Annotated in this window: 106 protein-coding genes, 1 tRNA gene and 1 riboswitch (1 of these 108 running past the window's edge); of the genes, 42 read left to right on the forward strand and 65 right to left on the reverse strand. The window is 68.8% G+C overall.

The genetic code is table 11. The features are described from left to right. Nucleotides 1-444: 444 nt before the first annotated feature. Nucleotides 445-1,140, reverse strand: a complete 696-nt coding sequence (locus HQ314_RS20590) for a pyridoxamine 5'-phosphate oxidase family protein (RefSeq protein WP_261781942.1) — start codon at nt 1,138-1,140, stop codon at nt 445-447. A 95-nt stretch (nt 1,141-1,235) separates the two neighbouring features. Between HQ314_RS20590 and HQ314_RS20595 the strand changes: the two genes are divergently transcribed. Next, a complete protein-coding gene (locus HQ314_RS20595; protein WP_222651153.1) occupies nt 1,236-2,645 on the forward strand; it encodes a PLP-dependent aminotransferase family protein in 1,410 nt (469 codons plus the stop codon). A gap of 18 nt (nt 2,646-2,663) precedes the next feature. Here the strand turns inward: HQ314_RS20595 and murA are convergent, their stop codons facing one another. Next, nucleotides 2,664-3,917 (reverse strand): UDP-N-acetylglucosamine 1-carboxyvinyltransferase, encoded by a 1,254-nt coding sequence (gene murA / locus HQ314_RS20600; RefSeq protein ID WP_222651155.1) that lies wholly within the window; start codon nt 3,915-3,917, stop codon nt 2,664-2,666. Nucleotides 3,918-3,982: 65 nt separating this feature from the next. Between murA and HQ314_RS20605 the strand changes: the two genes are divergently transcribed. Continuing rightward, nucleotides 3,983-4,555 (forward strand): cob(I)yrinic acid a,c-diamide adenosyltransferase, encoded by a 573-nt coding sequence (locus HQ314_RS20605; protein ID WP_222651157.1) that lies wholly within the window; start codon nt 3,983-3,985, stop codon nt 4,553-4,555. A 33-nt stretch (nt 4,556-4,588) separates the two neighbouring features. Here the strand turns inward: HQ314_RS20605 and HQ314_RS20610 are convergent, their stop codons facing one another. The 20 genes from HQ314_RS20610 to argS all read right to left on the reverse strand — a co-directional run bounded on the left by HQ314_RS20610 (nt 4,589) and on the right by argS (nt 25,431). Further along, complete coding sequence (locus tag HQ314_RS20610; RefSeq protein ID WP_261781943.1) at nt 4,589-5,023, reverse strand: DUF2550 domain-containing protein; 435 nt, start codon at nt 5,021-5,023, stop codon at nt 4,589-4,591. Between the two features lie 47 nt (nt 5,024-5,070). Continuing rightward, nucleotides 5,071-5,439, reverse strand: coding sequence for a F0F1 ATP synthase subunit epsilon (locus HQ314_RS20615; RefSeq protein ID WP_027507214.1), 369 nt, complete (start codon nt 5,437-5,439; stop codon nt 5,071-5,073). Between the two features lie 6 nt (nt 5,440-5,445). After that, complete coding sequence (gene atpD, locus HQ314_RS20620; protein ID WP_027507215.1) at nt 5,446-6,897, reverse strand: F0F1 ATP synthase subunit beta; 1,452 nt, start codon at nt 6,895-6,897, stop codon at nt 5,446-5,448. A 2-nt stretch (nt 6,898-6,899) separates the two neighbouring features. Further along, nucleotides 6,900-7,874, reverse strand: a complete 975-nt coding sequence (locus tag HQ314_RS20625) for a F0F1 ATP synthase subunit gamma (RefSeq protein ID WP_027507216.1) — start codon at nt 7,872-7,874, stop codon at nt 6,900-6,902. Nucleotides 7,875-7,916: 42 nt separating this feature from the next. Next, nucleotides 7,917-9,560, reverse strand: coding sequence for a F0F1 ATP synthase subunit alpha (atpA, locus tag HQ314_RS20630; RefSeq protein ID WP_027507217.1), 1,644 nt, complete (start codon nt 9,558-9,560; stop codon nt 7,917-7,919). 128 nt (nt 9,561-9,688) lie between these two features. Further along, complete coding sequence (locus tag HQ314_RS20635) at nt 9,689-10,519, reverse strand: F0F1 ATP synthase subunit delta (protein ID WP_200933823.1); 831 nt, start codon at nt 10,517-10,519, stop codon at nt 9,689-9,691. Continuing rightward, on the reverse strand, nt 10,516-11,079 hold the full coding sequence (locus tag HQ314_RS20640) for a F0F1 ATP synthase subunit B (protein WP_027507219.1): 564 nt from the start codon (nt 11,077-11,079) through the stop codon (nt 10,516-10,518). Before HQ314_RS20640 ends, HQ314_RS20635 begins: the two co-directional genes overlap by 4 nt. Nucleotides 11,080-11,084: 5 nt before the next feature. Further along, nucleotides 11,085-11,327 carry an ATP synthase F0 subunit C gene (locus HQ314_RS20645; RefSeq protein ID WP_027507220.1) on the reverse strand — a complete coding sequence of 81 codons (243 nt, stop codon included), beginning with the start codon at nt 11,325-11,327 and terminating at the stop codon, nt 11,085-11,087. Between the two features lie 82 nt (nt 11,328-11,409). Continuing rightward, on the reverse strand, nt 11,410-12,135 hold the full coding sequence (atpB, locus tag HQ314_RS20650; protein WP_037187440.1) for a F0F1 ATP synthase subunit A: 726 nt from the start codon (nt 12,133-12,135) through the stop codon (nt 11,410-11,412). Between the two features lie 477 nt (nt 12,136-12,612). Then, the gene (locus HQ314_RS20655; RefSeq protein ID WP_197027871.1) at nt 12,613-13,074 is read right to left on the reverse strand and encodes a hypothetical protein; all 462 of its coding nucleotides are present in this window, start codon (nt 13,072-13,074) and stop codon (nt 12,613-12,615) included. A gap of 1 nt (nt 13,075) precedes the next feature. Next, nucleotides 13,076-14,164, reverse strand: a complete 1,089-nt coding sequence (locus tag HQ314_RS20660) for a glycosyltransferase family 4 protein (protein ID WP_081821490.1) — start codon at nt 14,162-14,164, stop codon at nt 13,076-13,078. A 125-nt stretch (nt 14,165-14,289) separates the two neighbouring features. After that, complete coding sequence (locus tag HQ314_RS20665; protein ID WP_027507224.1) at nt 14,290-14,952, reverse strand: L-threonylcarbamoyladenylate synthase; 663 nt, start codon at nt 14,950-14,952, stop codon at nt 14,290-14,292. Nucleotides 14,953-15,013: 61 nt separating this feature from the next. Continuing rightward, complete coding sequence (gene prmC, locus HQ314_RS20670; protein ID WP_056448594.1) at nt 15,014-15,895, reverse strand: peptide chain release factor N(5)-glutamine methyltransferase; 882 nt, start codon at nt 15,893-15,895, stop codon at nt 15,014-15,016. Between the two features lie 45 nt (nt 15,896-15,940). After that, nucleotides 15,941-17,020, reverse strand: a complete 1,080-nt coding sequence (gene prfA, locus HQ314_RS20675; RefSeq protein ID WP_056448490.1) for a peptide chain release factor 1 — start codon at nt 17,018-17,020, stop codon at nt 15,941-15,943. A gap of 101 nt (nt 17,021-17,121) precedes the next feature. After that, complete coding sequence (rpmE, locus tag HQ314_RS20680; RefSeq protein WP_027507227.1) at nt 17,122-17,355, reverse strand: 50S ribosomal protein L31; 234 nt, start codon at nt 17,353-17,355, stop codon at nt 17,122-17,124. A gap of 150 nt (nt 17,356-17,505) precedes the next feature. Continuing rightward, complete coding sequence (rho, locus tag HQ314_RS20685; RefSeq protein ID WP_308119518.1) at nt 17,506-19,698, reverse strand: transcription termination factor Rho; 2,193 nt, start codon at nt 19,696-19,698, stop codon at nt 17,506-17,508. Between the two features lie 292 nt (nt 19,699-19,990). After that, nucleotides 19,991-20,923, reverse strand: a complete 933-nt coding sequence (thrB, locus tag HQ314_RS20690) for a homoserine kinase (protein ID WP_222651161.1) — start codon at nt 20,921-20,923, stop codon at nt 19,991-19,993. Nucleotides 20,924-21,014: 91 nt separating this feature from the next. Continuing rightward, complete coding sequence (locus HQ314_RS20695; RefSeq protein ID WP_155957165.1) at nt 21,015-22,367, reverse strand: homoserine dehydrogenase; 1,353 nt, start codon at nt 22,365-22,367, stop codon at nt 21,015-21,017. Continuing rightward, entirely contained in the window at nt 22,364-23,782 is a 1,419-nt protein-coding gene (gene lysA / locus HQ314_RS20700) for a diaminopimelate decarboxylase (protein ID WP_222639181.1), read from the reverse strand. The genes HQ314_RS20695 and lysA overlap by 4 nt, the downstream gene beginning before the upstream one ends. Beyond that, the gene (gene argS, locus HQ314_RS20705; RefSeq protein ID WP_027507232.1) at nt 23,779-25,431 is read right to left on the reverse strand and encodes an arginine--tRNA ligase; all 1,653 of its coding nucleotides are present in this window, start codon (nt 25,429-25,431) and stop codon (nt 23,779-23,781) included. Before argS ends, lysA begins: the two co-directional genes overlap by 4 nt. A 157-nt stretch (nt 25,432-25,588) precedes the next feature. On the opposite strand from argS, the gene HQ314_RS20710 reads away from it, so the two are divergent. The 3 genes from HQ314_RS20710 to HQ314_RS20720 all read left to right on the forward strand — a co-directional run bounded on the left by HQ314_RS20710 (nt 25,589) and on the right by HQ314_RS20720 (nt 27,307). After that, entirely contained in the window at nt 25,589-26,470 is an 882-nt protein-coding gene (locus tag HQ314_RS20710; RefSeq protein WP_027507233.1) for a DUF3105 domain-containing protein, read from the forward strand. A gap of 2 nt (nt 26,471-26,472) precedes the next feature. Continuing rightward, nucleotides 26,473-27,174 (forward strand): DUF305 domain-containing protein, encoded by a 702-nt coding sequence (locus HQ314_RS20715; protein ID WP_222651233.1) that lies wholly within the window; start codon nt 26,473-26,475, stop codon nt 27,172-27,174. A 60-nt stretch (nt 27,175-27,234) separates the two neighbouring features. Further along, a tRNA-Arg gene (locus HQ314_RS20720) sits at nt 27,235-27,307 on the forward strand. A 27-nt stretch (nt 27,308-27,334) separates the two neighbouring features. On the opposite strand, the gene HQ314_RS20725 is transcribed toward HQ314_RS20720, so the two are convergent. Continuing rightward, on the reverse strand, nt 27,335-27,982 hold the full coding sequence (locus tag HQ314_RS20725; RefSeq protein WP_222651162.1) for an alpha/beta family hydrolase: 648 nt from the start codon (nt 27,980-27,982) through the stop codon (nt 27,335-27,337). Between the two features lie 69 nt (nt 27,983-28,051). Further along, the gene (locus HQ314_RS20730) at nt 28,052-28,867 is read right to left on the reverse strand and encodes a hypothetical protein (protein WP_027507236.1); all 816 of its coding nucleotides are present in this window, start codon (nt 28,865-28,867) and stop codon (nt 28,052-28,054) included. Nucleotides 28,868-29,088: 221 nt separating this feature from the next. On the opposite strand from HQ314_RS20730, the gene HQ314_RS20735 reads away from it, so the two are divergent. After that, entirely contained in the window at nt 29,089-29,619 is a 531-nt protein-coding gene (locus HQ314_RS20735; protein ID WP_027507237.1) for a MarR family winged helix-turn-helix transcriptional regulator, read from the forward strand. A 70-nt stretch (nt 29,620-29,689) separates the two neighbouring features. Here HQ314_RS20735 and HQ314_RS20740 read toward each other — a convergent pair whose 3' ends face one another. The 7 genes from HQ314_RS20740 to HQ314_RS20770 form a co-directional block, all read right to left on the reverse strand. Continuing rightward, nucleotides 29,690-30,472, reverse strand: a complete 783-nt coding sequence (locus HQ314_RS20740; RefSeq protein WP_027507238.1) for an enoyl-CoA hydratase — start codon at nt 30,470-30,472, stop codon at nt 29,690-29,692. Between the two features lie 20 nt (nt 30,473-30,492). Then, a complete protein-coding gene (mmsB, locus tag HQ314_RS20745; protein WP_056448476.1) occupies nt 30,493-31,386 on the reverse strand; it encodes a 3-hydroxyisobutyrate dehydrogenase in 894 nt (297 codons plus the stop codon). Beyond that, a complete protein-coding gene (locus HQ314_RS20750; protein ID WP_222651164.1) occupies nt 31,383-32,492 on the reverse strand; it encodes an enoyl-CoA hydratase/isomerase family protein in 1,110 nt (369 codons plus the stop codon). Before HQ314_RS20750 ends, mmsB begins: the two co-directional genes overlap by 4 nt. Then, the gene (locus HQ314_RS20755) at nt 32,489-33,628 is read right to left on the reverse strand and encodes an acyl-CoA dehydrogenase family protein (protein ID WP_222651235.1); all 1,140 of its coding nucleotides are present in this window, start codon (nt 33,626-33,628) and stop codon (nt 32,489-32,491) included. The genes HQ314_RS20750 and HQ314_RS20755 overlap by 4 nt, the downstream gene beginning before the upstream one ends. Nucleotides 33,629-33,639: 11 nt before the next feature. Beyond that, entirely contained in the window at nt 33,640-35,148 is a 1,509-nt protein-coding gene (locus HQ314_RS20760; protein WP_222651166.1) for a CoA-acylating methylmalonate-semialdehyde dehydrogenase, read from the reverse strand. 64 nt (nt 35,149-35,212) lie between these two features. Next, on the reverse strand, nt 35,213-35,974 hold the full coding sequence (locus tag HQ314_RS20765) for an SWIM zinc finger family protein (protein WP_037187418.1): 762 nt from the start codon (nt 35,972-35,974) through the stop codon (nt 35,213-35,215). Next, nucleotides 35,974-38,829: a DEAD/DEAH box helicase gene (locus tag HQ314_RS20770; RefSeq protein WP_222651168.1), complete on the reverse strand. Its 2,856-nt coding sequence runs from the start codon at nt 38,827-38,829 to the stop codon at nt 35,974-35,976. Before HQ314_RS20770 ends, HQ314_RS20765 begins: the two co-directional genes overlap by 1 nt. Before the next feature lie 133 nt (nt 38,830-38,962). Here HQ314_RS20770 and HQ314_RS20775 point away from each other — a divergent pair, with 133 nt between their 5' ends. Both HQ314_RS20775 and HQ314_RS20780 read left to right on the forward strand, forming a co-directional pair. After that, a complete protein-coding gene (locus HQ314_RS20775; protein WP_056448586.1) occupies nt 38,963-39,628 on the forward strand; it encodes an HNH endonuclease family protein in 666 nt (221 codons plus the stop codon). 46 nt (nt 39,629-39,674) lie between these two features. Next, the gene (locus HQ314_RS20780; RefSeq protein WP_027507246.1) at nt 39,675-40,493 is read left to right on the forward strand and encodes a shikimate 5-dehydrogenase; all 819 of its coding nucleotides are present in this window, start codon (nt 39,675-39,677) and stop codon (nt 40,491-40,493) included. A gap of 18 nt (nt 40,494-40,511) precedes the next feature. Here HQ314_RS20780 and HQ314_RS20785 read toward each other — a convergent pair whose 3' ends face one another. The 4 genes from HQ314_RS20785 to HQ314_RS20800 all read right to left on the reverse strand — a co-directional run bounded on the left by HQ314_RS20785 (nt 40,512) and on the right by HQ314_RS20800 (nt 44,526). Continuing rightward, nucleotides 40,512-41,315 (reverse strand): SDR family oxidoreductase, encoded by an 804-nt coding sequence (locus tag HQ314_RS20785; protein ID WP_027507247.1) that lies wholly within the window; start codon nt 41,313-41,315, stop codon nt 40,512-40,514. Between the two features lie 31 nt (nt 41,316-41,346). Beyond that, nucleotides 41,347-42,126 carry a glucosamine-6-phosphate deaminase gene (gene nagB, locus HQ314_RS20790; RefSeq protein WP_222651170.1) on the reverse strand — a complete coding sequence of 260 codons (780 nt, stop codon included), beginning with the start codon at nt 42,124-42,126 and terminating at the stop codon, nt 41,347-41,349. Beyond that, on the reverse strand, nt 42,107-43,210 hold the full coding sequence (locus HQ314_RS20795) for an N-acetylglucosamine-6-phosphate deacetylase (protein WP_374197860.1): 1,104 nt from the start codon (nt 43,208-43,210) through the stop codon (nt 42,107-42,109). The genes nagB and HQ314_RS20795 overlap by 20 nt, the downstream gene beginning before the upstream one ends. Nucleotides 43,211-43,284: 74 nt before the next feature. Continuing rightward, entirely contained in the window at nt 43,285-44,526 is a 1,242-nt protein-coding gene (locus HQ314_RS20800; RefSeq protein WP_374197861.1) for a PTS transporter subunit EIIC, read from the reverse strand. A gap of 272 nt (nt 44,527-44,798) precedes the next feature. Between HQ314_RS20800 and HQ314_RS20805 the strand changes: the two genes are divergently transcribed. Further along, on the forward strand, nt 44,799-45,029 hold the full coding sequence (locus tag HQ314_RS20805; protein WP_027507251.1) for a glucose PTS transporter subunit EIIB: 231 nt from the start codon (nt 44,799-44,801) through the stop codon (nt 45,027-45,029). Further along, nucleotides 45,026-45,484 (forward strand): PTS glucose transporter subunit IIA, encoded by a 459-nt coding sequence (locus HQ314_RS20810; RefSeq protein WP_222651172.1) that lies wholly within the window; start codon nt 45,026-45,028, stop codon nt 45,482-45,484. The genes HQ314_RS20805 and HQ314_RS20810 overlap by 4 nt, the downstream gene beginning before the upstream one ends. 10 nt (nt 45,485-45,494) lie before the next feature. Here HQ314_RS20810 and HQ314_RS20815 read toward each other — a convergent pair whose 3' ends face one another. Both HQ314_RS20815 and HQ314_RS20820 read right to left on the reverse strand, forming a co-directional pair. Continuing rightward, nucleotides 45,495-46,340 (reverse strand): SDR family NAD(P)-dependent oxidoreductase, encoded by an 846-nt coding sequence (locus tag HQ314_RS20815; protein ID WP_222651174.1) that lies wholly within the window; start codon nt 46,338-46,340, stop codon nt 45,495-45,497. A gap of 84 nt (nt 46,341-46,424) precedes the next feature. Further along, nucleotides 46,425-47,168 (reverse strand): GntR family transcriptional regulator, encoded by a 744-nt coding sequence (locus HQ314_RS20820; protein ID WP_056448583.1) that lies wholly within the window; start codon nt 47,166-47,168, stop codon nt 46,425-46,427. 158 nt (nt 47,169-47,326) lie between these two features. Here HQ314_RS20820 and HQ314_RS20825 point away from each other — a divergent pair, with 158 nt between their 5' ends. Then, a complete protein-coding gene (locus HQ314_RS20825) occupies nt 47,327-47,767 on the forward strand; it encodes a thioesterase family protein (RefSeq protein WP_222651176.1) in 441 nt (146 codons plus the stop codon). Continuing rightward, entirely contained in the window at nt 47,764-48,939 is a 1,176-nt protein-coding gene (locus HQ314_RS20830) for a benzoate/H(+) symporter BenE family transporter (RefSeq protein ID WP_222651178.1), read from the forward strand. Before HQ314_RS20825 ends, HQ314_RS20830 begins: the two co-directional genes overlap by 4 nt. A gap of 70 nt (nt 48,940-49,009) precedes the next feature. Here the strand turns inward: HQ314_RS20830 and HQ314_RS20835 are convergent, their stop codons facing one another. The 4 genes from HQ314_RS20835 to HQ314_RS20850 all read right to left on the reverse strand — a co-directional run bounded on the left by HQ314_RS20835 (nt 49,010) and on the right by HQ314_RS20850 (nt 53,661). Further along, nucleotides 49,010-50,011, reverse strand: coding sequence for a phosphotransferase family protein (locus tag HQ314_RS20835; protein ID WP_222651240.1), 1,002 nt, complete (start codon nt 50,009-50,011; stop codon nt 49,010-49,012). 47 nt (nt 50,012-50,058) lie between these two features. Beyond that, entirely contained in the window at nt 50,059-51,276 is a 1,218-nt protein-coding gene (locus HQ314_RS20840; protein ID WP_222651179.1) for an acyl-CoA dehydrogenase family protein, read from the reverse strand. 1 nt (nt 51,277) lies between these two features. After that, nucleotides 51,278-52,105 carry an SDR family oxidoreductase gene (locus HQ314_RS20845; protein WP_027507259.1) on the reverse strand — a complete coding sequence of 276 codons (828 nt, stop codon included), beginning with the start codon at nt 52,103-52,105 and terminating at the stop codon, nt 51,278-51,280. Nucleotides 52,106-52,176: 71 nt separating this feature from the next. Continuing rightward, entirely contained in the window at nt 52,177-53,661 is a 1,485-nt protein-coding gene (locus tag HQ314_RS20850) for a cryptochrome/photolyase family protein (RefSeq protein ID WP_222651181.1), read from the reverse strand. A gap of 259 nt (nt 53,662-53,920) precedes the next feature. Here HQ314_RS20850 and pdhA point away from each other — a divergent pair, with 259 nt between their 5' ends. The 3 genes from pdhA (at nt 53,921) to HQ314_RS20865 (ending at nt 56,748) form a co-directional block, all read left to right on the forward strand. Further along, nucleotides 53,921-55,000, forward strand: coding sequence for a pyruvate dehydrogenase (acetyl-transferring) E1 component subunit alpha (gene pdhA / locus HQ314_RS20855; RefSeq protein ID WP_222651183.1), 1,080 nt, complete (start codon nt 53,921-53,923; stop codon nt 54,998-55,000). Continuing rightward, nucleotides 54,997-56,025, forward strand: coding sequence for an alpha-ketoacid dehydrogenase subunit beta (locus tag HQ314_RS20860; RefSeq protein WP_082544673.1), 1,029 nt, complete (start codon nt 54,997-54,999; stop codon nt 56,023-56,025). Before pdhA ends, HQ314_RS20860 begins: the two co-directional genes overlap by 4 nt. Before the next feature lie 69 nt (nt 56,026-56,094). Continuing rightward, complete coding sequence (locus HQ314_RS20865) at nt 56,095-56,748, forward strand: hypothetical protein (protein WP_056448448.1); 654 nt, start codon at nt 56,095-56,097, stop codon at nt 56,746-56,748. A 28-nt stretch (nt 56,749-56,776) separates the two neighbouring features. Here the strand turns inward: HQ314_RS20865 and HQ314_RS20870 are convergent, their stop codons facing one another. From HQ314_RS20870 to HQ314_RS20880, 3 genes are read right to left on the reverse strand one after another with little or no spacing between them, the layout of a single operon-like run. Continuing rightward, on the reverse strand, nt 56,777-58,219 hold the full coding sequence (locus HQ314_RS20870; protein ID WP_222651185.1) for an NAD(P)(+) transhydrogenase (Re/Si-specific) subunit beta: 1,443 nt from the start codon (nt 58,217-58,219) through the stop codon (nt 56,777-56,779). Next, the gene (locus HQ314_RS20875; RefSeq protein WP_222651187.1) at nt 58,219-58,560 is read right to left on the reverse strand and encodes an NAD(P) transhydrogenase subunit alpha; all 342 of its coding nucleotides are present in this window, start codon (nt 58,558-58,560) and stop codon (nt 58,219-58,221) included. The genes HQ314_RS20870 and HQ314_RS20875 overlap by 1 nt, the downstream gene beginning before the upstream one ends. Then, nucleotides 58,560-59,684: an NAD(P) transhydrogenase subunit alpha gene (locus HQ314_RS20880; protein ID WP_261781950.1), complete on the reverse strand. Its 1,125-nt coding sequence runs from the start codon at nt 59,682-59,684 to the stop codon at nt 58,560-58,562. The genes HQ314_RS20875 and HQ314_RS20880 overlap by 1 nt, the downstream gene beginning before the upstream one ends. 246 nt (nt 59,685-59,930) lie before the next feature. Between HQ314_RS20880 and HQ314_RS20885 the strand changes: the two genes are divergently transcribed. After that, the gene (locus HQ314_RS20885; RefSeq protein ID WP_222651190.1) at nt 59,931-60,725 is read left to right on the forward strand and encodes an NAD-dependent deacylase; all 795 of its coding nucleotides are present in this window, start codon (nt 59,931-59,933) and stop codon (nt 60,723-60,725) included. Beyond that, complete coding sequence (locus HQ314_RS20890; protein ID WP_027504969.1) at nt 60,722-61,141, forward strand: HIT family protein; 420 nt, start codon at nt 60,722-60,724, stop codon at nt 61,139-61,141. The genes HQ314_RS20885 and HQ314_RS20890 overlap by 4 nt, the downstream gene beginning before the upstream one ends. 16 nt (nt 61,142-61,157) lie before the next feature. Here HQ314_RS20890 and dhaL read toward each other — a convergent pair whose 3' ends face one another. Then, nucleotides 61,158-62,813: a dihydroxyacetone kinase subunit DhaL gene (dhaL, locus tag HQ314_RS20895; protein WP_222651192.1), complete on the reverse strand. Its 1,656-nt coding sequence runs from the start codon at nt 62,811-62,813 to the stop codon at nt 61,158-61,160. Between the two features lie 60 nt (nt 62,814-62,873). Here dhaL and HQ314_RS20900 point away from each other — a divergent pair, with 60 nt between their 5' ends. Then, the gene (locus HQ314_RS20900; RefSeq protein WP_222632748.1) at nt 62,874-63,509 is read left to right on the forward strand and encodes a Type 1 glutamine amidotransferase-like domain-containing protein; all 636 of its coding nucleotides are present in this window, start codon (nt 62,874-62,876) and stop codon (nt 63,507-63,509) included. A 3-nt stretch (nt 63,510-63,512) separates the two neighbouring features. Here the strand turns inward: HQ314_RS20900 and HQ314_RS20905 are convergent, their stop codons facing one another. Then, nucleotides 63,513-63,893, reverse strand: coding sequence for a hypothetical protein (locus tag HQ314_RS20905; protein ID WP_231476246.1), 381 nt, complete (start codon nt 63,891-63,893; stop codon nt 63,513-63,515). A 271-nt stretch (nt 63,894-64,164) separates the two neighbouring features. On the opposite strand from HQ314_RS20905, the gene HQ314_RS20910 reads away from it, so the two are divergent. Next, a complete protein-coding gene (locus HQ314_RS20910; protein WP_204868670.1) occupies nt 64,165-65,538 on the forward strand; it encodes an FAD-binding oxidoreductase in 1,374 nt (457 codons plus the stop codon). On the opposite strand, the gene HQ314_RS20915 is transcribed toward HQ314_RS20910, so the two are convergent. The 5 genes from HQ314_RS20915 to HQ314_RS20935 all read right to left on the reverse strand — a co-directional run bounded on the left by HQ314_RS20915 (nt 65,535) and on the right by HQ314_RS20935 (nt 71,204). Further along, nucleotides 65,535-66,845 (reverse strand): aspartate aminotransferase family protein, encoded by a 1,311-nt coding sequence (locus tag HQ314_RS20915; protein ID WP_222651194.1) that lies wholly within the window; start codon nt 66,843-66,845, stop codon nt 65,535-65,537. The genes HQ314_RS20910 and HQ314_RS20915 overlap by 4 nt on opposite strands. A gap of 12 nt (nt 66,846-66,857) precedes the next feature. After that, nucleotides 66,858-67,901, reverse strand: a complete 1,044-nt coding sequence (locus HQ314_RS20920) for a TIGR03842 family LLM class F420-dependent oxidoreductase (protein ID WP_056448430.1) — start codon at nt 67,899-67,901, stop codon at nt 66,858-66,860. 3 nt (nt 67,902-67,904) lie between these two features. Further along, nucleotides 67,905-69,323, reverse strand: coding sequence for a dihydropyrimidinase (gene hydA, locus HQ314_RS20925; RefSeq protein ID WP_222651195.1), 1,419 nt, complete (start codon nt 69,321-69,323; stop codon nt 67,905-67,907). Beyond that, on the reverse strand, nt 69,320-70,156 hold the full coding sequence (locus tag HQ314_RS20930) for a nitrilase-related carbon-nitrogen hydrolase (protein ID WP_056448423.1): 837 nt from the start codon (nt 70,154-70,156) through the stop codon (nt 69,320-69,322). Before HQ314_RS20930 ends, hydA begins: the two co-directional genes overlap by 4 nt. 73 nt (nt 70,157-70,229) lie before the next feature. Then, on the reverse strand, nt 70,230-71,204 hold the full coding sequence (locus HQ314_RS20935; RefSeq protein WP_222651197.1) for an LppP/LprE family lipoprotein: 975 nt from the start codon (nt 71,202-71,204) through the stop codon (nt 70,230-70,232). Nucleotides 71,205-71,371: 167 nt separating this feature from the next. Here HQ314_RS20935 and HQ314_RS20940 point away from each other — a divergent pair, with 167 nt between their 5' ends. Continuing rightward, nucleotides 71,372-71,671 carry a DUF1540 domain-containing protein gene (locus tag HQ314_RS20940; protein WP_027504961.1) on the forward strand — a complete coding sequence of 100 codons (300 nt, stop codon included), beginning with the start codon at nt 71,372-71,374 and terminating at the stop codon, nt 71,669-71,671. Between the two features lie 6 nt (nt 71,672-71,677). On the opposite strand, the gene HQ314_RS20945 is transcribed toward HQ314_RS20940, so the two are convergent. Further along, the gene (locus HQ314_RS20945; RefSeq protein WP_056448415.1) at nt 71,678-73,222 is read right to left on the reverse strand and encodes a carboxylesterase/lipase family protein; all 1,545 of its coding nucleotides are present in this window, start codon (nt 73,220-73,222) and stop codon (nt 71,678-71,680) included. A 46-nt stretch (nt 73,223-73,268) separates the two neighbouring features. Next, nucleotides 73,269-73,658, reverse strand: a complete 390-nt coding sequence (locus HQ314_RS20950) for an SRPBCC family protein (RefSeq protein ID WP_222632754.1) — start codon at nt 73,656-73,658, stop codon at nt 73,269-73,271. Nucleotides 73,659-73,806: 148 nt separating this feature from the next. Between HQ314_RS20950 and HQ314_RS20955 the strand changes: the two genes are divergently transcribed. The 10 genes from HQ314_RS20955 (at nt 73,807) to HQ314_RS21000 (ending at nt 83,989) form a co-directional block, all read left to right on the forward strand. Continuing rightward, nucleotides 73,807-75,204 (forward strand): sugar porter family MFS transporter, encoded by a 1,398-nt coding sequence (locus tag HQ314_RS20955; protein ID WP_027504958.1) that lies wholly within the window; start codon nt 73,807-73,809, stop codon nt 75,202-75,204. A gap of 29 nt (nt 75,205-75,233) precedes the next feature. Next, nucleotides 75,234-75,329: riboswitch (TPP riboswitch) on the forward strand. Then, on the forward strand, nt 75,323-76,075 hold the full coding sequence (locus HQ314_RS20960; RefSeq protein WP_027504957.1) for a TenA family protein: 753 nt from the start codon (nt 75,323-75,325) through the stop codon (nt 76,073-76,075). Its footprint overlaps the riboswitch before it by 7 nt. After that, the gene (locus tag HQ314_RS20965; RefSeq protein ID WP_222651199.1) at nt 76,072-77,106 is read left to right on the forward strand and encodes an ABC transporter substrate-binding protein; all 1,035 of its coding nucleotides are present in this window, start codon (nt 76,072-76,074) and stop codon (nt 77,104-77,106) included. The genes HQ314_RS20960 and HQ314_RS20965 overlap by 4 nt, the downstream gene beginning before the upstream one ends. Then, nucleotides 77,084-77,878 (forward strand): ABC transporter permease, encoded by a 795-nt coding sequence (locus tag HQ314_RS20970; protein ID WP_222651200.1) that lies wholly within the window; start codon nt 77,084-77,086, stop codon nt 77,876-77,878. The genes HQ314_RS20965 and HQ314_RS20970 overlap by 23 nt, the downstream gene beginning before the upstream one ends. After that, complete coding sequence (locus tag HQ314_RS20975; protein WP_222651202.1) at nt 77,875-78,621, forward strand: ABC transporter ATP-binding protein; 747 nt, start codon at nt 77,875-77,877, stop codon at nt 78,619-78,621. The genes HQ314_RS20970 and HQ314_RS20975 overlap by 4 nt, the downstream gene beginning before the upstream one ends. 9 nt (nt 78,622-78,630) lie before the next feature. Continuing rightward, nucleotides 78,631-78,924 carry a GNAT family N-acetyltransferase gene (locus HQ314_RS20980; protein WP_027504953.1) on the forward strand — a complete coding sequence of 98 codons (294 nt, stop codon included), beginning with the start codon at nt 78,631-78,633 and terminating at the stop codon, nt 78,922-78,924. Between the two features lie 47 nt (nt 78,925-78,971). After that, nucleotides 78,972-80,345, forward strand: coding sequence for a YbjN domain-containing protein (locus HQ314_RS20985; RefSeq protein ID WP_222651204.1), 1,374 nt, complete (start codon nt 78,972-78,974; stop codon nt 80,343-80,345). Between the two features lie 31 nt (nt 80,346-80,376). Continuing rightward, nucleotides 80,377-81,522 carry an alkaline phosphatase family protein gene (locus HQ314_RS20990; RefSeq protein ID WP_222651206.1) on the forward strand — a complete coding sequence of 382 codons (1,146 nt, stop codon included), beginning with the start codon at nt 80,377-80,379 and terminating at the stop codon, nt 81,520-81,522. Nucleotides 81,523-81,587: 65 nt separating this feature from the next. Further along, nucleotides 81,588-82,769, forward strand: coding sequence for an LLM class flavin-dependent oxidoreductase (locus HQ314_RS20995; RefSeq protein WP_308119524.1), 1,182 nt, complete (start codon nt 81,588-81,590; stop codon nt 82,767-82,769). Then, complete coding sequence (locus tag HQ314_RS21000) at nt 82,766-83,989, forward strand: SfnB family sulfur acquisition oxidoreductase (protein ID WP_056448395.1); 1,224 nt, start codon at nt 82,766-82,768, stop codon at nt 83,987-83,989. The genes HQ314_RS20995 and HQ314_RS21000 overlap by 4 nt, the downstream gene beginning before the upstream one ends. Here HQ314_RS21000 and HQ314_RS21005 read toward each other — a convergent pair. The 4 genes from HQ314_RS21005 to HQ314_RS21015 form a co-directional block, all read right to left on the reverse strand. Continuing rightward, on the reverse strand, nt 83,986-84,750 hold the full coding sequence (locus tag HQ314_RS21005; RefSeq protein ID WP_308119525.1) for a DUF2071 domain-containing protein: 765 nt from the start codon (nt 84,748-84,750) through the stop codon (nt 83,986-83,988). The genes HQ314_RS21000 and HQ314_RS21005 overlap by 4 nt on opposite strands. Next, nucleotides 84,743-84,868, reverse strand: coding sequence for a hypothetical protein (locus HQ314_RS21590; protein ID WP_261770158.1), 126 nt, complete (start codon nt 84,866-84,868; stop codon nt 84,743-84,745). Before HQ314_RS21590 ends, HQ314_RS21005 begins: the two co-directional genes overlap by 8 nt. After that, nucleotides 84,865-86,253: an OFA family MFS transporter gene (locus tag HQ314_RS21010; RefSeq protein ID WP_051613185.1), complete on the reverse strand. Its 1,389-nt coding sequence runs from the start codon at nt 86,251-86,253 to the stop codon at nt 84,865-84,867. Before HQ314_RS21010 ends, HQ314_RS21590 begins: the two co-directional genes overlap by 4 nt. Before the next feature lie 106 nt (nt 86,254-86,359). After that, nucleotides 86,360-87,460 carry a hypothetical protein gene (locus HQ314_RS21015; protein WP_222651208.1) on the reverse strand — a complete coding sequence of 367 codons (1,101 nt, stop codon included), beginning with the start codon at nt 87,458-87,460 and terminating at the stop codon, nt 86,360-86,362. 109 nt (nt 87,461-87,569) lie between these two features. Here HQ314_RS21015 and malQ point away from each other — a divergent pair, with 109 nt between their 5' ends. Next, nucleotides 87,570-89,669, forward strand: a complete 2,100-nt coding sequence (gene malQ / locus HQ314_RS21020) for a 4-alpha-glucanotransferase (RefSeq protein WP_222651209.1) — start codon at nt 87,570-87,572, stop codon at nt 89,667-89,669. A gap of 42 nt (nt 89,670-89,711) precedes the next feature. Here malQ and HQ314_RS21025 read toward each other — a convergent pair whose 3' ends face one another. Next, a complete protein-coding gene (locus HQ314_RS21025; RefSeq protein WP_285184642.1) occupies nt 89,712-90,893 on the reverse strand; it encodes an NAD(P)/FAD-dependent oxidoreductase in 1,182 nt (393 codons plus the stop codon). Between the two features lie 189 nt (nt 90,894-91,082). Here HQ314_RS21025 and HQ314_RS21030 point away from each other — a divergent pair, with 189 nt between their 5' ends. The 3 genes from HQ314_RS21030 to HQ314_RS21040 all read left to right on the forward strand — a co-directional run bounded on the left by HQ314_RS21030 (nt 91,083) and on the right by HQ314_RS21040 (nt 94,421). Further along, complete coding sequence (locus HQ314_RS21030; protein WP_027504945.1) at nt 91,083-92,090, forward strand: daunorubicin resistance protein DrrA family ABC transporter ATP-binding protein; 1,008 nt, start codon at nt 91,083-91,085, stop codon at nt 92,088-92,090. After that, complete coding sequence (locus tag HQ314_RS21035; protein WP_027504944.1) at nt 92,087-92,890, forward strand: ABC transporter permease; 804 nt, start codon at nt 92,087-92,089, stop codon at nt 92,888-92,890. Before HQ314_RS21030 ends, HQ314_RS21035 begins: the two co-directional genes overlap by 4 nt. 73 nt (nt 92,891-92,963) lie before the next feature. Beyond that, entirely contained in the window at nt 92,964-94,421 is a 1,458-nt protein-coding gene (locus tag HQ314_RS21040; RefSeq protein ID WP_222632764.1) for a DUF2079 domain-containing protein, read from the forward strand. Nucleotides 94,422-94,425: 4 nt separating this feature from the next. Here the strand turns inward: HQ314_RS21040 and HQ314_RS21045 are convergent, their stop codons facing one another. The 5 genes from HQ314_RS21045 to recC all read right to left on the reverse strand — a co-directional run bounded on the left by HQ314_RS21045 (nt 94,426) and on the right by recC (nt 105,633). After that, nucleotides 94,426-95,388: a hypothetical protein gene (locus tag HQ314_RS21045; protein ID WP_222651244.1), complete on the reverse strand. Its 963-nt coding sequence runs from the start codon at nt 95,386-95,388 to the stop codon at nt 94,426-94,428. Between the two features lie 46 nt (nt 95,389-95,434). Continuing rightward, nucleotides 95,435-96,880 carry a hypothetical protein gene (locus tag HQ314_RS21050; protein ID WP_222651213.1) on the reverse strand — a complete coding sequence of 482 codons (1,446 nt, stop codon included), beginning with the start codon at nt 96,878-96,880 and terminating at the stop codon, nt 95,435-95,437. Between the two features lie 203 nt (nt 96,881-97,083). Next, a complete protein-coding gene (gene recD / locus HQ314_RS21055; RefSeq protein WP_037185192.1) occupies nt 97,084-98,952 on the reverse strand; it encodes an exodeoxyribonuclease V subunit alpha in 1,869 nt (622 codons plus the stop codon). Nucleotides 98,953-98,957: 5 nt separating this feature from the next. After that, entirely contained in the window at nt 98,958-102,272 is a 3,315-nt protein-coding gene (locus HQ314_RS21060) for a UvrD-helicase domain-containing protein (RefSeq protein WP_222651215.1), read from the reverse strand. Between the two features lie 25 nt (nt 102,273-102,297). Continuing rightward, nucleotides 102,298-105,633: an exodeoxyribonuclease V subunit gamma gene (recC, locus tag HQ314_RS21065; protein ID WP_222651217.1), complete on the reverse strand. Its 3,336-nt coding sequence runs from the start codon at nt 105,631-105,633 to the stop codon at nt 102,298-102,300. Between the two features lie 157 nt (nt 105,634-105,790). On the opposite strand from recC, the gene HQ314_RS21070 reads away from it, so the two are divergent. From HQ314_RS21070 to HQ314_RS21080, 3 genes are read left to right on the forward strand one after another with little or no spacing between them, the layout of a single operon-like run. Continuing rightward, on the forward strand, nt 105,791-107,188 hold the full coding sequence (locus HQ314_RS21070; RefSeq protein WP_222651219.1) for an aspartate ammonia-lyase: 1,398 nt from the start codon (nt 105,791-105,793) through the stop codon (nt 107,186-107,188). A 7-nt stretch (nt 107,189-107,195) separates the two neighbouring features. Continuing rightward, the gene (locus tag HQ314_RS21075; RefSeq protein ID WP_222632769.1) at nt 107,196-108,659 is read left to right on the forward strand and encodes an amino acid permease; all 1,464 of its coding nucleotides are present in this window, start codon (nt 107,196-107,198) and stop codon (nt 108,657-108,659) included. After that, a complete protein-coding gene (locus tag HQ314_RS21080) occupies nt 108,656-109,606 on the forward strand; it encodes an asparaginase (RefSeq protein WP_222651220.1) in 951 nt (316 codons plus the stop codon). The genes HQ314_RS21075 and HQ314_RS21080 overlap by 4 nt, the downstream gene beginning before the upstream one ends. Here the strand turns inward: HQ314_RS21080 and HQ314_RS21085 are convergent. Next, on the reverse strand, nt 109,590-110,144 hold the full coding sequence (locus HQ314_RS21085) for a helix-turn-helix domain-containing protein (RefSeq protein ID WP_042575565.1): 555 nt from the start codon (nt 110,142-110,144) through the stop codon (nt 109,590-109,592). The genes HQ314_RS21080 and HQ314_RS21085 overlap by 17 nt on opposite strands. 83 nt (nt 110,145-110,227) lie before the next feature. On the opposite strand from HQ314_RS21085, the gene HQ314_RS21090 reads away from it, so the two are divergent. From HQ314_RS21090 to HQ314_RS21100, 3 genes are all read left to right on the forward strand, one after another. Next, complete coding sequence (locus tag HQ314_RS21090) at nt 110,228-110,941, forward strand: AzlC family ABC transporter permease (RefSeq protein WP_222645971.1); 714 nt, start codon at nt 110,228-110,230, stop codon at nt 110,939-110,941. Beyond that, entirely contained in the window at nt 110,938-111,249 is a 312-nt protein-coding gene (locus HQ314_RS21095; protein WP_222651222.1) for an AzlD domain-containing protein, read from the forward strand. Before HQ314_RS21090 ends, HQ314_RS21095 begins: the two co-directional genes overlap by 4 nt. Nucleotides 111,250-111,436: 187 nt before the next feature. Further along, complete coding sequence (locus tag HQ314_RS21100; protein WP_222651224.1) at nt 111,437-112,798, forward strand: dicarboxylate/amino acid:cation symporter; 1,362 nt, start codon at nt 111,437-111,439, stop codon at nt 112,796-112,798. On the opposite strand, the gene HQ314_RS21105 is transcribed toward HQ314_RS21100, so the two are convergent. Beyond that, nucleotides 112,795-113,244 carry a hypothetical protein gene (locus tag HQ314_RS21105; RefSeq protein WP_222651226.1) on the reverse strand — a complete coding sequence of 150 codons (450 nt, stop codon included), beginning with the start codon at nt 113,242-113,244 and terminating at the stop codon, nt 112,795-112,797. The two genes, HQ314_RS21100 and HQ314_RS21105, sit on opposite strands and share 4 nt — an antisense overlap. A gap of 36 nt (nt 113,245-113,280) precedes the next feature. Between HQ314_RS21105 and HQ314_RS21110 the strand changes: the two genes are divergently transcribed. After that, nucleotides 113,281-114,318 carry a GTP pyrophosphokinase family protein gene (locus HQ314_RS21110; RefSeq protein ID WP_056448346.1) on the forward strand — a complete coding sequence of 346 codons (1,038 nt, stop codon included), beginning with the start codon at nt 113,281-113,283 and terminating at the stop codon, nt 114,316-114,318. 32 nt (nt 114,319-114,350) lie between these two features. Then, nucleotides 114,351-115,343, forward strand: partial view of an excinuclease ABC subunit UvrA gene (locus tag HQ314_RS21115; RefSeq protein ID WP_222651228.1) — the beginning only. 1,281 nt of this gene lie beyond the right edge of the window; only the first 993 of its 2,274 coding nucleotides appear in the window; its start codon is at nt 114,351-114,353; its stop codon lies beyond the right edge, outside the window.

The following is a 115,343-nucleotide window of genomic DNA, read 5'->3' on the forward strand; positions in this document are numbered from 1 at the left end:
AACCAGCAAACCAAAACAAAATATTGGCACTGACATTCATCGACACACTGTTGAGTTCTCAAAGAACACGCACACACCACCACCACCCACACGAAGCAGGAGGATCCGGGGCAACCGTTCCAGCCTAACCACACCGCAACACCCGAGTCAAACACCAGGCACCACGCGGATCAGGAAGTTGGACTGTACGCTCAGCCTACACGACGTGCAGACGAACCTTTTCTGTCCGATCGGCCATGCGACTCCGTCCCACCTCGTTCGCCCAGCCCCATAAGGCCTTCGGTCGGTGTCCGTGTCGCTCTGACTCGAAGAAAGTTACGCCTGCGGACCGCTCCATGCAAATCGGCAGGTGTTCCGCGGTCCACGCGGCGTCGGCCCAGGTCAACGCGTATGTCGGGGCCCGCGCCCGCTCACCCTGGAGCGACAGCCCGACTATGACGCCGCTCACATCGGTGGGGATGCCGCGCCGATCTCGTCCAGATCGGGCGCCGGGACGGGTTCGCCGACCTGCGTCGTCAACGGGAGGACGCCGGCCCACACTCCCCCGGCGGCGATGTCCCCCTCGTCGTCGTTCGGTCCGCCCGACCGTGCCTTCACCGACGCCTCGTACAGCGGCAGTGCCACCACGCGAGTCGCGGCCAGCTCCTTGCGAGTGTTGGCCCTGACCACATCGGTCCGGCCGGGGACCAGCTTGTTCACGATGAGATCGAGTGCGACGGCGCGCTCGCCCTCGTCGTCCACGACACGGGGTGTCCCCCGCACCACGGCACTCCGGTAGTTCATCGAGTGATGGAACGCGGAGCGCGCCAGCACCAGCCCGTCCAGCACCGTGATGCTCACGCAGACGTCACCGGGAGCGCCCAGGGTCGTCGCGGCCACCGAGCCGTGGAGGTACAACGTCCCTTCGACATCGGGACCGTCCAGGTCGTAGGCGAACGCAGTCGGGACGACGAGGGGACTTCCCTGCACCACCACTCCGAGGTGACAGAGCTGTGCGGCGTCGAGCACGTCCGTCAGAGCAGCGCGATCCGCCTGGGCGCGAGCTCGGTTGCGTCGCAACGTCGTTCGGGGTGTCGGAGACAGAGCTGTCGCCGTCGGCGAGGTGTCGGGCCGCCGGCCATGCGCATCGTGCATCGTCATGCGAATCAGTGTGCGGATCACAGTGGTCCGCCGTCACGGTCCACTTCGATACTGTTCGGCTGGACCACTTCCACCAGCGGGAAGGCATCGACGTCATGGCCTCACACGCGTTACCACTCTCCGTGGACCGATCCTCGACGCGTCCACTCCCGTTGCAGATCGCCGACGCACTACGCACCGCCATCGTCGACGGACTTCTGGTCGCCGGCGATCGTCTCCCGTCGACCCGATCGCTGGCCGCAGAGCTGTCGGTCTCCCGCGGCGTCGCCGATCAGGCCTTCGACCAGCTCGCCGCAGAGGGGTGGATCGAGGGCCGCGCCGGATCCGGCACGTTCGTCTCCCCCGACCTGCGGTCCGTCACACCGACTACCGCCGCCGTGTCCGACGCGCGTCCACGCGCAGAGGCGGACAGCGCTCCCCCCACGCTCGCGCTTCGACCGGGCATCCCCTGGACACCGCCCTCGGCGACCGCGGCATGGCGGCGGGCGTGGCGCATCGCCGGCACGGAGCCCGCTCCCCACGGTTACCCCGATCCGGCGGGGCCCGTCCGTCTTCGCCGCAGCGTGTGTTCGCTGCTCGGCCGTGCGCGCGGAATGAGCGTCGATCCCGATCGCGTGGTCGTGACGACGGGTGCCACCCATGGGCTGACTCTGGCACTCGCGGCGATGCGCGCGGACCGTCCGGAACCGAGACCTGTTCTGGCGATGGAGGATCCGGGATATCGGACTGCGGCGTCGGCGGCGATCGCGATGGGCTGGGACCTGTACGACGTCCCCGTGGATGCCGGCGGCATGAGGGTCGACACGCTCGCGTCCACGCCCGAGACCACACGCGCCGTGTACGTGACACCGTCTCACCAGTACCCCACCGGCGGAACCCTCGACGTGGGACGTCGTGCCGCTCTCATCGCCCATGCGCAGAGCACCGACACCGTCGTCGTGGAGGACGACTACGACTCCGAGTACCGCTACGACGTCGCGCCGCTCCCCGCCTTGGCGCACCTTGATCCGGATCGCGTCGTCTACCTCGGCACCATCGCCAAGACCCTGGGCGCAGGCGTGCGACTCGGGTGGATGGTGCTGCCGTCGTACCTCGTCCGGCCGGTGCTCGACCACCGCCTGGCCACGGGCGACTTCCCGTCGACACCCCTGTGCTCGGCGATGACGTCACTGCTCGACGACGGCGAGTGGGATCGCACGGTGCGAGCGGCGCGGCGGCGCTACCGCGATCGCGATGCGGCAGTACGGGATTCGCTGTCGCCGTTCGGTGAACTCCGTGGCCTGGGCGCGGGTATGCACACGACACTCGTCCTGTCGCCGAGACGAGCGGAGGCGGTCGCCCGCGGCGCAGCACACCGCGGAATCGAGGTACCGACCGTGGCGCTGTCCACTCGATCGCACACCGACGTGGGCGGGTTGGTCATCGGCTACGGCCGACTGACCGACACGGAGCTCCGAACGGCACTCACCGTTCTGGTCGACGAACTCCGACGCCACCGCGACTGACGTGCAGCGGCGCGAACGTCACTGCACGCGTTCGATGTCTCCACCGAGATCCTGCAGCTGCTCGACGAACCGCGGGTAACCGCGGTCGATGTGATAGACGTCGTGCACCTCGGTGGTGCCGTCGGCCACGAGGCCGGCGAGCACGAGACCGGCGCCCGCGCGGATGTCCGAGGACCAGACCGGTGCACTCGACAGCCGCGACACCCCGCGGACCACCGCGTGGTGGCCGTCCGTTCGCGCGTCGGCACCGAGCCGGATCATCTCCTCGACGAAGCGGAACCGGGCCTCGAAGACGTTCTCGGTGATCATCGACGTGCCGTTGGCCACCGAGGCGAGGCCGATCGCCATGGGCTGCAGGTCCGTCGGGAACCCGGGGAACGGGAGCGTGGCGAAGTTGACGGCCACCGGTCGTTCCTCCTGCACGACGCGGAATCCGTCCGGGCGGAGGGTGACGGCGCTGCCGGCCGCCTTCAGCTTGTTGAGCACGAGGGTGAGGTGTTTGGGATTGACCCCCGACACCGTGACGTCGCCACAGGTCATCGCCGCGGCGATGCCCCACGTCGCGGCCACGATGCGATCACCGATGACGCGGTGTTCCGTGGGCTTCAGGCTGGGGACACCGATGATGGTCAGTGTCGGAGTTCCGGCACCCTCGACGCGAGCACCCATCTTGTTCAGCATCGCGCACAGATCGGCGATGTCCGGCTCGCGGGCAGCGTTGTCGATCACGGTCTCGCCGTCGGCCAGCACCGCCGCCATCAGGATGTTCTCGGTCGCGCCCACGGACGGGAAGGCCAGCCGGATCGTCGCGCCGTGCAGCTTCTCCGCTGTCGCGACCACACACCCGTGCTCGATCTCGCTGTGCGCGCCGAGCAGGCGGAGACCCGACTGGTGCATGTCGAGCGGACGCGAGCCGATGGCGTCGCCGCCGGGCAGTGCCACCACGGCCTTGCGACACCGCGCGACCAGCGGTCCCAGGACGCACACCGACGCACGGAACTGGCGTACCGCCGCGAAGTCGGCGTGATACTTCGGCTCGGCCGGTGTGGTGATGCGCACGGCATCCCCCTCGAGTTCGACGTCGCACCCCAGCCCACGGAGAACGTCGGCCATGAGGGGGACATCGAGAATGTCGGGGCAGTTGGTGAGGGTGGTCGTGCCCTCGGCGAGCAGCGCCGCGGCCATCAACTTCAGCACGCTGTTCTTCGCCCCACCGACCGACACGTCGCCGGAGAGACGACTACCGCCGGTGACCAGGAAACGTTCACTCACGACGTCAACAGTAGAGGCATCGGTCGTCGATCAGAGCATCGGCCGACTGCCAGTAAGGTTGATCCATGGCGGTTCACCTGACCTCGATCTACACCCGTACCGGCGACGACGGGACGACGGGTCTCAGCGACTTCTCCCGCGTCTCGAAGAACGACCCGAGGGTCGTGGCCTACGCGGAGTGCGACGAACTGAACGCTGCTCTCGGACTGGTGTTGGCGGTCGGATCACCGCCCGAGGGCGTGGCGACGGTGTTGCGCCGGATCCAGAACGATCTGTTCGATGCCGGAGCCGACCTGTCGACTCCTATCCAGGAGAACCCGAAGTACCCACCGCTGCGCGTCACGCCGGAGTACGTCACGCGGCTCGAGACGTGGTGCGACGAGTTCAACGACACTCTCGCGCCGCTGACCTCCTTCGTCCTTCCGGGCGGGACGGCTGCTTCCGCGTTTCTGCACCAGGCGCGCACCGTCGCGCGACGGGCGGAGCGGGCAGCGTGGGCCGCTGTCGAGGCACATCCCGAGACGACGGGGCCGCTGCCGGCGACCTATCTCAACCGACTGTCGGATCTGCTGTTCATCCTCGGGCGGGTCACCAACCCGGACGGCGACGTCCTGTGGAAGCCGGGCGGCGAGCGTTAGCGCGACTGACCACGGGCCCGAGCGAGCGAGGTGTCAGGCCGGGCCGCTGCCCGGCATGTTGCGCTGCGACCGGTCGGACGGCCTCGACTCGAGCCACGACGTGAATGCAGTGAACGGGCCACGCTCCATGGCGATCTCGTAGCGGCGGTCCCCCGCGTCGAGTTCGACGATCGCGGTCTCGTCACTCATGATGTCGAACTCGGAGCTCTGCGGACTGCGCCGCTCGCCCTGGATCAGAGTCTGGCGGATCATGCGGCGGTCCGGACCCGGACGCAGACTCGACAGCTTGTAGAACACGAGCACGTTCTCGCCGTAGCGGACGATGCCGTGACGCCACCCACTTCCCGCCGCGGCGGGAAGACTGCGCAGGATCACGGCAGTGCCCCCGCGGCGGAGAAGCACCAACCGATACAGAAAAGCCGCGGCGAGCCCTCCGAACAGCACGACCAGAACGACAAGCACTGTCATCCAGGACGTCATCTCTTCGGAACCCGCCGCGGCTTCTTCTCGTGTACCTAGGCCCGCTCGACCGCGCGGACACGCCCGCGTGCGATCGCGAGCGCCTCCTCGTCGTCGGAACCCTCGGACAGCACGGACCGCGCAGCCTCGACGTCGATGTCCTCCGCGAACTCGGCGGACTCGGCGAGGATGGTGACGGTCCGGCCGGTGACCGACAGGAAACCACCGTGCACGGCGGCGACGCGCCGTTCACCGTCGCCCGTCGTGATGGCCACGGTGCCGCCCTCGATCAACTGACCGAGCACCGGCTCGTGTCCGGCCATGATGCCGATCTCGCCCTCGGTGGTCTGAGCGCTGACCAGCGTGGCCGTTCCCGACCACAGGCGTTCCTCGACTGCGACCAGTTCGACGTCCATCTCAGCCATCTCGGACTACTTTCCGGAGATCTTCTTGGCTGCGGCCTCGACGTCGTCGAGTCCACCGCAGCTGTTGAAGGCCTGCTCGGGAAGGTGGTCGTACTCGCCCTTGGTGACCTTGTCGAACGCCTCGATGGTGTCGGCCAGCGACACGACCGAACCCTCTTCACCGGTGAACTTCTCGGCGACGATGAAGTTCTGGCCGAGGAACTTCTCCAGACGACGGGCACGGGAGACCGTGACCTTGTCCTCCTCGGACAGCTCGTCCATACCGAGGATGGCGATGATGTCCTGCAGCTCCTTGTACTTCTGCAGGATGCGCTTGACCTCGTTGGCGACGCGGAAGTGCTCGTCTCCGACGATCGACGCCTCCAGGATGCGCGAGGTGGACGTCAGCGGATCGACAGCGGGGTAGATGCCCTTCTGCGAGATCGGACGCGACAGCTCGGTGGTGGCATCGAGGTGGGCGAAGGTCGTCGCCGGTGCGGGGTCGGTGTAGTCGTCGGCGGGCACGTAGATCGCCTGCAGAGACGTGATGGAACGACCACGCGTCGAGGTGATGCGCTCCTGGAGCTCACCCATCTCGTCGGCGAGGGTGGGCTGGTAGCCCACGGCGGACGGCATGCGGCCGAGGAGAGTGGAGACCTCGGAGCCTGCCTGCGTGAACCGGAAGATGTTGTCGATGAAGAGCAACACGTCCTGGTTCTGCACGTCGCGGAAGTACTCGGCCATGGTGAGAGCCGAGAGGGCGACGCGCATACGCGTGCCCGGCGGCTCGTCCATCTGACCGAACACCAGGGCGGTGTCCTGCAGAACGCCCATCTCCTCCATCTCGAGGTGGAGGTCGGTGCCCTCACGCGTGCGCTCACCGACGCCGGCGAACACCGACGTGCCGGAGAACTCACGTGCGATACGGGTGATCATCTCCTGGATGAGCACGGTCTTGCCGACGCCTGCGCCGCCGAACAGACCGATCTTTCCGCCCTTGACGTACGGGGTCAGGAGGTCGATGACCTTGATGCCGGTCTCGAGGATCTCGGTCTTGCCCTCGAGCTGATCGAAGGCCGGGGGCTTGCGGTGGATGCCCCACTGCTCGCCGTCACGGCCGAGTCCGGGGCTGTCCAGGCAGTCGCCGAGGGCGTTGAACACGTGGCCCTTGACGACGTCACCGACGGGAACCGAGATCGGCTTGCCGGAGTCGACGACGGGGGTGCCGCGGACGAGGCCGTCGGTGGGCTGCATCGACACGGTGCGCACGAGGTTGTCGCCGAGGTGCTGTGCGACCTCGAGCGTCAGCGTCTTGGCGACGGCCTTCAGCTCGATCTCTGCGTTCAGCGCGTTGAACAGCGCGGGGATGGATCCACGGGGGAACTCGATGTCGACGACGGGACCGATGACGCGCACGACGCGCCCGTTCTCGGACGACTTGGCGCCGGAACCCGTGCTATCGGTTACTGCTGCGGTCATGTTCAGTCTCTTCCTGAGCTCGCGGCAAGCGCGTCGACGCCGCCGACGATCTCGCTGATTTCCTGGGTGATCTGAGCCTGGCGTGCCTGGTTGGCCTGGCGTGACAGGGCATTGACCAGATCGTTGGCATTGTCCGTGGCGGCCTTCATCGCGGTGCGACGAGCGGCCGACTCGGATGCCGCCGCGTCGAGCAGTGCGGCGTAGATGCGGGTGCTCACGTACTTCGGGAGCAGCGCGGACAACAGCGTGTCCGCCTCCGGCTCGAAGTCGTACTGCGCGGTGACCTCCTTCGACGACGGCGAGTCGCTGAGCATGTCTGCACCCAGCTCGATCTCCTCGTCGTCGTAGTCGATCTCCAGAGGAGCCATGCGGCGCACCGTCGGCTTGAGCGACAGCATCGACACGAAGGTGGTGTAGACGATGTGGAGTTCGTCCACACCCTCGACCGTGCCCTCGCCGTTCGGTGCCTCGATCTCCTCGCCGGACCCCGCCATGAACAGCTGGACGAGGTGCTTGGCGGCCTTCGCGGCATCGGTGTACGCCGGCTGCTGCGAGAAGCCCGTCCACGCGCCCTTGACGTCGCGATCACGGAACGTGTAGTACGTCAGGCCCTTTCGGCCCAGAACGTAGATGACCGGCTCCTTGCCCTCGGACTTGAGGAGCTGCTGGAGCTCCTCGGCCTCACGAAGGATGTTGGAGTTGTAGCCACCACACTGACCCGAGTCGCTGGTCACGACGAGCACGGCGGCCCGCTTGGGCTCCGCACGCTCGGTGAGCAGCGGATGGTCCAGCGAACCCGAGGCACTGGCCAACGCCGAGAGCACCTTGGTGATCTCGGTGGCGTACGGCTTCGACGCCTCGACGCGGGCCTGCGCCTTGGTGATGCGCGAGGTCGCGATCAGTTCCTGCGCCTTGGTGATCTTCTTGATCGAGTTGGTCGACCTGATCCGGGAGCGCAGCTCACGAATGCTGGGCATCTGTCACCTCACTCCCTGTTCGACGTGCCGCGGGTCCGCTCATCACTTGCTGACAGTCTTGCGAGTGACGGTGACCTTCTCCTGGTCGACGTCGCCCTTGTCGAGCGCGTCGGCCTCTGCCTCGTTGACGATCCGCTCGCCCGAGGACGTCAGGAAGCCCTGCTTGAACTCGTCGGTCGCCTTCGTGATCGCGTCGGCGGCCTCGTCCTTGAGAACCTTGCCGCCGGCGATCGCCTCGTAGGCGCTCGACGCGTTGCGGTGCAGATCCTCGAGGAGCTCGCGGTTGAAGCGACGAACGTCCTCGACCGGGACCGTGTCGTAGTAGCCGGCGTCGACGAGGTAGATCGAGACGATCTGGTCCTCGACGGACACCGGGGTGTACTGGTCCTGCTTGAGCAGCTCGACCCAGCGGGCACCGCGCTCGAGCTGCGCCTTGGACGCGGCGTCGAGGTCGGACGCGAAGGCGGAGAACGCCTCCAGCTCGCGGAACTGAGCCATCTCCAGACGGAGCGAACCGGCAACCTTCTTCAGACCCTTGGTCTGCGCCGCGCCACCGACTCGGGACACCGAGGTACCGACGTTGATGGCGGGACGGACACCCTTGTTGAAGAGGTCCGACTCGAGGAAGACCTGGCCGTCGGTGATGGAGATGACGTTGGTCGGGATGAAGGCCGAGATGTCGTTGGCCTTGGTCTCGATCAGCGGCAGACCCGTCATCGAACCGCCACCGAGCTCGTCGGACAGCTTCGCGCACCGCTCGAGCAGACGGGAGTGCAGGTAGAAGACGTCACCGGGGTACGCCTCGCGGCCCGGCGGGCGACGCAGCAGCAGCGAGATGGTGCGGTATGCCTCGGCCTGCTTGGTCAGGTCGTCGAACACGATGAGGACGTGCTTGCCCTGGTACATCCAGTGCTGGCCGAGGGCCGAACCGGTGTACGGGGCGAGCCACTTGAAGCCGGCCGAGTCGGACGCGGGAGCGGCGACGATGGTCGTGTACTCCATGGCGCCGTGCTCGTCCAGAGCGGACTTGACGCCCGCGATGGTCGAACCCTTCTGGCCGATGGCGACGTAGATGCAGCGCACCTGCTTGTCGGCGTCGCCGGTCTCCCAGTTGGCCTTCTGGTTGATGATGGCGTCGACGCAGACGGCGGTCTTGCCCGTCTTGCGGTCGCCGATGATCAGCTGACGCTGGCCGCGGCCGATGGCCGTCAGGGCGTCGATGGCGGTGATGCCGGTCGCGAGGGGCTCCTCGACGGGCTGGCGCTCGAGCACCGATGCCGCCTGGAGCTCCAGGACACGCTGTTCGTTCGACTCGATGTCACCGAGACCGTCGATGGGCTTGCCCAGCGGGTCGATGACGCGTCCGAGGAAGTTGTCGCCGACGGGGACCGAGAGGACCTCGCCGGTGCGCTTGACTTCCTGGCCTTCCTCGATGTGCTCGTAGTCACCGAGGATGACGGCACCGATCTCACGGTCGTCGAGGTTCAGTGCCACGCCGAGGATGCCGCCGGGGAACTCCAGCAGCTCGTTCGACATCGCGGACGGGAGGCCCGTCACGTGAGCGATTCCATCGCTCGTGTCGGACACCAGACCGACCTCTTCACGAGAGGACTCCGGTGCGTAGTTCGCTGTGTAGCTCTCGATCGCGCTACGGATCTCGTCGGAGGAGATCGTCAACTCCGCCATGTTTTCCTGCTCTCACTGTCTGGTGTTTCGTGGCCGGACCGGCTGTGCGGTCGACGTCCGAAACGCGGGGTGGGGCTTGTTACCGAACTGGGCTTGCTACAGAACTCGGGTGCTGCGATGCGTACCGCTCACCGGAGCGACTTCCTCAGGGAGGCGAGACGACCCGCACCACTGCCGTCGATGACCTCGTCGCCGACACGGACGACCAGTCCGCTCAGCAGTTCCCGGTCCACCTCCACGTGGACGGTCACGGACTTGCCGTAGATACCTTCCAGCCTGGACGTGAGCCGAGAGATCTGATCGTCGCTCAGCTCGGTGCTGCTGCGGACGTGAGCGACCTCCTTGTCACGACGAGTGGCCGCGAGTGCGGACAGTTCGCCGAACACGGATGCCGGTGCAGCACCCTTCAGTCGACCGACGGCCTGGATCGCCAGGGCCTCGGTGATCGCGGTGACCTTGCCGTAGAGCAACGTCGACAGGAGCGATCCCGACGCCTCGGCGGGCTTGCTTCGATCGGACAGCGCCTGCTCGAGGGCAGGATCGCCGGCGATGATGCGGCCGAGACGGAACAGCTCGTCCTCCACGGTGCCCAACTGATCCTGGTCCTGCGCCGCGCGCAGAAGTGCCTCACGGCCCAGGAGTACGAGCGAGTCGGTGAGGTCACGGGCCGACGACCAGTTCTGAGCGACGGCGGCCTGCAGTGCGGCGGTGGCCGCTGCACCGATCTTGCCGTCGAACAGGCGGCCCGCGAGCGCGCGTCGCGCGTCCGGAGCAGCCGACGCGTCCGCGAGTGCGGCGCGCAGTGGACGCTGTCCGTCGAGCACCGACACGACCCCGAAGAGGTCGGATCCGGCGCCGGCGGCAGCCGACGTCGCATCCGACGCCGCATCGAGCTCGGCCGTCAGGACGGTGCGGGCCTCGGCGAGGGCTTCACGACTCGCTGCGTACATGGTGCTCACTTCCCGCTAGCGGAATCTGCGCCGACAGAATCGAGTTCGTCGAGGAAACGATCGATCGTGCCGGCACGCTTGACGTCGTCGGACAGCTGCTCGCCGATGACCTTCTCGGCCAGCTCGACAGCCGTACGGCCGAGATCGGCACGCAGTTCGGTGACGATCTGCTGACGCTGAGCCGCGAGCTGCTGGTGACCGGAGGCCACGATGCGGTCGCTCTCCGCCTGTGCACTGGTCTTCATCTCCGCGAGGATCTGCTGACCCTGGGTGCGTGCGTCTTCACGGATCTTGGCGGCTTCCTGGCGTGCGTCGGCCAACTGGGCGCGGTACTGCTCGAGCGCCTCCTTGGCTTCGGCCTGTGCCTCTTCGGCGCGCTTGATCCCGCCTTCGATCTTCTCGGACCGCTCGGAGAGCACCGTCTGGAATCGCGGGAGCACGAACTTCCAGAAGAAGAACCCGATGACGGCGATGCAGACCGCAGACCAGACGATGTCGTAGGTCGCGGGGAGGAGAGGATTGATGTCCTCTTCCCCCTCCGCTGCTGCGAGGACTGCGAATGTCGACATGGCGATCAGAAAATGAAGCCGGCGACGAGGCCGATCAGCGCGAGGGCCTCGGTGAATGCGATACCGAGGAACATGTTGGTGCGGATCTGGCCGGCGAGCTCGGGCTGACGCGCGATGCCCTCGATGGCCTTACCGACCACGATGCCCACGCCGATGCCGGGGCCGATGGCCGCGAGGCCGTAGCCGATGGCTCCGTAGCCTGCGCCGGTGACTTCCTGTGCTTCCTGCGCGAGGTAGGTGAGGCTCATTGTGATGTGTTCCCTTTCTGTTGCCCACGACCGGTCGGCAGCGGGTCAGGTCTGTCTGGTGGCTGGAGAGTCGGTGGGTGGGTCAGTGCGAGTCGGCGTGCAGGGCGAGGTCGATGTAGACCGCCGTCAGCAGCGCGAACACGTAGGCCTGCAGGAAGATGACCAGCAGCTCGAACAGCGTGAAGCCGAATCCCGCGACGAGCGAGAACAGGCCGAACACCTTCATGCCGGTCGCCGCCTCGAAGAAGAAGAACTGCGTCGCGCTGAAGAACAGCACCAGCATGATGTGGCCGGCGAGCATGTTGGCCATGAGTCGCACGGTCAGCGTGAAGGGCCGCAGGATGAACGTCGAGATGAACTCGATGGGGATCAGCAGCAGGTGCAGCGCGATCGGCACGTTCGGAACGACGATGCTGCTCTTCACGTACTTGAAGAACCCGTACTTCTTGATACCGACGTAGTTGAAGACGACGTACGCGAGGGCTGCCAACACGATCGGCATGCCCACTCGGGCATTCGACGAGATGTTGATGAAGGGGATGACACCCGAGAAGTTGAGGAACAGCACCGCGAAGAAGATGGTCGCGATGACGGGCAGGAAGCGCTTGCCCTGCTCCTTGCCGAGAACCTCGTCTGCGATCTGATCCTTGACGAAGCCCAGTGCGAGCTCACCGACGTTCTGGATACCGCGGGGCACGATCTTCGGGCTGCGCATCGCGAGGCTGAAGAACGCGAGAAGAACGACCGTCATGATGATGCGGACCAGCATCAGCCGGTCGAGCTCGAACGGGGTGCCCTCGAACAGGATGGCCGGTGGGAAAAAGTCGGACAGTGACGGCGGATGGAACTCCGCGGCCAAGTTGGTGACGCTCAGCGGTCTCTCCCGTGTTCGGCCGCAGGCGAAGGACACCCGCGGTTCGATCGGACATATGGCATTCGGGCACGATCGAGCTAGGACGATCTACAAGTCGACTCGGGTCGGCTCGAGTAGTCGTCAGCCGCGTCGGACCGTGCTCACGGTCCCGCGTCTGTCGGGTGTCGGCGACTTCGTCGACTCGGTGACGCGACGCCTCGAAACGGACGCTTCGTCGCGGTACACACTCTCACATGGCGTGGACTACGAGAAACAGCTTCGGTGACGTCGATCACCTGCAAAGACGGTTCCGGGCGGCGCGATGTGTCCGTTACGCCCGGTAAGCCCTCGCTCGAAAGGAACTTTATCAACACAACACGCTGAGTTGTGTCGGGGGTCGCTCCGCGGACGACACTACTACAAAATGTCGTACTACTGAACGTCCGAGTCGGGGTCGCCCGCGGGGGAATCGACGTACGGAACACGCTGCCGGAAGATGCCGTACATCTCGGCACCCAGGACGATGACCAGGGATGCGAGCACCACGATGCCCAGTGTCGGGCGGTTGTAGAAGTCCATCCCCCGCAGCAGTCCCAGCACGATCACCGCGATCAGCATCTTCACGATCCACCCGCCCAGCAGGACGGCCCCGACCGCGGTCGGCGGCAACTTGGCCGAGAACAGGACGGATGCGGCGGTGGCGAGGATGAACAGACCACCGACCGCGGACCCGAGCAGCGCGCCCCACAGACCCTCGAGGCCGGCGACGAGCACCGCGATGATCGCAGCGACCACGGCGAGGCCGAGCAGGGCGATGACGCCGTACCGGACGGCGGCGCGGAGCGGTGCGGTGGAGGACGGGATCGGTGCGGGCGAGAAGGTCACGACACGCAGGTTACCGGCGGCCCGGATCCCGGAACGACGGCACCGCGGTGACCACCAGGGCGAAGACGAGTCCGCCGGCGAGCAGCAGCACCACGAGGCGGCGATCGAACAGGGACGCGCCGACCGCCCCGAACGCGAGCACACCGACCCACAAGTAGATGAGCAGCACCACGCGGCGATGCGAGTGACCGATCTGGAGCAGACGGTGATGCAGGTGCATCTTGTCCGGGCTGAAGGGGCTGCGGCCTGCACGCGTGCGACGCACGATCGCGAGCAGCAGGTCGAGGATCGGGATGAACATGATCGCGCCCACCAGCAGCAACGGGGTCAGCAGACCCAGGAGGTCCCGCGTGCCGTAGGCACTGAGCCCGATACGTCCGGACGCACTGGTCGCGACGGTGGCGAGCATGAGGCCGATGACCATGGAACCCGAGTCGCCCATGAAGATGCGCGCCGGCTGGAAGTTGTGCGGCAGGAACCCCAGGCACGCACCGGCGAGGGCCGCGGCGATCATCGCGGGCGGGTAGGCGCTGACGTCACCGCCCTGCTCGTGCAGCAGTCCGACGGAGAACAGACAGATGGCCACCGCGGCGATCAGGCCGACGCCCGCGGCGAGGCCGTCGAGACCGTCGATGAAGTTCATCGCGTTGATCATGACCACGGCGATGAGCACGGTGACGAGACCCGCCTGCAGCTGGTCCAGGATCAGCGTCGACCCCTCGCCCCACGGCAGATACAGCAGGTACCAGCTGACGCCCATCAGCACCAGGACACCGGCCGCGGTGACCTGACCGGCGAACTTGGTCAGCGCGTCCAGGCCCCACCGGTCGTCGACCACACCCACGGCCATGATGATGAACCCGGAGACCAGGGCCGCCTGAACGTCCGTGGTGAACTCGAACCCTCGGGTGAGGGCCGGCAGCTTCTGCGCGAAGAGCAGCGCGACGAGCAGCCCCAGGTAGATACCGATACCCCCGAGCCGGGGCGTCGGGGTGACGTGGACGTCGCGCTCACGCGGTACGGCCACCGCGCCGAAACGCAGAGCGCCGAGCCGGACGGCTCCGGTGACCAGGAACGTCACCACCGCTGCCGTGAGCATGACGAGAAGAAGCTCGCGGATGGGGACACCGGCGCCCCCGTCCGACTGGGCCAGGAGCGCACTCGCGTGCGTGGGCACGGCCGTCACCACGGTGACTCCCGCGGCGGAGCCGAGTGCGGCATTCGTCAGGCGCTTCCGGCGACGAGCGACTCGGCGGTCACGCCGAGGACCTCGGCGATCTCGCTCGTCGAGACCGCGCCGACGCGGAGAATGCGCGGGGTGTCCCCCGTCAGGTCGACGATCGTCGACGCGAGCGCGTGCTCGGCCGGACCGCCGTCGAGATACACGGCCGCGGACCCGCCGAGCTGTACGCGGGCGTCCTCCGCCGTGACGGCGGGCGGGCGGCCGGAGATGTTCGCACTCGAGACGGCCAGGGGGCCCACCTCGCGCAGCAGTTCGAGAGCCACCGGATGCAGCGGCATGCGGAGCATGACGGTGCCGCGGGCGTCGCCGAGGTCCCACGCGAGCGACGGCGCCTGGTGCACGACGAGACTCAGGGCTCCGGGCCAGAACGCGCGGATGAGATCGCGCGCCGCCTGCCGCACTCCCAGCACGAGGCCGTCGATCGTGTGCCAGGACCCGACGAGCACCGGCACCGGCATGTCGCGGCCGCGCCCCTTCGCGCGGAGCAGATCCGTGACGGCGCTGCTGTCGAAGGCGTCCGCGGCCAGCCCGTACACGGTGTCGGTGGGCATCACGACCAGTCGGCCGGACGACAGCGCACGCTTGGCGGCATCGAGACCTGCCGCGCGAGAGGCGGAATCGGAGCAGTCGTAGACGGTGGACACCCGGCCCATCTTGCCACTGCGTGCACGGCACGCCTGCGCAGCGGTGGCGCGATCTCGCGTCCTAGGTGATCCGGCGCTGCCGACGAGCGACGACGAAGCGTGGGCGGTCCGCGAGATCCCGATGCTGGGACACGTCTCCGAACACCGCTCGCCCCTCCAGGAGGGCGACCACCCGGTCTCCGTGCGAGTCGTCGTGCTCGATGCCCACTCCCCCGTCGATCCGCAACCACCGCGCGATGTTCGCGATCATCGGTTCGATGACGGACAGCCCGTCCGGGCCACCGAACAGCGCGACGTGCGGATCGTGGTCGATCACCTCGGGATCGAGCCGCGCACTCGTCGGCACGTAGGGCGGGTTCGCCACGACCAGGTCGACGGTGCCGTCGAGCTCCGTGAGCACCGTCCTCTCGGTCACGTCACCGTGATGCAGATGCACGGGAGTGTCGCCGTCCGACGCCCGCAGGTCGGCGTTGCGCCGCGCCCACGCCAACGCGTGCGGATCCTTCTCCACCGCGTGCACCACGGCGTCCGGGCGAGCGTGGGCGATCGCGAGGGCGAGTGCGCCGCTTCCGGTGCACAGGTCGAGGACGACGGGCGGATGCCGCCCGGCGGACTCGAGGAACGCGAGTGCCCAGGCGAGCAACAGTTCCGTCTCCGGGCGGGGGACGAACACCCCGGGGCCCACCTCGACGTCGATCTCCCCCAGTGACGACGTTCCGATGATGTGCTGCAACGGAATTCGCTTCGCACGCTGCGCGACGGTCGCACGGTAGGCCTCGGCGACCTCGGGCTCCACCAACGGGGTCAGGCCGAGCCGCCCGCGGGGAACCGACAGCAGATGCGCGGCGAGCAACTCGGCGTCGACCCGCGGGCTGGGGACGCCGGCCTCGGTCAGGACGCGGGTTGCCTCGACGATGGCCAGACGTAGCGGGACGCGACTCACCGACACAGCTTCGCACTGCCGGTCGGCCCGGCGATCACGCGGAGGTCATTCCGCCTGGAGCCGCGCCTGTCGGTCGGCCGCGGCGAGCGCGTCGAGGAGCGCGTCCATGTCACCGTCGAGAACGGCGTCCAGGTTGTGCGACTTGAAGCCGATGCGGTGGTCGGTGATGCGGTTCTCAGGGAAGTTGTACGTGCGGATGCGCTCGGACCGATCGACGGTGCGCACCTGGCTCGCACGCCCGGCAGCCGCCTCCTTGTCGGCCGCTTCCTCGGCCGCCGCCTGCAGCCGCGAGGCGAGCACCTGCATCGCCCTCGCCTTGTTCTGCAGCTGGGAGCGTTCGTTCTGACAGGTGACGACGATGCCCGTGGGCAGATGCGTGATGCGCACCGCGGAGTCCGTGGTGTTGACGCCCTGGCCACCCTTGCCGGACGAGCGGTAGACGTCGATGCGCAGATCGGTCTCGTCGATCTGGACGGCTTCGACCTCGTCCTGCTCCGGGTAGATCAGGACGCCGGCCGCCGACGTGTGCACTCGTCCCTGCGATTCGGTGACGGGAACACGCTGCACCCGATGCACGCCGCCCTCGAACTTGAACCGCGACCACACACCGTCGGCTGTGTCGGTGCGCGCCTTGATGGACAGCGTCGCGTCCTTGTACCCACCCAGATCGGAGACGTTCGCATCGAGGATCTCGACCCGCCAGCCGTGGCGCTCGGCGTACCGGACGTACATCCGAGCGAGATCGGACGCGAACAGGGCGGACTCCTCGCCGCCCTCACCCGACTTGACCTCCAGCACGACGTCGTCGGCGTCGTGAGGATCACGGGGCGCGAGCAGGTCGGTGAGGGTGGTGTCGAGCTCGGCCACGGTCGCCTCGAGCGCCGGGATCTCCGCGGCGAAGCCGGCGTCGTCGGCAGCGAGCTCGCGGGCCGCCTCGAGATCGTCGCGGGCGGCACTGAGCTTGGAGTACACACTCATGATCGGGGCCAGCTGCGCGAACCGCTTCCCGGCGCGGCGAGCCGCCGCCGGATCGTCGTGCAGCGAGGGATCGGACAGGTCGCGCTCGAGTCCGGCGTGCTCGGCGAGGATGTCGTCGATCGCGGACGGTGTCGCGGAGGCGGCCACGGTGTTCTCCCTGTCGAACCGAAGAATGTCAACGAACAATGGTGCAGAAACGACCGACGCCCGCCCCGAGACGAATCTCGGAACGGGCGTCGGCGGAAGAGCTAGCTGTCGGCGTCGGCCTTCTTGCCTGCGCGCTTGCCGTAGCGAGCCTCGAAGCGAGCCACGCGGCCGCCGGTGTCGAGGATCTTCTGCTTGCCCGTGTAGAACGGGTGGCACTGCGAGCAGACCTCGACGTTGATGCGCTCCGCCGAGTTGGTGCTGCGGGTCTCGAAAGTATGTCCGCAACCACACACGACTGTCGTCGCTGTGTAATCGGGGTGGATTCCTGCCTTCATGGTGTCCCTTTCATGGTCGCCGGGTCGCCTCGACTGTCGAGAGCGTGAACCGGAACCGGACTCGGCCGATCAGTATGCCAGAGCAGCTGTCCGCGCTGGTAATCGTCTCAACATCGGTGCCGAGACGTTTGTTCCGTCGATCCTCGGGGGTCAGTCCTCCGGCGAACCGGGCGCCGTCTTGGAGACCGACATGAGGAACTCGATGTTGTTCTTGCTCTTCTTCAGTCGGTCGATCAGCAGATCGATCGCCTGGTGCGAGTCGAGCCCGGAGAGCACCCGACGCAGCTTGTGCAGCACGGCCGCCTCGTCGGGACTGAGCAGGAGCTCGTCCTTGCGGGTGCCCGACGGATTGACGTCCACCGCCGGGAACACGCGCCGCTCGGCGATCTTGCGATCGAGCTTGAGCTCGGCGTTGCCCGTGCCCTTGAACTCCTCGAAGATCACCGTGTCACCTGTCGAGCCGGTCTCCACCATCGCCGTGGCGATGATGGTGAGCGATCCACCGTTCTCGATGTTGCGCGCGGCACCGAGGAAGCGCTTGGGCGGGTAGAGCGCCGTGGAGTCGACACCACCGGACAGGATGCGACCCGAGGCCGGCGAGCTGTTGTTGTACGCACGGCCCAGACGCGTGATCGAGTCGAGCAGCACCACCACGTCGCGGCCGTCCTCGACCAGACGCTTGGCGCGCTCGATCGCCAGCTCGGCGACCGAGGTGTGGTCGCCCGGCGGGCGATCGAAGGTGGAGGCGATGACCTCACCCTTCACGCTGCGCTGCATGTCGGTCACTTCTTCGGGACGCTCGTCCACGAGCACGACCATCAGGTAGCACTCGGGGTTGTTCGTCGCGATAGCGTTCGCGATCGCCTGCAACACGCTGGTCTTACCCGCCTTGGGCGGGCTCACGATGAGCGCACGCTGCCCCTTGCCGATCGGCATGACCAGATCGATCACGCGCGTCGTCAGGATGTTCTGCGTGGTCTCGAGGCGCAGCCGCTGATTCGGGTACAGCGGCGTGAGCTTGTTGAACTCCGGCCGCTTGCGGTTGCCGTCCGGCGGCGCACCGTTGACCGTGTCGAGACGGACCAGCGGGTTGAACTTCTGCCGGGAGTTGTTCTGCTCCCCCTCGCGGGCCACTCGCACGGCACCGGTCAGTGCGTCACCGCGTCGGAGGCCGTTGCGGCGCACCATGTTCATGGAGACGTACACGTCGTTCGGTCCCGCGAGGTATCCCGAGGTCCGGACGAACGCGTAGTTGTCGAGCACGTCGAGAATGCCGGCGACGGGCTGCACGACGTCGTCGTCGCGCAGTTCGGGCTCGCGCTCACGATCACGCTGGTTGCCGCCGCCCTCGGGAGCACCGTCACGATCGCGCCCACGGCGACGCTCGCGGAAACGACGTCCCCGCCTGCCGCGGCCCTCGCCGTCCTCGTCGTCGCGGGGACCGTTGTCACGAGGCCCGTTGTTGCGGTCACCCTGGTTGCGGTCGCCCTGGTTGCGATCGTTCCGGTCGCCCTGATTGCGATCGTTCCGGTCGCCCTGGTTGCGATCGTTCCGGTCGCCCTGATTGCGATCGTTCCGGTCGCCCTGATTGCGGTCGTTCCGGTCGCCCTGATTGCGATCGCCCTGGTTGCGATCGTTGCGGTCGCCCTGGTTGCGGTCGCCCTGGTTGCGGCCCTGGCGCTCGCGGCGCGGCCGGTCCCCGTTCTGACGATCACCCTCGCCCTGGTCGCGGTCGTCGCCACCGTCGGTGCGGGTGGTCTCGGCCGGAGCCGTCGTGGTGGACGCTGCCGCGTCGGTGGACTGGTGCGCGCGGCCGTCCTGCGTCGGCGCAGCGTCGTTCTGCGACTCGGCGGCGGTGTCGGTCGACTCCGCGGCGCCGGCACGGCGGGTCGCTCCGCGACGGTTCCGCGTGCGACGCGGGCCGTCGGGGTTCGCGCCGTCGGACGCTGCACCGTCGGAACCCGAGGTGTCGGCGCTGGGAGTACCGGCGTCGGAGCTGGAGGCGCCGGCGCTCGCACCGTCGGCTCCGGATTCCCGGGGGGCCACGGCGTCGGACACACCGGCGGACGGTGCGTCCGACGTGGCGGCGGGCGCGGACCGGCTCACGCGGGGTGCGCGCGACGGTGCCTCGGTGGCAGCCGCGGACGCGGGCACCTGCTTGGCCTCGATCGCGGACACGAGGTCGCCCTTACGCATCCCGGAGACACCCTTGATGCCGAGTTCGGACGCGAGTCCGCGCAGCTCGGTGAGCACCATCCCGGAGAGTCCGGCACCGCGGCGCGACGTGCGCGGGCGCGTGTCGGACTGGGTCGCCGGAGCAGCGATAGATTCCGTATCGGTCACGGAGGTCCTTTCCTTCCCTCGCGCGCCTGGTGCGCAGATCGAGGGTTCGTTCCGCCGTTCGACTCTCGTGTCGAACTCGGATGCCGCGTACGTTCGCGTCGTGCAGAAGAGCGAAGGCTGTTCCAGGATGCGACTTCCCTGGCGGCCGTGGCGCGCCGATCGACGACGGCGGCACCGCTGGAGCTCGAGGCCGGGAAGTAATGCCCTGGAGAAATCGGCGCGCTGACTGCGCACGATGTACGGACGCGTACCACAATAGCCGTGATGCGAGGTACGGGCAAGAATGTCCGCGTCAGCGCGTCGTGACGCCGTCCGCGATCTCCAGCTCCAGCACCGTCATCCCGTCGTCCCCGGCGCGGTCGGCCAACTCGCGCGCGATGCTCGCCGTTCCGAGCACGAGCACGGTGGGTCCGGCGCCCGAGACCGTCGCGGCGTGCCCGTGTGCGCGCAGGGTCTCGACCCATCGCGACGTCACCGGCAGGGCGGAGGCCCGGTAGGGCTGGTGCAGGCGATCCTCGGTGGACACCATCAACAGATCGGGTCGCGTCGTCAGGGCCACGACCGCGAGCGCGGATCGGCTCGCGTTGAACGCGGCGTCGCGGTGCGGAACGAGGTCGGGCAACAGTCCGCGCGTGTGCGCCGTGGACGACCGTTCGGTCGGGATGAGCACCGTCGCACCGATGTCCGGGTGCACGTCGAGACGGGCGGCCGCATAGGCCCGCGGCCCCTCCGGCGGTCCGGACTCGCGGCTCCAGGACACCACGGCGCCGCCGAGCACGCTGGCCGACGCGTTGTCCGGATGACCCTCGAACTCGGCGGCCAGCTGCACCATCTGCTCGGGCGACAACGCGAGAGCCGGATCCAGGGACGCCGCGAGGCAGTTGGCCGCGGCGAGCCCACCGACCACTGCCGACGCCGACGAGCCGAGGCCGCGAGAATGGGGAATCCTGTTGTGGCACCTTACTTTCAGACCGTCCGCCCACACGCCGGCCGACTCGAGACCACGCTCGATCGCTCGCACGACGAGATGCGACGGACCCCACGGAACCTCGCGCGCACCCTCACCGTCGACCTCGATGTCGAGCCCGGATTCCGCCACGGTGACGACGACGTCGTCGAACAGACCCAGGGCGAGCCCCAGTGTGTCGAACCCGGGTCCGAGGTTGGCACTGGAGGCAGGCACGCGGGCGTGCGCCACCGTCCCGCTGGTGAGTGTCCTCGTCACGTCGGCCGGCCCGGCCACTATGCCGACTCGGGAGCAGCCGGGTTCACCGACGACCCTGGCGCCACAGTCGATCCCGCCACCGAGATCCCGATCATTCGGACGTTCCCTCGAGTCGGAGAACGCTGGTGACGGCGGTGACGATGTCGAGTTCCTTCAGCGCGTCCACGGTGGCCGCCAGAGCCGAGTCCTTGGCGCGGTGCGTGACGACGACGAGACGGGCATGCTTGCTCGCGCCCTCCTGGCGCACCGTGGAGATGCTGACGTCGTTCTTGGCGAACTCGGCCGCGACGGCGGAGAGCACTCCGGCGCGATCCGCGACCTGCATGTTGACGTGGTACCGCGTGGGGGTGTCCCCCATGGGCGCGACGGGGAGCTTGGCGTACGTCGACTCCCCGGGTCCACGGCCGCCGTAGAACTTGTTGCGCGCCGCCATCACCAGGTCGCCCATGACGGCGGACGCGGTGGGAGCGCCGCCCGCACCCTGGCCGTAGAACATGAGCCGTCCCGCGGCCTCGGCTTCGACCACGACGGCGTTGAAGGCACCCGACACCGAGGCGAGCGGGTGCGACAGCGGTACGAGCGACGGGTAGACGCGGACGGAGATGCGGTCGTTGCCGTCGTCGTCACTCACACGCTCGCACAGCGCGAGAAGCTTGACGGTGCAGTCGAACGCACGCGCGGTGGCGATGTCCGCCGCGGTGATCGAGGAGATCCCTTCGCGGTGTACGTCGGCCGAGGTGACCCGCGTGTGGAACGCGAGCGAGGCCAGGATGGCGGCCTTCGCCGCAGCATCGAAGCCCTCGACGTCGGCCGTCGGATCCGCCTCCGCGTATCCCAGCCGTCCCGCCTCCGCGAGCGTGTCCGCGTAGTCCGCACCCGTCTCGTCCATGGCCGAGAGGATGAAGTTCGTCGTGCCGTTGACGATGCCGATGACACGGTTCACCCGGTCGCCGGCGAGAGACTGCATCAGCGGCCGGACCACCGGAATGGCCCCTGCCACAGCGGCTTCGAAGTACAAGTCGGCGCGGTGGCTCTCGGCGGCGTCGGCCAACTCACCGGTGTACTCGGCGAGGAGTGCCTTGTTGGCCGTGACGACCGACTTGCCGGCGTTGAGCGCGGCGAGGATCAGTTCGCGGGCCGGCTCGATGCCGCCGAGCACCTCGACCACCAGGTCGACGTCGTCGCGCGCGACGAGTGCGCGCACGTCGGTGGTCAGCAGGTCGGGGTCGATGCCGCGGTCCTTGCCGATGTCGCGCACCGCGACTCCCCGCAGCACGAGCGGCGCACCGACGCGGGCGGTGAGATCGGTGGCGTGATCGAGCAGGATGCGCACGACCTCGCTGCCGACGTTCCCCATACCGAGGACGGCGACGCCGATCGGCTTGTCCACGGGACTGACGAAGGCCGCGGCCTCCGACGACACTGACGATTCTGGAGCGGTCACCGGTCTACCTCCAAGCTGAGCAGGTCGTCGAACGTTTCGCGGCGGAGTACCAGCCGCGCTTGCCCGTCCCGCACGGCGACGACGGCCGGACGGGGCAGAAGGTTGTACCGGGACGACATCGAGTAGCAGTACGCACCCGTCGCGCCCACGGTGAACAGGTCACCGGGACCGAGATCCTCGGGCTGCCACGTGTCACGGATGACGATGTCGCCACTCTCGCAGTGCTTTCCGACGATCCGGGCCAGAACGGCCGGAGCCTCCGACGTACGCGACGCGAGGCGGCCGACGTACTCGGCCTGATAGAGCGAGGTCCGGATGTTGTCGCTCATGCCCCCGTCGACGCTGATGTAGCGGCGCGTGTGGGTGCTGTCGACGGTGACGTCCTTGACGGTGCCCACCTCGTACAGCGTCACGGTGCCCGGTCCCGCGATCGCGCGTCCGGGCTCCACTGCCAGTGTCGGAGTAGGGATCCCGGCGGCCGCCGACTCGGACTCGACGATGTGGGCGAGCTTGGCGGCCAGATCCTGCACGGGAGGCGGGTTGTCCCCCGGCACGTAGTGGATGCCCATGCCGCCGCCGAGATCGACCACGGTGATCTGCGAGGTCTTCTCGGTGCCGAACTCGGCCTTGATGTCGCGCAGCAACCCGATCACGCGGTGAGCCGCGAGCTCGAACCCGTCGACCTCGAAGATCTGGGATCCGATGTGCGAGTGCAGGCCGACGAGGCGCAGATTGTCGGTCTCGAACACCCGACTGACGGCCCGGAGCGCGCTGCCGTCGGACAGGCTGAAGCCGAACTTCTGGTCCTCGTGGGCGGTGGCGATGAACTCGTGCGTGTGTGCCTCGACCCCGACGGTGATGCGGATCAGGACGTCCTGCACCGTTCCCGCCGCGGCAGCGACCTCGTCGAGCCGGTCGATCTCGATCATCGAGTCCAGCACGACGTGCTCGACACCGGCGCGCACTCCCGCCTCCAGTTCGGCCCGTGACTTGTTGTTGCCGTGCATCGCGATCCGGTTCGCCGGGAAGCCCGCGTTCAGTGCGATCGCCAGCTCGCCGCCCGAGCACACGTCGAGGGACAGACCCTCGTCCGCGACCCAGCGAGCGATCTCCCCACACAGGAAGGCCTTGGACGCGTAGTGCACCCGCTCGGGGGCACCGAACGCCTCTGCCATCTCGCGGCAGCGCGACCGGAAATCGTCCTCGTCGATGACGAACAGCGGCGTGCCGTACGTGGCTGCGAGTTCCGTCACCGGAACACTGGCCAGCGTCACGACGCCGTCGTCACCACGAGCTGCGTTGCGGGGGAACACCTTCGGATGAAGGTCCGTGAGTGCCGCGCTGTCCGCCGGACGCTCCGGCATGCCGGGGCCCGACTGCTCGGCGTGCCGCGGCCCGGCGGGATGCGCGCTCACATCTTCTCCGGTGCACTGACACCGAGCATGGCCAGGCCGTTGGCCAGGACCTGCCGAGTGGCGTCGCCCAGGGCGAGCCGCGCTGTGTGGACGGGCATCGGATCCTCGTCTCCTCGGGGAAGTACTCGACACGCTCCGTAGAACCGGTGATAGGCACCCGCCAACTCCTCGAGGTACCGGGCGATCCGGTGGGGTTCGCGCAGCCCCGCCGCACTGGCGACGACGCGGGGGAACTCCCCGACGGTACGGACGAGGTCACCTTCCGCGGCATGGGTCAGCAGCGCGAAGTCGGGATCCGCGGCGGAGACGCCCAGCTCCTCGGCACCGCGGGCGAGAGAACACAACCGGGCGTGGGCGTACTGCACGTAGTACACCGGGTTGTCGTTGCTCCGGCTCGCCCACAGCGCGAGATCGATGTCGATCGACGAGTCGACCGACGACCGCACCATCACATACCGCGCGGCGTCGATCCCGATGGCCTCCACGAGGTCGTCGAGAGAGATCACCGTGCCCGCACGCTTGCTCATCTTCACGGCGACACCGTCGCGGACGAGGTTGACCATCTGACCGATGAGCACCTCGACGGTCGCCGGATCGTCGCCGAAGGCTGCGGCAGCGGCCTTGAGCCGACCGATGTAGCCGTGGTGGTCCGCGCCGAGCATGTAGATGCACAGGTCGAACCCGCGAGATCGCTTGTCCTGGAAGTACGCGATGTCGCCGGCGATGTACGCGGCGTTGCCGTCGCTCTTGACCACGACGCGATCCTTGTCGTCGCCGTACTCGGTGCTGCGGAGCCACCAGGCCCCGTCCTTCTCGTACAGGTTGCCCGAGGATTTCAGCGTCTCCACAGCGCGCTCGACCGCGCCGGACTCGAAGAGCGAGTTCTCGTGGAAGTACACGTCGAAGTCGGTGCCGAACTCGTGCAGGTCCGACTTGATCTTCGTGAACATCGCGTCGACGCCGAGGGCTCGGAACACCTCCTGCCGCTCGTCGTCGGGCAGACCCATCACGTCCGGTCGCTGCGTGACGACGGCCGCGGCGATCTCGGCGATGTACTCGCCCGCGTAGCCGTCCTCCGGAGCGGGCAGACCCAGCGCCGAGGCGACCAGCGAGCGTGCGAACCGATCGATCTGCGCGCCGTGATCGTTGAAGTAGTACTCGCGGGTGACCGCGGCACCCCGCGAGGTGAGGATGCGCCCCAGGGCGTCGCCCACCGCGGCCCAGCGGGCGCCGCCCAGGTGCACGGGACCCGTGGGGTTCGCCGAGACGAACTCCAGGTTGATCGAGGTCCCGGTGAGCTCGTCGGACCAGCCGTAGCGATCGTTCTCGCGCTGCACGCGCTCCACGATGGCGCCCTGAGCGGACTTCGCGAGCCGGATGTTGAGGAATCCGGGACCGGCCACGTCGACGGCCTCGACAGCATCGGCACCGGCCAGAGCGTCCGCGAGCCAGGTCGCCAGGTCGCGGGGGCTGACGCCCGCCTTCTTGGCCACCTGCATCGCGACGTTGGTCGCGTAGTCGCCGTGCTCGGGATTGCGCGGGCGGTCCACCGTCACCGTCGCGGGCAACACGGCAGGATCGAGTCCGTGCTCGGTGAGCACGGCCGCTGCGGTGGCATGCAGCAGTTCGGCGAGGTCGGCGGGAGTCACGGGGCCTTATCCTATGGTCTCGCTGCACAGCACCCCGACCGCGGTCACCGGTGGGTCCGACGGGAGCGCTTCAGCGAGGGCTCAGACTCCCTCCGTACAGTGGGGCTGCCTCGAGTACGCGGCCACTCATCTCCTCGATCGAAAGAGCGCTCCGACCATGCCAAGCGGTTCCGACAAGAAGTCAGCCAAGGCCATCAAGGCTGCCAGCAAGACCGGCACCCGGAACAAGGGTGGTGTCCCCTCCAGCGTGGGATCGGGCAAGCGGCGCCAGATCCCGTGGCTGACGGTGGCGGCATCCGTCGTGGTCATCGCGCTGATCGGCGCCCTGGCCTGGAACCTGGTGCCCAAGTACCAGGACCGCGCCGAGGCGCAGCGCTTCGCTCCCACCGAGGAGAACCAGGACCCGTCGACCGGCATCGACGGCGTGGTCACGCAGGACTATCCCGCTGCGCTGCACGTCACCGGCTCGCAGCGTGTCGCCTACGACCAGTCGCCGCCGTTCGGTGGCCCGCACGACCAGGTGTGGGCCAACTGCATGGGCACGGTCTACCCGGACGGCCTGCGCACCGAGAACGCCGTGCACTCGCTCGAGCACGGCGCCGTCTGGATCGCCTACAACCCGGACGACCTGAGCGAGGACCAGATCTCGACGCTGGCCGCCAAGGTCGAGAACCAGCAGTACATGCTCATGTCCGCCTACCCCGGACTCGACTCCCCGATCTCCCTGCAGTCGTGGGGCCACCAGCTCAAGCTCGACAGTGTCGACGACCCCCGGATCGACCACTTCATCGCCGCACTGCGCCTGAACCGCTACGCCTACCCCGAGGTCGGCGCGAGCTGCTCCACGACGCCGGAGACCTTCGACCAGGACAACCCGCCGCCGTTCGACGGCAGTGCACCGGGCCCCGACGCGGTGCCGATGAGCGGCGAGGGCCTGACCCCCGACGCCTCCGAGACGGGTGCGGGTCAGCTCCCGGGCGGGCTGGGCCTCCCCACCGACGGCCTGCCCACCGACGGCGCGGCAGTGCCCACACCGTGAGCGTGGCGACGGAGGAGCGGCCCACGGCGCAGCGGAGTCAGCGGTCGGCGCTGCTGGTCCTGGGCGCGGTGGCCCTGCTCGTCATCGGATTCGCCGTCGGCTTCCTCGCGCAGACCCCGTTGCGGGACGATCCGGCACCCACACCGGGCGCCGATTCGGTCGACGTCGGGTTCTCGCAGGACATGACCGTGCACCACAACCAGGCGATCGAGATGGCGACCATCGCGCTCAGTGGCGCCTCCGATCCGCTGGTCAAGAATCTCGCGTACGACATCCTCACGACACAGCAGAACCAGGCCGGGCAGATGCAGGGCTGGCTGGCGCTCTGGGACGCCGCTCCGTTGCCGACGGGCGGCTACATGGGCTGGATGACGGAGGACGGCGGACACTCCATGTCCGGCTCGTCGATGTCGTCCATGTCCGGGTCCGGCTCGTCCACCGGTCCCGTGCAGACCATGCCGGGTATGGCGAGCACGCAGGACATGACGGCGCTGCGCGCCGCCACCGGTCCGGCACTGGACGTGCTGTTCCTCCAGTTGATGCTGCGCCACCACGAGGGTGGTCTGCCGATGATGGAGTACGGCGCGGTGCACGCGGAGACGCCCGCGGTGCGCAATCTCGCGCAGACGATGGTGAACACCCAGACCTCGGAGGCTCAGCTGATGACGCAGATGCTCACCGAGAAGGGTGCTGCTCCGCTCTGATCGCGTGATGCGCTACTGTTGGCACCGCCCGAAACGGCACATCGGAGTTCGCTCCGGTGCGCCCCCGTAGCTCAGGGGATAGAGCGTCCGCCTCCGGAGCGGAAGGCCGCAGGTTCGAATCCTGCCGGGGGCACCCATCACTCGCCCGGTGCGAGCACCGTCAGTCGTTCGCCAGGAGCGCCGTCATCACGGCGTCGGCCGTCAGCCGGGCCGTCGGTTTCCTCGTAGGCGCCAGGTCGTGTCCCGCAGCCTCGATCGTCACGATGGTCACCGCTCCCCCGATCCGCGTCGTGTGCTCGCGCAGTTCGTCGCCGGTGGCGAACGGGTCCCGCGAGCCGTGCACGATCACGGTCGGAGCGGCGATGCCCGGGAAGTGCTCGGTCCGCAGGGTGTCCGGCTTCGTCGGCGGGTGCAGCGGATAGGACAGTGCGAGAAGAGCGTCCGCGATGTCGGGGTCCTCGGCGAGGAGCATCGAGGCCTGACGGCCGCCGTAGGAGTGACCCCCGACGATCACCGGTCCCCGCGCATCCAGCGCCCGCACCGCGGCGGCGATACCGGCACGATCCGCGGCGGCGCCCGCTCGGTTCGGAGGGCCCTTGGGCCGAGCCTGACGAAACGGGAGATCGATCCGCGCCGTCAGTACCCCACGGTCCGCGAGCTCGGTGGCCACGGCCACCAGAATCGCTGCGTCGCAGTTGCTTCCCGCACCGTGGGCGAGCACGGCCGTCGCGACGGGTGCGCCGGCGGGTTCGTGGACGACGCCGTGGATCCCCTCGGCTCGCCACTCCCGCAGCGTTCCCTCCGTCATGCCGCGACCGTAACGCAGAACGGGCACCGACCACAGTGGTCGGTGCCCGTCCTTCTCGTGCGTCCGGTGTCAGGGAACCTGAGTGAGCCCCACCGTCGGGAAGAACGCGCAGGTCTTGCCGTCGTGCGAGACCTGGCCGAAGATCGCCGACAGCACGGTGCCCGAGCCCGTGGCGACGGGTGCCAGGCGGACACCGGCGTTGGGGAACTTCGAGAGGTTGTTCGTCAGCAGGTCGCGTCCGATGGAACGGAACGGCTCACCCAGTGGCTCGATGATCTCCGCGAGGACGACGTCGGTGAGACCACCCATGTCGGCGAAGCCACCCTTCAGCGTGTTGACGTTGAACCACGCCACCTGCATGCCGGACTTGTTCGCACCGTCGTTCACGATGCCGCCGGGCGCCGGAACGAAGGCGTACAGCGTCTCGCCCGGATCGGCGATCGTGGTGTCGATCCCGGGCAGTGTCGGAATGGTGACACCCGGCACCTTCGGCGTGTACGGGCCGGGAGCCGAACCGGCGACCGCGGGCACGATGCCGAGCGGCGCACCCGGGAGCGCGGAGCAGTTGATCGCGGCCGTCGGGTAGAAGAACGGCGTGAGACCGAAGCCGCCGAGCAGTCCGTTCGCAGCGTCCAGCAGCGCCAGCGGGTTCGTACCGGCGGGCTCCGCGACATCGACCGACGGTGCGGCACCCAGCACGGCGCGCGCCGCCTCGAGGGCGACGTCCCCCGGCGCAGCGGATCCCTCGAGAGTGGCCAGCGCCTGCTGGAACGGGTCCGGAGCGGGTGCCGGATCGGCAGAGGCGACGGCCGGCAGCGCGAGCGCTCCGGCGCAGGCGATGGCCAGGGCGGCCACCGTTCGACGAGGCCGACGGAATGTACGCATGCATGCTCCTGAATGGCTCGGGGTCGACGATCTCGGGATCGAGATGCGCGTGCGGTCCCGTGGGAACCGTGTGGTCCGATTCGATCACGGGTTTCGTCAGGTCACGGTCGTCGAGACTGCATTGATACCAAAGTGTCGCATGATGCAGATGTGACGGATGTGGCGATCGACTCGGTCGCGCGCCGAGTCGATCCACCGTGCGAACGTGGGAAGATCGACCCATGTCGTCAGCGCCGAAGCTTCCGCTGGACCCCATCGCGGAAGCTCACCGCCAGTGGATCCGCCACGGATGGTCGGACGCCGCCGACGGCATGGCCGCGGTCACGTCCATCATGCGCGTCCAGCAGATCATGATGGCGCGCGTCGAAGAGGTCCTCAAACCCACGGGGCTGACCTTCGCTCGCTACGAGTTGCTGACCCTGCTCACCTTCACGAAGACCGGCGCCCTGCCGATGGCGAAAGCCAGCGCGCGCCTGCAGGTCCATCCCACCTCGGTGACCAACGCCGTCGACAGGTTGGAGAAGGCGGACCTGGTCACGCGGGTGCCGCACCCCACGGATCGCCGCACCACACTCGTCGAGATCACCGAGGCGGGACGGCAATTGGCGGTCAAGGCGACGGAAGATCTCAACGACCGCGTGTTCGGGCTCCCCGGAGTCGCGGGTGCGGATCTGGACAGACTGGTGTCCATCCTCGCTGGGGTCCGGCGGCGCGCCGGGGACTTCGACGACGAGGACACGTCCGGCTGGTGACAGCAGAGATCCGGTGCCACTCCCCTCGCTCGGGCGAAGGAGAGTCGCACCGGATCTCGGTACGGCCGGATCAGCGGTGGCGGAACACCGGCTGTCGCTTCTCGGTGAAGGCAGTCATGCCCTCGGTCTGATCGTCGGTGGCGAACGTCGAGTGGAACAGGCGACGTTCGAACCGAACACCCTCCGCCAGAGTCGATTCGAACGCCCGATTCACGGCTTCCTTCGCCATGACGGCGATGGGCAGCGACTTCGCGGCGATCGTCTCGGCCGTCTCCAGCGCATCGGCGAGCAGATCGGCCGCCGGCACGATCCGCGACACGAGCCCTGCTCGCTCCGCCTCCTCGGCGCCCATCTTGCGGCCGGTCAGACACATCTCCATCGCTTTGGCCTTGCCGACGGCACGCGTCAACCGTTGCGAGCCACCGATTCCGGGGATCACCCCCAGAGCGATCTCCGGTTGGCCGAACTGAGCCGTGTCCGCTGCGATCAAGATGTCGCACATCATGGCCAGCTCGCAACCCCCACCGAGGGCGTAACCCGCCACGGCGGCGATGGTCGGTGTGCGCACTGCGGCGAACGCGTCCCATTCGGAGAAGAAGTCCTGCGTGTAGACCTCCATGTAGGTCTTGGACTGCATCTCCTTGATGTCGGCACCGGCCGCGAACGCCTTCTCGGAACCGGTCACCACGATCGCCCCGATCGCCGGATCACGATCGAACGCCACGGCAGCCTCGACCACCTCGGTCATCAGCTGAGAGTTCAACGCGTTCAGCGCCTTCGGCCGGTTCAGCGTGATGACGCCGACGCGGCCCCTGGTCTCGACCGTGATCGTCTCGAATTGCTGCGTCTCCACTTTCGGCGTCCCGACGTCGCTCACGCGGTACCGCCCGAACGCTCACGGATGTCCTGCACGATGCCGGAGAAGTCCCTGTCCCCGTGCTCGGCGGCGTACGCCTCGTACATCGCCGAGGCCAGCATGCCCAGCTGCGCCTCGACACCGTTGGCGCGCACGGCCTCCGACACGAGACCCAGATCCTTGCGCATCAACGCGGCGGCGAATCCCGGCGTGTAGTCGTTGTTCGCGGGACTCGTCGGCACCGGTCCCGGAACGGGACAGTTGGTGGTCAACGCCCAGCACTGTCCCGATGCCGTGCTGGCGACGTCGAACAGTGCCTGATTGGTCAGCCCCAGCTTCTCCCCGAGCACGAAGGCCTCGCTGACGGCGATCATGGAGACCCCGAGAATCATGTTGTTGCACAGCTTGGCCGCCTGGCCGTTGCCGCTCTGTCCGCAGTGCACGATCTTGCGACCCATGATCTCGAGCAGCGGATTCGCCTCGGCGACGGCAGCGTCGTCGCCCCCGACCATGAACGTCAGCGTGCCCGCGGTGGCTCCACCGACGCCGCCCGAGACGGGAGCGTCGACGGCGCGGTGGCCCGCGGCCCGCGCGACGTCGGCCGCCGTACGGGCATCGGCCACGTCGATGGTCGAGGAGTCGATGAACAGCGTGCCGGCGCCGGCAGCGGGGACGACGTCGGCATAGCAGTCGAGGACGTGCTTGCCACTGGGCAACATCGTCACCACCACCGAGGCACCCGCCACGGCATCGGCGGCCGACTCGGCGACCGTGATGCCCTTCTCCCGCGCCTGGTCGAGCGAGGCGGGAACGAGGTCGAAGCCTCGGACGTCGTGGCCGGCCGCGGCGAGGTTGGCCGCCATCGGCCCGCCCATGTGCCCCAGCCCCAGGAAGGCGATCACGGTGCTCACGATTGTGGTCCTTTCGAGACGGAGTCCGCCGCAGCGGACGTCAGACCCAACTCGGCGTCGCCGAGCGGTGCGAAGAAACGATCGACGTCGGAGGTGGTGACGTCGTCGAGATGGGCAGGCCGCCAGCGCGGTCGACGATCCTTGTCCACCACCTGCGCGCGGATGCCCTCGACGAGGTCGGGGCTGTCCAGGCAGGCGATGGACACGCGGTACTCGTCGTCGAGGACTTCGTCCAGGGACGACGCCGCGGACGCGCGGCGCAGTGAGCGGAGCGTGACCGCCACCGACGTGGGGGACTTCGCCTCGATCGCGTCGGCCGCAGCGACGGCCTCGTCGCGGCCGTCGGCACGTAACCGCGCGACGATGCTCGCCGCGTCGTCGCCCGTGTAGGCCGCGTCGATCCACTCACGCTGCGCCGCCAGAGCCGACTCGGGAACGGGCGAGACGAGCGACAGTGCGGTGTCGACGGTGCCCGTGTGCAGGGCTTCGACGAACGCCGGCAGATCCTCGGTGGGCACGAAGTGGTCGGCGAATCCGGCAGCGACGGCGTCGCCCGCCGTCATGCGCGCGGTGGTCAACGCGAGGTGAGTGCCGATCTCGCCGGGCGTCCGGGCGAGGAGATACGTCCCGCCGACGTCCGGAACGAAGCCGATGCCGACCTCGGGCATCGCGACCTTCGACTTCTCCGTCACTATGCGGACCGTCGCGTGAGCGGAGATTCCCACTCCGCCGCCCATCACCGCACCGTCCATCAGAGCGACGATCGGCTTGCCGTACCGGTTGATCCGCGAGTTCATGACGTACTCGTCCCGCCAGAACTGCGCGGTGGCGGACCCCGTCGGCCAGTTCTCGCCCGCCTTCGCCTTCGCGTCGTCGTGGATCGCGACGATGTCGCCACCGGCGCACAGTCCGCGCTCACCGTTGCCGGTGATCAGCACGGCGCGCACCGACGGGTCGTCCTCCCACCGCACGAGAGCCGCGTCGATGTCGCGCACCATCGCGTGGCTGAGCGCGTTGATCGCGCGCGGCCGGTTCAGGGTGACCGTGGCGACCCCGCGGTCGACCGTCAGCAGGACGTCGGAGTTCTCCGCGGCGGTGTCGCTCACGCGGCACCCACCACCGATCGGGCGATGACGATTCGCATGACCTCGTTCGTTCCTTCCAGGATCTGGTGCACTCGGAGATCGCGGACGATCTTCTCCAGACCGTACTCACTGAGATAGCCGTAGCCACCGAGCAACTGGAGCGCGTCGTTGGCCACGGTGAACCCCACGTCGGTGGTGAACTTCTTCGCCATCGCACACAGCTGCACCTTGTCGGGAGCATCGGCGTCGAGAGCACTCGCGGCCCGCAGGAGCAGGACCCGGGCCGCCTCGAGATCTGTCCGCATGTCGGCCAGGCGGAACTGCAGTGCCTGCGCGTCGAGCAGCCGTGATCCGAACGCACGACGGTCGGCGAGGTAGGACACCGCGGCGTCGAACGCCGCCGTCGCGCCGCCCAGCGAGCAGGCCGCGATGTTGATGCGACCGCCGTTGAGACCGTTCATCGCGATGCGGAACCCGTTGCCCTCGCCGCCGAGCAGATTCTCGGCCGGCACCGTGACGTCCTCCAGGATCACCTGGCGGGTGGGCTGCGCGTTCCAGCCCATCTTGGCCTCGTTGGCGCCGAACGACAGTCCCGGCGTGTCCTTCTCGACGACGAACGCGGAGATGCCGGACGGGCCGGGCCCGCCGGTGCGTGCCATGACGACGTAGACGGCGGACTCGCCGGCACCGGAGATGAACTGCTTGACGCCGTTCAGGACGTAGGTGTCGCCGTCGCGCACCGCCTTGGTGGACAACGCGGCGGCATCCGACCCGGCACCGGGCTCGGTCAGGCAGTAACTGCCCAGCGTGTCCATCGTGCACAGGGCCGGAAGCCACTGTCGCCGTTGATCGTCGGAGCCGTAGGTGTCGATCATCCACGCCACCATGTTGTGAATCGACAGGTACGCGGCGATCGACGGATCACCTGCGGCGAGCTTCTCGAAGATCCGCACGGCGTCGACGCGGCGCAGACCGGAGCCGCCGACGTCCTCGGCGATGTAGATCCCGCCCATACCGAGAGCGGCGGCCTTGCGCAGGACGTCGACCGGGAAGTGCTTGGTCCGGTCCCACTCCACGGCGTTCGGAGCGAGGAACTCCGCGGCGAAATCCGCTGCCGTCTCGCTGATCGCGCGCTCGTCCTCGTCGAGCGCGAAGATGTCCGCCACCGTCAGTCCATCGTCGGGATGACGAAGTGGTTCTGCGCCACAGCTTCCTTGCGGCCGCTGGGCCACCGCTGGGTGACCGTCTTGGTCTTGGTGTAGAACCGCACCGAATCCGGGCCGTGCTGATTGAGGTCGCCGAATCCGGACCGCTTCCAGCCACCGAAGGTGTGGTACGCGATCGGCACCGGAATGGGAACGTTGACGCCGACCATGCCGACGTTCACCCGCGCGGTGAAGTCGCGCGCCGTGTCACCGTCGCGCGTGAAGATCGCGACACCGTTGCCGTACTCGTGAGCCGACGGCAGGCGCAGCGCCTCCTCGTAGTCGGCCGCACGCACGATCTGCAGCACCGGTCCGAAGATCTCCTCCTTGTAGATGCGCATGTCCGTCGTCACCTTGTCGAACAGCGTTGCGCCGGTGAAGAACCCGTTCTCGTGGCCGGCAAGGGAGAAGCCTCGGCCGTCGACCACCAGGTCCGCACCCTCGTCGACACCGATCTGCACGTAGTCCGTGACGCGCTGGACGGCCTCGGCCGTGATGAGCGGTCCGAAGTCGCTGCCCGCATCGTCGCTGCGTCCGACGCTGAGCTTCTCGACGCGCTCGACCAGCTTGGCGCGCAGGGCCTCCGCGGTCTCCTCGCCGACGGGCACGGCCACGGAGATGGCCATGCAGCGCTCACCCGCACTGCCGTAGCCGGCACCGATCAGCGCATCGGCCACCTCGTCGAGGTCGGCGTCGGGCATGACGATGGCGTGGTTCTTCGCACCGCCGAAGCACTGGGCGCGCTTGCCGTGCGCCGCCGCCGTCTCGTAGATGTACTGGGCGATGGGCGTGGAGCCGACGAAGCCCACCGCGCTGACGCGGGGGTCGGTCAGGATCGCGTCGACTGCTTCCTTGTCACCGTTGACGACGTTGAAGATTCCGGGAGGGCCACCGGCCTCGAGGAAGAGTTCGGCCAACCGCAGCGGCACGGAGGGGTCCCGCTCGGACGGCTTGAGGATGAACGCGTTGCCGCAGGCAATGGCGGGCGCGGCCTTCCACAGCGGGATCATCGCGGGGAAGTTGAACGGGGTGATGCCGGAGACGACACCGAGAGGCTGACGCATCGAGTACACGTCGATACCCGTTCCGGCACTCGCCGTGAACTCACCCTTGAGCAGATGCGGGATGCCGGTGGCGAACTCGACGACCTCGAGTCCGCGCTGGATGTCGCCCTTGGCGTCGGCCACGGTCTTGCCGTGCTCGGACGAGAGCAACTTGGCGAGCGGCTCCATGTTCTCGTTGATCAGGGCCAGGAAGCGCATCAGGACGCGGGCACGCTTCTGCGGGTTCTGCAGCGCCCACTCGACCTGCGCCTCCTCGGCGTTCGCCACGGCCGCCTCGACCTCCGCCGTACTGGCGAGCGGAACGCGGGCCTGCACCTCGCCGGTGTTCGGGTCGAAGACGTCGGCGAAACGGCCCGACTCCCCCGCCACGTGCTGTCCACCGATGTAGTGCGTCAGTTCTCGGGTCACGGATCCACCTTCGTCGTCGTTGAGTGAGGTGATCCTATAGTCGGACGTCCACGTATGTCCAGGATCACGCCCCGCCCATCCGCCGGTAGAGCGCATCGAGCTCCGCCATCGCGGACCGCACCCCGCGCTCGTCGACGTCCGCAGTCCGCAACGCGATGCGCAGCAACGACGCCTCGAGATCGTCCGACGCCGGCGAGAACAGCGGGTCCGGCAGCGCGGGCAGCGTCGTCGCGTCACCGAAGTGATCGTCCGGATCGACCGTCGCCTCCGCGTCCTCGACGAACCCGACCAGGGCATCGAGGTCGACTCCGCGCAGCGCCAGCAGGCGGGTCGGGTCCTCGTCGATCCGCTCCGCGGCGAGATACGTCAGCGCCGCGGCGTGCTTGCAGGGCCACCCGCTGTCGGGGCAGGTGCAGTCGAAATCGAGCTGCGACGCACTCGACAGCAGCAGCCGCGGCCCCAGCGCCCGCGGAACCGAGCCGGAGGCGAGCTCGGTCAGCATGCCGGGCGACTCCTGTACGTCGGACATCAGCGCGTCCATGTCGAACGGATCCAGGACAGCGATGCTCACGGACGCCGAGAACGGCTCCACCTGACTGCCCTGGACGTCGCCGTCGATCCGCCCCGGCCGGAGTTCGAGGGAGATCACCTGCCCGCCGCGGGCGTACGTCCGTCCGCGCGAGAGCCGCCCGGCGTCGGCGATCGACTCGATGGTCTCCACGAACTGCTTGCCCCACCACGTGCGACCGAAGGCGCCCCGAGAGGTCTTCGCCGCGATGCCGTCCGGGATCCGCCGCCGGGGGCCGAACTGGTCGAACTGCGCCATCAGTCGCCCACCGCGTCCTCTGAGAGCGTGAGCAGATCGCGCAACTCCCCCGTCGACAACTCGGTGATCCAACTCTCGCCGGAGCCCACCGCGAGATCGGCCAGATCCTTCTTCGTGGTGAGCATGGTGTCGATGCGCTCCTCCACGGTGCCGACGCACAACAACTTGCGCACCTGGACGTCCTTGCGCTGGCCGATGCGGAACGCGCGATCCGTCGCCTGGTTCTCCACCGCCGGATTCCACCACCGGTCCAGGTGCACCACGTGATTGGCGGCCGTCAGGTTGAGGCCGGTGCCACCCGCCTTGAGCGAGAGCACCATGATCGGAGGACCGCCGGCGGACTGGAACTCCTCGACCATCGCGTCCCGTCGGCCCTTGCTCACACCACCGTGCAGGAACGGGACGGGAACGCCGAACCGGCGTTCGAGGTACGGCGCCACCATCGAGCCGAACGCCGTGAACTGGGTGAACAACAACGCCTTCTCGCCGTCGCCGAGGACCGAGTCGAGGATGTCGTCCACGAGTGCGAGCTTGCCGGAGCGGTGCTTGCCACGACGTAACACCGTCGACCCGTCGTCGAGGAAGTGCGCCGGGTGGTTGCACACCTGCTTGAGCCGGGTCAGCGCGCCGAGCACCGCACCCTTGCGCGCCATGCCCTCGCTCTCGGCGATCTGTCGCATCATCTCGTCGACGACGGCCTGGTACAGGCTCGCCTGCTCGGCGGTGAGGTTCGAGCGCACGGTCATCTCGAACTTGTCGGGCAGATCCGCGATGACCGTCTTGTCGGTCTTCACCCGCCGCAGAACGAACGGTGACGTGAGGGAGCGCAACCTGGCCACGGCGGTCTCCTCCTTCTCGCGTTCGATCGGGATCGCGAAGCGTGCCCGGAACGTGGCCGGGGTGCCCAGGATGCCGGGGTTGCAGAAGTCGAAGATCGACCGGAGCTCGTCCAACCGGTTCTCCACGGGCGTGCCCGTCAGCGCGATCCGGTGCGCCGCGGGAATCGCCCGCGCCGCGCGGGCCTGCGCCGTGCTGCTGTTCTTGACGTGCTGGGCCTCGTCGAGCACCACCCGTCGCCAGGTCTGCGCCGACAGTTCGCCCACGTCGCGGGCCAACAATGCGTACGTCGTGACCACCAGATCGTGCGAGCGCACGGCAGCCGTCAGGTCGTCCCCCGTCGCGCGATCCGGCCCGTGGTGCACCAGCACGCGCAGGGTCGGCACGAACTTCGCCGCCTCGCGCTGCCAGTTGCCCACCACCGACATGGGCGCGACGAGCAACGTCGGTGTCACCGATCGCTCGTGCGCCAGGAGAACCAGCAGCTGCAGCGTCTTCCCCAACCCCATGTCGTCGGCCAGTACCGCCCCGAGGCCGGCCGAACTCATGAAGGCGAGCCACTCCACACCGCGCTGCTGATACGGCCGCAGCGTCGCGTGCACCGAGTCGGGCACCTCCACCGGTTCCGGCCGGCGGTTCGGGTCGAGCAACTTCTGCGCCCAGCCGGTGGCCTCGATCCGCTCGACGGGAACCGGCGGCGGTTTCTCGGCGGACAACTGCCCCAGCACGTCGGCGAGCGGCAGGGCGCGGTCCCGGTTCTGCTTCTTCACGTACTCGATCGCGCGGCTCAGGGCGGTTCCGTCGGCCTGCACCCAGGTGCCGCGCAGTCGCACCAGGTCGCCCTTAGTCGACGCGAGCCGGGCCATCTCCTCCGGCGTCAGTTCCATGTCGCCGATGGCCAGTTGCCAGTCGTACGAGACGATCTCGTCCAACCCCACCGCCCGGTTCTCCGCGGTGGGCGACGGCGGCGAGTCGACCTTCAGCCGCAACGACGCGTCGAGGCGACTCCACGCCCGCGGAAGCAGCACCCCGACCGACACGGCACGCAGCTTCTCGACCCCGTGCAGCACGAAGTCGGTCACCGCCGCCGTGGGCAGCAGCATGTCGAGCGAGCCGGTGTCCGTCGCCATCGAGCGCAGCGGCTCGTACGCGGCCATCGCCTCGCCGAGCTTCGCCACCGCGACCCGGAACAGTTCCGCGTCCCGCACACCCGGCGCTCCGCCACCGTGTGCACCGGGCGCGCCGCCGCGGTGCACCACCACCGGCGTCGGCGCCTCACCGTCCGGACGCAGCAACACCTCGAGCGGCCACAACGGCTCCCCGGTCTCCTCGTCGTCGTCCGGTTCGGTGAGCCGCAGGACCAGCTCGGGCTCGTCGCCGCGCAGGCTCGCCCGCCACTGCTCCAGTGCCGCCTCGGAGCGAGCCGATCCCTCCTCGTACGGCTCCTCCTCGACGAGGGACCACAGGAGCGGATGCTCGACTCCGGGGCGTCCGATGACGCGGCGCACGATCGGATCCGTCACCTCGGCGAGCAGGTCGTCGAGGACGGCGCGCGCACCGCCCTCCGCACTCTGCACCGGCGGCATCGCGGCCGCCAGTTCCGCGCGCCACGCGCGCTGTGGCTCCCCTCCGACCAGTCGCCACCGTAGCCACCACTGCGACTCGAACCGCACCTGCACCGGGACCACCCGCGCGGCACGGACCCACCGCTCCACCCCGGCCACCACGAGGGCGAGATAGCGCAGATCCCCGGAGATCGCGGGGTGGCGGGGCGGAACGCGCAACAGCAGTTCCGCTGCGTCCGCCGGCGCCAGCGCGATCGACGGCATCGACACCGCCACCTGTCCGCGCGGCGTCGGCAGGGTGACGTCGGCACGGTGCCGCATCCGTCGGGACATCACCTTGGCCAGGTGAGGCGGGAGCTCCGGCGTGTCGGCCGAGTGACGGTCGCCGCTCGGGGCGTCGTCGTCCTCCCACAACATCAGGCCTCGACCGGGGGTCCAGAGGCCGTGGAGCATGGTGCCATCCAATCACTGCGAGGCCTGTGCAGAACGTCCCGCGTCCTGTCGGACCCACCCGGCATACTCGCTCCTCGTGACCTTCTCCTCGACCCGGCCGACGCGGCGTCTCGCGTCCGCGCTCGTCGCCGCGATGGTCCTGGCCGTCCTCACCGGCTGCTCGACGCTGCTGGGCGCGCCCACTCCCGCACCGGGCAGTCCCCCCGCGACGACGATCGAGTCACTGCTCGCGCAGGTCGCCGTCGTGGACTCCCGGCCCGACGTGCCGGGGTACGAGCGCAGTTGCAAGGCCGGGGACGGATGCGTGTTCGGTCCCGCCTGGACCGACGACTACGACGGCCCGGGCGGACACGACGGCTGCGGCACCCGCGACAACGTGCTGCAGCTCGCGCTCACCGACGTGCAGTTCCGACCGGGAACCAACGACTGCGTCGTCGTGGCGGGATCGTTGAACGATCCGTTCACGGGATCGGTGCTGCCGTTCAGCAAGCAGAGCGCGGGCGACGTGCAGATCGACCACACCTACCCGCTGGCGGCGGCGTGGGACATGGGCGCATGGCAGTGGCCGCTCGATCAGCGCATCCGTTTCGCCAACGACATCACGTACAACCTCATGGCCGTCTCGGGTGCGGAGAACCAGTCGAAAAGCGACAAGACCCCCTCGGACTGGATGCCTCCCAACGGCGCGTACCACTGCTACTACGCGGGGCGGTTCCTCACGGTGGCCGTCCGGTACGGGCTTCCCGTCACGGTGGCCGACCGGGACGTGCTGACCACGGTGTCGAACTCCTGCCCCTGACTCCGTCCGAACCCGAGCCGACGCCGGAACCGTTACGCTGCCCGTCATGTCGCGTGTGTTCACCAAAGACACCCAGCTCTGCATGTCGTTGTCGGGGCGGCCCAGCAACATCGGGACCCGGTTCCACAACTACCTCTACGACGAGCTGGATCTGAACTTCGTCTACAAGGCGTTCACCACCACCGACCTCCCCGCGGCCGTCGCCGGAATCCGTGCGCTCGGAATCCGCGGCTGCGGAGTGTCCATGCCGTTCAAGGAGGCCTGCATCGAGCACGTCGACGTCATGCACGACTCGGCGTCCGCGATCGACTCGGTGAACACCATCGTCAACGAGGACGGCGTGCTGCACGCCTACAACACGGACTACCAGGCCGTCGCGGACCTCGTCCGGGAGGCCGGTCTCGACCCGTCGTGGTCGGTCGCGGTCACGGGCAGTGGCGGCATGGCCAAGGCCGTCGTCGCCGCGCTGCGGGACACGGGCTTCACCACGGGAACTGTCGTGGCGCGCAACGAGAGAACCGGACCGGCTCTCGCCGAGAAGTACGGCTACGGCTGGTCGGCCACCGCCGACGACGTCTCGGCCGACGTCCTCGTCAACGTCACACCCGTCGGGATGGCCGGCGGTCCGGACTCCGACGCGCTGCCGTTCGCCACCGAGCAGATCGCCGCCGCTCGCGCCGTCGTCGACGTGGTCGCGGTGCCGTCAGAGACACCGCTGATCGTCGCGGCGCGCGCCGCCGGAAAGCCCGTGATCACCGGTGCGCAGGTGGTGGCACTGCAGGCCGCGGAGCAATTCGCGCTGTACACCGGCGTGCGCCTGCGCACCGAGCAGATCCAGCGGGCCTCCGAGTTCAGTCGGCGCTGAGGTCGTTCGACCAGCCGACTACTCACGGAACATTCTGGCGGTGACCTCGAGGGCGGCGCGCCGTGGGAGCAACCGCACACCGGCCGACTGCAGCTTGTTGTTCACTCCGGACACCACCGAGGCCGGGGGCCGCTTGGCCGCGAGCGCCGCGAACGTCGTGTCCATGACCTGTTCCGACGTCTGCATCTTCCCGAACGCGGCGTCCTTGCTGCCGAGCACCTCGAAGAACTCGGTCTCGGTGGGACCCGGCGAGACCGCCATGACGGTGACACCGGTCCCGCGAGTCTCGACGGCCAGCGCCTCGGTGAAGCTGAGCACGAACGCCTTGCTCGCCGCGTAGACGGCCATTCCCGGGAGCGGTTGGTACGCCGCCGTGCTCGCGAGCGTGACCAGCACACCCGCGCCGTGCTCGATCATGCCCGGCAGGAACGCACGCGAGAGATCGACGACAGCAGCGATGTTCACGGCGATCTCGTTGCCGAGCGTCACCGGATCCTCCTCGACGAACGGCTGGTGCGTCCCGAATCCCGCATTGTTGATCAGCGAGTGCACCGTGATGCCGCGGTGACCGAGAGTCGCCTTCAGCGCCGATCCCGCACCGGGCACGGCGAGGTCCGCGGCGATCGGGGTGGCGGTGACACCGTGCCGGGAGGAGATCTCCGCAGCCAGCTCCTCGAGGCGATCGAGTCGCCGCGCGACGAGCACGACGTCGCACCCGAGGGACGCGAAGCGTCGTGCGAAATCGGCACCCAGGCCCGAGCTCGCGCCGGTGACGAGGACGGTGGATCCGGTGAGACGCGTACGCAGCGTCGACATGGTCATCCGCTCACTGTAGGGACCGGACGTCCGACGATCAGAAGTGCTGCCATGTGGGTTTCTCCGACAACGCGTACCGGTAGTAGTCACTCGACCCCAGCGCCGACGCCGCGCCCTCGTCGACGACCACGGTCACGTGCGGATGCATCTGGATCACCGACGCCGGACAGGACGCGGCCAGCGGCCCCTCCACCGACGCGGCGAGAGCGTCCGCCTTCCCTTCGCCGAGTGCGACGAGGACCAGATGGCGGGCCTCGAGAATCGTGCCCAGACCCTGGGTCACCACGTGATGCGGTACCTCGTCGGCGGAGTGGAAGAAGCGTGCGTTGTCCTCCCGCGTGCGGCGCGTGAGGGTCTTGACCCGCGTGCGGGAGACGAGCGACGACCCCGGTTCGTTGAAGCCGATGTGGCCGTCGGACCCGATGCCCAACAGTTGCACGTCCACACCGCCCGACGCGGCGATCGCGGCGTCGTAGCGAGCGCACTCGGCCGCGACGTCCGCCGCCTCGCCGTTCGGACCGTCGATGGCATCCGGGTCGATGTCGATCGCCGCAGCGAACTCCGTGGCGATCACCGAACGGTACGACTGCGGGTGGGCGGCCGGCAGACCCACGTACTCGTCGAGGAGGAACGCCCGGCAGGACGCGAACGACAACGCCTCCTCGCGATGCCGCCGACCGAGCTCCCGGTACGTCCCCAACGGGGTGGACCCCGTCGCCACGCCCAGCACCGCGGCGCCTTTCCTGACCCTGCGTTCGACGATGTCCGCCACGGTGCGGTGCACCGCCGCTGCGTCGTCACGGATGACGATCTCCATCCGGCACACCCACTTCCACTCGTCCGCGCCTCACGACGCTCGTCACGGTCAGATCGGCATCGGTGATCACGATGTCCGCGCGCATCCCGGCCGCCAGGCGCCCCACCGTGTCCTGCAGGCCGAGGAACCGAGCCGGTGTGGTCGCCCCCATGCGCACCGCCGACACCAGGTCGACTCCCGACTCGGCCACCGCCCGTCGCACGATGTCGAGGACTGTCGACGTTCCGCCCGCGATGGCTCCCGGCGCATCGCCGTCCTGCGTCAGGCGCGCCACCCCGTCCGCGACCGTCACGTCGAGCGAGCCCAATCGGTAGGGACCGTCGCTCATCCCGGCCGCGGCCATGGCGTCGGAGACGAACACGATGCCGTCGGGTCCGACGAGATCGACCACCATGGCGACCGTCCAGGAATCGAGATGCACTCCGTCACCGATGAGTTCGAGCACCATCTCGCCGCGTCCCGCCGCCGCGAGACACGCGGCCACCGGTCCGGGCGCCCGATGATGCAGCGGCGGCATCCCGTTGAACAGATGGGTGGCGCTCACCGACCCGGTCAGCCGCGCCAGCGCTGCCGTGACCGTGGCCGCATCGGCGTCGGTGTGGCCCACGCTCGGACGGATGTCGTTCTCGGCCATCACCCGAGCGAGGGCGTCCAGGTTCGCGGTCTCCGGTGCCAGCGTCATCGACCGCACGGCTCCCCCACCGGCCGAAACCACGGCCTCGAGGAGGCTCGGATCGCCCGGGACGATCGCCGCGGGATCCTGTGCACCGCAACGGCTACGGGCGAGGAACGGCCCCTCGAGATGAACGCCCGCGATGTCGCCGCGGCGCCACAGCTCCGCCAGCAGTGTCGTCCTGTCGACGAGCACCTCGCGCGGGGCGGACACGAGGGAGGCGAGCATGGTCGTCGTCCCGCTGCGCACGTGATGCGCGACAGCGGCTTCGACGGCGTCGGCCGTGGCATCGGGAAAGCCTGCTCCCCCGCCGCCGTGACAGTGCACGTCCACCATACCCGGCAGAATCGTCGACGACGACGACGGGACGGCGATGTCCGTCCACTCGCGGGCCGGGCCCACCCGGACGATCCGATCGTCCTCGAACTCCACCACCCCGTCCTCGAGCACACCGTCCACCAGGACGACGCGGCCGCGGAAGAGGGTCACGCCGAGCCGTCGCCGGCCGGCTTGTCCGTCGGCGCGGTCGTGGCGTCCGTCGATGCGGTGGTGGCCGCCGGTGCACCGGTGGTCACCGCCGCGTCGTCGAGGGTCACGTCGTCCTCACGTCCGGGCGTGCGCAGGTTCCACTTCTTGATGACGAAGCTGAACAGCACGTAGTAGATGACGGCGTAGACCAGGCCGATCGGGATGAGAAGCCATGCCTTGGTGGCGATTCCGTAGTTCAGCAGGTAGTCGATACCGCCCGCGGAGAAGAAGAAGCCGTCGTGGATGCCCAGTGCGTTGGTCAACGCCATCGAGGTACCGGTCAGCACGGCGTGCACGATGTAGAGCGGCCAGGCGACGAACATGAACGAGTACTCGAGCGGCTCGGTGATACCGGTGACGAAGGCCGTGAGACCGGTCGAGAGCATGATGCCGCCGACGAGCTTCTTCTGCGACGGCTTCGCGTTGCGGTAGATCGCGAAGGCAGCGGCGGGCAGCGCGAACATCATGATCGGGAAGAAGCCGGTCATGAACACTCCGGCGCTCGGGTCCCCGGCGAAGAAGCGGTTGAGGTCGCCTCGGACGATCTGGCCGCTCGCGTCCGTGTAGTCACCGACGAGGAACCACACGACGGAGTTGAGGATGTGGTGCAGGCCGGTCGGGATGAGCATGCGGTTGGCGAAACCGTAGATTCCGCTGCCGACGACGGAGTGATCGGCGACGGTGGTGCCCACCCAGTTCAGGGCGCTGTAGAACAGCGGATACACGAAGGACATCAGGACGCCGACGACGAGACCGGTGATCGCCGTCAGGATCGGGACGAGGCGTCGGCCGCTGAAGAAGCCCAGGTAGTCGGGCAGCTTCTGACGGTAGAAGCGTTGCCAGAGAACGGCGGAGAGCAGACCGATGATGATGCCGGCCAGCACGCCGTAGTCGATGACGGCAGGGTCGCCGTTCGCGTCGACCTCGCCGTCGAGCACCACCGGCGACATGGCCGTGAAGACGCCGTCGACCACCATGTAGCCGACCACCGCGGCCAACGCGGTGGAGCCGTCCGACTTCTTCGCCCAGCCGATCGCGATGCCGACTGCGAAGATGAGGGGAAGCCACGTGAAGACCGACTGCCCGGCGGCCGAGATGACCGACGCGGTGGTCTCGAGCGGGGCGAAGCGTCCGAGCAGATCGGGCTGGCCGATGCGGAGCAGGATGCCTGCGGCGGGGAGCACGGCGATGGGCAGCATGAGACTGCGCCCGAATCGCTGCAACCCGGCGAGTGCGCGGGAGTCCTTCTTCTCGGTGGGCGTCTGTGGTGCGGTGTTCCCGGTGGCAGTCGTGCCGGCCATGGCGACCTTCTTCTCGTGTGTGTTGTGGACCGGTTCCATCACGGGTACTGTCCGGTCATAACCAGTTGTAGTTTGACCAGGTGGCAGCCTGATGTCAAACAGAAAGTGTGAGCACGCCCACCTGCATCGCATCGCGCCGGGGGCGGGTCACCGAGCGGAAGGAGCACCGCATGTCCAAGGCGGACGCCATCGTCGCCGGGCTCGGAGGAGCCGGGAACATCGTCGAGATCGAAGCCTGCATCACGCGGCTCCGCACCGAGGTGCGAGACGGAGCACTCGTGAACGAGGCCGCTCTCAAGGCCGCCGGAGCACACGGGGTCTTCCACAAGGGGACGGCCGTGCAGGTCATCGTCGGGCCCGAGGCGGACACCCTCGCCGAGGACATCGACGACATCCTGTGACCGACACCGCCGTGGGCAGCCCGCTCGCGGGCACCGTCATCGCACTGGCCGACGTCCCCGACCCGGTGTTCTCCTCGCAGATGGTCGGCGCCGGCGTGGCTGTCAGACCCGCTTCGACGACCGGAATGGTGGACGTCCACTCGCCCGTGTCCGGTCGCATCCTCAAGCTGCACCCTCATGCCTTCGTGGTTCTGACGGAGGACAGGAAGGGAGTGCTGGTGCACGTCGGTATCGACACCGTGACGATGAAGGGCGAGGGTTTCGAACTCGTCGCAGCAGAGAAGGACTCGGTGTCGGCTGGAGACGTCGTCGTGCGCTACGACCCGGCCGCTGTCGCCGCCGCCGGATTCGACGACGTGTGCCCCGTCGTCGTGATGGACTCCGCCGCGGACTCCTTCGCGACGCCGTCGGTCGGGTCGTCCGTCACTGCCGGCGAGCCGCTCTTCACCCTCTGACGCGCCGGGGTCAGGCCAGCCCGACCAGCTTCTCCGACTCTCTCCACAGCCCGTCGACCACGCCGGGATCGTCTACCTGCCCGTTCGTGCGACCGCGAGCCTTGTGGCGGCTGTAGTAGATCCCGGCGACCTCGGCGTCCGGCTTGTCGACGGCCACCGACACCAACGGCTCGGCGCCCGACTCGGCACTGATCGAGGCCACGTACTTCAGCGGAGTCCGGTAGATCACCCGGAACAGGACGTTGGCGTTGCCGAAGTTGCTGCGCACCGCTCCGGGGTGGACGGCCACCGACGTGATGCCGCGGTCGGACCACCGCTCCGTGGCGCCGCGGGTGAAGCCGATGTTCATCAGCTTGCTGGTGCAGTAGGCGCGGAACTCGGCCGGCGAGGAACGGTCGTAGGCCATGTCCTGCAGATCGATTCGTCCACCGAGGTTGCCCACGGACGACGTGTTGACGATGCGACTGCCCGCCGTACCGCCGAGTCGGTCGAGCAACAGATGGGTGAGCAGGAACGGCGACAGGTGATTGATCTGGACGTTCGGCTCGTGCCCGTCGGCGGTGCGCTTCGACGGATCGAACGTTCCACCCGCGTTGTTCAACAGGACGTCGATGTGATCGACGGAATCCCGCAGCTCGTCCGCGACCCGTCGCACGTCGTCGAACGAGGCGAAGTCGGCCACGAACGCGCGACCACCGATCTCCGAGGCCGCGGCGGCGGTCTTCTCCGGTGAGCGGCCCACGACGAGCACCTCCGCACCGCGTTCCGCCAGGGTGCGCGCCGCGATGCGCCCGATCCCGTCGCTCGCTCCCGTCACGACGATGGTGCGACCGGTGAGCGAACGGGGAGTGGGCACGAAGGAGCCTTTCGATCTGCGGATGGAACGCCTCGACCGAAGTGTACGAGCGGACGGCGTCAGCGACGCTGTCGGCTGTGGACGTCAGCGACGCTGTGGCCGCCGCCCGCCCTGGACCTCCATCGTGAGCTGGTACCGATCGCAGCGGTACCAGCTCTCCGTGTGTTCGATCGGCCGGTCACCGCTGAACGACACCCGGTCGAAGTACAGCACCGGCGCCCCACGCTTCGTCCCCAGCAGCGTCGCGGTGTCGTTGTCGGCCGCCGTCGCGCTGACCGTCTGCTCGGCGCGATCGATGGTCTGCCCGTAGTGGGAGGACACCGCGTCGTAGATGGACTTGCTCAGATCGAGATCGACCAGGCCCGGCAGCACGGCGGCGTCGTACCACCCGTCGTCGACGCTGACGGGCTCTCCGTCCGCCAGTCGCAGCCGCTTGATGTGGTACGCCTTGCCGCCCGCGGCGATGTCCAGCGCACGGATGGTGGCCACCGACGGATCCTCGAGCCGCGCGAAGAGAACGACCGTGGTGGGTTCGAGACCCTGAGCGCGCATCTCCTCCGAGAACGACGCCAGGTGGAGCCTCGACTGGACGGGCCGACTGGCGACGAACGTGCCCTTGCCGCGCACCCGCACCAGGTGGCCCTCGTTGACGAGCTGACCGATGGCCTCGCGCACGGTGATCCGACTGACCCCGTAGTCCTCCATGAGGCGCCGTTCGCTCGGCATCAGATCGCCGGGCTGGAGTTCCTTGGTGCACCGGTGCAGCAGGATCGCGCGGAGCTGCTCGTGCTTGGGTACGGCACTGTCGCGAAGGTGGACGGGCATCACCACGGCGTGTACTCCCGAGAATCGGCGCGACCGGAGCGATCTGTGGCGCGAGCGGTACGGACTGGTCCCGTCCAACTTACTACCGTGGCTGCGCCCCGTGCGCCTTTTGCGCACCCTGGGATACGCGAAAGGCGCACGGGGATGGAATCCTCACCCGCATGACCGAGAGCACCGTCCCGTCCGCAGCCGACTGCGCCGTCCTGTGGCCAGTCGCCACCCGCTGGGAGGACAACGACCACTACGGGCATGTCAACAACGTCACGTACTACTCGTACTTCGACACCGCGGTGAACGGGTGGCTCATGCAGAGCACCGGCCTCGACATCCGCACACTCCCGGCCATCGGCGTGGTGGCCGAGACGTCCTGCAGGTTCCTCAGCCAACTGAGCTTTCCCGACGATCTGCAGGTGGGTATCGCCGTCGAGAGACTCGGCAACACCTCGATCGTGTACGCACTGAGCATCTTCCGGGTGGACGGCGAAAACCTGACCCCGGCGGCGGCGGGACGGTTCGTGCACGTCTACGTCGACGCCGAGACCCGCCGCCCGACACCGGTCCCCGCCGAGATCCGCGCGGTCGTCGAGGCACTCGGACAGTGACAGCCCCCGGCCGGGTGTCCCTCGCCGTGCCGATCGGCGCGGGTGTGGTCACGGCGCTCGTCGGCTTCACCAGTTCGTTCGCCGTGGTCCTCACGGGCCTGCGCTCGGTGGGGGCGAGCGAGTCCCAAGCCGCGTCCGGACTGTTCGCCATGTCTCTCGTCATGGCCTTCGGGATCACCGGTCTGGCACTGCGCTACCGCATCCCGATCACACTGGCCTGGTCCACACCCGGTGCCGCGTTGCTCGCGGGTACCGGAGCGGTGGTCGGCGGATGGCCGGCGGCCGTGGGGGCGTTCGTGACCGTGGGCATCGCGATCGTGCTCACCGGAGTGTGGTCCGGCCTCGGCCGCGTCATCGCGGCGATCCCGGTGTCGTTGGCACAGGCGATGCTCGCCGGCGTCATCCTGCCACTGTGTCTCGAACCCGTGCGGGCCCTCGCGGACAATCCCGCGGCGGTCGCCCCCGTCGTCGTCACATGGGTCGTGCTGCTGCGCTTCTCCCCGCGCTGGGCGGTACCGGCGGCCTTCGCCGTCGCCGCAGTGGTCATCGGCATCTCGCTCACGACGGGCGACACCTTGATCGGCGCCCGATCGCTGCTCCCGAGCCTCGACCTCGTCGCACCCACCTGGACGTGGCAGGCGCTGATCGGCATCGCACTGCCGCTCTACATCGTGACGATGGCGTCGCAGAACATCCCGGGAACGGCCGTCATGGCCTCCTTCGGCTACGCGGTACCGTGGCGAGCCTCGATGACCGTCACCGGTGTCGGCACAGCGATCACCGCGCCCGCCGGCGTTCACGCCGTCAACCTCGCTGCCATCAGCGCAGCGCTCGCGGCCGCCCCGGACGCGCACCCGGACAAGGATCGTCGGTGGATCGCGGCGGTGGCTGCCGGGGCGTCCTACCTGGCCCTCGCGCTCGCCTCGGCGGCGCTGGCGACCCTCGTCGCCCTCGCGCCGGCCGGCATCGTGGAAACCGTTGCGGGACTGGCATTGCTGGCCACCCTCGCGGCATCGCTGGCCGCCGCGTTGAGTACCGAGGCGGACCGCGTGCCGGCAGCCATCACGTTCGTGGTCGCCGCCTCGGGTGTGGCGATCGCGGGGATCGGCTCGGCCTTCTGGGCGCTCGTGCTCGGTCTCGTCGTCCGACTGGGCCTCACCCGACGCGCCTGAGGACCGGGGCTCCTCGTGCGCCTTTCGCGTATCCAGGGGTACGCGAAAGGCGCACGGGGGCGGAGCCCACTCAGAGGATCCCGGCCTCCTCCGCCGTGGCGACGGCGCGGCCGATGATGCCGTCCACCAGATCCGTCGTCGGAGAACCGTCGCGTGCCCGGTTGCGCTCGTCGTCGATGGCCCGGCGCATGACGCCCTCGGCGATGACGGACAGCTTCCACAGCGCGAGGGCGTGCCAGTACCCCACCGCGGAGACGTCGCGGCCGGTGGCGGCGGCATAGAGCTCGACCAGCTCGTTCCTCGTCGGGAAGCCCGGCAACGTGGAGGACATGAACATGCCCGCGTTGTCGTCGTCGGCCTCCGACCAATAGGCCAGCAACGCACCGACGTCCGCCAGTGGATCGCCGAGCGTGCACAGCTCCCAGTCGACCACCGCGACGATCGCATCGTCGACACTTCCCTCACCGGATCCGCTGGTGATGATGTTGCTCAGATGGAAGTCGCCGTGCACCAAGGAGACCTCGGCCTGCTCCGGAGCCGACGCCGCCAGCGCGGTGGCCAGGCGCTCGATGTCCGGAACGTCCCGCGTCTTCGATTGCTCCCATTGAGCCGACCACCGCTTCAGTTGCCGTGCAGCATACGGCTTGTGACTCGCCAGGTCGGTGAGTCCGGTGCTGTCGAGATCGACCGCGTGGATCTTGCCGAGCGTGGCGGGCATGGCCTCACCGATCGTCCGACGACGTGCCTGCGACAGTGTCTCCGCGACAGTCGGGCTGTCGACCACCAACCCGTCGACGTGACTCATCAGCACGAGGGGCGCATCGGTGACGGCGGGGTCGTCGGTGAGGGCGATCGTCGTCGGCACGGGCACCGCGGTGTCCTGCAGCGCGGACAGGATGCGGTACTCGCGAGCGACGTCGTGTGCCGACGCCAGCAACGTGCCCAGCGGCGGACGCCGCAGGACCCAGTTGCTGCCCGCGGCGTCGGTCACCGCGAAGGTCAGATTCGACTGCCCGTTACCGATGCGCTCGAAGGTCAGTGGCCCCGAGACCCCGATGTCGAGGCTCTCCATCCACGTCGTGACCGCACCGTCGTCGAGGCCCGGTGTCGTTCCCGTCGTCACTTGTCGATCTTCCGGTAGGGCGCCAGCTCGGTGCGTGCGATGGTCCGCTTGTGCACCTCGTCCGGACCGTCGGCGAGACGCAGGGTCCGCAGGTGGGCGTACATGCTGGCGAGCGGGAAGTCGTCGGAGACACCGCCGCCGCCGTGGACCTGGATGGCGCGGTCGACGATCTTCAGGGCCATCGCGGGCGCGGCGACCTTGATGGCCGCGATCTCCACGCGCGCTTCCTTGTTGCTGAACTCGTCCATCATCCAGGCGGCCTTGAGCGTGAGGAGGCGGGCCATCTCGATGTCGATGCGGGCTTCGGCGATCCAGTCCTGGATGTTGGCCCGCGCCGCGATCGGCTTGCCGAACGCCACGCGGGACGACGCACGGTCACACATGAGTTCCAGTGCGCGCTCTGCCATTCCGATCGCACGCATGCAGTGGTGGATTCGGCCGGGGCCGAGACGTGCCTGGCCGATCATGAAGCCGGCACCCGGTCCGGCGAGCACGTCCTTGCCGGGGACGCGGACGTTCTCGAACAGGACCTCGGCGTGACCCTCGCGGTCCTGGTACCCGAACACGGGCAGTCCGCGCAGGACGGTGACGCCCGGCGCGTCGATCGGCACGACCATCATCGACTGCTGCTCGTACGTCGACGCCTCGGGCGCGGTCTTGCCCATGACGATCAAGACCTTGCAGTTCTGGTGCAAAGCGTTGGAAGTCCACCACTTCCGACCATTCAGGATCCAGTCCTCGCCGTCGGCCACCATGGACATCGCGATGTTCGTCGCGTCGGAGCTGGCGACATCGGGCTCCGTCATAGCGAAAGCGGAGCGGATGGTGCCCTCGAGCAACGGTGCGAGCCACTTCTCCTTGTGCTCGTCCGTGCCGAAGCGGGTGAACACCTCCATGTTGCCGGTGTCGGGTGCGGCGCAGTTACAGGCCTCGGGCGCGATCGCGGGGCTGCGGCCCATGATCTCCGCGAGCGGCGCATACTCGGCGTTGGTCAGACCGGGGCCGTAGGCGGGATCCGGATGGAAGAGGTTCCAGAGGCCGCGCGACTTCGCGTCGGCCTTGAGCTCCTCGAGGATCGGCGGCTGGAAGTGCGGATCACCGGACTCCAGGATCTGCTGGGCGTAGACCGCCTCCGCCGGATAGACCTTCTCGTCCATGAACGCCAGCAGGCGCTGCTGGTAGTCCTTGCACCGATCCGAGTACGCGAAATCCATGTCAGCGATCCTGTCCTGGCCGTGCGGCCGTCTCGAGAGATGTTCGGTACCGACGCATCCCGGCGATCCACCGGTCGTAGTCGGCACTCTTGTGCGAGTAGAACGTGAGCACCTCGGGGTGCGGGAGAACGAGGAACTTCTCGGTCTCCATCGCCTCGAGGACGATGCGAGCGACGTCCTCCGGTTCGAGGACGGTGCCGGCGCCGGTCACGGCGGAGGCCGCCACCGAGGCACCCTCGGCGTCACTGTCGAAGCCCGAGTTCAGGAGCGCCGTGTTGACGCCCATCGGGCACAGGCAGCTCACCGCGATGCCCTTGTCGCCGTAGGTGACCGACAACCATTCGGCGAAGCCGACGGCGGCGTGCTTGGACACCGAGTAGGTGGCCGATCCGATCTGGGTGAGCAGGCCCGCCGCGGACGCGGTGGACAGGAAGTAGCCGTGCGTTCCGCGCTCGATCCATCGCGGGATCACCACGCGCGCAGCGCGCACATGGGCGAGGACGTTGACCGACAGCGCGGTGTCCCAGGCGGCGTCGGTGCTGTCGAGCCCCATCCCTGCCGTCGTCCCGGCATTGGCGATGTAGATGTCGAGTGGCCCGAACGCCTCCTCGACCCGCTCGATCATCTGGGCGATCACCGCGTCGTCGGCGACGTCGCCGCCGACGGCGATGCACCGCTCCCCCAGTCGCGCGGCGACCGCATCGGCGGCCGCCCCGTCGAGATCGGCGACCAGGACCGAGTTCCCGGCCTCGACCAGTGCAGTGGCGAGGGCGGCGCCGATACCGGCGCCACCTCCCGTGACGATGGCGACCTTGTCTGTGACCCGCATCATTCAGATAGTAGGCATGCGCAGTGGGTGACGGGCTTTCAGGGTCAACGAACTCGAGGTCGACCTCGAGTTCAGAAAGTAGTCCGGTGCCGCTCCTGCTCGACGATCTCGTCGATGTCGCCGAGCCGCTCCATCGAACTGACTGCTCGGCGCGTGCGCATGTTCTTCGCCAGCCGCTCGCGGTGCTTGTGCGTGAACGCCCAGTACCCCGCCGTGAACGGACACGCGTCCTCCCCGACCCGCTTCTTGGGGTCGAACGCGCAGCCCTTGCAGTGGTCGGTCATGCGGTCGATGTACGCGCCGCCGGACGTGTAGGGCTTGGTCGCGATCACTCCCCCGTCGGCGTGCTGACTCATGCCGAAGACGTTGACGGGCATGACCCACTCGTACCCGTCGACGAAGTGCTCGGTGAACCACCGGGTGAGCGCCCGCGGGTCGTACCCCCGTTGCAGCGCATGGTTTCCGAGGATCATCAGGCGCGGGATGTGGTGCACCCACCCGCGATCGCGCACGCCGGCGAGGGCGTCGGACAGGCACGCCGCGGTGACCTCCTCCGCGTCGAGGGTCTGGAACCATCCGGGCAGCGGGGTGTCGGCATCGAGGGCATTGGTGCGCATGTAGTCCTCGCCCAGATGCCAGTAGAGGTGCCACACGTACTCGCGCCACCCGAGGATCTGGCGTACGAACCCCTCGACGCTCGCCAGCGGTGCCGTCCCGTCCCGGTAGGCCTGCTCGGCGGCGCGCGCCGCGTCCAACGGGTGCAGCACACCGAGGTTGAACGGCACCGACAGCAGCGAGTGCGACATGGTCCAGTCCGCCGCCATCACGGCGTCCTCGTAGGGACCGAACGTGGCGAGACGGGTGGCCACGAAGGTCTCCAGCGCCGACGCCGCCTCGGCTGCGGTGACGGCGAAGAGACGCGGTCCGTCCTCGCCGGACCAGTCGACGTCCATGGCGTCGAGATCCGCGCGCACACCGGCGTCGATGTCGTCCTCCTCGGGCCACCACGGTTCGGGAACACCGAGTGTCGTCCGCTTCTTGGGCGGCTTCTCCCTGTTCTCCGCGTCGAGGTTCCAGGTGCCGCTCACCGGGTTCTCGCCGTCCATCAGGATGTCGAACCGGCGGCGCTGCTCTCGGTAGAAGTTCTCCATCAGGAACGACTTCTTGCCGACCGCCCACTCGGCGAAGTCCGCACGGGACAGGGCGAACGTCGGAGTCGGCACGATCTCCTCGACCAGACCCTCGTCGGCCAGCCGACGGACGAAGGCCTCCGCACGCCGCGACGTCGGTTCGTGCACGACGACCGGGCGCCCGACGCGGGCCAGGCCCTCGCGGTAGGTGTCGGCTCGGATGTACGTGGCACGGTCGCCGAGTTCGTCCGCGAGGTGCCGCATGCCGCTGAGCAACAGATGCGCCTTCTGCCGATGACCCCGTCGACGGCCCAACGCGCGCGCCGACTCGATGATGACGACGTCGCGGTCCACCATCTCCTCGGACGAGTGGACATGGGGGCCGAGCTGATCGGCGAACACCCAGAGCGGAGCCGGAGAGGACATGCTCTGCTGTTCCCCGTCCTCCGCGGAGCCAACCGGCCGGGCACCGCTACGCGTGACCGTCCGCCACCGTCATCCGATGCCCATCCTGCTCGTTCTGTGCGTGTCGGTGAGGCAATCGCCGAGCGAGTTGCTCACTCTCGTACACATCACTTGCGCAATGCGGTCAGGCGAGCATGCTGTGAGGTGAGCCACACCCGGTTCGTCCACACTGTGCGCCCTCCTCTCACGACGAGGTCCGCGCACCGGCGGAGAGGAAGCCATGACCCGATCGGACACATCACCGCGGGGCGATCGCATCGCGCATCCCGTGCAGCTCGTCCAGCCCGACGGCCGGCGAGTGCACGACCCCGAGCACTGGCGACTCGTCGCCGACGTCGACGCCGCTCACATGCTCGACATGTACCGCGACATGGTGGTCGCTCGCCGCATCGACACCGAGGCGACCGCGCTGCAGCGCCAAGGTGAGCTGGGACTGTGGGCACCGCTGCTGGGTCAGGAAGCAGCCCAGGTGGGCTCGGCTCACGCCGTCACCGCGGACGACTACATCTTCACGAGTTACCGCGAGCACGCGGTGGCGTACTGCCGAGGCGTGCCGGTGGAGAAGCTCACCGCACTGTGGCGCGGTACTGCGCACTCCGGCTGGGACCCCGACGAGTACAACATCACCAACCCGGCGATCATCGTCGGAGCGCAGGGACTGCACGCCACCGGCTACGCCATGGCAGCGCGGCTCGACGGTGCCGAGATCGCCACTGTCGCCTACTTCGGCGACGGCGCCACCAGCGAAGGCGACATCTCGGAGGCGCTGTCGTTCTCAGTCTCTTTCGGGGCCGGCGTCGTGTTCTTCTGCCAGAACAACCACTGGGCCATCAGCGAGCCCGTCGCGCTGCAGAGTCCGCTGCCGCTCGCCTCCCGCGCCGCCGGCTTCGGCATGCCCGCCCTGCGGGTCGACGGCAACGATGCCCTCGCCGTCCTCGCCGTCACCCGTGCCGCCGCGCACCGCGCCCGCACCGGCGGAGGCCCCACGTTCATCGAGGCCATGACCTACCGCATGGGCCCGCACACCACCTCGGACGATCCGACGCGGTACCGCGCCGACGCCGAGCGCGACGTGTGGGCGGCGCGCGATCCGTTGGACCGCCTCGACAGACTGCTCACCCGCGAGGGCGCCTTGACACCGTCCGTGCGCGAGGGCATCGCCGCGACCGCCGACGACGTCGCCGCCCGGCTCCGCTCCGCCACGATCTCCGCCGTCGATCCGGAGTCGTCCACCCTGCTCGACCACGTCTACGCCGAACCCCACGCTGTGGTGGACCGCCAGAAGGAGACACTGCGATGACCACCGGAACCCTCTCCCGCGCCGGCGCGACCACCGCGTCGTCCGATCTCCACGTCAAGGGCACCCTCGGTGGTGCGATCAACGCAGGTCTCCGCGCCTCCCTCGAGGCCGACGACAAGGTCGTGCTGATGGGCCTCGACATCGGCAAGCTCGGCGGTGTGTTCCGCGTGACCGACAGACTGCAGAAGGACTTCGGCGATCAGCGCGTGCTCGACATGCCCCTCGCCGAGTCCGGCATGGTGGGCACCGCGTTCGGCATGGCGCTGCGCGGCTACCGCCCCGTCGTCGAGATCCAGTTCGACGGGTTCGTCTATCCGGCCTTCGACCAGATCGTGTCCCAGGTGGCCAAGATCCGGTACCGCACCGCCGGTCGCATCGGCGCCCCGATGGTCATCCGCATCCCGTTCGGTGGTGGCATCGGAGCCGTCGAACACCATTCGGAATCTCCCGAGGCGTACTTCGCCCACACGGCGGGCCTGCGCGTGGTCAGCCCGAGCACGCCCCACGACGCGTACTGGATGATCCAGCAGGCCGTGCACTCGGAGGACCCCGTCGTCTTCCTCGAGCCCAAGCGTCGGTACTGGGACAAGGGCGAATGGGCCACCGATGCGCCCGATCTGCCGCTGGACGCCGCTCGCGTGTGCCGCACCGGTACCGATGCGACAGTGGTGGCCTACGGGTCGATGGTGCAGACCGCACTGAAGGCAGCCGAGGTGGCGGAGTCCGAGGGCCACAGCCTCGAGGTCATCGATCTCCGGTCCCTCTCACCGCTGGACACCGACACGGTCTGTCGGTCCGTGCGTCGGACCGGGCGCCTCGTCGTCGTGCACGAGGACACGGGCTACCTCGGCATCGCGGCGGAGGTGGCGGCCCAGGTGTCGCAGGAGTGCTTCTACTCGCTGGAGGCACCCGTCCAGCGGGTCACGGGCTTCCACGTTCCGTACCCGCCGGCACGCCTCGAGCGGCACCACCTCCCGGACGTCGATCGGATTCTCACGGGAGTCGACACGGTTCTCGCAGGCTGACGCGCCGCACGCGAATCACTGCGCCGGGTCACAGGATTCTGCCAGCCTCGTGCGCCATCATGGGGACCCGTGAGTACCACGACGACGCAACAGATCGCGCTTCGCGCCCGACGCACCACCCCTCGGTGGTGGGCACTGACAGGAGTGTCTGCGGCGGCACTGGTCGTGCTCTACGCCGTTCTGCCGCTGCTGGGCGTGCGCTACCCACCGGCGTCGGTCGCGCTCGAGGCCCTCTACGCCCCGGCCGACACGGTGCTCGACGTCATCGACGTGACGACCGTGCTGGTGGTGGTCGCCGCGCTGACGGTGGTCGCGGTGGTGCGCAAGTTGCCGTACGGCATCGGCGCGATCCTCATGCTGTGCCTCGGGTCGACCCTGACCGCCGCAGCCGGGTCGGCATGGCTGTCCGATCACATCGCGACGTCGGCACTTCCCGACGGCCGCGTGGTCGCAGCATCCTCGGTGATCGCGTCGGGTGCGCTCGTCGTGCCCGGTCGGCTGCGTCCCGTCGTCCTGGGGCTGGGCTCGGCCCTGGTCGCCGGCGTGGCCCTCGCCGCCGTGGTCACCGCGGGTGCGACAGGCATCGGCATCGTCGGGGCGCTGCTGGTGACCGGGATGTGGTGGGGCGCCGCCGGTGTCGTCATGGCGCACTCCCCCGTCGCCGCTGCACGCGAGGCGAAGAACCCTCTCGACACCGCGGCCCTGATGCTCCGCCGCCGGTGAGCGGGCGGGGCATCAGGGCCGGGTACACCTAGAGGGCTTTGAGTTCCTCGATGACGGCGTTGACGGATTTCTTCGCGTCGCCGAAGAGCATCGACGTGCGGTCCGCCGTGAACAGCGGATTGTCGATACCGGCGTACCCGGAGCTCATCGACCGCTTGAGCACGATCACCGACCGCGACTCGTCCACGTTCAGGATCGGCATCCCGTGGATCGGCGAACTCGGGTCGTTGCGCGCCGCCGGGTTGGTGACGTCGTTCGCGCCGATGACGAGGGTGACATCGGTGCGGGAGAACTCCCCGTTGATGTCGTCCATCTCCTTCATCGCCTCGTACTCGACGTCGGCCTCGGCGAGCAGCACGTTCATGTGACCCGGCATGCGCCCGGCCACCGGGTGGATCGCGTACTTCACCTCGACGCCCTTGGACTCGAGGATCGACGCCATGTCCTTGACCGCGTGCTGCGCCTGCGCGACCGCGAGACCGTACCCGGGCACCACGATGACCTGCGAGGCGTACGCCATCTGGATCGCCGCGTCCGCCGCCGAGGTGGACTTCACCGTGCCGCCGGCGTCGTCCGGGCCACCGACCGCGGACGCGCCGCCGCCACCGAACGACCCGAACACGATCGCCGGGATCGACCGGTTCATCGCCGTCGCCATCAGGTTGGTGAGGATGGTTCCGGACGCGCCGACGATCATGCCCGCCACGATCATCGCAGTGTTGTTCAGCGCCAACCCCGCCGCCGCAGCGGACAGACCCGTCAACGCGTTGAGCAGCGAGATCACCACCGGCATGTCCGCGCCGCCGATGGGGAACACCACGAACAGGCCCATCAGCGCCGCCGCGACGAGCACCAGCACGATCCACCACTGCGAGGTGCCCTCACCCGGGGTGGCGCGCAGACCGATGTAGATCGACACCGCCACCGCGAGAAGCAGCAACACGATGTTGGTGAGCTGGAAGATGCGCGCGTTCTTCACGAACGCCTTCTCCACCTTCTTGTTCAGCAGCTCCTGCAGCTTGAGGAACGCCACCAGCGAACCCCAGAACGACACCGAGCCGATGACCGCGGCGAAGAGCGATCCGATGACGATGTGCACCGTCGGTTCCTCGCCGTGCTGGAACGCCGAGAAACCGTCGGTCTCGATGAACTCCGACCAGGCGATCAACGCGACCGTGCCACCGCCCACGCCGTTGAACAGCGCCACCAGCTGCGGCATCGCCGTCATCTTCGTGCGCTTGGCCGGCGGGACACCCAGCAGGACACCGATGGCCAGACCGGCGGCGATGAGGATCCAATTGATCGCCGCGGTGTCGCGGACCTCGATGAGAGTGGCCACCACGGCGATACCCATACCGACAGCGGCGATCCAGTTACCGCGCACCGCCGTCTTCGGGCCGGTCAGACCCATCAGGCCGTAGATGAACATGGCGAACGCGACGACGTAGAGGATGTTGACGAGGTTGTTCATCAGGAATCAGCACCCTTCTCACCGGCTGCAGTCGACGCAGCAGCAGGCGCCTTCTTTCCCTTGAACATGCCGAGCATGCGGTCGGTCACCAGGAACCCACCGACGACGTTGAGCGTGCCGAAGATCAACGCGACGAACGCGATGATCCGCACACCCCACGGCGCGTCCTCCGGCAACCGTCCCAGCACGATGAGGGCGCCGAGCACGACGATGCCGTGGATGGCGTTGGTGCCCGACATCAGCGGCGTGTGCAGCGTGTTCGGCACCTTCGAGATGACGGCGAAACCGACGAACCCGGCCAGGACCAGGATCGCGATGTTCGCGAGCAACGGTGTGTACATCAGGCGTCCGCCTTCACGGTGGTGTCGGCCGTGCGCGTCACGCACGACTTCGCGAGGACCTCGTCGGTGAAATCGGGGGCGAGGGCACCGGCATCGTCGAGCATCAGCTCGATCAGGGCCGAGATGTTCTTGGAGTACAGCTCACTCGCGTGCTCGGGCATCGTCGCCGGCAGATTCAGAGGCGAGGCGATGATGACGTCGTTCTTCACCACCGTGCGGCCGGGCTCGGTGAGCTCACAGTTGCCGCCGGTCTCCCCGGCGAGGTCGACGACCACACTGCCCGGCCGCATCCCCGCGGCAGCCGCCGCGGTGACCAGCCTGGGCGCCGGACGACCCGGCACCAGAGCTGTGGTGATCACGACGTCGAACGTCGAGATCGCCTTCTCCAGCGCCGCCTGCTGCTGGGCACGCTCGTCCTCGGTGAGCTCACGGGCATACCCGCCCTCGCCGGCGGCATCGATCCCCAGATCGAGCCACTGCGCACCGACCGACCGCACCTGGTCGGCGACCTCCGGGCGCACGTCGTACCCGGTGGCGCGGCCACCGAGACGCTTCGCCGTCGCCAACGCCTGCAACCCCGCCACACCCACACCGAGCACCAGCACCGTCGCCGGCTTCACCGTGCCCGCCGCGGTGGTGAGCATCGGGAAGAACCGCGTCGATTCCGATGCCGCGAGCAGCACCGCCTTGTAGCCGGCGACGTTGGCCTGCGAGGACAACGCGTCCATGACCTGAGCGCGGGAGATACGCGGAATCGCCTCCACCGCGAAGGCCTGCACGCCCGCGGCGGTCAACTCCGGAATGATCGTGTCCGCGTTGCGCGGCGCGAGGAAGCCGATGAGCGTCGATCCGCGGCGGAGCTTGCGCACCTCGGCCGAGGACGGTGGCGCGACCTTGACCACCACGTCGGCGCTGTACGGATCGCCGATGCTCGCACCGGCGTCGACGTACAGCTGATCGGGGATCAGCGCTCCGAGGCCGGCACCTGCCTCCACCACCACGCGCACGCCCTTGCCCGTCAGCGCGGCGACCACCTTGGGAACCAGCGCCACGCGGCGCTCCCCCTCGTTCGTCTCACGCACGACGCCGACCAGCGTCCCTGCTTCTCGAGAATCTTCCACCAGCTGTACTTCCTGTGAATGGCGGCACGTCCGCGTCCCGCGGAGCTGCACTGCCGCCGACTGTCGTCGGTTCCGAGAACGACCTCGTCGACGGTGGCTCATGTTCGCCCGCGTGAGAGGTCCTGAAGTCGGCCGGGTGGGCCCACCGCAAGGTAACGCACGACACAGACGTACCGAGCGTCGATGTCGAATGTGAGGCGCAGGTCATATCGGACGGACTGTGTCGGTGCGGCTTGGCACACTCGGGTCATGACCACCGACAGCGACGATCGCGCGTCCGACGTACCGCCACCCGTGCTCGACGCAGTCCGGTCCGCGTCACGCGTGGCCGTGCTCACCGGCGCCGGGATGTCCGCGCAGTCGGGCGTGCCCACGTTCCGCGACGCGCAGACCGGTCTGTGGGAGCGGTACTCACCGGAGGAGTTGGCCAGCCCCGACGCATTCGTCCGCGATCCGGATCTGGTGTGGGCCTGGTACCGACGCCGAGCGCAGCTCGTGGCCGCCTCGAGCCCGAACGCCGGTCATGTGGCCCTCGCGCAGTGGCAGAGGTCCGCACCGCAGCAGACCGTCGAGATCGCCACGCAGAACGTCGACGACCTGCACGAGCGCGCGGGGTCCACCGTGCTGGCGCACGTCCACGGCACGCTGGCCGCGGTGCGGTGCTCGATCTGCGAGGAGCCGTTCGAGGGTCCCGTCGACGATGTGGAGGACGGTGCCGAACGCATCGCGCCGCCCGCGTGCGGTCTCTGCGGCAGCCCGGTCCGCCCCGGCGTCGTGTGGTTCGGCGAGCCGCTCCCGGAAGCGGAGTGGGCGGCGGTCGCCGCGTCCGTCGAGGCCGCCGACGTCGTCCTGGTCGTGGGAACGTCCGGAGTGGTCTACCCCTTCGCAGGGCTTCCGGCCCAGGCTCGCAGCGCGGGCGCCGTCGTCATCGAGATCAACCCCGACGAGACCGCCGTCTCCGACATGGCCCACCACGTCTGGCGGGCGACCGCGGCCGGCTCCCTGCCCGCACTCGTCGCCGCCGTCACGGAGCAGCAGCGATGACCGAGTGCGTGTTCTGCGACATCGTCGCCCGCCGCGCCCCCGCGACGATCGTCCACGAGACCGACTCGGTGCTCGCGTTCCTCGACATCCGGCCCGTCACCCGCGGGCACACCCTGGTGGTTCCCAAGGTGCACTCCTCGGGGCTCGAGACACTCGACCCGGTCGTGGGTGGGCAGGTCTTCGCCGCCGGCCAGGCCCTGGCCGGCGCGATGCGCCGCAGCACCCTGGCGGCGGACGGGGTCAACCTCGCCATGAACGACGGACGCGCCGCCTTCCAGACCGTGTTCCACTCGCACCTGCATGTCGTACCTCGCCACCACGGCGATCGCATCCGCTTCGTCGCCGGCATGATCACGCGGCGTCAGAGCGAGCCCGAGGCGACCGCCCGGGCAATTCGGGCCGCACTCGCCTCCTGAGGTCCGATGCAGCCGCTCAGGCGGCGGCGAAGAACCAGGAGACCACGAGAGCACCGGGGTCGATGACGCCGCGCGCCGCGTCGCCGATGTAGCTGGCGCGGCCACGCTGGGCGACGGTGTCCGTCGTGGACTCGGCACCGCGCGTCGCAGCCTCGGCAGCCGCGGCGAGGGCCGCCGAGAGCTCGACCGATCCGGCGTCCCCCAGAGCTCGTGACGCCGGGTCCAGCGCGTCCACCATGGTCTTGTCCCCCGGCTGCGCACCGCCGAGATCGGTGATGGCGGCCAGTCCGTCGGCCACTCCCGCGGCGATGCTCGCGGTGCTCGCCCCGGGACCGTCGAGGGCGACCGAGACCCGGTGGAAGAACGCACCGAAGAGAGCGCCGGACGTTCCGCCCGCATTGCCGAGGAATCCACGAGCCAGGATCTCGAACACCGCTGCGGGCGAGGCGCTCTCGTCCACCGCGAAGTCGGCCAGACCGATCTCCATGTTGACTCCGAAGTCGCCGTCACCGGCTCGGCGATCGAGGTCGGTGAGCTCGTCGATCGACGACCGGACACGCTCGACGAACGACGAGACCCAGGTGGTGACGAACGGGTCGGCCGCGCCGCCGGGAAGCTCCGACGCCGCTGCCGCGTCCGTGTCGTCCACGGCGTCGTCGTGCAGGTCCTGCGCCGGCGAGCGGGGCCACGCGGGCGCCTCGGTCGGGGCGTCCCACAACCCGAGGATCTCGTCGTCGCAGCGGACGGCGGTCAACGACACCCCCGCCATGTCGAACGCCGTCACGAGGCTCCCGACGAGCGTGCGTCGGACGGTGATGCCGCGCCCCTCGAGATACCGCAGCGCGGCACCGAAGACGATGTCGAGTTCGAGCGGATGGGTCGCGCCGAGTCCGTTGACGATGAGCACGACGTCCTCGCCGCCGGACAGTCCCAGCGAATCGGCCACGGGTCCGAGCAGCGCCTCGGCGATCTCGGTGGCGGTGAGCGTCGCGACGCGCGCGGTGCCGCGCTCGCCGTGGATACCGACACCGAGTTCGACCTCGTCGTCGCCGAGCTCGAAGGACGGGGACGACGCGCCCGGAACCGTGCACGGACGGAAGGCCACCGCCATGCTGCGAGCGCCCTCGGCGACCCGCCGCCCCAGCGCGGCGACGGAGGCGAGGTCGTCGCCGCGAGCAGCGGCGGCGCCGCAGATCTTCTCGACGGCCACCGTCGCGGCGGTTCCGCGTCGGCCGGGCCCGTCCTCGCTCTCGGACGCGACGTCGTCGGCCACGAGCACCGTCTCGACCGTGATGCCGTCGGCAGCACACAGATCGGCCGCGATGCGGAAGTTGATGACGTCGCCGGTGTAGTTCTTGACCACGTGGATCACGCCGGCGCCGGCCTCGACGGCCCGCGTCGCCGCCTCGATCTGCAGCGCGTTCGGGCTCGTGAACACAGACCCCGGCACCGCCGCGTCCAACATCCCGGCGCCGACGAAGCCGGAGTGGAGCGGTTCGTGGCCGGAACCACCGCCCGACATCACGGCCACGCGCCCGTGCGTCGTGCGGCTGCGGCGCGTGAAGTATCCGGGCCGTTCGACGAAGCGGAGGTCCGCGCTGCGCCGGGCGGCGGCGCGGCAGGCGTCGACGATGACGCGGGACGGATCATCGATCATCTTGTGCAGCGACATGCACCCGACACTAACCACGTCTGCACACCCGACGCGTGCGTACTGACCTACGCTCCCGCCATGCGCCTGTTCCTCGCGTCCTACCGATTCGGGCTCGCCCGTGACCGGTTCCTCGAACTGACCGGACCACCCGGCCGCATCGCCGTCATCGCCAACGCGGCGGACTCCTGGCCCGACGCCGCGCGCGCGTCCGCGGTCACCAGTGAGTTCACCCTCCTGCGCTCGGCGGGTTTCCTCCCTGTCGAGGTCGACCTGCGCGAGTTGATGCCGAGCACGGCGCACGACGTCCTGGCTGCCTTCCCCGCCGTGTGGGTCCGCGGTGGGAACACCTTCGTGCTCCGGCGCAGGATGGCCTCGTCCGGTGCAGACGAGGCGATCGCTCGACTGCTCGCGGAGGATGCCGTCGTGTACGGCGGGTACAGCGCCGGAGCCTGCGTCCTGGGTCCGACGCTGCGGGGCGTGGAGTACGCCGACCCGCCCGGCGAGGTGGAGCCGACCACGGGCGAGGACGTGCTGTGGACCGGCCTGGGGATCATCGACGACGTGCTCGTGCCGCACTGGGCGTCGGACACTCTGGATCCCGACGGCGCGTCGGCCGCGATGGCCGCGGCGTGCGACGCGGCGGGAACGCCGTACCGCACGCTCACCGACGACCAGGTCTACGTCGTCGACGGCGGCGATGCCGCGGTGATCTGACTGTCAGCCGCTGTGCGCGATGGGCATCTGGAACGGCGCGAGCCGGTCCATCGCCGACCACGCGAGCCGGCAACGCCGCACGGTCATCTCGTCGGCGTCACGGAGCAACGCATCGAGCAGCAGGCCCGGACGTTCGGACCACTGGGCGGCGAGAGCGTCCATCTCGGCATCGGTGAACAGTCCCGAGCGTCGTAGCGCCGACGTCCACTCGGTCACCTCGCCACGATGGAGCGACTCGAGGGTGTCGTAGTCGACGCCGCCGGAGACGAAGTCGTAGGAGAACAGCGCCGCCGCGCACTCGAACGGGGTGTTCTTCGTCGGTCTGCGCGACGCTGTCGTCGATGGTGCAGATGCCGACCGTGTGATGTCGTGTGACGGTGCCATGAGTGCCTCCTTCTCGCCCCCTCGGTCTCGGCCCACGTGCCGATCTCCGTCATCCGGACGCTAATCCTCCGACGTGCTCTTGTCGGCACCCATCGGGGCACGATCTGGTAACAGAGTTGCTCGTGTGACTGATGTGAACATCGGCCGGACGTCGACCCGGCCACCGTTCGACGCGGTCTCCCACTGTCCCGCACCGTGTCTCGTCATTCCGGCGAGGTCACGGGCAGGGCTGGGGGTAGCGTCGAGACGTAGGACCCGCCGGTCGAGGAAGGTGAGCATCATCGACGATCTCGTGACGTCCCTGACAGACGCGGTCGGAGCCGCCATCGTGGTGACCGATCCGGACATCACCGCCGGCTATCGCCAGGACTGGGCCCGCGATCCGAACGCCGGCACTCCCCTCGCCGTCGTGCGCGCCACCAGCACGGCCGACGTCCGCGCCGTCATGCTCTGGGCCACCGAGCATTCCGTCCCGGTGGTGCCGCGCGGCGCGGGATCCGGTCTGTCCGGTGGTGCGACCGCCGTCGACGGCGGCATCGTGCTGACGACCGAGGCGATGCGCGCCGTCACCGTCGACCCGGTGACGCGGACGGCCGTGGTCCAACCCGGTCTGCTCAACGTCGAGGTCAAGGCCGCTGCGGCCGAACACGGCCTGTGGTACCCACCGGATCCGTCGTCGTTCGAGATGTGTTCGATCGGCGGCAACGCCGCCACCAACGCCGGCGGCCTGTGCTGCGTCAAGTACGGGGTGACCACCGACTACATCCTCGGTCTCGAGGTGGTCCTCGCCGACGGCACCGTCGTGAACCTGGGCGGCCCGCGTCTGAAGGACTCGGCCGGCCTGTCGCTGACCAAACTCTTCGTCGGCAGCGAGGGCGTCCTCGGCATCATCACCGAAGTGACGCTGCGACTGATCCCGGCTCAGCCACCCGCGAGCACGGTCGTGGCCACCTTCACCCGCCTGTCCGACGCGACCGACGCCATTCTGGCGATCACCCGCTCGCTGCGGCCCGCCATGCTCGAGTTCATGGACTCCACGTCGATCAACGCCGTGGAGGACGCCATGAAGATGGGCCTCGACCGCACGGCGGCAGCGATGCTCATCGCCCGCTCCGACTCACCCGGCGCGCACCGCACCGAGGAGACCGAGACCATGGCCGCGGCGTGCACGGCCGCCGGCGCCGACGAGGTGTTCGTGACCGACGATCCCGACGAGGGCGAAGCGTTCGCCGCAGCCCGGCGCTTCGCCATCCCCGCCGTCGAACGCACCGGATCCCTCCTGCTCGAGGACGTCGGAGTTCCGCTGCCCGCACTCGCGGACCTGGTGCAGGGAATCGCGAAGATCGCCGATGCCCGCGGCGTCGTCGTCGCCGTCATCGCCCATGCGGGCGACGGGAACACGCACCCGCTGATCGTGTTCGACCCCGAGGACGCGGACATGGAGGAGCGTGCGCACCAGGCATTCGGCGAGATCATGACGCTCGCGATCTCGTTGGGCGGCACCATCACCGGGGAACACGGTGTCGGCCGGCTCAAGAAGGCGTGGTTGCCGGATCAGGTGGGCGAGGACGTCATGGAGCTGACCCGGCGCATCAAGCACGCCCTCGATCCCGCGGGCATCCTGAATCCCGGTGCCGTGCTCTAGTTCCGGGTGTACCCGTCGGCGACCTCGAGCACCTCGTCGAGGATCTCGAGTCCCCGACGGATGTCCTCCTCCGTCGTGACGAGCGGCGGCGCGATCTGCAGCCGATTGCCCGCCACGAACGGCCACAGCCCGCGCTCCTTGGCCGCCTTCGTGACGGCCGCCATGGGAGCCGCGGCGGCGCCGGTGGCGTTGAACGGTGTCAGCGGCTCGCGGGTGTCCCTGTCCGTCACCAGTTCGACGGCCCAGAAGAACCCCATGCCCCGCACGTCACCCACGCTCGGATGCGCCTCACCCAGCTTGGTGAGCCCCGGCCCGAGGACGTCCTCCCCCACGGCGCGGACGTGGCCCAGGATGTCGTCGCGCTCGAACACCCGGATCGACGCGACACCGGCGGCGCAGCCGAGCACGTGTCCCGAGTAGGTCAGACCTCCCGGATACGGCGTGTGGTCGTACCGCTGCGCGATCTCCTCGGAGATCACCACTCCGCCGAGCGGGACGTAGCCGGAGTTCACACCCTTCGCGAACGTGATCAGATCGGGCTCGACGCCCCACGCCTGGCACGCGAACCAGTGCCCGGTCCGGCCGAAGCCCACCATCACCTCGTCGGCGATGTACACGATGCCGTAGCGAGTGCAGAGTTCGCGGACACCGGCCAGATACCCCGGCGGCGGGACCAGCACGCCGTTGGTGCCGACCACCGACTCGAGAATGAGCCCCGCGATGTTCTGCGGTCCCTCCAGCGTGATGACCATCTCGAGGTGGGCCAGCGCCGCGGCCGTCTCCTCCTCGGGGCCGGTCGAATTCCACGGTGACCGATAGGGATACGGCCCGAAGAACCGGACGACGTCGACGTTGGTCGGCTCGGTTCCCCACCGGCGCGGCTCTCCCGTCAGACCGATGGCCACACCGGTGCCGCCGTGGTACGACCGGTACGCGGCCAGCATCTTGGTCCGCCCGGTGTGCTGGCGAGCGAACCGCACGGCGTGCTCGACGGCCTCGGCCCCGCCCGTGGTGAAGAAGACCCGGTTCAGGTCACCGGGAGCGCGCTCGGCGATCAGTCGAGCGAGTTCGCTGCGCTTGTCGTTCGCGACCGTCGGGGAGATGGTGGTGAGCACACCGGCCTGCTCGACGATCGCCGCCACGATGTCGGGGTGCTGGTGCCCGATGTTGACGTTGACCAGTTGCGAGGAGAAGTCGAGGTACTTCCTGCCCTGGTCGTCCCAGAAGTAGGACCCGGACGCCCCGGTGATGGTGACCGGGTTCAGCTCCGCCTGGGCGGACCAGGAATAGAAGACATGGTCGGTCATGTACCACCTCCGTTATCGGGCGATTCCGGATTCCGTCGCCACCTCTGACGTCATCATGGCAGGAAGAACCGACTCGCCGTAGGCATCCAGCGTCGCGGTCTTCGCATCGTGTTGGAGGTAGACCGCGAACTGGTCCACACCGAGCGACTCGAGCTGCCGGAGTCGCTGCACGTGCTGCTCGGGCGAGCCCAGGATGCAGAACCGGTCGACGATCTCGTCGGGCACGAAGTCGGCGTGCGTGTTGCCGGCTCTGCCGTGTTGGTTGTAGTCGTACCCCTGGCGGCCGGCGATGTAGTCCGTGAGAGCGGCCGGGACACCGGAGGTCGCTCCGTAGCGGGACACGATGTCCGCCACGTGGTTTCCCACCATGCCGCCGAACCACCGGCACTGATCACGCGCATGCGCGGCGGCGGCCGCGGAACCGTCGGTGACATAGGCGGGGGCGGCGACGCAGATGGTCACGGCATCGGGGTCGCGCCCCGCCTTCTCGGCGGCGTCGCGGACGGTGGCCACGGTCCACTCGACGATGTCGGGATCAGCGAGTTGCAGGATGAACCCGTCGGCGACCTGCCCGGTGAGTTCCAGTGCCCGCGGGCCGTATCCGGCGATCCACACCTCGAGCTCGGACCGCGACGCCCACGGCAGCCGCACGGTGGTCTCGCCGATGCGGGCGGACCGCCCGTTGCCGAGTTCGCGGATGATCTCCACCGACTCGGCGAGCCGCGCGATCGTGGTGGGCTTCCCACCCAGAGTGCGCACCGCGGAGTCGCCGCGACCGATCCCGCACACGGTGCGGTTGCCGTACATCTCGTTGAGTGTGGCGAACGTCGATGCCGTCACCGTGACGTCCCGCGTCGACGGGTTGGTCACCATCGGTCCGACGACCACCGTGCGGGTGCTCGCGAGGATCTGACTGTGGATGACGTAGGGCTCCTGCCACAGCAGGTGTGAGTCGAAGGTCCACACGTGGGAGAAGCCGTGCGTCTCGGCGATGCGAGCGAGTTCGACCACCCGCGAACTGGGCGGTGTGCACTGCAGCACCACTCCGAAGTCCATCCCTCACACCAGATTCTGGGACAGGTCGCGGCGCACGAAACGGCCGTGCCCGGCGCGGCCCAGGTACTCGCCGCGGTCGACGACGACGGTTCCGCGGGAGATCACCGTGTCGACGTGGCCGTCCACGGTCATGCCCTCGTAGGCCGAGTAGTCCATTCTCATGTGGTGTGTCTCGACTCCGATGGTGGTGCGGCCGTTCGGGTCGTAGACCACCAGATCCGCGTCGGCACCGGGCGACACGATGCCCTTGCGCGGGTACATCCCGAACATGCGGGCCGGCGTCGTGCAGCACACCTCGACCCACTTCTCGAGCGTGATCTTCCCCGACACCACACCCTGGTACATCAGGTCCATCCGATGTTCGACCGACCCGATTCCGTTGGGGATCTTGGAGAAGTCGCCGATTCCCATCTCCTTCTGGTCCTTCATGCAGAAGGGACAGTGATCGGTGCCGACCGTCGAGACGTCGCCCGTGCGGAGGTACCGCCACAGCTCGTCCTGGTGCCCCTCGGCACGGGACCGGAGCGGGGTCGAGCACACCCACTTCGCACCCTCGAAGCCCGGCGCACCGAGTTGCTCCTCGAGCGAGAGGTACAGATACTGCGGACACGTCTCGGCGAAGACGTTCTGCCCCGTGCCTCGTGCCGTCGCGATCTGCTCGAGCGCCTGTTTCGCCGACACGTGGACCACGTACAGCGGCGCTCCTGTCACGTCGGCCAGCATGATCGCGCGATGCGTTGCTTCTTCCTCGAGCTGCCACGGCCGGGACGTGCCGTGGAAGTACGGCGCCGTGTCACCGCGTGCGATCGACTGCTCGACCAGGACGTCGATGGCGATGCCGTTCTCCGCGTGCATCATCAGCAGCGCGCCGGTCTCGGCGGCAGTCTGCATCGCCCGCAGGATCTTCCCGTCGTCCGAGTAGAAGACGCCGGGATAGGCCATGAACAACTTGAAGCTGGTGACACCTTCGGAGACCAACTCGCTCATGGCCTTCAACGAGTCGCTGTCGACGTCTCCGATGATCTGATGGAAGCCGTAGTCGACGGCGCACGAACCGGCGGCCTTGTCGTGCCACGTGGCGAGGGTGTCCTGCACACGCATCCCGGGGTTCTGGATGGCGAAGTCGACGATGGTGGTGGTTCCGCCCCACGCGGCAGCGCGCGTCCCCGTCTCGAACGAGTCGGAGGCGAAGGTGCCGCCGAACGGCATCTCCATGTGGGTGTGGCCGTCGACCCCTCCGGGGATCACGTACTTCCCGGTCGCGTCGACGACGACGTCGCTCGACGACGCGAGGTCGGCGCCCAGCAGCGTCGAACCCGGTTGCAGCACTGCGACGATCGTCTCACCGTCGATCAGGACGTCCAGGGGCTGCGACCCCGTCGGCGAGACGACGATGCCCCCGTGGACGAACGTGGTCGTCACGGTGTCACCAGGGGACCGTAGGCGTCGGGTCTGCGATCGCGGTAGAAAGCCCACCGATCGCGGACGGTCGCGATGAGCGACAGGTCCAGATCGCGGACGATCACTTCGGCCGCGCTGTCCGAGGCGACGTCGCCGACGAACTTCCCCTCGGGATCGACGAAGTAGCTCGTACCGTAGAAGTCGTTGTCGCCCAACTCCTCGACTCCCACTCGGTTGATCGCGCCGATGTAGTACTCGTTGGCCACGGCCGACGCCGGTTGCTCGAGCTTCCACAGGTAGTTCGACAGGCCTCGCGAGGTGGCGGACGGATTGAACACGATCTCCGCACCGGCCAGTCCGAGTGCGCGCCAGCCCTCCGGGAAATGGCGGTCGTAACAGATGTAGACCCCCACCTTGCCGACGGCGGTGTCGAACACGGGCCAGCCCAGGTTGCCGGGGCGGAAGTAGAACTTCTCCCAGAAGCCGTTCAGGTGCGGAATGTGGTGCTTGCGGTACTTGCCCAGGTACGTGCCGTCCGCGTCCACCACGGCAGCGGTGTTGTACAGAATGCCTGGCTGTTCCTTCTCGTAGACCGGCAGCACCATCACCATGCCGAGTTCCTTCGCGAGAGACTGGAAACGCTCGACGGTGGGTCCGGGAACCGATTCGGCGTAGTCGTAGAAGGACGCGTCCTGCACCTGGCAGAAATAGGGGCCGTAGAACAGTTCCTGAAAACAGATCACCTGCGCGCCCTGCTCGGCTGCCTGGCGGGCGTACTCCTCGTGGGCCTGGATCATCGATTCCTTGTCGCCGGTCCAGGTGGTCTGAACCAGTGCTGCTCGAACGACAGTCATGACATGACACCTCCGCGTCGGCCCCGTACCGGTGATCCTGCACCCGATCGGCCGGGTCGTCCACCGGTGGAAATCAGCCGTTCGCCACTTCGGGAGGCAGCGGATCGAGCATGTCCACCGAGGATCCGTTCCACCGGTAGCGAACGAGTGCCGGACCGCCGGAGGCTTCCGCGGTGGCCTCGTCGCCGACGAGCCACCGGTACGAGATCGTCACGGTGTCGTCGGTCTGCGCATACGGGTCGAGATCCGTGAACGCGTACGGACGGGCGGTCGCCGTTCCGAGGTATGCGCCGTCATGGAAGAACAGGACCGTCGTGGGACTCGAACCGGTGGCACCGTCGGGAACGGCCATCGCCCAGGCCAGCGTGGCGCACGGATCGCCCTGGCTGTACAGGCTCCAGGCGCTGTCGGAGAAGGTGGGCAGAGAGTCGATCGCGGACGCGACCACCGAGTCGTCCAGGCACGGATCGGCAGGAGTCTGCCTGTTGCCGTCCACCACCTCCTGCGGCAGGTCGTCCAGCATCACCACGGACGATCCGTTCCAGGTGTAGCGGACTAACCCGGGTCCGCCGGACTGCTGCGAGGTGGACTCACCCTCCCGGAGCCACCCGTATGACACCGTGACCGTGTCGTCGGTCTGCGAGGCGACGTCGGTGAACGAGTACGGCAACGCGGTGGCGGTACCGAGATAGGTGTCGTCGTGGAAGAACAAGACGGTCCACGGACTCGACCCCGTGCCCCCGTCGAGCGCCGCGAGCGCCCACGACAGCGTCGCGCAGGGATCGCCCTGGCGGACGAGCCGCCACCCACTACCGAAGAACTGGGGCAGCGATTCGATGCCCGCCGCCACGACGGAGTCCTCCACACACGCGGTCGACGGTTCCGGCGCGGCCGACGACGCGGGTTCCGTACCCGGTGCCGGACCCACCGCTGTCGAGGTCGTGGTGGTGGTCGGAGGAGGTGGCGCCGCGGAGCCCTGGCCGGAGTCGGAGCACCCGCTCGCGAACAGCACGGTGACGGCCAGGGTCGCGAGAAGTGTTCGTCTCATGATCGGTCCATCCGAGCGAACAGACCGATCGTTACGTCGTCGACGAATTCGTCATCGATCCGTGACCCGAAAGAATAGGAAACATCATTGTTGTAGAAAGGGTGACCATATCTAGGTCAGCCTGACCTTGCTGGTGGAGACGCTTTTCGCGTATTACCGTCATCGTCATGACTTCCCTCGAAATGCCCCGCGTCAGTGAGTGCAGTGTCAGCGCCTGTTCGTACAACCACGACGGATGCCACGCCTTCGCCATCAATGTCGGAGGCTCGAACGGAACGGCCGATTGCGGCACGTTCATTCCCTTGAGCACCAAGGGCGGTCTCGACACCGTCTCCACCCAGGTCGGTGCGTGCCAGCGCGTCGACTGCTCGTTCAACGACAACCTCGAGTGCAGCGCGGCAGCGGTCCGCATCGGCGCCGGCGAGTCGTCGGACACCGCGAACTGCCTCACCTACAGCAAGGCCTGACGAACCTCAGCTGAAGCCGAGCACCTTCTCGCCCCAGATCTCGCGCAGCTCACGGTCCGGATCCTCGACCAGAGCATCACGCCCGTCGATGACGAGAGTGCGACGACGCTCGTCGTAGGGCGCCCAGTGCTTCGACCCGTCCAGCGCGGCAGGAACCCCGTGCCACGCGAACGCCACCCAGCGTCGCTGAATTCGCCGGGAGACCTGCTGCGCTGCCTTGCGCCCACCCAGCCAGAAGGTCGGGTCCCGGTCGAAGGTCCCGAAATTGCCGAAGACGTACGGCAACTCGGTGGCGTGACCGGCGCCGATACGCGCCGCGCGCAGCACGGGTGTCGCGTGATCGAAGCGGTAGACGAACGTCGGCGCTCGTCGGCAATGGGCCTCCGCGATCCACAGGCTCGGCATCCGGAACCCTGCGTCGCGCGAGAGGGCCAGCGCGCCCGCACTCTTCGGCAGATCCGGGTACGCGGAGAGGATGTCGGCGATACGAGCCGGTGAGAGATCGGGATGATCGACGGCGATCGCCTCGAACATCGTGCTCACCGTGTCCGAGGTGACGGGCATCAACGGCGACTTCATCAGGCGGAACACCGATGCCTCGTCGTGATTCGACCCGATGATGAGCGGGACGTCGTGCGAGAAGCCCTTCTGGAACGCGGCCACCGGATACCGGGGCACCACGTCACCGTCGACGACGGGTGCGAATCCCAATGTGCCGGGCACCTTCTCGGGAACCTCGTAGACCAGCTTCTCGGCTGCGTCGACCAACCTCTCCACCGGCATCGTCCGCAGCTCCTCCGCACGCTCCGCGGGCAGATCGACGAGTTCGAGGAATCGCTGCGCGACGGTGCGCGCGCGTTCCGGGCCGTACACCGAGGTGGCCGGGGAACTCTGGGCGATCGCCTTGTGGAACAGACCTTCCGCGTGCGGTGACGTCATGAGAGTGGTCACCGACGCGCCACCGGACGACTCACCGAAGACGGTGACGTTGGTCGGGTCGCCGCCGAACGCGGCGATGCAGTCGCGCACCCACGTGAGCGCCGCGATCTGGTCGCGGAGCCCGAGATTGGTCTCGAAGACGCTGCCGTCGGTGTCGAACGACGACAGGTCCAACCACCCCAGCGCGCCCACCCGGTAGTTGACGGTCACGACCACCACCTCACCGAGGCGGGACAGGTTGCGCCCGTTGTATATCCGTTGCGCAGATGATCCCAGGACGTAGGCACCGCCGTGGATCCACACCATCACCGGACGGGAGATGCCGTCCGGTGTCGGGGCCCAGACGTTGAGAGTCAGGCAGTCCTCGTCCATCGGGATGGACGAGTCCATGGGAATCGGGCCGTCACGGCCCTGCGGTGCCATCGCACCGAAGGTCCTGCCGTCGCGGACCCCGTCCCACGGCTCCGGTGGGCGTGGTGCGCGGAATCGGTGCTCCGCCACGGGTGGCGCCGCGAACGGGATACCCTTCCAACTGACCACGTCGCCGTGCCCGTAGCCGCGGATCTCACCGTCGCGCGACGAGACGACATGGCTGCTCTCGGTTGCCCCCACGAGGACCGACGTTACAGGGAGTGCGGGGATCGGACCCCGATGGTCGTCACGCTGTCACCAGTCGACCGAGCGCGAACAGGGCCGCTGGAGAGTAGCCGAGGACGAGCGGTGCCAGACCGTCCACGACCAACCACGTCGACGAGCCCGACCCCGCGCTGTCGACACCGTGTTCCAGGGTGAGCCCGGCACTCGGAGCGCCGATCCACGCGCGCCACGACCACACCCGTGCGGCCTCGTCCACGGAGTGGACCTCGAAGGACACCCGCACGCCGAGGGGTCCGCGCACCGTGCCGGTCGTGCCGGCGGCGAGACGGTCGGTGGACGCGTCGACCCCCATGATCTGCGGTGCCCACGTCGACCAGAGCGACAGGTCCATGTACCGCTCCCACGCGACGTCGGCGGAGGCGTCGCCGGTGCGTCGCAGAGTCTTCTTCATGACCGGCGGGATTCACCGTTCCGGCGCTGCTCAAACTGCCGTCAGGTCGCCGCTCCACAGCGGTCGCGCCGGGCGTAGGGTCCGAACCAAGCGAAACTCCTCCGCCATCGACCGGCGCGGCCGGTGGCCGACATGTAGGTGGACAAGGATGACCACACAGGCATCGGCCAATCACACGGCCAAAGTCATCGGCGTGACCATTGCGGCCGCCGTCGGCGGCTTCCTCTTCGGTTTCGACAGTTCCGTCATCAACGGCGCCGTCGACTCCATCCAGGGCAGATTCGCCCTCGGCGAGTTCCTCACCGGCTTCACCGTCGCGATCGCCCTGCTCGGGTGCGCGGCGGGCGCCTGGTTCGCCGGCGGACTGGCCGACCGGTGGGGACGCAAGAAGGTGATGCTGCTCGGGTCCGCACTCTTCATCATCTCGTCGGTCGGCTCGGGTCTGGCCTTCAGCGTTCCCGACCTGATGCTGTGGCGTGTGCTCGGCGGTCTCGGCATCGGCATCGCGTCGGTGATCGCCCCCGCGTACATCGCGGAGATCTCGCCGGCCCGGATGCGCGGCAGCCTCGCGTCGCTGCAGCAGCTGGCCATCACCATCGGCATCTTCGCCGCACTGCTCTCGGACGCCGTGCTGGCGGATCGTGCGGACGGTGCGTCCAACGACCTGTGGCTCGGCCTCGAGGCCTGGCGATGGATGTTCATCGTCGGCGTGATCCCGGCCGTCGTCTACGGCGTCCTCGCGTTGCTCATCCCCGAGTCGCCGCGTTACCTCGTGGGCAAGCACCTCGACGAGGAGGCCGCGCAGATTCTCGCGAACATCACCGGCGAGAAGCACCCCAACGAGCGCATCCACGAGATCCGCCTGACTCTGCGCAAGGAGCAGCGCTCGTCGTTCGCCGACATCCGCGGTCCACGCTTCGGTCTGCAGCCGCTGGTGTGGGTCGGAATCATCATGGCCGTCCTGCAGCAGTTCGTCGGTATCAACGCGATCTTCTACTACTCCACCACACTGTGGAAGTCGGTGGGCTTCACCGAGAGTCAGTCCTTCACCACGTCGGTCATCACCTCCGTGATCAACGTGGCCATGACGTTCGTGGCCATTCTCTTCGTCGACCGGGTGGGTCGGCGCAACCTGCTCATGGCCGGCTCCATCGGTATGTTCGTCGGTCTCCTCATGGCGGCGATCGCGTTCTCCCAGCAGATCGGCACCGGCGACGAGGTCTCCCTGCCCGATCCCTGGGGCGTCGTGGCGCTGATCGGAGCGAACCTGTTCGTGATCTTCTTCGCGTCGACGTGGGGACCGATCATGTGGGTCCTGCTCGGCGAGATGTTCCCGAACCGTATGCGCGCCATGGCTCTCGGCATCGGTACGGCCGCGAACTGGGTGGCCAACTTCGTCATCTCGCTGCTGTTCCCGTCGCTCACCGAGATGGTCGGACTCTCCATCGTCTACGGCGGCTTCGCACTCTTCGCCGCCCTGTCGTTCTTCTTCGTGAAGTCCAAGATCCCCGAGACGAAGGGCATGGAACTGGAGGACATGAAGTAGCCGCACGACCGCCGGTGCTATGGTCGGCGAGTTCTGACACGGGGTGCTTCGCGTCGCGAGGCTGAGACCACACCCGAGAACCTGATGCAGGTAATTCTGACGAAGGGATGTCACGGCCATGACGCCGTACGACCATGCGGTCGACGCTGCCTCCACCACGGATGCAGCCGACCTCACACGCTTCACCGACCTCCTCTGGGACCGCACGGCAGGCCTGCGGGCCCGGATCGGCGATCTCGAGTTCCTCACCCGACTCGGCGACGGCACCCTGCCGATCACGTCGTTCCGGACGTACATCGAGCAGGACGGCCTCTACCTCGAGGGATACGCGAAGGCCTTGGCCCTCCTGTCCTCGCGCGCAGTCGATCCGGAGGCCGGAGCGTTCTGGGCCACGTCGGCGGCGACGGCCGCGACGGTCGAGAAGTCGTTGCACACCAGCCTTCTCGCCGACGTCGCACTCGGCGGTCCGTCGGAGAAGCCGGTCGAGCACAGCCAGGCGTGCCTCGGGTACGTCTCGTTCCTCACGGCGACGGCGGCGACCGACACCTACGCCGTCGGCGCCGCGGCCGCGCTCCCCTGTTTCTGGATCTACGCCGAGGTCGGCCGCGGACTCGCGGCCTCGGCCCGCGCCGTGCTCGACGCTGATCCGCACCACCCGTACGCCCGGTGGGTGACGACGTACGACGCCGAGGACTTCCAGACCTCCGCCGCGCGCGCCCGCGAGCTCGTCGACGCGGCTGCCGAGGTGGCCGGCCCGGCCGAACGACAGCGGATGAGTGACGCGTTCGTCGTGGCGATGCGCTACGAACTGCTGTTCTGGGACACCGCCCTGAACACCGTGCCCTGGCCTGCTTCGGGGTCGGACGCATGAGGGCGCGGCACACGAGGGTCGGACGCGTCGCGGCTCTGCTCACCGTGTCGCTCGTCGCCGCCGCGGGTCTCGCGGGCTGCGCCACGTCCGATGCCTCCGACGCGAACACGATCCGCTTCGCGCTCGACTGGACACCCAACACGAACCACACGGGCCTGTTCGTCGCCCAGCAGGAGGGCTACTTCGCGGACGCCGGGCTGAACGTCGAGATCCTGCCGTACAACTCGACGTCCCCCGACACGCTGATCGACTCCGGCAACGCCGAGTTCGGGATCAGCTTCCACAGCTCCGCCACCTACGCCCGCGCCGCCGGCGCGAAGGTGACCTCGGTGATGGCGCCGCTGCAGCACTGGGCCACCGGCATCGGCGTCCGCGCCGACCGGCAGGACATCCGGAGCCCCCGAGACCTGGACGGGCGGACCTACGCCGGGTTCGGCGATGCGGGCGAGGAGGCCACCCTCAGCAAGGTGATCGAGAACGACGGTGGCACCGGCGATTTCGAGACCGTGGTGCTCGGGACGTCCGCGTACGAGGCGGTCTACTCCGGTACCGCGGACTTCACCGTCTCCTACTTCGCGTGGGAGGGTCTCGAGGCCGAGCGGGCCGGAACCCCGATGACGTACTTCGACTACACCGACTTCGGCTTCCCCGACTCGTACGCGATCGTCGTCGACGGCGGTGACGAGTGGATGGCCGAGCACCCCGAACAGGCGCGACAGTTCGTGCAGGCCTTGCAGAAGGGTTACCAGAAGGCCGCCGACGATCCCGACGCGGGCGCGCGCGATCTGATCGACGCCAACCCGGGAGCATTTCCCGACGAGGACCTGGTCGTCGAGAGTCAGCGCATGCTGGCGGAGCACTACATGCTCGACGAGAACGGCCGCGTCGGGACGCAGACCCTGGAGCGATGGTCCGGGTACTCGAAGTTCCTGTTCGACGCCGGTGTCCTGGCCGGGCCCGACGGCGCACCGCTGACCACCGAGCCCGACTGGTCGACCTACTTCACCGATGAGTACCTCGATCAGGGCTGAGCGCGGCGGACAGGTGGGGCGGTACGCGCCGGCGCTGCTGCTCGCGGCGGGCCTCGTGGCGGCCTGGCAGGTGTACGTGGTCGTCAGCGGCATCTCGCCGCGCGTACTCCCCTCCCCCGCCCGCGTCGTCGATCAGGGCTGGACGAACCGTGCCGTCATCGCGGGTCACGCATCGTCCACCATTCAGGTCACTCTGCTCGGTTTCGCCGTCTCCCTGACGATCTCGTGGATCATCGCCACGGCCGTGGACTTCTCGCCGTGGCTGCGCCGCGCCATCGTTCCCCTGCTCGTGGTGTCGCAGACACTGCCGGTCATCGCCGTCGCTCCCCTGATGATCATCTGGTTCGGATTCGGCATCCTCCCCAAGCTCCTGGTGATCGCGCTGGTGACGTTCTTCCCGATGACCCTCGGCCTGATCGAGGGATTCGCCTCCGCGGACAAGGAGTCCGACGCACTGCTGCGCAGCATGGGAGCGTCACGGCGACAACAGTTCCGGTACGTCCGGCTCCCGTCCGCGCTGCCGCGCTTCTTCACCGCGCTCCGCATCGGGATCACCTACGCCGTCGTCGGTGCCGTCTTCTCCGAGTACGTCGGCGCCACGTCGGGTCTGGGCATCTACATGGCGCAGCAGAAGAACGCGTTCCGCACGGATCTCGTGCTGGCCGCGGTCGTGGTCACGGCGGTGTGCAGCATCGCACTCTTCCTCCTCACGTTCGTGGCCGAGCGGCTTCTCGCGCCGTGGGCGCTCGCGGCGAAGGAGGGAACGCGATGACGGATCCTGTTCTGGAGCTGACCTCGGTGCGCAAGTCCTACCCGGGGACACCGGTACTGGACGGGATCGACCTCGCCGTCGAGGGGGGACAGTTCGTGTCGATCGTCGGCCCGAGCGGCTGCGGCAAGAGCACGCTGTTGACCCTCCTCGCCGGTCTCGACACCGCGGACAGCGGCACCGTGGTGACACCGCGCTGCGCGTACATGCCGCAGAAGGATCTGTTGTTCCCGTGGCGTTCGGTTCTCGCGAACACCGCACTCGGGCTGGAGGTGCAGGGGGTTCCGAAGGCGCAGGCGCGGCGCCGGGCCCGCGACCTGTTCCCGATCTTCGGCCTCGACGGCTTCGAGAACGCACGCCCCTCGTCGCTGTCCGGCGGGATGCGGCAGCGGGCCGCACTGCTCCGGACCGTCGTGCAGGGACGCGACGTCCTGCTGCTGGACGAGCCGTTCGGCGCTCTCGACTCGCTGACCAGGACGGCCATGCAGGACTGGTTGCAGGAGGTGTGGCAGCGGTACCGCTGGACGGTCCTGATGATCACCCACGACATCCGGGAGGCGGTGCAGGTGTCGGACCGGGTCGTCGTGCTGTCACCGCGGCCCGCGCGGGTGGTCGCCGACGTGAGCATCGATCTGCCGCGGCCGCGACGCGCCGAGACCGCCACCACGCGGGAGTTCGCGACCTACGAACGCGCACTGCTGGACGCTCTGGGAAGCACAGGCCCTCGTCCCGGCGCGGGCGAGTAGGTTCGGTCCATGGCAGACACAGACGACACCCGCGTGGAGCACCATCCCGATCGTCAGCGTTTCGAGATCCTCGTCGGTGAGGAGGTCGCCGGCTACGCCGAGTATCGGCAGACCGATCCGACTGTCCGGGACTTCGACCACACCGTGACGCTTCCCGAGTTCCGCGGCCGCGGACTCGCGGCCGTCCTGGTGCGTCACGCACTCGACGACACACGCGCCGCGGGGCTGAAGATCGTCCCGTCGTGCTCCTACGTGCATCACTTCGTCGAGACGCACGAGGAGTACGCCGATCTGACCGTGTGAGCCGGGACTCGCGACACCGTGTCGGTGGGCCGCGTTACGGTCGCCCCATGAACGACCTGAACAGTGTCGACCTCTCGCCCGAGGCCGCCTGGAGCCGGTTCCGCACCCTGCTCGCCGATCACCTCGACGGGATGCCGGCGGGACACTCACTGGTGCTCGCGTGCCCGCACGCCGGCTCCGATCCGGTTCCGCCCTGCCTGCAGTTCTACGGATGGGACGACGAGACGGTCCGGTGCGAGGTGCTGGCGGACGAGTACCTCGCCGAGCACCGCCGGTGGACGTCCGAAGGGCGCGCACTGCTGGAGCAGTTCGGGTTCGCCCCGCCGCCGTCGCTCCCGCACACCACGCGCCGCGACGACGAGCCGGTGAACTGGTTCGTCGATCGCCCGCGGCGCTACGCCGACCAACTCGCCGACGCCGCTGTCCGCGTCCTGCACTCGGTGTGGGGTGTCCCGCACCCGTCGTTCCTCGAGCTGGACGGCGACCTGTGCGGCCCCGTGATCGAGGACCGGTTCGGCGCGTCGTCCACGGACCCCGAGGACGCGCCGCCGTCCGACCCTGTCCCGTTCGACCCGCTGCGGCCGGTCCGCACGTCCGGTCCCGAGGCCCGTCTCGAGATCATCGAGCAGACGCTCCTGCACATCCTCGGGTTCGTGCCGCACCCCGACGAGGACGGCGACTACCCGTTCCGTCTCGGGCCGGCCTGGCTCTACCTGTGCCCCACCCCGGAGGCGCCGTTCGTACAGATCCTCGCGCCGCTCGCGGCCGGCGTCACCGACGAGGCGCGAGCACTGTCGGTCGTCAACGACGTCAACCGCCGGTGGCCGCACGTCAAGGTGCTGCTGGACGAGGATCGCATCGTCGCCACCATCGACGTCACGGTGGTGCCGTTCGTCCCGCAGCACGTGGCCGACATGCTGGCCGTCATGGAGAAGTTCGCCGGCGAGGCCGCCGAGCATCTTCGGGCCGGGCTCGGGGCGCGGCCCTACCTCGACGCGTTCGGTGAACCGACGCCCGAGTACGACGCGGGTGACGGGACGGACGAGCACGGCGGTCCGGTGATTCCCGAGGCACTGCGCACGATCGCCGAGGCGGTGTGGGAGCGCGGCGCCGACATCGACGTCGAGGAGGTGCTGAACGCGTGCGGACACGATCGCACGCGCGTCGTCCGCTTCCTGGACGTGGCACGCGAGTGCGAGCTCTCCGCCCTCGATCGCACGCTCGACGACACCGATCCGCGAGTCGCCGCGTCGGCCGGTCTCGATGCGCGGGTCTGGCGCACCACCTCCGCGCTCCTCACCTCCGCGCACCGGCGTCTGGCCGCCGACCGCGTCGACGGACCGACGCGGTCGTCCGGCTCCCAGCTCGACCTGTTCGGGACCGACCTAGCCGGCGGAACCGGTGACAGCCTCTTCGACTGACGAGAAGGGTGCTGCCGATAGCCTTCGATGTGTGGTGACCACTCCGCGCTACGGCGGCGACAGCCTGTCCGATCTTCTGCCGTCGGTGCTCGGCGCACTCGGCGTCCCCGGTGAGTCCGACACCGTCGGGCTGGGGTTGTCCGGGGTCCGGCGGGTCTGCGTACTGCTGATCGACGGCCTCGGAGCTCGACAGTTGGCGGCGCACGCCTCGGCAGCGCCGACACTCTCCTCGCTCACCGAGCGGGTCGTCACCGCCACGTTCCCGTCCACCACCGCGACGTCGTTGGCGTCACTGGGCACCGGACGCACGCCCGGTGAGCACGGCATCGTCGGCTACCTCACCGCCGTGCCCGGCTTCGACCGTCCGATGAATCCGCTGCACTGGCGTCTGCACGGTCAGGGACCCCGCGTCGATCTGCTCGCCGAGCTCGTTCCTGAACAGTTCCAACCTCGCGACACCGTGTTCGAGCGCGCCGCGGCGGACGGGGTGTCCGTCACTCGCATCGCGCCGTCCTACCAGCGCGAGTCCGGGCTCACCCGCGCCGTGCTGCGCGGCGGGGACTTCTCCGCGTCGGTGTCCGCGGGCGACCTCGTCGCCGAGACCTCGCGCGCGCTGCGGCGCGGCCGGCGGTCCCTCGTCTACTCGTACTGGTCCGAACTCGACCTCACCGGCCACGTGCGCGGGCCGGACTCCGACGCGTGGCGCCACGAGCTGACTCAGGTCGACACCATCGTCGCCGGCATCCTCGGCGAGTTGCCCTCCGACGCAGCGCTGATCGTCACCGCCGATCACGGGATGGTGCAGATCGGCACCCGCGTGGACATCGACGCGACGCCCGCGCTCACCGCCGACGTCCGGATGATCTGCGGCGAACCCCGCGCGCGCCACGTCTTCGCCGACGCCGGCGCCGCTGCCACGGTGCTCGATGCCTGGCGGGAGACCCTGGGTCCGGACCACCTGGTGGTGGGCCGCGACGATGCGGTCTCCCGGGGCTGGTTCGGGCCGTCGGTGCGCCCCGACGTCGCGGCGTGCATCGGTGACGTCCTGGCTCTGGCTCTCGGCGACGGCGCCCTGATCCGCCGCGGGGCCGAACCGAACCAGTCGGCGCTGCCCGGCCATCACGGCTCCCTGACCGACGTCGAGATGACCGTTCCTCTCCTCGTGGCACGGGGCTGACACGCCAAGAATCGCCCTGATTCCAACGCTTCTCGGGGCGCCGCGACGGTCCTACGGTGGGACGAGTGACCCTCGACAACTCTTCTCTCGCCCTGCACTGGTTCCTTCCCACCTACGGCGACAGCAGGGCGATCGTCGGCGGCGGACACGGCACGCGAGTCGGCGCCGCAGGCGGAGATCGTCGCGCGAGCATCGGGTACCTGTCGTCCATCGGCCGCGCGGCCGAGGAGTTCGGCTTCACCGGTGCACTCACCCCGGCCGGCGCGTGGTGCGAGGACGCGTGGCTCACCACGGCGATGCTCGCCCGCGAGACCGAGAAGCTCGCATTCCTCATCGCCTTCCGACCGGGTCTGATCAGCCCGACCCTCGCGGCGCAGATGTCGGCGACGTTCAGCAACCATGCGCCCGGCCGACTCCTGCTCAACGTCGTCACCGGGGGCGAGGCTCACGAGCAGCGTCAGTACGGCGATCACCTGTCCAAGGACGAGCGGTACGCCCGCACGGACGAGTTCCTCACCATCGTCCGCGGCCTCTGGCGCGGCGAGTCGGTGACGCACCAGGGCACGCACATCCAGGTCGAGGATGCGTCGCTGCCGTTCCTCCCCGACCCCACGCCTCCGCTGTACTTCGGCGGCTCCTCTCCCGCTGCGGGCCCGGTGGCGGCGGACCACTCCGACGTCTATCTCACGTGGGGTGAGCCGACCACGGCCGTGGCGAAGAAGATCGAGTGGATCCGCGGACTCGCGGCCGAGCGCGGACGCACCGTGCGCTTCGGCATCCGTCTGCACGTGATCACCCGCGACACGTCCGAGGAGGCATGGAAACAGGCGGGCGCGCTCGTCGAGGCGCTCGGCGAGGACGCCGTCGCGACGGCGCAGTCCAACCTGGCGCGGAGCGAGTCGGTGGGCCAGCGCGCGATGCTCGCTCTGCACGAGGAGAGCCGCAGGACCGGGTCCTGGAAGGACCCGCGCGCACTCGAGATCTCCCCCAACCTGTGGGCCGGTGTCGGCCTGGTGCGCGGCGGGGCCGGAACGGCCCTCGTCGGGAGCCACACCGAGGTGGCCGATCGCATCGCGGAGTACGCGGCCATCGGCATCGACGAGTTCGTTCTCTCCGGTTATCCACACCTCGAGGAGCTGTACTGGTTCGGCGAGGGTGTCATCCCCCAGCTGCGCAGCCGCGGACTGTTCTCCGGCGGCGCCGCGGCACGCGCCACCGGCCACACCCCGTTCCTCCCCGCCCGATGACCACCGAACCCGGCCCGAAGACCCTGCCGCCGGTGCTCGACGACGACGCTGCGCTGGCCGTCGCCGCCGCACTTGGGGCGAAGATCGCCCCGTCCGCGATCGAACGTGACCGCGATCGACGGCTGCCCGGCCCGGAACTGGACCTGCTGTCCGCGTCGGGCCTGCTGGGCATCACCGTGCCCGCGGAGTTCGGCGGCAGGCCGGTCTCGGCGCGCACCCTCGCCTCGGTGTTCCTCTCGCTCGCTCGCGGGGACGCCAGCATCGCGCAGATACCGCAGAGCCACATGACCTTCCTCGACGCGCTGCGGCGACAGGGATCGACGGAGCAACAGCGACGCTTCTTCGCCGAGGCCCTCGCCGGTCGCCGCTTCGCCAACGCCCAGAGCGAGCGCGGCACACCCTCCATCGCGGTCGACCGGACCACGGTGACGTCCCGTCCGGACGGCACCTCGTCGCTGAACGGCACCAAGTACTACTCGACGGGCGCGCTCTTCGCACACTGGTTGGTGGTCCGCGGCGTGCAGGCGGGCCCCGGCGAGCAGGGTGATCAGAGCCGAAAGGTGCTGGCCTACATCCCGGCGGACGCGCCCGGAGTGCTCGTCGAGGACGACTGGGACGGGCTCGGGCAGCGCACGACGGCCAGCGGCACCGTGACCCTGACGGACGTCGTGGTGCCCGCCGACTCCCTCGTGCCGTACTCCGCCCTCTTCGACGACGCGACCACCTACGGGGCGCGCGCTCAGCTGCTGCACGCCGCCATCGATGCCGGCATCGCCCGCGCCGCCGTCGACACCGCTCGCGACGTCGTGGTCGTCGCTCGCCCTCCGGTGGACGCCGACGTGGCGACGGCCGACCGGGATCCGTTGCTGCTGCAGCAGTTCGGCGAGGTGGAGATCGGGGTGCGCGGGGCCGAGGCGCTCGTGCGCGAGGCCGGCGAGGCGATCGACGTGGCCGAGCGCGAGCTCACACCGGACAGCGCCGCGGCGGCCTCCATCGCGACAGCAGCGGCCAAGGTAGCCTCGGCGCGTGCGTCCCTCGACGCCACCACGGCACTGTTCGACGCGGGCGGAACTCGCAGTGCCGCAGCCTCTCTACGGCTGGACAGGCTGTGGCGCGACGCGAGGACCCACACGCTCCACGACCCTGTGCGATGGAAGACTCAACACGTCGGCCGGTACGCGCTCACCGGGGCGCACCCGCCGCGCCACGGACTGATCTAGTCGCGTACCGGTGTCGCGGCGTAGGGACGCCCGAACTGCGTTCGCACACCGTCGGAATACAGCACGGAGTCCGGCGGGCGGGCGGCCAGGTCCCCCACGCCCGCCGCGGCCATGAGCTGGTCGTCGCAGCGCACCAGGGTCGCCGCGCGCAGCGGCCACCGGCGGTGGGTGTTGGGGACGTAGACGGGTCGGCCCGCGACGGACGTGTGCATCCCCCACCGAGCGGTGAGGAACACCGACAGCGGATCGTCGGACATGTCGGTGTCGCCGGGGGACACGGTGAAGTCGGTCGTCGCACCACGGTGCGGCGGTGCCAGTCGCCGAGAGCGGTAGCCGACGACCCGGTTCCGAGGATCACCGTCGTCGACGATGTCGATGTGCGACCAGCGATACGGCACCCCCGCCGCGTTCGTGGCCAGCACCACTGCGGCACGGGTGGCGTCGAGAGAACGGAACACGACCCCTCGGCGATCGTCACCGTCGCGGCTGTAGAGCCGCACGTTGATCTCGCCGAAGGTTCCGAGTCGCGGTACCGGTCGGCCGTACCCCAACCCGGCCCCCACCATCTCGAAGCCGATCAGTCCGACATAGGTGTACCCGTCCATCGTGTCGGGGACGATGCCGCGAGGCAGCAACGGCGCGACGACGTCCGGGGCGACACGCCAGTGCAGGAACACGAGGCGTTCCCACCGCTGGTCCATGATCACGGGGCGCGGCAGCACAGGCGGGCGAGGCCAGAGATCGACGCTCCGATCACGCACCGAAGAGGTTCTTGGCCTTGAGGATCAGCTCGTAGACACCCCAGGCGAAGGGAACCCCGACCCACAGCCAGGACACCACCACGACGGGCACACGCGCGCCCTGCTTCGTCTCGCTCATACCGTCGCCTCGTTCTTGTCGTTCGTACCCTCGTCGGTCGCAGTGCCCGGCGTCGTCGCCTCCGGGTCCGGCTCCGAGTACTTCGGATCCACGGGCTTGATCAGTTCGTTCGCGACGAAGCCGATGGAGAGCAGGACGATCATCGTCACGAACGCGGGAACGTACCGTCCGGTGGTTCCCTCCTCGCCGAGGTCGGCGATCGCGTTGACGATCAGTGGTCCGAGCACGCCCGCGACCGACCAGGCCGTCAACAGTCGTCCGTGGATGGCACCGACCTGATAGGTACCGAACAGGTCACGCAGGTAGGCGGGCGCCGTGGCGAAGCCTGCACCGTAGAACGACAGGATCACCATCGCGCTGACGAGGAACAGGACCTTGTTCGTGTTCGTGAAGAGCGAGATGTACAGGTAGAGAAGCGCACCCACACCGAGGTAGAGACGATAGATGTTCTTGCGACCCACCAGGTCGGACACCGACGACCACACGAACCGGCCGAGCATGTTCGTCAGCGAGAGGAATGCGACGAAGCCCGCGGCCGCTGCCACCACGGATTCCGGGGCGGTGGGGTCGGGAAAGAAGTCGGTGTAGATGCCCGCGGCGCGCTCGAGGATACCGATGCCGGCGGTGACGTTGAAGCACAACACGATCCACAGCAACCAGAACTGCGGGGTCTTGACGGCGTTCGCCGCGGACACGCGTGCGGTGTGCTGACCCGCCGGGGTCTGCGGTGGCGTCCACCCGGCCGGCTTCCAGTCGTCGGCGGGAACCCGGATCAGCACGACGCCGAGCGCCATGAAGACGGCGTAGCCGAGGCCGAGCGTGAGGAACGTCGTGGCGATCGAGGCATCGGTGTTGCCGCCGTACGCGGACAGGAGCTTGGTGGTCAGGGGCGAGGCCACCAGGGCGCCGCCGCCGAATCCCATGATCGCGATACCCGTCGCCATGCCCGGGCGATCGGGGAACCACTTGATCAGCGTGGAGACCGGGGAGATGTACCCGATGCCGAGGCCGATGCCGCCGACGAGTCCGTATCCGACGATCACCAACCAGAACTGGTCGAGGCTCATGCCGAGGGCGGAGATGAGCAGCCCGGAGCAGAAGAAGAGGAGCGACATCGTCATGGCCCACCGCGGACCGTGCGTCTCCACCTTCGTGCCGAGCACGGCTGCGGAGAGGCCGAGCATGACGATGGCCAGCTGGAACGGGATCGCGGTCATCGTCCCGCTCAGTCCCATGGCGGTGTCGGAGGAGATGGCGGCCTTGAACACGCTCCACGCATAGGCCTGGCCGATCGCGAGATGAATCGCGAGGGCGGCCGGCGGAATGAGCCAGCGGCTCCATCCCGGTGGCGCGACGATACGGGCGCGTTCGAGTACTGCTGGCATGGAGGTCGTCCTTCCGGCGCGGGTCACGCGCTCAGAGGTCGACCGCGTACTACCGTGCTTTCACCGATCCGACTCGTTCCAAACAGGACGAAGGCACGGGCGCACGTCAGAGCGTGTCCCGCGAGATCTGATCGGACACCGAATGGGTGTTGTCGGCCGAGATCTCCCGCGTACCGGACCGGGAGATGAGATCGTCGATGCGCTGGTCGAGGCCCACGGTGCGCTGCACGGCGTCCAGGCTCCGGTGCTCGATCTCCGCCACCGCGATCTCGTCGACCACGCGTGACAACGCGGCGACCCGGTCGATCACCTGATCCCACACCGGGATGAGATCGGCTCGGCGCACGAGCACCTCGCGTCGACCCTCCTCGTCCACCATGTCCCCCTGCGCCTCGAAGGCCGCGGTGAGTTCCGCGTCCAACTGGGCGAGTGCGACCACGTCCACTGCGATCTGCACCAGTTCGGTTCCCGGGTCGAGCTGCGCCCGGGCCACCGCGAACAGGTCCGAGCGCCAGATCCGCGAGGAGAGGATCCGGTCGTGGTACATCCCGGCGAGGAACAGCAGGGTGTCGTAGCGATCGGCGAACCGATCCGCGTCCGTGCCCGCGAGGGTGCGGACGACGTCGGCGCCCCGCGCGTGCAGCGTGTCGAGGCGCTCCGCCGCGGCGCCGCCGAGGATCCCTCGGGCTCGCGAGAGTGGACCGGGTCCGACACCGAGCGGAGTCGGCGTGTGCCGCAACGCCTCGAAGAGGGCGGTGCGCTGGTCGACGTCGAGGTGGATGCCCTCGCGCCGCTCCCGGCGGATCGCGCGGACCCCCGACGCGTAGTGACCGGAACTCATCACGAACCGCGTGCGGTACGACCCCAGTCGACGTTCGAGCAGCACGTGCCGTTGCAGCAGAGCCAGGCGCGTGGGCCCGGTGCGCAGTACGGCCGTGCGACCGTCGATCCAGTGCAGCTCCTCCGTGATCAGCCGCAGGGTGCCGAATCCGCCCAGTGCGGGGAACTTCCGGCCGGCGCGCAGGCGCATGAGCGCGATGCCGCGCGTCTCCTCGTCGAGACGACCCAGTGCGACGAGCAGCGCGGCGCGGTCGGACAGCGGCTCGTGAGCGCGTCCGGACCGGTCCGACTCGATGCGCGTCGACTCGGCGATGGTCCGCACGGTGTCCGCTCGACGGGCACGCATGTCCGCGGGGTCACTCGTCACCGTTCTCCACCTCCCCTACCGATTCTGCAGGTGCCACCAGTGTTCCAGATCGAGTCGGGACACGGTTCTCACGTCCGCGGCCACCCCCGCGCGGCACTACCATCGAAGCGTGACGAACATCGAACGACTACGCCACCTCGCCGGGCTCCACGGCGTCGCCACGTCGTACGAGGGGTGGGACAAGGCCCGCCGCGACGTCGGTGAATCCACCCTCCGCTCTGTCCTGACGGCGCTCGACGTGCCCGTCGACAGCGACGACGACATCGAGACCGCGATCGTCGATCACGACGAGGCACCCTGGCGGCGCACCGTGCCGGCGGTCGTCGTGGTCACGTCCGGCAAGGACCACCACGTTCCCGTCCACGTGCCGCACGGGACGTCCGTGGCGGTCACCGTCGAGCTCGAGGACGGCGGCACGCGCGAGGCGGCTCAGCAGGACGTCTGGGTCGACCCCCGCGAGATCGACGGCGCCCTCGTCGGCCGAGCCACGTTCGCCGTCCCGGTCGATCTCCCGCTCGGATGGCACACGCTGCGCGCGGAGGGGGACGACGGTCTCGAGGCGTCGTGCACGCTGGTCGTCACGCCGGCCCGTCTGTCCACCGCCGAGGCACTGTCCGATCGTCAACGATGGGGCGTACTGGCGCAGCTCTACTCCATCCGGTCCGCACAGTCGTGGGGCATCGGCGATCTGGCCGATCTGGCCGACATGGCGGCGATCCTGGGCGGCGAGCACGGAGCGGACTACGTCCTGGTCAATCCGTTGCACGCCGCGGCGCCGCGGCCACCGATCGAGGCCTCGCCCTATCTGCCGACCACCCGTCGATTCTTCAATCCGCTCTACATCCGCGTCGAGAACATCCGCGAGACAGCGATGTTGCCGCGCGACAGGTATGCCCGCATCCGCGACACCGCGCGCCGACTGCACCGCGCCGACGGTCGCACGGACGATCTGGACAGGGACAAGTCTCTGCGCGCGAAACTCCGTGCGCTCGAAGCGATCTTCCTCGTTCCGCGGAGCGCGTCCCGCCAGGCCGCGTTCGACGAGTTCCGCGCCGCGGAGGGCGTGGGCCTGCACAACTTCGCCACGTGGTGCGCACTGACGGAGAAGCTGTCGCCGGACGACACGCGATGGCAGACGAAGGCCGCCGCCCCCGGCACGCCGTGGGTCCAGCGGCAGCAGGCGAAGCTCGCGCATCGCATCGAGTTCCACAGCTGGCTCCAGTGGATCTGCGACGAGCAGCTGGCCGAGGCGCAGGCCACCGCGCACCGGGCCGGAATGGCCATCGGTGTCGTGCACGATCTGGCTGTGGGAGTGCAGCTCTCGGGTGCCGACGCCTGGTCCCTGGGTTCCGCACTGGCCGAGGGCGTGACCGTCGGCGCTCCCCCGGACGACTTCAATCAGCAAGGGCAGCAGTGGAACCAGCCACCCTGGCGGCCCGACCGGCTGGCCGAACTCGGGTACGCACCGTATCGCGACATGCTGCGCACCGTGCTCAAGCACGCGGGCGGGCTGCGGGTCGACCACATCCTCGGACTGTTCCGGCTCTGGTGGATCCCCACCGATGCCGAGACTCCCGCGGGCGGCACCTATGTCACGTACGACCACGAGGCGCTCATCGGCATCCTCGCGCTCGAGGCGGAACTGGCCGGCGCCGTGGTCATCGGTGAGGACCTCGGCGTCTTCGAACCCGTCGTCCAGGACTACCTGGCCGAGCGGGGCGTGCTGGGCACGTCCATCCTGTGGTTCGAGCGGGACGACGACGGCCCCATCGCCCCGGAGAAGTACCGCGAGCTGTGCCTGACCTCGGTGACCACCCACGACCTGCCGCCCACCGCCGGGTACCTGGCGGGTGAGCACATCGATCTGCGATCGCGGCTCGGCCTCCTCGAGAGAGCCGTCGACGAGGAGCGTGCGCAGGACGAGGAACAGCGTGAGTCCGTGCTGGACCTCGCGCGCGAGCGTGGCCTGCTCGCGGACGGTGCGTCCACCGGGGAGACGGTCGCGGCGCTGTACCGGCTGATCCAGCGCAGCCCGTCCCTGCTCATCGGAGTGGCACTGGTGGACATGGTCGGCGAGCACCGCATCCAGAACCAGCCGGGAACCGACGAGACCCAGTATCGGAACTGGCGCGTTCCCCTCGCCGACGCCGCGGGCCGCGCGGTCTCGGTGGAGGACCTGCGGCGCGCGGACCCGTTGGTGCAGTACTGAGACGCCCTCACCCCGCCGACGCGGCGGGGTGAGGGGTGGTCGTCAGATCGCGCCGAGCAGGGACTCGTCGTCGCGCTTCTCGCCGCTCTTCAGCATCTCGCGCGCGGTGTCGAGTCCTTCCCACACGTTCCACATCAGCACACCGCGCAGCACGGAGTCGTCGTCGAGGTAGTACACGACGCCCTCCTTGCCCGGCGTCTTCCAGTCCTCGACCGTCCTGAGGTCGGTGCTCATCGTGCCCACCGCCTGGTAACCGTTGTCGAACACGTCGGAGTAGAAGTACGGCGTGTACGTGTACGGCTCGGTGGAGCCGGCCATGATCTTGCCGACCGTCTTTCCCATGCTGTTGGCGTTGTCCACGTGCTCGATGCGACGACGGCCCAGGATCGCGTCGGGGTAGTTGGCGACGTCGCCCGCGGCGTAGACGTGCTCGTCCGCCGTGCGCAGGAACTCGTCGACCACGATGCCGTTGTCGACGTCGAGCCCCGACTTCTCCGCGAGGTCGGTGTTCGGCGTCACGCCGAGCCCGAAGACCACCGCGTCGGCATCGATCGTGGAACCGTCGCTGAGGGTCAGCGACACCGCATTGCCCTGCTGCGCACCGGAGTCGACCTTCACACCCGTGCGGACCGTGACGCCGTGATCCTCGAAGTCCTGCTGGAACACCGACGCGAGGTCCGCGGGGAACATGTGGCCGCCCACCACGTCGTCACTGCTCACCAGGGTGACGGTGACTTTGTTCTGCGCGAGCGCCGCGGCGATCTCGGTGCCGATGTAACCACCGCCCACCACGACGATGTGGGTGCCCTCCGTCGCCAGCGCCCGCAGGCGCCGGTAGTCCGCGAAGGTGCGGAAGTAGACGACCCGCTCGGACGGACGCAGGTCCAGCGTCGTCGGGGTCGCCCCGGTCGCCAGCAACAGCGATCCGTAGTGGTGGGTGTCCCCCTTGTCGGTGGTCACCGTGCGGGCGTCGCGATCGATCGACGTGACCGTCGTCGACAGCACCAGCGTCGCACCCGTCTCCTCGGTGCCCAACGGCACCTCGTCGGTGGTGAACTCCGCGTCGGTCCACAGCTTCTTGCTCAGCGCGGGGCGGGTGTAGGGACCGTCGACGTCGGAGCCGACGACGAGGATGCTGCCGTTCTCGTCGTGCTCGCGGATCCCCTTGGCGGCGTTGTCGGCCACCATTCCTCCACCGACGATGACGTAGTCGTACTCGGACACGTTGTACCCCTCTTCATGAGCCGTGCGCGCCGACCGAGTCGGGCCGTGCATCACCTGCACAGGGAGTAGCCGATGCGGGCTCCGCGGAAACCCGACCGTGTCGTACCTGCGTGCTGTGATGAGTTCCGACGCTCGGCCGAGTCACATCCGACGGGCGCATCGTCGTGTCACGTCCGGAAGGGAAGTCTCATGGCCTCACGCAGTTCGGGTGCCACCGCCATCAGCGCGGTCGGCCTCGTCAAACGGTACGGGGGCGTCGACGCACTCGACGGTCTCGATCTCGAGGTGCCCGAGGGCACGGTCATGGCACTGCTCGGGCCCAACGGTGCCGGGAAGACCACCACCATCCGCGTGCTCACCACACTGCTGCGGGCCGACGCCGGCACCGCACGGGTGGCGGGGCTCGACGTCGTTGCCGACGCGGCGGAACTCCGCTCACGCATCGGCGTCTCGGGGCAGTACTCCGCGGTCGACGAGTACCTGACGGGCTTCGAGAACCTCGACATGGTCGGTCGGCTGTACCACCTCGGGAAGAAGCGCAGCCGTGATCGGGCACGTGAACTGCTCGAACGGTTCGACCTCGTCGAGGCGGCCGACCGGCCGGTCAAGGGCTACTCGGGTGGGATGCGCCGACGCCTGGACCTGGCGGGCGCCCTCGTCGCCGATCCACCGGTCCTCTTCCTCGACGAGCCCACCACCGGGCTCGATCCTCGCGCCCGCCTCGAGCTGTGGTCGGTGATCGAGGAACTGGTGCAGGGCGGGACGACCCTGCTCCTCACCACCCAGTACCTCGAGGAAGCGGACCAGCTGGCCGACGAGATCGCGGTGATCGATCGTGGTCGCGTCATCGAGCGCGGCACCGCCGACGAACTGAAGTCGCGAGTGGGCGGAGCCAGGCTGGAGTTCGCCTTCGACACGGACGGCGATCTGACGACGGCGCAGGGCGTCATGGAGCGTTTCGCACCGGGTCAGGTCACCTCCGATGCCGCGTCCCGGCGGCTCACGGTCGGTGCGGACGACGGGACCACCACGTTCGTCGACGCGCTGGTCCTGCTCCGCGAGAACGGCGTCACCCCTGCCGACGCCTCGCTGGGCAAGCCCAGCCTCGACGACGTCTTCCTCACTCTCACCGGCCAGACGTCGACCCGGCCCGACGCGGCCGATCAGCAGCCCAGCGGACAGGAGACGGCCCGATGAACTCACCCACCACGGCGCTGAGCGACGGCGCGACCATCGCCCGACGCAACCTCATCAAGATCAAGCGCGTCCCCGACCTCATCGTCTTCACGCTGCTGTCGCCGATCATGTTCGTCCTGGTCTTCGCGTACATATTCGGGTCGGCCATCGAGATCCCCGGCATGTCCTACCGCGAGTTCCTCATCGCCGGCATCTTCGCGCAGACCGTCATCTTCGGGTCCACGTGGACCGGCCTCGGGCTCGCGGAGGACATGCAGAAGGGCATCATCGACCGCTTCCGCTCCCTGCCCATGGCTCCGTCCGCGGTGCTCGTCGGACGGACCAGCAGCGACATCGTCATCAACGTCATCAGCCTGGTCGTGATGTCCCTGACCGGTCTGCTGGTCGGCTGGCGCATCCGGTCGTCGTTCTGGGAGGCCGCGGCAGGATTCGGTCTGCTGCTGCTCTTCGCCTACGCACTGTCCTGGGTGATGGCGGTGATCGGGCTGTGGATCCGGACGCCCGAGGTGTTCAACAACGCCAGCTTCATCGTCATCTTCCCGCTGACGTTCATCGCCAACACGTTCGTGCAGAGTCAGGATCTGCCCGGGATCCTGCAACCCATCGCCGAGTGGAATCCTGTCTCCGCCATCACGCAGGCGAGCCGGGTGCTGTTCGGGAACACGAACCCGACGATGCCGCCTCCGGACGCGTGGCCACTCCAGCACCCGGTGCTCGCGACGGTGGGATGGTCGATCCTCATCCTGATCGTCTTCGTACCGTTCGCCATCCACCGCTACACCAAGGCGGTGAGCCGCTGACGTGCTGAGCCGGGGCGGCCGCACCTCGCGTTCACAGCCTGATCACACGAAGTTCGTGTAGAAATTATCTCCTGTGACGGCAACCAGACCTTCTGCGGAGACTGCAGCGGCCGCCCCGTCCGGCGGGGCGCGCCGACCGCAGGAGATGCTGCGTCGCGCCCGCCGCGCGGACATCGCGGTCCCGGCGATCGCCTTCCTCCTTCTCGCCCCGCTCTACAGCGCACTGTCCGTGGTCGGTCAGCACCAGCTGCGCACCTCCGGTTTCGACCTCGGCATCTTCGTGCAACAGATCGCCTCGTACGCACGCCTCGACGCGCCGACGTCGGATCTGCTGGGCACGGGCTACAACACGCTCGGTGATCACTTCTCTCCGATCACCGCACTGCTCGCGCCCTTCTACCGACTCGCCCCTGTCCCCGAGACCCTGCTGATCGCCCAGGGCGTCCTGTTCGCCGTGGGTGTCGTGCCCCTCTCCCGGTGGGCGTGCCGCAGCCTCGGCACCGTCGCGGGCATCGTGGTGGCCCTCGGCTACGGACTGTCGTGGGGCCTGCAGTCGGCACTGAACTTCGACTTCCACGAGATCGCCTTCGGCGTCCCGATGCTGGCCTTCGCCATGGCAGCGCTCGGCCAGGGGCACTGGCGTGCCGCGGTGGCGTGGACGCTCCCGCTCGTCTTCGTCAAGGAGGACATGGGGCTGACCGTCATCGTGATCGGCGCCCTGATCGCCTGGTGGACCACGGGCCGCACACGGATTCTGGGCCTGGCGACGGCCGCGTGGGGCGCGGCGTGGATCGTGCTGGCCATCACGGTGGTCATACCGCTGCTGAGCGCCGACGACGCCTACGGTCAGGGCTCGAAACTTCCGCCCCTCGGTGAGGGCATCGCCGACACCACACACGGTCTCGTCAGCGGGGACTCGCGCGCCGCGACCGTGCTGCTGCTGTTGGCCGTCACCGGCTTCGCAGCACTGCGGTCACCGTTGACGCTGGTGGCAGTACCCACCGTCGCATGGCGGTTCCTCAGCGACAACACCAATTTCTGGAAGCCTATCTTCCATTACAACGCGATCCTGATGCCGATCCTGTTCGCCGCGTTGATCGATGCACTCATCCGCGGTCGGCGTGACATGCACCTGTCACCGCGTGCCCAGAGAGTGGTGCTCGCCGCCGTCGCCGCCGTCGCTCTGGTCGCGCTGCCCTTCCAGCCGCTGGCTCGGCTCGCCGACGCCGACGGGTGGCGCGTCGACCCGCAGGTGACCACCGCGAGAGCCGTGTCGGCATCCATACCGCCAGGGGACCGCGTGTCGGCCTCCAACAACCTGGTCCCGCAGTTCGTGTCCGACCACCCCGTCTCGGTGTTCCCGCAGCGGGAGACCGATTCCACGACACCGGACTGGATCGTCGTGAACATCGGCCGGCCCGCCGGGTGGCCCAAGGACGAGTCGGGCGACAACACGGCGATCAGTGCAGCTCTCGCGGACGGTTACTCGGTCGTCTCCGACGTGAACGGCATCCTCGTACTTCGTCGGTGAGGGGTCAGCGTCCGGGAACGGGATTCGTCCAGCCCGGGTCGGGTGCCGCGTGCCGACCTTCTCCGGACGGCTGCACCGACTGCGGCGCGGTATCGCTCGCCGACGGCGGAGCCGGGTTGCTCACCGACGGCGGAGCCGGGTTGCTCACCGACGGCGGAGCCGGGTTGCTCATCGTCGCAGCTCTCGGCGACGGCTGACGGGGCTCGTCGTCGTCACCGGGAGGCGGCGACGGAGGATCGATCGGGTCGCGATCCGGATCGGGGCCGGTGTGCGGCCCATGACCACCGGACTGCACCTGGGGAGTGGCGGGGAGCGGCGCGGGGCCGGGACCCGGTGCCGGGTCGGGGCGCGACGGTGCGGGGTCCGGCTCGGGAACCGGTGCCGGTGCGGCAGGTGCCGTGACGGCCGGCGTCGGCTCGGGAGCCTCCTCGACCTCGACGACGTCGGCGACGTCGTCCACCACCGGAGCCGGGGGCGGCGCGGGGGGCGGCGGTGCCGTGTCGACCGGCGGCGCGACCGGCTCGGGTGCCGTGACCGTCGGGGCGGGCGGCGTGACGCCGGGGATCTCGAACGGGAGCGGCGGAAGCTGGAAGACGAACGGTGCCGGCGCCGGCGCGGTGCCGTTCTGCACGGCTGCGGCCTGGTCCTCTCGCCGCTCCCTCCGCTCGTCGGCTTCCTGCGCCGCGAGGTCGTCGGCTGCCTGCTTCGCTTCCTTCTCCTGGCGTTCGCGTTCCGCGTCCTCTGCCGCGCGCTCCTTCTGCGACAGTTCGTCGCGACGCCTGCTCTCGGCGACCTTCTCCGCCGCCGTGTTCGGTTCGTCGTTCACCGATGTCGGGGCAGCGGACGCCGCGGGAGCGACGAGGACGGACGCGCAGGTCACCAGCCCCCAGGCACCCAAGGCCATCGCAGTCGCGGCGAGACCGGATCCCACTGTGTGTCGGCGGCGTACGGGCGCGCGGTGCGTCATCGTGTGTCTCTCTCGAGTCGTGGCGGGAGGAGGGCCGGAAGACGGATCACGGAGCGGGACAGACGCCGGTGCAGTCGATCTTGCGGACGATGGCGAAGCCGTCGTCGTCCTCCCGCACCGTGAACTGCTGGTCGTACCGGAACTCCCGGCCGTCCGGAACCGTGAGTGTCAGGACGGCGTCGAAGACGAGCGGGTCGGAGGTGGGCGCCACGTCGATGCGGTGCCGTATCGCCGGGTCCACCGCGTCGATGGATCGCTGCAGATCGGCCACCGTGGCGTCCACACCGGCCGTGTCGGACAGATCCCAGAGCGCTGCGGCCGCTGCGGCGTCGCGATCTCGGTAGTACAGATCGTCGTAGCGCACGATCACGGCGGGACCACTCGCGCGGGCAGCATCGATCGGCGGCGGCGCCGCCGACGCGGTCTGATCGGCCGCGTCCGCACCGACACCCGCGGTGGCGACCGGGACCGGTGCGGAATCCGCGGGGGCGCGCTGCATCATGACGGCGGTGCCGAGTCCTCCCGCGACGAGAAGGGCACCGAGGGCGGCGAGGGCGGGAAGTCGCCCGCTGCGACGACTCGGCCGGGTGTCGGCAGAGCGCGCGCGCAGTGTCGCCGTCGTGCTGTCGAAGGAGGGTGTGTGGTCGTCGGCGTGCAGACCCGGGTGCGCGTCGGGAACGATCGGGCGTACCGGCCCGCGCGTCCGCATCACGACGGCGGCGACGTGCGACCAGGCGCGGCGAACGTCCGCATCGGAGTCCGACGTGGACGGCACGTCCAGCACGGTGCGGACGCCCGCATCCCCGAGCACGCGTCGCAGATCCGTGGAGCCGGACCGCGAACCGGCATGTACCGCATCGTGTTTGACGACGACGATGCGATCCGACCAGGAGTCACGGCCGCTGCCGCGGAGCGAGTCCATCAGTGCCACGACGCGCAGTGCGGCGGCCTCGGAATGGGGAATCGGGACGACGATCGAGTCCGCGTCGTCGATCATCGCGACGAAGTACGGCTCGTCGCTGCGGGCGTGCACGACGACGGTCTGCCGGTGGTGCGTCAGGACGGTCAGAACGGCCTCGATGGCGTGCGGGTCCTGCAGCGACGCATCCGCTCCGAGAGCATCGTGCCCTTCGGGCCGGGTGTCGACGTAGTGGGACAGTGCTCGCGGATCGCACTCGGGTGCCACCAGAGCCTCGACGTCCTCGGCGATCTGCGCGGCGGCACCGTGCCCGGTGGCCTCACCGGCCAGATCCCAGGCGATCACGCCCCCCGGCCGACGCTCGCCGACCGCGGCGGACATCCCGGCCAGCGCATCGCTGCCGAGATCCTCACAGAGACCGATGTCGGCGATCACGATGCGGTGTCGGACGGGGAGAGCGCCGGACAGGACCCGCCGATCCTCGCTCTCGGTCGTCCCGGGGTGCGAGCCGAACAACCCGCGGCGGTGCGGTCGCGGTTCGTGTTCGACGCCCGGGGTGAGGAATGTGGACACTAGGCGAGCTCGTCGCGGCTCGGTGCCGAGGTGGACCGGACGACGGGCAGGTGGTGACGACTCCTCATACCCTGTCCCCCGTCCTGTTTTCACCGCCTGTAACGGTCCCCCCGACCGTAGTCGAGGAGAATATAGCGCACACGCACGACGTGCGGGCAGTGCTCGGAGAACCGACTGCCACGAGACGCCGCGCGCGCGGTGGATCAGGAGTGACCGAAGGGCACCGGCGAGTCGCGACGCAGTCCGCTGGCCCGCAGCACCCGGCGACGGACACCGGCGCGCACCGACTCCTCGCTGCCGATGATGCGCACGGTGCGGCGGGCGCGCGTGATGGCCGTGTACAGCAGTTCCCTCGTCAACAGCGACGACGTCTCGTCCGGGATGACCACCGAGACGGTGTCGTACTGGCTTCCCTGACTGCGGTGAATCGTCATGGCGTACACCGTCTGCACGGCCGACAGCCTGCTGGGATGAACGAGGAACGGAGTCGACCCGCGCGCGAACGCGGCGACCACGCCGCCGTGTCCGTCGTCGACGACCACGCCGGTGTCGCCGTTGTAGATACGGTTGTCGTGGTCGTTCGTCGTCACCAGGAGCGGTTGCCCGAGATACCACTGTGCGGCGTCGAGGAAGGTCGAGGTGTCGGCGCCCACGCGGTCCATCGCCCACCGTGCCCAGTGATCCACACCGGAGGGGCCCTCGCGGTGCGCGCACAACAGGCGGTGCCGCTCGAGAGCGGCGAGGGCCGCGGCCGCATCACCGGACGCGGCGGCCGCGGTCACGGCCCGAGCGGTGGAGACCACATCGCGTTCGAGCGACGACACGTCGGACCGCGGACCGAACTCGAGGGCGGGATCGCCCGAGTTCAGCAGGCGCACCACCTCGTCCTCGTCGCCGTCACGCACAGCGACGGCGAGATCGGCGATGACACCGCCGAACCGACGCCCGCGGCTCAGTCGCACGGTGCCCGCGGCGAGTCGGCGCACCTCGCCCGTCGAGAGACTCTTCTCCGACGAGTCCCCCGCCGCCGGGACGGACCCGAGGTCGGCGCCCACCAGGGCGGTGACCACCTCCGGCAACGCCGCCGTCACCGGCCGCGCGACCAGATCGGCCAACACCGCGCCCGCGTCCACCGAGGTCAGCTGGTCGGGATCGCCGACCAGTACGAGCCTGGTGTCGGCGCGGACCGCCTCCATGAGTCGGCTCATCAGCGTGGACGACACCATGGACGTCTCGTCGACGACGACCACGTCGTACGGGAGCCTGTTGTGTGCGTCGTGACGGAACCGACTGCGGCTGCCGGGCTGCCAGCCCAGCAGCCGATGCACCGTCATCGCCGGGATGTCGTCTCGCAGTCCGAGTTCCGGTGCCTGCTCGGCCACCGACTCCTGCAGTCGCGCAGCCGCTTTCCCGGTCGGCGCGGCGAGCCCGATCCGTAGACCGGGGCCGTGCACTGCGGTGAGCAGAGCGAGAATGCGCGCGACCGTGTGCGTCTTGCCCGTTCCGGGGCCGCCCGCGATGACGGTGGTCCACCCGGTCACCGCGAGTGCCGCCGCGATGCGCTGCCTGTCGGGCACCTCGGTGCTCGGGAAGTAGGTGGCCAGTCCCTGCCGCACCGCCTCCACGTCGACGGCCGGCGCGTCGAGTGCGCGCGCCGCCAGCACGTCCCGGATCACTTTCTCCTGCAGGTAGTACCGCTGCAGGTAGAGCAACGGGCCGTCCGCGGTGTCCACCACGAGCACCGGTCGCAGCGGACCGCTCTCCCCGCCCAGGACGAGTGGGCTCGCCCGGAGGGCGGCCACGACCGCCGCGTCGTCCGGCCACGGCAGAGCGTCCGTGTCGACCCCGTCGTCGGCCGTGACGTCGCGCAGGCGGGTCAGGTCCAGGCACACCGAGCCGACGCGCACCGCGCGCACGGCGAGTGCCACGGCGAACAGCGCCAGTTCGTCCCGTTCCCCGCCGAGCGCGCCGAGTCGGAGGGCGACGTGCACGTCGGCCGCGGTGAGGACGCCGACGTCGTTGAACGCGCGCAGCACTCCCTTGCCGCGCTGCGCGACAGCGCCTGGGTACACCGCGGTCACGACCGGACTCCTGCGAGCAGATCGGACAGCGCCGTCACGAGATCGGGGGACGGCGCCCAGGAGAAGACCCCGCGCCCGGGCGGAGTGTCCGGGCCGATCATGCCTCGGACGAAATGGTACTGCACTCCTCCGAGGTGTACCCGGGGGTCGTATCCCGGTCGACGCCACCGCAGATAGCGATGCAGCGCAACGGAATAGAGCAGTGCCTGCAGCGGATAGTGCGACTCCATCATCTCGCCGGCCATGTCCTCGACCGTGAAGTCGTCGACGGTGAGGTCGCCACTTCTGATGCGATTGGTCTTGTAGTCCACCACCACGTAGCGGGAATCGTCGGACGACCCGACACGCAGGACCGTGTCGACACTGCCGGTGAGGTAGCCCCGGAGCGTCCGGTCGTCGAGTCGGCGCATCCGCTGCGGATAGGCCGCGAGCACGTCGTCCGAAGCGAGGTGGTGCGCCACGAGATCGGCGACGGCGTGCACGGTCACGTGCGCCGTCGCGGCGTGGTCACCGCCAGACAACGGGATCTCGAAGTCCATCTCGGCGAGCCTGTTCGACGGGTGGACCTCGGCGAGCGTGCCGGTGCCCGCCGCGCCGAAGTCCAGGGGCGTGCGCAGGACGGCCGTCAGCGCCCGAGAGAGATGATCCGCGTCGATGTCGGCACCGTGTGCCGAGACGGCATCGACACACCGGCGCTGCACCTCTGCAGGCAGATCGTCGACGGAGGTGTCGACGTACTCGAGAATCTCGTGCACCAGGGTGCCGAACGCGGCTCCCGCGGGCAGACCGTTCATGAGCGAGGGGGCCCCCGCGCCCACACCTGCCGCGAACGGGTCCTCCACCGGTTCGTCGCCGAGTATCGGGTCCTCGGATTCGACGACCTCGACCGGCTGATCGTGCGCGCCCGCGGTCAGCGCGGAGTAGGACGTTCGCCGCCACGCGGTGTCCAGCCTCCGGTCGAAGTGCGCGACGGCCAGTGCGCCACCGCTTCTCTCGGACGTCCGCGCGGGCCGGGCCACCACCGTCACGTCCTGCACCGCCTCGACGCCGATCGCGCTGCCGCAGCGCGACTGCAGGGTCGTCGCCGCGGAGGCATCGTCCTGCAGGCGCACCGTCGACTCCGGTTCCGCGATGCCGGGCACTCTGCCGAAGAGCAGTCGATGCAACGGGGACGCCGCCGTGATCGCCGTCGGTGCCCACCACAGCACCAGACGGCACTGCGCGCGGGTCAGAGCGACGTAGAGGAGGCGCATCTCCTCGCCCGCCGCCTCCTCGTCGTGGCGCTGCTTGCGTTCGCGGTACCCCGGAGTGGAGGACCCACCGACGTCGCGCACACGCGCACCCTCGTCGTCGTGGAAGAGCAGGGTGTCCGGATCGAACGATCCGGCGGCACCCCACGCGAACGGGACGTACACGATCGGGAACTCCAACCCCTTCATCGCGTGCACCGTGGCCACCTGCACGGCCTCGGCATCGCTGTCGAGCCGTCGGCTGCGGTCGGCCACAGCGCCGCTCGTGGGGTCCTGGATCCGGTCGGCCAGCCAGCGGGTCAACGAGGTCACCCCGTGTCCGCCCTCGAGCGACTCGCGCTGGACGAGTTGCGCGACGTGCCGCAGGTCCGTCAGATCGCGTTCACCGGATTCGGTTGCCAGCAGACGTTTCTGGAGCTCGGTGGATCCGGTGAGATTCTCGACCATCGCCGCGAAGCCCACCCCCGTGACGAGCGCGGACCACTCGCGGCAGCGCGCACTCAGTGCGGAGGTCGCGGCGTCGCCACCCTCGTCGAGGCTGCGAGCAGACCATCCGAGCAACGGTGTGAGCGCGGCGCGCCGCACGACGTCGGCACGGTGCGGTTGCTCCAGTGCCTGCAGGAGCAGCAGCCAGTGCACCGCGGACTCGGTGGCGAACACCGACGAGCCGCCGTACAGCACGGACGGCACGCCGGCGCGCTCGAGAGCGGACCGCACCTGCTCGGCCTGTCTGCCCGACCGGACGAGCACGGCGATGTCTCCGGGAGCGACAGGCCGCGGCGACGCGCCGTCGACCGTCAGCGTCGCGTCGCCGTCGAGAAGCGCGACGATGTCCTGCGCGACGTCGTCGGCGATACGCAGTCGAACCTTCTCGGTGGCCGGGAGGCCCTTGTTGTTCAGCGGACCGGAGCCCGTTCGACCGAACACGCGCAGGCGCACTGGAGGCAGCGGGTCCCGCGTCGTGGCGGCCAGCAGCCGAGGTTCCCGGTGCGATGCCGTCACCGGAGTGACGACGATGTCGGGATGTCCCAGTGCGGCACCCTCATACAGGTGCGCGAGCGAGCCGATCACGGCCGCGTCGCTCCGCCAGTTGGTGGTGAGTGCCAGATGCCGGTCCGCCACCGCGACCGCGTCGAGGTAGCTGAGCACCTCGGCGCCGCGGAACGCATAGATGGCCTGCTTGGGATCACCGACGAGAACCAGGGTGCACTGCCCGTGGAACGCCCTCCGCAGGATGGACCACTGCAGCGGGTCGGTGTCCTGGAACTCGTCGACGAGCACCACCGTGAACTTCTCGCGGACACGCGCGCACGCGGCCGGGCCGTGCGTCTCGTCCGACAGCACGCCGTGCAGGAGTTCGAGGAGGTCGTCGAAATCACGGACCCCGAGCCTCCGCTTCCGGCGCTCGGTCTCCTCCCGCGCCTCGCGGGCCACCGCGACCCGCTGACCGGCCGCCGTGTCGTCGGGAGCGTCCGGACTGAGCACGGCCCGCCGGTCCGAGACCGCGGCCCGGGCCACCGTGCGCGCCTGCGCGACGGTCAGGGGCGGCGAACCGACCTCTGCGCTGTAGCGACGCAGATACAGGTCGTCGACCACGTCGTCGACGAGATCGTCCACGGACTCGACGAAGGTCGCGTCCGGTTCCCGCTCACCCGCGATCCCGAGTCCGTCGAGCATGCGTTGGCAGAAGCTGTGCGTCGTGGCGATAGTCCCGGCGTCGAACTCCGACAGCGCCGTCAGCAGCCGAGTGCGCCGCAGCACCACCTCGTCGTCGTCGACGTCGGCGAGCAATGCGATCAGCTCGTCACCGCCCGTACGGGCCGCCGACGGATCCGCCAGGGCGGCCGCGACCTCGGCGAAGCGTGCGCGCGTGCGTTCGCGTAGCTCGCGCGTCGCGCCCTTGCTGAACGTCACCAGCAGTACGCCCGCGATGTCGGTGACGCCCTCGGCGACATAGCGGGCGGCGAGGCCCACGATGGCGTAGGTCTTGCCCGTGCCGGCGCTCGCCTCGAGCACGGTGGTGCCCAGCGGGAGCCGCCCGGTCAGATCGAACGTGCTCATCGCTGCTCCATACCTTCGAGAGCGCTCATCGCTGCTCCATGCTCTCGTGGGTGAGCAGCGGCTGCCACACTCGTCGCGCGAGCACACCGAAGCGCGTGCCGTCGGCCGACCACTTCGCCTCGTCGGCGGCCGGAGGAATCGCTGTCCACTGCCCGAAGTCGACTCCGCTTCCGTGCACCAGAAGTACCGCCGGCTCCGTGACGTCGCCGAACCGATCCGAGAACTGCTGAGCTGCCGCCGCGAGGGCCATCTCCTCGCTGCTTCCCCGAACGACTCTGGCGGCGTATGCCTCCCCGGACTTCAGCGCCAGGGGCAGTGGCTCGCGCAGACCGCGGTCGCGCAGGTCCGCCAGCTCTGCCAGAACCGCGCGGGCGTCCTCGGGTGTCGTGAGGGTCGACCGCGACACGGGCCGTGAGGACCGACCCCGCGCGGTGGTGACCGCCGTCCACCCGTCCGAGCCGCTCTGCGCCGCGACCGCCAGCAGGTGGATCCAGGCCTCCAGTCGCCGCTTCGGGGCCATCCTCGAATAGGACGTACGCGCCACGGTGGTGCCGTGCACCCCGGGAACGGTGCCCGTGAGCCGCCGCCCCCCGTCCAGATCCACGACGACGTCCACACTCTCCGGAGGCCCGACGTGCATCTCGGCCGCCGCGTCGGCGATGGGCACCACGTCGGTCTCGATCTGCTCGAGCAGGCGCGCACCCTGGGCGAAGGGCGGCAGCGTTCCGCGGCGCCACTCCGCGGCCCGGAAGTCGGCCAGTTCCACACCGGTCAGGAGCGCCGACAGCATGCGCTCTCCGATGTCCCAGGCCGACAGCGCGTCCAGCTCCACGGCGAGGGCGTCGACGACGTCGTCGTCCCGCCCCGACAGACCCACCTTCAGTCGCTGCCGCACGAACGCGGTGACGGGGCTCTGCACGAACGCCACCAGCTCCGCCAACGCCACGTCCGCGGAGTCTCGCGCTGGAAGCGGACCGTCGAGGAACGGCTGCCGCGGAACGAAGGGAGCGCTCGCCGCCACCGCGCCCGCGAGCGCGGCACTGTCGAACCCGGCGGGAGCGCTGCCGTCGAAGATCGACGGATCGAACGGCTGCAGCGGGTGCCGCGTGACCGCGCGGTTGTTCTCGACCCCCGCCGTGGCCGCCACGACCTCGATGACCTCGGACAACGGAATGGCGGGAGGTTCGTGGGCACCCGACACCGGATTGGCCCCGGTGTGGAAGAGAACCAGTTTCTCGCCGGCCGACATGAGGGCGTCGAGCAGCAGCTGACGGTCCTCGCTGCGGATGTCACGCTCGCCGATCAGCGCACCGCGTGCGAGGACGTCGTCGCCGTCGAGGTGGCCGGCGCGCGGGAAGACGTCGTCGTCGAGCCCGAGCAACACCACCACCCGGTGCGGCACCGACCGCATCGGGACCATGGTGCACACCGTCAGTTCTCCGGTGCGGAAGTTCGATCGCGTCGGGCGCCCGGCCAGGCGATCGCGCAACATCGACCGGATGTCGGCGAGCTGCAGGGAGATGTCGTCACCGTGCTCCAGCGCGGCGGACAGCTCCCGCAGCGCATCGACCCGATGTCGGACGTCGGCCGGCCCGACCTCGGTGAGCAGATCGATCGCTCGGATCAGGCTCGCGCGCCACGTCCGGACCGGATGCTCGCCCCGCATACCGCGCAACACGACAGAGACCCGGTCGACCAGTTCTGCGTACCGACCGGCGAGATCGATGTCGTTCCCGTCGACGTCGTCCACGGGAAGGGCCAGGCCCAGCCAGTCCCCCGTGGTCTCGTCGGCAGCGGCGCCGAGCAGCAGTCGGTCCATGGCCGCGGTGAACGTGTTCTGACGAAAGTCGCCCAGACCGAACAACTCTCGCTGCACAGAATCAATGCCCCAGCGCGCACCGGACACCCGTGTCCACTCGGCGAGACGTTCGAGATCGTCGTCGGAGAAGCGGAACCGGGTCCGCACAGCCTCGGACGCAGCGAGATCGAGCATCTGCGACGCGGTGACGCGGTCCCCTGCCATCTCGATCATCGCCGCGATCACGTCGAGCACGGGATTGGTGCGCCGGAGCCCTCGATCCGCCAGCCGCACGCGGAGTCCGTGCGCCGGGTGCGCCGAGGGATCGCCCACCGCGCCCTCGTTCCCGAAGGCCGCTCGCACGAGCGGAGCGAAGGTGTCCACGTCCGGGCACATGATCAGGACGTCGCGCGGTTCGAGCGTCGGATCGTCCTGGAACAGGTGCAGCAAGGTGTCGCGCAGCACGTCGACCTGCCGGGCGGGGCCGTGGCAGGCGTGGATCTGCACGCTGTCGTCCATCCCCGGGACGTCGGGCGCGGCCGGGGCGCGATCGGCCACGATGTCGTTCTGCATCCGCCTCAGGACGGTCGTCGACGCCTCGACACGCCGCGCGTCGGACCGCTCCGGATCGGGGAGATGGCGGTCCGCATCGGCCGTCGGTTCGAGAAGCGGTTGCAACTCGCGCACGTCGCGGCCGAGGCTCACCAGCAGGGGATGACCCGCCGTCGACACCGGCGGCGCGTCGACACGCCGCACCGACCCGGCGCCCGCACGCCGGGACGTCGCAGCCCACGAGACCGGGCTGGGGTGTGGCAGCCACAGATGGACGTCGCGGTGATAGGCCACCGCCCGCAGCACGCGTCGCTGCAGGGTGGTGAGACGGGTCGCCCCGAACAGGGACAGGCGCGACGGAAGATCGAGCGTCGACCCGTCCTCGGCGAGGGCGTCGCAGACCGGGTCCAGTCTCTCCGCGGGGCCGGGCACCCCGATGCGCTCCCGCACCCGGCGCCACAGCTCCGCCTGCCACAGGAGATCCGGCGCGAGCGGGGCGCCGGCGCCGTCCGTGTCGGCACCGGCCGCCCAGTCGACGATCATCGAGGGCCGTTGTGCGGCATACGAACGGAAGAGCCCGGACACGTGGGACGCGGTGGACCAGCGTCGACCACGGCGGTGATCGTCGGGCGCCGCCGCCGCACCGCCGATGCTCCGGGAGAGAACCGAGCACCAGGGTTCGGTCGAACACTCGTCGATCACGCGAAGGACGGTCCACAGCAACGGGCCCGCGGCCCACGGATCCGAGTCGGCGTCCACGCCCGTCACCACGGCCAGGACGTCGTCGACCAGGCGGCCGGGCGACGGGAAGTCGATGTTCGCCGCGATGCCGTCCGACACTCCTGCCGCCCCCAACGAGAGGGAGAGCCGTTGTCGGAGCCACCGCTCCACGCCCTTCGCCGGGACCGCGACGACGTCTGCGGCGAAGGCGTCCGCGAGGGGCTCGGCGAGCAGCGTCGCGAGACCGGTGGCCAACGTGCTCGCGCGTTCGGCGCGGTGGAGCTCGAGCACGTGGCCCTCCTGGAACGTCGTGGTGTCCCACCGACCGTGAGGTCCGGTGTCGACCCGACCGTAGCGCCCGGCTCCGACAGATCACCGTTGACATCCACTGTGCCGTGGTTCACACTCAACCTGTCAGACAGCCTGACAGCAAGCGAAGGAGAACGCCGTGGCCGCCACCCGTACCGAGCACGACCTGCTGGGAGGGCGCGAGGTGCCCGCCGACGTGCTGTGGGGCATCCACACTCTGCGCGCCACCGAGAACTTCCCCATCACCGGACGACCGATCTCGTCGAACACCAAGCTGATCCGCGCGCTCGCCGCCGTGAAGTACGCGGCCGCGGCGGCCAACATCGAACTGGGTCTTCTCGACGAGGTGCGCGGCGACGCGATCCTGCAGGCCGCCCGCGAGATCCTGGACGGCCGGTGGCACGACCAGTTCGTCGTCGACGTGATCCAGGGCGGCGCCGGCACGTCGACCAACATGAACGCCAACGAGGTCATCGCCAACCGCGCGCTGGTGCTGCTCGGCCACCGTCCCGGCGAGTACGCGCACCTGCACCCCAACGAGCACGTCAACCTCGGCCAGTCGACCAACGACGTCTACCCCACCGCCTGCAACATCGCGACGATCCTCGCGGTGGCCGACCTGTCCGAGTCGATGCGCATCCTGCAGGACGCCTTCCGCGCGAAGGCAGAGGAGTTCCGCGCCATCGTCAAGATGGGCAGGACCCAGTTGCAGGACGCCGTGCCGATGACACTGGGCCAGGAGTTCGGCACGTTCGCCGTCATGATCGACGAGGACCGCGCCCGCCTCGAGGAGGCGTCACTGTTGGTGCACGAGATCAACATCGGCGCCACCGCGATCGGTACCGGACTCAACGCCGCCCCCGGCTACCGCGAGGCAGCGGTCCGGCACCTCCGCGAGATCACCGCACTCCCCCTCGTCAGCGCGACGGATCTCGTCGAGGCCACGCAGGACGTCGGTCAGTTCGTGCATCTCTCGGGAGTACTCAAGCGGTGCGCCGTGAAGCTGTCGAAGGTGTGCAACGACCTCCGCCTCCTCTCCTCGGGACCGCGTGCAGGGTTCGGCGAGATCGACCTGCCCGCAGTACAGGCGGGCTCGTCGATCATGCCCGGCAAGGTCAACCCCGTCATCCCCGAGGTGCTCAATCAGGTGGCCTTCCAGGTCATCGGCCAGGACGTCACCATCACGATGGCGGCCGAGGCAGGTCAGCTGCAGCTCAACGCCTTCGAGCCCATCATCATGGAGTCGCTCACCTCCGGCATGACGCACCTGGGTGCGGCCTGCCGGACGCTCGCGGACAAGTGCGTCGTGGGGATCACCGCGCACGAGGCCCACCTGCGAGACAGCGTCGAACACTCCATCGGACTGGTCACGGCACTCAACCCGCACATCGGATACCAGGCCGCCACCGAGATCGCCAAGGAGGCACTCGAGAGCGGACGAGGAGTCGCGGAGCTGGTGCTCGAACGCGGCCTCCTGACAGCGACACGTCTCGAAGAACTGCTCCGCCCCGAACATCTCGCGAACCTCCAGAACTGAGGACCCGATGACCACGACCACCGATCAGCACGGCGCCGACGACGCCCTCCACGCCGCCGAGAACGACGGCTATCACAAAGGCCTGAAAACGCGGCAGGTCCAGATGATCGCCATCGGCGGCGCCATCGGAACCGGCCTCTTCATGGGTGCAGGCGGACGTCTGGCGCAGGCCGGCCCGGCACTCGTCATCGCGTACGCGGTATGCGGGTTCTTCGCTTTCCTCATCCTTCGGGCGCTCGGCGAACTGGTGCTGCACCGGCCCACGTCCGGGTCCTTCGTGTCCTACGCTCGCGAGTTCTTCGGGGAGAAGGCCGCCTTCGTCTCCGGGTGGCTGTACTGGCTCAACTGGTCGATGACCGCCGTCGTCGACGTGACCGCCGTGGCGCTCTACATGAACTTCTTCGGCCGCTACTGGGACCCGATCGCGTCGGTACCGCAGTGGGTCTTCGCCCTCGCTGCACTGCTGCTGGTTCTGTCGCTGAACCTGGTGTCGGTCAAGGTCTTCGGCGAGCTGGAGTTCTGGTTCGCCCTGATCAAGGTGCTCGCCCTGGTGGCGTTCCTGTGCATCGGCCTCTACCTCCTCGTCAGGGGGACACCGAACCAGGAGCAGGGCCTGTCGATGATCGCCGACAACGGCGGGCTGATCCCCAACGGTCTGCTGCCCGCCGTCGTCATCATCCAGGGCGTCGTGTTCGCCTACGCCTCCATCGAGCTGGTCGGTACCGCCGCGGGCGAGACGCCGAACCCCGAGAAGGTCATCCCGAAGGCGATCAACACCGTCATCATCCGCATCGCGGTCTTCTACGTCGGGTCCGTGCTGCTGCTGTCGCTCCTGCTGCCCTACTCCGCCTACCGCGCGGGTGAGAGCCCGTTCGTCACGTTCTTCGGCTCGATCGGAGTCGAGGGCGCGGACACCGCCATGAACCTCATCGTCCTGACGGCGGCGCTGTCCTCGCTCAATGCCGGGCTCTACTCGACCGGTCGCATCCTCCGATCGATGGCCGCGGCGGGCAGCGCGCCGCGCTTCGCGATGAAGATGAGCAAGGCCGGCGTGCCCTACGGCGGGATCCTGCTCACGGCAGCGGTTACCCTGCTCGGAGTGGTGCTGAACGCGGTGGTGCCCGAGCAGGCGTTCGAGATCGTGCTCAATCTCGCCGCGCTCGGCATCGTCAGCGCCTGGGCCATGATCGTGTTGTGCCAGCTCAAGCTCTGGCACCTGTCGAAGGAGGGCGTGGTGACGCGGCCGTCCTTCCGGTTGTTCGGCGCCCCGTACACCGGCATCGCCACCCTCGTCTTCCTGGTGGTCGTCCTGGTCCTGATGGGCTTCGACTACCCGATCGGCACCTGGACGCTCGCCTCCCTCCTGGTCATCGTTCCCGCGCTGGTCATCGGCTGGCGCGCAGCGCGCCCGGGCATCGAGCGGCTCGCCCGCGAGCGCGCCCGTGCGGGAGGGGGAACGGTCGCCCGATGAGTTCACCCGCACTGCCGACGGTCGTCGTCCTGACCACCGGCGGAACCATCGCCAGCCGCGTCGGCCCCGACGGTGTCAGCACCACGGGCCGTCACGCCCACGACGTCCTGGTGGATGCCGGACTCCGCGTCGGCGTCCGGGTCCGAGTCACCGACGTCCTGTGCGTCGACAGTGCCGCGATGTCGCTCCTGGACATGGACACCGTCCGCGGCGCCGTCACCGAATCACTGCGTGACGACGCGGTGAGCGGTGTCGTCGTCCTGCACGGCACCGACTCCCTCGAGGAGACGGCGATGCTGATCGATCTCTCCCACACCGACGTTCGCCCCGTCGTGATCACCGGCGCCCAACGCACCGCGGATCACGTCGAGAGCGACGGCCCGCACAATGTCGAGTCGGCGCTCCGCGTGGCCGCCGATCCCGAGCGACGGGGCCACGGTGTGCTCGTCGCCTTCGGCCCGCGCGTTCTCCGGGCCCGCGGGGTACGGAAGTCGCACACGACCGCGCTCGACGCCTACTCCGGCACGCCGGCGGTGGACCCGGTTCCGCGGGAGACGCTGCCGGACAGTCCGATCGACGGGATCCGGGTCGACGTCGTCGCGCTCTACCCGGGTGTCGACGGACTCGTCATCGACGCACTGCGATCCGCGCGCACCGACGGGATCGTGCTGCAGGCGATGGGCGCGGGCAACGCGAACGCCGCGGTCGTCGACGCGGTGCGCCGGTGCACCGATGCCGGTGTCCCGGTGATGTTGTCGACACGAGTGCCGTCCGGCGGCGTCGTCACCACCTACGGCGGCGGAGGCGGGGGCGCCGACCTCGTGCGTGCGGGCGCGGTATCCGCGGGCGACCTCAGCCCCGCTCAGGCACGAATCCTGCTGTGCGCGTTGCTGAGCAACCGCCTACCCGTCACAGCGGACCTGGCCTCGATCAGTACTGCTCGGTGACCATCACCGCAGTCGTCCCGTTCTCCAGCGCCTCGAACACGTGGGGCACGTCGCCGGGATACGACAGGTAGTCCCCCGGTCCCAGTTCCTCGGTCGCGTCCACCGGCCCGCACACCGCCCGGCCGGACGACACCACCACGTGTTCGATCACCCCGTGCATGTGCGGATCGGACAGCCGCGGCGTCCCCACCTCGGCCGTGAGCAGGTACAGGTCGCGGCGTGCGGTCGGTGGGCAGGACGACAGCAGTGTCGCGGTGTAGTCGGACGACTCCGCCGCGATCGACGGACCCTCACCGCGTCGCACCAAACGGACTTCCTGCCGCGGCGGTTCCACCAGGCGCGCGAAGGGCACGTTCAGGGTCACGCTCAGCGCCCACAGTGTTTCGACGCTGGGATTTCCCGTTCCCGACTCGAGCTGAGAGAGGGTCGACTTCGCGATACCCGCGCGCCGGGCCACCTCGGCGAGAGACAGGCCCGTACGTCGACGCTCACGGACGAGCGACGCGGCGATCGCGGCGATGGGTGCGCTGTCGGACATGACTGCATGATGCCACAGTGTTCGTCTCACACTCCCCTCGTTCGCCTTGACGAACGGCACCGCGACCGTTCACCATGAGCACCATGCGTTCGATATGGCGAACACCCCTGTGGCTCACGCTCCGGGACGACCCCGACGTGGCGGTGCGGGACATTGCCGTGGTGTGCCTGGCCGACGCCCTGGTCGGTGCCTCGCTCGGTGCGATCGCCGTCGCCTCCGATCTGCCGTGGTGGCTCCCCTGCCTCCTGTCGATCGCGGTCTTCGCGGGGGCCTCGCAGTTCGTCTTCGTCGGAGTACTCACCGGCGGCGGCAGCGTTCTGGCCGCGGTGTCCAGCGCGCTCCTCATCAACGGCAGACTGCTTCCGCTCAGCTTCTCGGTGGCACCGCTGCTCGGTGACCGACCCGCCGCACGCCTGCTCGGGGCCCATCTGGTGACCGACGAGTCGGTCGCCTTCTCGATGGCCTCGACAACCAGGCGGGGCAGGACCCTCTCGTTCTGGTTCTGCGGCGCGTTCCTCTTCCTCGCGTGGAATCTGGGCGTGCTGGCCGGTGTGGGCCTCGGCGCCGGCGTGGAGAGCGCGGAGTCGCTCGGACTCGACGCCGCCTTTCCTGCCGTCCTGCTCGCACTCGTGATGCCCTCCCTGCACGATCGCGTGACACGCATCGCCGCGGGTGTCGGCGCCGTGGTCGCCGTCGCCGCTGGGGTCGTGGTGCCCGCCGGCGTCTCCGTGGTGCTCGCCCTGATCGCCGTCATGCCGTTCGTGCTCCGACACGGGCGTAGGAACGACGCCTCGTGAGCACCGGGGCCATTCTCGCGGGTGTCGCCGCACTCGCCGTCGGCACGTTCGCGTTCCGCCTGATCGGGATCGCGCTGCGCGGGCGCCGGGAACTGTCCGTGTCGGCCGAGAAGTCGATGACCACGGCGGTCGCCGTCGTGTTCGTCGCCCTCGTCGCGACCTCGACGTTTCCCCGTGACGCGGGCCTCGCGCTCCCCGCCGGGGTCCTCGTCGCCGCTGTTCTCGCCTGGCGCAAAACGCCTTTCGTGCTCGTGGTCGTCGCCGCAGCGGCAGTCACCGCGGGCCTGCGCTGGCTCGGCGTCAGCTGACCCGGGCACGGGCGTAGCATCGTCCGAGTGCCCTTGCTCCTGACCTCGCGTCGCTACGTCGACCTTCGCCTGCAGGCCAGCGCCATCTGTCGATAGACCGTGTTCCTCCCCGGTCCACTCGTCCACCGCGCACCCTTTTTCTCGGCCGTTGTTCTCGGCCGCCCCAGCATTCTCGGAAGGCACCACCATGTCCGCGCCCAGCGCTGCCCCCACCCGTCGACTGCCGCACTGGCTCACGTCGTTCGGGCCCCAGATCGTCGCCGGGTTGATCCTCGGCGTCATCGTCGGACTGATCGCCCGATCCATGCCCGACGCCGCCGACGGCAACCCCAACTGGCTCGTCGAGACGGTGTCGACCATCGGATCGAGCTACGTCAAACTGCTCACCGTCGCCGTGGTGCCCCTCGTGTTCACGGCCATCGTCAGCTCCATCGCCAACCTGCGCGCCGTCACCAACGCGGCACGCCTGGCAGGCCAGACCCTGCTGTGGTTCGCCATCACCGCATTCATCGCCGTGATCGTCGGCATCATCATCGGGCTTGTCGCGCAACCGGGTTCGCGCACCGGCGTCTCGCCAGATCTCGGGAAGGAACCGTCGAGCACAGGGTCGTGGTGGTCCTTCCTCACCGGCCTGGTTCCCAACAACTTCCTCGCGCTCGGCGCCCGCACCAGCGAGACCGAGGGTGCACTGAGCACCACACTGAACTTCAACATCCTGCAGCTGCTCGTCGTCGCCGCGGCGATCGGTATCGCCGCGCTGAAGGTGGGCAAGGCGGCCGAGCCGTTCCTGACGTTCAACGCCTCTCTGCTCGCGATCGTGCAGAAGGTGCTGTGGTGGATCATCCGGTTGGCCCCCATCGGTACGGCGGCGCTCATCGCCAACGCCGTCGCCACGTACGGATGGGACGCGATCGGCTCACTGGGCGTCTTCACGGTCTCGGTGTACGTCGGACTCGCCATCGTGTTCTTCGTCGTCTACCCCATCATCGTTCGGGCGCACGGCCTCTCGATCCGCAACTTCTACTCGGGCGTGTGGCCCGCGACGCAGCTCGGCTTCGTCTCCCGCTCGTCCATCGGCACCCTGCCGCTGACCCAGCGTGTCACCGAGCGCAATCTCGGTGTGCCCCGCGAGTACGCGTCGTTCGCGGTTCCGCTCGGTGCCACCACCAAGATGGACGGGTGCGCGGCCATCTACCCGGCCATCGCCGCGATCTTCGTCGCCCAGTTCTACGGCGTCGACCTCACGATCACCGACTACCTGCTGATCGTGGTCGTCTCCGTGATCGGCTCCGCGGCGACGGCGGGCACCACCGGTGCCACGGTCATGCTGACCCTGACGCTGTCCACGCTCGGCCTGCCGCTCGCCGGTGTCGGCCTGCTGCTCGCCGTCGAACCGATCGTCGACATGGGTCGCACCGCCGTCAACGTCACCGGCCAGGCGCTGATCCCGGCCGTCGTCGCCAAGCGCGAAGGCATCCTGGACCAGGAGCGATTCGACGCCCCGCGCAACGGCGACCCGTTCGTCGACGACGTGGAGCTCGCGCGCTAACTCACGAACAGCGGCCCGCGCACGAAACCCACGATCAACACCAGTAGTCCGCCGATCTCGGTGGCCGCGAGCGCATACATGAACGCATGCGTTCCCGGCACCGGGCGGACGAACTGGTTGTCGGTGTCGCGCAGGAATCCGTGCACCACGTAGCTGACGATCGCGGCGACGAAGAAGAAGACGACAGCCCCCGACGCCACCAGATTCACCCACGTCGGCCACGCGCCGAAGTGCACCAGAGGCACCAGGACCAGAGTCGCGAACGAGTACATCAGCGCCGCCCGGTGAGCGATGTCCACGTACGGATGCGCCTGCCCGTTCTCGGACGTCGCCATCTGGCGGAATTTCCATACGCCGAGGATCAACGCGGCCAACAGGATCAGTGCGGACGCCAGGATTAGGAGCGTCGCGTCCCAGTCGACAACGCGGTACGTACGGAGCGTCACGCGAGCATTGGACCATGGTGGGGCAGAATCTCCACCATGCGCCCCACGTCGTCCCCACCCTCACCGTCAGGGCTGCACAGCTCCGTCGAGGAGTACCGCGCGCGGTGGGATCACTTCGCCGCGGCCACGGCAGCGCTGTCGGCCGCCGTCGAGACGTTCGTCTCCGAGGCGGACATCGACATCGACGCCGTCGAGGCACGTACCAAGTCCGTGGAGTCCGCTGCCGGCAAGTTCGCCCGCCTCCGCGAGGACGGGTCGCTCGAGTTCACCGATCCGCTCGCCGAGGTCACCGATCTCGTCGGGATCCGTGTCATCACGTATCTGACGTCGGACATCGACCGCGTCGCGGACGCCATCTCGAAGCACTTCGTGCTGCTCAAGACCATCGACAAGTCGTCCCTCGCCCAGGAGTCCGGCGTGTTCGGCTATGCCGGACGGCACCTCATCCTCAGTGCGGACGGCGACCGCGTCCCGGCGGGATGCGAGCAGTTCACCGGCCTCGGCTTCGAGGTGCAGATCCGCACCGTGCTGCAGCATGCCTGGGCGGAGATCGAGCACGACATCCGGTTCAAGAACTCCCGCACGCAGGGTTCGCCGACCATCGACCGAGCGTTCACGCTCGCGGCGGGGCTGATCGAACTTGCGGACGCCCAGTTCGAACTCGCCGATCGGCACCACAAGGAGAAGATCACGGAACTGCGCGCGGCCGATGCCGCACGCGGGATGGATCTCCAGCTCACCGCCGATCAGCTGCGCACCATCGTCACCGACCTCCTTCCCGACTACACCCCCAGTCGGAGCGGTCACTACGAGTGGCTGCTGACTCTCGTCAACGCGAACGGGATCACGACGGGCGCGGAACTCGAGGAGGCCCTCGACCCCGCACGAGTCGAGTACGTGACGGCGGCCATGGACTACCAGTACCGCCCAGGTCAGGTGCGGATGGTGGACGACCTCCTGCTGGACCGCTTCGGCGAGGCCCACATCGCGCGCACCTCCTCGCTCACCACCGAGCGTGACCGTCCGGGCAAGCTGCGCTACCGACTGAGCAAGTTGCAGGGCCAGTCCGGCTGACGGGTGTCCGCTCGGTCTGGTATCCCTACGGCGTGACGACGCCACCGAACGACGCTCTGTCCACCATCACCGTGCGCGGCGCGCGGGAGAACAATCTGCGTGACATCGACATCGATCTCCCCAAACGGTCGCTGATCGTGTTCGCCGGGGTCTCGGGGTCCGGGAAGAGCTCGCTCGTGTTCGACACGATCGCCGCGGAGGCGCAGCGGCAGATCAACTCCACGTTCAGCGCATTCGCCCAGACCTTCCTGCCGTCCTACGGTCGGCCGGACGCCGACCTCATCGCGAACCTGTCGGCCGTCGTCATCGTCGACCAGAAGCGCCTCTTCGGCAGCCCTCGCTCCACCGTCGGCACCATCACCGACATCGGCGACTGGCTCCGCATGCTGTGGTCGCGCGGAGTCACCCCGTCCATCGGCTATGCCAACGCGTTCTCGTTCAACGATCCCGCCGGCATGTGTCCCGAGTGTGAGGGGTTGGGCGAGGCTAAGGTCATCGACATCGACGAGTTGGTGGATCAGTCGAAGTCGTTGCGTGAGGGCCCCGTGAAGCACCCGGACTTCCTGCCCGGCAAGTGGCCCTACCGGCTGTACGCGGACTCGGGACTGTTCGATCTCGACGTTCCCCTCGAGCAGTACTCCCCGCGCGAGAGGCATTTGTTCTTCGACGCGTCGCCCGGCGAGGTCGAGATGGTCAACCCGGACGCCGTGTTCAAGACGTACGAGGGGCTGCTCTCCCGGTTCCGTCGAAGCTATCTCTCCAAGGATGCCGACGCGTTGAAGGGCAAGTCGAAGGAGGCGTACGACCGTATCGTCACGCGGGGAGTGTGCCCGTCCTGCAGGGGAACTCGCCTCAACGAGACGGTGCACGCCGCGACGCTCGAGGGACTCTCGATCCCCGACGCGTTCGCGATGCAGGTCTCCGACCTCGCCGACGTCATGGACACGTGGGCGCTCGGCGACCTGGACGGCCCACGCCGCGAGGTGGTGACACAGCTCCGTCGACTGGTCGATCTCGGACTCGGG

This window comes from Rhodococcus sp. BP-332 (assembly GCF_019836065.1).
GTDB lineage: Bacteria > Actinomycetota > Actinomycetes > Mycobacteriales > Mycobacteriaceae > Rhodococcoides.

Bases quoted from the DNA above. Each gene is read 5' to 3' on its own strand.
- HQ314_RS20590 (WP_261781942.1), bottom strand. From the start codon at position 1,140: ATGACGATGCACGATGCGCATGGCCGGCGGCCCGACACCTCGCCGACG.
- HQ314_RS20595 (WP_222651153.1), top strand. From the start codon at position 1,236: ATGGCCTCACACGCGTTACCACTCTCCGTGGACCGATCCTCGACGCGT.
- HQ314_RS20605 (WP_222651157.1), top strand. From the start codon at position 3,983: ATGGCGGTTCACCTGACCTCGATCTACACCCGTACCGGCGACGACGGG.
- HQ314_RS20610 (WP_261781943.1), bottom strand. From the start codon at position 5,023: ATGACAGTGCTTGTCGTTCTGGTCGTGCTGTTCGGAGGGCTCGCCGCG.
- HQ314_RS20615 (WP_027507214.1), bottom strand. From the start codon at position 5,439: ATGGCTGAGATGGACGTCGAACTGGTCGCAGTCGAGGAACGCCTGTGG.
- atpD (WP_027507215.1), bottom strand. From the start codon at position 6,897: ATGACCGCAGCAGTAACCGATAGCACGGGTTCCGGCGCCAAGTCGTCC.
- HQ314_RS20625 (WP_027507216.1), bottom strand. From the start codon at position 7,874: ATGCCCAGCATTCGTGAGCTGCGCTCCCGGATCAGGTCGACCAACTCG.
- atpA (WP_027507217.1), bottom strand. From the start codon at position 9,560: ATGGCGGAGTTGACGATCTCCTCCGACGAGATCCGTAGCGCGATCGAG.
- HQ314_RS20640 (WP_027507219.1), bottom strand. From the start codon at position 11,079: ATGTCGACATTCGCAGTCCTCGCAGCAGCGGAGGGGGAAGAGGACATC.
- HQ314_RS20645 (WP_027507220.1), bottom strand. From the start codon at position 11,327: ATGAGCCTCACCTACCTCGCGCAGGAAGCACAGGAAGTCACCGGCGCA.
- HQ314_RS20660 (WP_081821490.1), bottom strand. From the start codon at position 14,164: ATGCTCACGGCAGCGGTGGTGACGTTCCTGGTCACCGGAGCCGTCCGG.
- rpmE (WP_027507227.1), bottom strand. From the start codon at position 17,355: ATGAAGGCAGGAATCCACCCCGATTACACAGCGACGACAGTCGTGTGT.
- HQ314_RS20710 (WP_027507233.1), top strand. From the start codon at position 25,589: ATGCCAAGCGGTTCCGACAAGAAGTCAGCCAAGGCCATCAAGGCTGCC.
- HQ314_RS20725 (WP_222651162.1), bottom strand. From the start codon at position 27,982: ATGACGGAGGGAACGCTGCGGGAGTGGCGAGCCGAGGGGATCCACGGC.
- HQ314_RS20730 (WP_027507236.1), bottom strand. From the start codon at position 28,867: ATGCGTACATTCCGTCGGCCTCGTCGAACGGTGGCCGCCCTGGCCATC.
- HQ314_RS20735 (WP_027507237.1), top strand. From the start codon at position 29,089: ATGTCGTCAGCGCCGAAGCTTCCGCTGGACCCCATCGCGGAAGCTCAC.
- HQ314_RS20765 (WP_037187418.1), bottom strand. From the start codon at position 35,974: ATGGCGCAGTTCGACCAGTTCGGCCCCCGGCGGCGGATCCCGGACGGC.
- HQ314_RS20770 (WP_222651168.1), bottom strand. From the start codon at position 38,829: ATGCTCCACGGCCTCTGGACCCCCGGTCGAGGCCTGATGTTGTGGGAG.
- HQ314_RS20775 (WP_056448586.1), top strand. From the start codon at position 38,963: ATGGTCCTGGCCGTCCTCACCGGCTGCTCGACGCTGCTGGGCGCGCCC.
- HQ314_RS20780 (WP_027507246.1), top strand. From the start codon at position 39,675: ATGTCGCGTGTGTTCACCAAAGACACCCAGCTCTGCATGTCGTTGTCG.
- HQ314_RS20785 (WP_027507247.1), bottom strand. From the start codon at position 41,315: ATGACCATGTCGACGCTGCGTACGCGTCTCACCGGATCCACCGTCCTC.
- nagB (WP_222651170.1), bottom strand. From the start codon at position 42,126: ATGGAGATCGTCATCCGTGACGACGCAGCGGCGGTGCACCGCACCGTG.
- HQ314_RS20800 (WP_374197861.1), bottom strand. From the start codon at position 44,526: ATGCTGCCCATCGCCGTGCTCCCCGCCGCAGGCATCCTGCTCCGCATC.
- HQ314_RS20805 (WP_027507251.1), top strand. From the start codon at position 44,799: ATGTCCAAGGCGGACGCCATCGTCGCCGGGCTCGGAGGAGCCGGGAAC.
- HQ314_RS20825 (WP_222651176.1), top strand. From the start codon at position 47,327: ATGACCGAGAGCACCGTCCCGTCCGCAGCCGACTGCGCCGTCCTGTGG.
- HQ314_RS20835 (WP_222651240.1), bottom strand. From the start codon at position 50,011: ATGGAGAGCCTCGACATCGGGGTCTCGGGGCCACTGACCTTCGAGCGC.
- HQ314_RS20840 (WP_222651179.1), bottom strand. From the start codon at position 51,276: ATGGATTTCGCGTACTCGGATCGGTGCAAGGACTACCAGCAGCGCCTG.
- HQ314_RS20845 (WP_027507259.1), bottom strand. From the start codon at position 52,105: ATGCGGGTCACAGACAAGGTCGCCATCGTCACGGGAGGTGGCGCCGGT.
- HQ314_RS20850 (WP_222651181.1), bottom strand. From the start codon at position 53,661: ATGTCCTCTCCGGCTCCGCTCTGGGTGTTCGCCGATCAGCTCGGCCCC.
- pdhA (WP_222651183.1), top strand. From the start codon at position 53,921: ATGACCCGATCGGACACATCACCGCGGGGCGATCGCATCGCGCATCCC.
- HQ314_RS20860 (WP_082544673.1), top strand. From the start codon at position 54,997: ATGACCACCGGAACCCTCTCCCGCGCCGGCGCGACCACCGCGTCGTCC.
- HQ314_RS20870 (WP_222651185.1), bottom strand. From the start codon at position 58,219: ATGAACAACCTCGTCAACATCCTCTACGTCGTCGCGTTCGCCATGTTC.
- HQ314_RS20875 (WP_222651187.1), bottom strand. From the start codon at position 58,560: ATGTACACACCGTTGCTCGCGAACATCGCGATCCTGGTCCTGGCCGGG.
- HQ314_RS20885 (WP_222651190.1), top strand. From the start codon at position 59,931: ATGACCACCGACAGCGACGATCGCGCGTCCGACGTACCGCCACCCGTG.
- HQ314_RS20890 (WP_027504969.1), top strand. From the start codon at position 60,722: ATGACCGAGTGCGTGTTCTGCGACATCGTCGCCCGCCGCGCCCCCGCG.
- dhaL (WP_222651192.1), bottom strand. From the start codon at position 62,813: ATGTCGCTGCACAAGATGATCGATGATCCGTCCCGCGTCATCGTCGAC.
- HQ314_RS20900 (WP_222632748.1), top strand. From the start codon at position 62,874: ATGCGCCTGTTCCTCGCGTCCTACCGATTCGGGCTCGCCCGTGACCGG.
- HQ314_RS20905 (WP_231476246.1), bottom strand. From the start codon at position 63,893: ATGGCACCGTCACACGACATCACACGGTCGGCATCTGCACCATCGACG.
- HQ314_RS20915 (WP_222651194.1), bottom strand. From the start codon at position 66,845: ATGACCGACCATGTCTTCTATTCCTGGTCCGCCCAGGCGGAGCTGAAC.
- HQ314_RS20920 (WP_056448430.1), bottom strand. From the start codon at position 67,901: ATGGACTTCGGAGTGGTGCTGCAGTGCACACCGCCCAGTTCGCGGGTG.
- HQ314_RS20930 (WP_056448423.1), bottom strand. From the start codon at position 70,156: ATGACTGTCGTTCGAGCAGCACTGGTTCAGACCACCTGGACCGGCGAC.
- HQ314_RS20935 (WP_222651197.1), bottom strand. From the start codon at position 71,204: ATGAGACGAACACTTCTCGCGACCCTGGCCGTCACCGTGCTGTTCGCG.
- HQ314_RS20940 (WP_027504961.1), top strand. From the start codon at position 71,372: ATGACTTCCCTCGAAATGCCCCGCGTCAGTGAGTGCAGTGTCAGCGCC.
- HQ314_RS20950 (WP_222632754.1), bottom strand. From the start codon at position 73,658: ATGAAGAAGACTCTGCGACGCACCGGCGACGCCTCCGCCGACGTCGCG.
- HQ314_RS20955 (WP_027504958.1), top strand. From the start codon at position 73,807: ATGACCACACAGGCATCGGCCAATCACACGGCCAAAGTCATCGGCGTG.
- HQ314_RS20960 (WP_027504957.1), top strand. From the start codon at position 75,323: ATGACGCCGTACGACCATGCGGTCGACGCTGCCTCCACCACGGATGCA.
- HQ314_RS20965 (WP_222651199.1), top strand. From the start codon at position 76,072: ATGAGGGCGCGGCACACGAGGGTCGGACGCGTCGCGGCTCTGCTCACC.
- HQ314_RS20970 (WP_222651200.1), top strand. From the start codon at position 77,084: ATGAGTACCTCGATCAGGGCTGAGCGCGGCGGACAGGTGGGGCGGTAC.
- HQ314_RS20975 (WP_222651202.1), top strand. From the start codon at position 77,875: ATGACGGATCCTGTTCTGGAGCTGACCTCGGTGCGCAAGTCCTACCCG.
- HQ314_RS20980 (WP_027504953.1), top strand. From the start codon at position 78,631: ATGGCAGACACAGACGACACCCGCGTGGAGCACCATCCCGATCGTCAG.
- HQ314_RS20985 (WP_222651204.1), top strand. From the start codon at position 78,972: ATGAACGACCTGAACAGTGTCGACCTCTCGCCCGAGGCCGCCTGGAGC.
- HQ314_RS21000 (WP_056448395.1), top strand. From the start codon at position 82,766: ATGACCACCGAACCCGGCCCGAAGACCCTGCCGCCGGTGCTCGACGAC.
- HQ314_RS21590 (WP_261770158.1), bottom strand. From the start codon at position 84,868: ATGAGCGAGACGAAGCAGGGCGCGCGTGTGCCCGTCGTGGTGGTGTCC.
- HQ314_RS21010 (WP_051613185.1), bottom strand. From the start codon at position 86,253: ATGCCAGCAGTACTCGAACGCGCCCGTATCGTCGCGCCACCGGGATGG.
- HQ314_RS21030 (WP_027504945.1), top strand. From the start codon at position 91,083: ATGGCCTCACGCAGTTCGGGTGCCACCGCCATCAGCGCGGTCGGCCTC.
- HQ314_RS21035 (WP_027504944.1), top strand. From the start codon at position 92,087: ATGAACTCACCCACCACGGCGCTGAGCGACGGCGCGACCATCGCCCGA.
- HQ314_RS21045 (WP_222651244.1), bottom strand. From the start codon at position 95,388: ATGACGCACCGCGCGCCCGTACGCCGCCGACACACAGTGGGATCCGGT.
- HQ314_RS21060 (WP_222651215.1), bottom strand. From the start codon at position 102,272: ATGAGCACGTTCGATCTGACCGGGCGGCTCCCGCTGGGCACCACCGTG.
- HQ314_RS21075 (WP_222632769.1), top strand. From the start codon at position 107,196: ATGACCACGACCACCGATCAGCACGGCGCCGACGACGCCCTCCACGCC.
- HQ314_RS21080 (WP_222651220.1), top strand. From the start codon at position 108,656: ATGAGTTCACCCGCACTGCCGACGGTCGTCGTCCTGACCACCGGCGGA.
- HQ314_RS21085 (WP_042575565.1), bottom strand. From the start codon at position 110,144: ATGTCCGACAGCGCACCCATCGCCGCGATCGCCGCGTCGCTCGTCCGT.
- HQ314_RS21090 (WP_222645971.1), top strand. From the start codon at position 110,228: ATGCGTTCGATATGGCGAACACCCCTGTGGCTCACGCTCCGGGACGAC.
- HQ314_RS21100 (WP_222651224.1), top strand. From the start codon at position 111,437: ATGTCCGCGCCCAGCGCTGCCCCCACCCGTCGACTGCCGCACTGGCTC.
- HQ314_RS21110 (WP_056448346.1), top strand. From the start codon at position 113,281: ATGCGCCCCACGTCGTCCCCACCCTCACCGTCAGGGCTGCACAGCTCC.